Source organism: Kitasatospora sp. NPDC004723 (assembly GCF_040609255.1).
GTDB lineage: Bacteria > Actinomycetota > Actinomycetes > Streptomycetales > Streptomycetaceae > Kitasatospora.
In genome coordinates, this window is record NZ_JBEXJT010000033.1 from 1 (window position 1) to 93,689 (window position 93,689).

Here is a 93,689-nt window from a genome sequence, read left to right on the forward strand (position 1 = left end):
GCCGACGGCGGGGTGGCCGGGCGCGGCGGCACCGGTCCGGTGGCGACCGCGGCCGCCGGGGCCGGGGTGACCCGCCCCGGGGTGACCCGCAGCACCGCCGTGGCCGCCTCGCTCGCCGGCGCCGGGAGCGCCTCCTTGCGGAGGTCGGCCCGCGGGTCCGCGAGGACCGGCAGCGGGATCTCCCCGGTGTCGGCCTCCGAGTCCACCACCGGTGCCCGGCCCACCACCGGCGCCCGGTCCACCGGCGCACCGTCGACCGGAGCGGCCTCGACCGGCACAGCGGTGGCCGGGACGGCGGTGGCCGCCGCGAGCGCCGCGGGCTCGATCGCGCCGACCGCGGCACCGGTGAGCGAGGCCAGCGTCGCCTTGATGTGGTCGAGGTGCTGCTGCACCGTCTCCAGCCTGGTCGCGTACTCGCGCTGCTCGCGCTCGCTGGCCGCGTTGATCCGCTCGGCCTCGCGCCGGGCCTGCTCGACCAGCTGGTCCGCCCGGGCCTGCGCCTCGGCGTCGCTCTGCTTGATCTGGCCGAGCACCGTCTCGCGGAACTGCTCGGCCTCCTTGACCCGCCGCTCGGCGGTGGCGGAGACCGTCGCGTCCTCGGCGTCGGCCTCGGCCTGCGCCTCGGCGAACATCTCGTCGGCCTTGCGGCGCAGCTCGGCCAGCTTGGCCTCGGCCCGCTCGGAGGCCTCGGCGGCCGCGACCCGGACCTTGGCGGCGTGCCCGGTGGCGGCGTCCCGGACGGACCGGACCTCGCGGTCGGTCTCGGCCCGGATGGTCTCCGCCTCGGCCCGGGTGCGCTCGTCGGTGCGGCGGACGGCGGCGTCGGCCTCGGTGCGGGTGGTGGCGGCGTACTCCTTGGCGGCGCGGTCGAGTGCCTGGCCGGCCTCGTACACCTCGTCGCGGAGGTCCTCGGCGAACCGTTCGGCCTTGTCGCGGACGGCGCGCGCCTCGTTCTCGGCCAGCCGGGCCAGGCCGGCGGCCTCGTCGCTGAGCACCTGGTAGTCGGGCTCGGGGGCGTCGGCGGCGGCCTGCTGGATCTCGGCCAGCCGGCGCTCCATCTCCCGGAGTCCGGCACCGAGCACGCTCAGCCGTTCCCACCCCTCGTCGCGCTGCGCGGTGAGCGCGGTCAGGGCTCGGTCGACCTGCTCCGGCGCGTAACCGCGCCGGGCAACGGTGAAGCCGTACTGGGGGACGGCGTCGCTCATGGGCTCTTCCCCTCGTGTCGCGGGCTGCGGAGCCCATGATCGGACGGATCGGTCTGCTCGGGGACCGGGTCGGCGAACCCGGTCGGGAATCGTGCGTCGGGCGGATCGAAACATGTCGAGAATGGACGACAGTGACCATCCTCTTGACCTATTTTGCGCGGATCTGGACGAAACCCCAACGAGGCACCGCCGCGCCGGTACGCCGAAGGGGCCGTTCCGGAGACCGGAACGACCCCCTGCCACCTGCGCGGATCCGGCACGGCCTGCTCAGAGCAGACCGTCCCAGAACTGCTCCAGCAGCACGGCCCACCAGGTGTCCGCGGACTGCAGCGCAGCCGGGTCGATCGCGGCCAGCTGGGCCTGGAAGTCCGTCGTCCAGCGACCGGCCTGGTCCGGGGTCAGCCCGTACCGCAGCCGCCACATCCGCCCCAGCAGGGCCAGCGAACGGGCGAACTCCGGTACACCGGTGTTGACGAACCGGGGGGGCTCGCCGGTTCCTTCCAGATCCACCGCGACCACGTGCGCGGTGCCGTACTGCACGCAGAGCTGCCGGCCGTAGTCGTTGCCGAGCACCAGGTAACCGCCGAAGTCCGGGCCGCCCGGCAGGCCGCGCTCGGCGGCCAGCTCGGCGAGCGTCGGGATCGGCCGGCCCTCCTGGGCCTGCGCCCAGAAGAACGGTCCGAACTCGCGCGGCAGACCCGCCCACATCAGCGTCTGTGCCACCGGCTCGGGCACGCCCTGACGGGCCACCGCGCGCTGCTCGAAGCGGAACACGTTCGGCCCGAAGGCCTGGCCGAGCTCCGAGGCGAGCTGCTGCGGGGCGAGCGGCGGCAGCGGCGGGACGGTGCCCGGCGCGGGCAGCGGCACCCGGAACGGCCGGACCCGCTGCTGGCCGGAGGCCAGCTGGTGCAGCTCGTCCAGGTGGTCGAGCAGCTGGGCCATGCCGGCCTGCCGGGAGTGGTGGTCGCGGCCGTAGTCGGCGGTGTGGGTGAGCCGGACGTTCGGCCAGGAGGCGGCGATCATCCGGTTGCAGTACCCGCCGGGCAGGTCGCACGACTCCAGCTCGGTGTAGAGCTCCAGCACCTGCTCCGGCGGCACGTTCAGCCGTCGCAGGTCCTGCAGGATCTTCCACTCCGGGTGCGGGGTGCCGGGCTCGCTGCGGTGCAGCAGCTTCTGCTCCGAACCGTCCGGGCCCCGGTAGCTGAGCGCGGCGAAGTAGCCCGGGCCGACGGCGGGCACGCCGGGCGGCACCGGGGCGGCCGGCGGCGGCCCGGGCACGGGCACGGGCGCCGGCGGGGCGGCCGGGGCCGGGGCGGGCGCCGGGGGGCCGACGGGCGCCGGGCCGCCCGGGTAGCCGTAACCGGCCCCCGGTGCGTCGACGGGCGCGCCCGCGCCGGGCGGCGGCGGGACGGCGGGGCCGCCGGACGGCGGGGTGCCCGGGTCGGCGGGGGCACCGAGTTGCGCCGGGTCGACCGCGCCCGCCAGCTGGGTGCGCTCGTACGCCACACCGGCGCCCGGTACGGGCGCGGCGGGCGGCGCGGGCGGGGCGTCGCCGGGCCGCAGACCCGCCGGGGGCGGGGGCGGCGGGGCGCTGGAGGCGCTGCGACCGCCGGACGCGGCGGGGGCCGGGCCGGAACCGCCGAGCAGATCGGCGGGCGGGGGCGGCGGCGGGGCGGACGCCGGGTTGCGGCCGAGGCCGACGGGAGCGGAACCCGCGCCGGGGCCGGACGGGCCGCCGAGCAGTCCGGCGGGCGGGGGCGGCGGCGGGGCGGACGCCGGGTTGCGGCCACCGGCCGGCGCGTCGGCGGGCGACGGCACCGGAGCACCGGGCGCGGGCGCGCCGGGCAGGCCCGCCAGGCCGGGCAGGCCGTCGGGCGAGGCGAGCATGGTCGGGGCGTGCTCGACCGACGGCGCGGCCGGCGGCGGGACCGGCGCACCCGGCGCACCCGGCAGACCCGCCATGCCCGGCGGACCGTCCGGCGGCGCCAGCAGCGTCGGCGCGGGCTCCACGGCCGCGGCCTGCGGCGGGACGGGCACGCCCTGCGGCGGCACCGGCGTGCCCGGCGCGGGCGTGCCCGGACCGCCGGGCGCACCCGGCAGACCCGCCAGCCCCGGCAGACCGCCCTCGGGCAGCAGCACGGTGGCCGCCTCGGAGCCGGCCCGCGGCTCGCCGGGCAGGCCGGCGCCGTTGGTGCGCAGCCCGTCCGGCAGCAGCACGGTCGCCGCCTCGACCTCCGCACGCGGGGCGGGCGCGGCGGCCGGCTCCCGGTGGCCGGGCGGCGGGGCGAGCATGGTCGGCGCATCCCCGGCGGGCCGCTCGGAGACCGGCGGCGTGGTCAGGACGGCGGGCGCGGGCAGCTCTCCGTACTCGGGCGCGACGGGCGCGGCACCCGGTGCGGCGGGCGTCACAGCGGCGGGCGTCACAGCGGCGGGCGTCACAGCGGCACCCGGCACAGCGGCGGGCGGAACGACGGGCGGCACGACCGGGGCGGCCGGCGGCGCGGGCGGAACCGGCGGCGCCACCGGCGGAACGGCCGGCGCGCCACCCCGGTCGGCGGCCCGGTCGACGGCCCGGTCGGCGGCCGGCTCGGCGTCCGGAGCCCCCGTCCCCAGCCGCTCCGCCTCCGCGGCGAGCGCCGCCTCACCGGCCTCCTGCAGCCACTGCGGCGGGCTGAGCAGGAAGGACGTCGCCTCGACCGGTCCCGGCGCGGGCCGGGCCGCACCGGCCGGATTGGCCGCGACCGGCCGCCCGTAGGCCTCCTCGTACTGCCGGACCACCTCGTTGACGGGCAGCGCGGGCCAGAGCGTGCTCGCGCCGGAGTCCCGGGCGATCACCAGCCGGGCCTCCCCCTCGGCGGGCGCCGCGCCGTCACCCGGCTGCACCGCCCAGCAGACGAAGCCCAGGTCGAACTCCCGGACCCGCACCTCGCGCTGCCGCTCCCGCAGCACCCCGCCGTTGATCCACTCCTCGGCGAGCTCATGCGCCTGCGCGTACGTCACCACGCCCGGTTCACCCCTGTCCCCATCGTCCCCGCTCGTTCCACGCCCTCGGCGACCGTCCGGGCCGCACGGCCCGACGCCGCCACGTCAGCCCACCGGGACGGCACGGGCGAAGCCGCCGTCCACCATCAGCCCGGCCACCGTCTCCAGCTCCGCCGGGCTCCCCGCCAGCCGCAGCAGGAAGTCGTCGAAGTCCTCCCCGCAGGGCAGCAGCAGCCGCCCGACCCGGTCCTCGGCCGCCTCCGGCGCACCGGTGTCCCGGGCGTCGTCGTAGAGGCAGAACCAGACCGACCCGGTCCGCTCGCCGCGCACCTTCAGCGCCACGATGCCGCCCTGGGCGTAGGCGATGCCCAGGTAGTCCTTGGTGAGGTGGTCGCGCAGGCACTTGTTGGCGTAGACGACGTCCGCGGTGCCGTACTCCTCGGTGAGCGTCAGGAAGGGCTGGTCGAGCAGCAGCCCGAGCTCCGCGTCGAGCGCCACGCCGACCGGGGCGCGGCCGCCGCCGAGCTTGAGGAAGGTGCGGTAGGCGCCGGGCAGCCGGTACCCGAGCCGCTCCTCGGCCCGCTGCACGAGGTCCTCGGAGACGCCGATCGGGTCGCCGCCGTCCTTGGCGAGCGAGAAGTGCACCGGCCGCTTCTCCTGCAGCGGCCGGGTGCCGCGGCGCGCGTGGTCGGCGGAGGAGGTGGCCAGGCCGCCGTGGTGCCGCAGCAGCGCCTTGACCTCGACCGGGACCAGCTCCATCCGCCGCCAGCCGGGCGCGGCGCGGCCGACCGCGTGGTGCCAGGTCCAGCCGGGCGGGGTCGCGACGGCGGTCTCCAGGTCGGCCCAGAGCGGGTGGCCCTGGGTGAACTGCGCGACGTTGGCCGAGACGTAGTCGGTCAGCCGCAGCTCGTCGACGCCGAAGCCGGCCGGCGGGTCGGCGACCTCGGCCGCCGCGGCGGCGTACGGGCCGAAGTCCGGGTAGCCGTACTCGTCCACCCGGACCCCGGCGGGGTGCCGCTCCGCACGGACCGGGTCCGGGAAGTGCACCACCTGACCTGCGTACGCCGCGTTCGGTGCGGCGGCGACGCCGGGCCGACCTGTCGTCATCTGGGAGCCCCCACTGGCTGCTGCATGTTCTCGGTGCGCCTGTCGGAAACCAGCGTAGGGGGTGCGCGCGCGGCCCGGCCCCCCGCCCGGCACGCCCGCGCGCGACCCGGGGCGAGCGGTGCGGGGACGGCGCGCGCCGCGGCTCAGGCCGCGAGTGCCTTGGCCAGCGCCTCCACCACCCGCTCCTGCTGCCCGGCGGTGATCTGCGGGTAGAGCGGCAGCGTCAGCAGTTCCCCGGCGGCCCGCTCGGCGACCGGGAACGCGCCCTCGCCGTGACCGAGGTGCCGGAACGCCGGCTGCAGGTGGACCGGCACCGGGTAGTGCACGCCCGCGCCGATCCCGGCCGCGTTCAGCGCGGCCAGCAGCGCGTCCCGCCGCCCGCGGCCGGCGCCGACCCGGACCGCGTACAGGTGCCAGACGTGCTCGTTGCCGGGCGCGGTGCGCGGCACCGACACACCGTCCAGCCCGGCCAGCAGCCGGTCGTAGCGGGCGGCGGCGGCCCGCCGGGCCTCGTTCCAGCCGGCCAGCCGGCGCAGCTTGGCCCGCAGCACGACGGCCTGCAGCGCGTCCATCCGGGAGTTGAAGCCGAACCGCTCGTGCGCGTACTTGCGCGCCGAGCCGTGGTCGCCGATCAGCCGGACGGCGGCGGCCAGGTCGTCGTCGTCGGTGACGACGGCGCCGGCGTCGCCGTACGCCCCGAGGTTCTTGCCGGGGTAGAAGCTGGTCGCGGCGATCCGGCCGTGCAGGGACCGGCCGTCCTGCCGGGCGCCCTGGGACTGCGCGGCGTCCTCCACCACCGGCCGTCCGCCGGCCAGTTCGAGCAGCGGCGCCATCGGGGCGAGCTGGCCGGTGAGGTGGACGGGCAGCAGCGCGACGGCGTCGGCGAGCACCTCGGCGACCCGGACCGGGTCGATCAGCAGGTGCTCGGGGTCGGCGTCGACCAGCACCGGGCGCAAGCCGGCCCGCTGGACGGCCTCGGCGGTGGCGACGAAGGTGTTGGCGGGCAGCACCACGCCGCCGCCGGGCGGCAGGTCGAGGGCGCGCAGGGCCAGTTCGAGGGCGTCGGTGCCGTTGGCGGCGCCGACGCAGTGCCGGGCTCCGGAGAAGGCCGCGTACTCCTCCTCGAAGCCGGCCACCTCCGGTCCCTTGACGTAGCCGCCGCTCGCGAGCACCCGGTCGAAGCCGGCCCGGACCTCCGCCTCGATCTCGGTGTGCGCGGCCGCGAGGTCGACGAGCGGGACGGGCTGGTCGGTGGTCATCCTGTGGTCTCCCCTGGGCCGGTCGGTGGGCGTGACGAGCGGACGGACGGACAGCAGCACGGGCGGGCCGCGGCCTCAGCCGAGTGCGGCCCGCAGCGCGGCCACCACCCGGTCCTGCTGCTCCTCGGTCAGCGCGTGGTACAGCGGCAGGATCAGCGAACGCCGGGTGAGCAGCTCGGTGGCGGGCAGCGGCACCCGGGCGGCCCCCTTGTACGGGGCCTCCAGGTGGGCGGCCATGATGCCGCGCCGGGCCGAGACCCCGGCCCCGGCAAGCCGGGCCAGCAGCTCGGCGCGCTCCGGGGCACCGTCCGGCGGCAGCACCCAGCAGGACTGGTAGTTGGTGGTGCCGTGCGCCGGGTCCTCGACCAGCCGCAGGCCGGTGCCGGCCAGCAGCTCCCGGTAGCGGGCGGCGAGTTCACGCCGCCGGGCGACCATCGCGGGCAGCTTGCCCAGCTGCACCAGGCCGACGGCGGCCTGGATGTCGGTCATCCGGTGGTTGAAGCCGATCTCGTCGTAGGTCTCCAGCAGGCTCGCGCCGCCGGCCGCCGCGTGCCGGTCGGCCGCCGAGACGCTCATCCCGTGCTCGCGCAACCGCCGCAGCCGGGCGGCGAGTTCACCGTCCCGGCAGGTGACCATGCCGCCCTCGCCGGTGGTCAGCAGCTTGCGCGGATGGAAGGAGTACGCGGCGAGCTCGGCGCCCGCGCCGGCCGGCCGGCCCCGGTACACCGAGCCGGCCGCGCAGGCGGCGTCCTCGACGACGGTGGCGCCGCGCGGCTCGACGGCGGCCCGCAGGCCGTCCAGGTCGACCGGCACCCCGCCCTGGTCGACCGCGATCACCGCCCTGGTGCGTTCGGTGAGCAGCGGCTCGACGGTGTCGGCGGTGAGGTTGCCGGTGGCCGGGTCGACGTCCGCGAAGACCGGCACCGCACCGACGTAGGTGACGGCGTTGGCGGTGGCGATGAAGGAGAACGAGGGGACGACCACCTCGTCGCCCGGCCCGACACCCGCGCCGATCAGCGCCAGGTGCAGCGCGGTGGTGCAGGAGGAGACCGCGACCGCGTGCTCGACGCCGAGGTGCTCGGCGAAGGCCCGCTCGAACGCGGCGACCCGGGGGCCCTGGGCCACCCAGCCCGAGCGGACCGCCTCGGCGGCGGCCTCGGCCTCCTCCTCGCCGAGCCAGGGCACCATGACCGGGATGGTGGACGGGACGGGGTTGCTGGACACAGGGGTGCTCCGAAGGCTGGCTCGGGCGTGCTCGGTACGAGGGGACGAGGAACAAGGGACGAGGAACGGGGACGGAGAACAGGGACGGGGAACGGCAACGGCAACGGCAAACGGCGGCTCGGCTACTGCTCGCGCCACCAGGCGACCAGCCGGCGCAGGCCCTCGTCGAGGCCCAGCTCGGGCTTCCAGCCGAGGTCGCGCTCGGCGGCGCCGATGTCCGCCAGCCGCCGGACCACGCCGCCGGCGGTGTCCCGGGCCGGGCCGTGCTCGACGCCCAGGTCGGTGCGGTCCATCGCGCCGAGCAGCGCGTCGGCCAGCCCGCGCAGCGAGACCTCGCTCGCGCTGGCGATGTTGTAGACCCGGTCGGTGACGGGCGCGGCGGCGGCCAGCAGATTGGCCCGGGCGATGTCCTCGGTGTAGACGAAGTCCATGGTCTGGGCACCGTCGCCGAAGATCAGCGGCGGTCGGCCGGCGGCTATCCGGTCCATCCAGCGGATGAACACCTCGGTGTACCGGCCGTGCACGTCCATCCGGGGCCCGTACACGTTGAAGTAGCGCAGTGCGACGTAGTCCAGGCCGGCCATGGCGTGGAAGGAGCGCAGCAGGCCCTCGTTGAAGACCTTGGCCGCCCCGTACAGGGTGTCGTTGTTGTAGGGGTGGTGGGTCTCGGGCGTCGGGAAGACCTCGGCGAGGCCGTAGACGGAGGCGGTGGACGAGGCGACCACCTTGCCGACGCCCGTCTCGGCGGCGGCCTCGACCACGTCGAAGGTGCCGTCCACCATGACCTCCAGCGCCAGCCTGGGCTCGCCGGCGCACTGGGTGATCCGGATCGCGGCCAGGTGGAAGAGCAGGTCGGTGCCCGGGTCGAGCAGCCGGCGCAGCAGGGCGCGGTCGCGGATGTCGCCCTCCACCACGCGCAGCTGCCCGGGGGCGGCGATCCGCTGGGCGTACCCGAGGTTGGCCGTCCGGCCGCGGGCGAAGTTGTCGAGCACGACCACCTCGCGGGCGCCGGCCTCGATCAGCTGGTCGACCACGGTGGAGCCGATGGTGCCGGCCCCTCCGGTGACCAGGCAGCGGGAGCCCTCGATCTGTACAGCGTTCACCGGGTGGCGGCCCTTTCCTGAGCTTCGGACAGTGCGGAGTCGAGGCCGGTGCCCACCGGGACGGTGGCACCGCCGAGTTCGAGGCTGAGCGAGGCCGCCTCCAGCAGCTGGAGCACCCGCAGGCCGGCCCGGCCGTCGGTGAGCGGGGCGCGGCCCTCGGTGATGGCGGCGGCGAACTCGGCCATCACGTTGCGCAGCGCCTCCTGCTCGACCAGGGCGGGGGCGACCATCGAGCCGACCCGGTACGAGATGAGCGCCTGGTGGCGGATCGCGTCGGTCAGCTCGTCGGGCGGGGTGAGGTCCACGCCGCGGTCGTGGACCGCTAGCCTGGCCTGCGGGTTGAGGTCGTCCCAGACCAGGGTGCGCCGCGAGCCGCCGATCAGCGTGGTGCGCACCTTGGTGGGCGAGAGCCAGTTGACGTGGCAGTGCGCCAGCGCGCCGTTGCTCAGCCGGACCGTCAGGTACGCCACGCAGGCCCGTCCGGCGCCGATCGGGTCGGCTCCCTGGGCGGAGACGCCGACCGGCTCGACACCCGGCGGCAGGACGAAGTCCAGGATCGACAGGTCGTGCGGGGCGAGGTCCCAGAGCACGTCGACGTCCGGCTGGACCAGCCCGAGGTTGATCCGCACCGAGTCGAAGAACTGGACGTCGCCGATCTCCCCGCCGTGCACGAGTTCCCGGATCCGGCGCACCACCGGGGTGTAGCAGAAGGTGTGGTCGCACATCAGCACCAGGCCGCGCCGCTCGGCGAGCGCCACCAGCTCGGCGGCCTCCGCGGCCGAGGTGGTGATCGGCTTCTCCACCAGGACGTGCTTGCCGGCCTCCAGCGCGGCCCGGACCAGCCGGTAGTGCGCGGCGGCCGGGGTGGCCACCGCGACCGCGGCGACCCGGTCGTCGGCCAGCACCTCCGCGAACGAGGTGGTGGCGCGGACGGTGCTGTACTCACCGAGCACCCGGCGGGACTTCGCCTCGTCCAGGTCGCAGAGCCAGTGCAGGCGCAGCGCCGGTGTCTGCTGCGCGTTGCGGACCAGGTTCGGACCCCAGTAGCCGGCCCCGACCACCGCGATCCCGATCCGGTGCGCGGGCACCGGCTGCGGCGGTGTGCCCGGCGTGGGCACGTGCTCGCCCGGTGCCTCGTTGGCGGTTTCCGTCATCGCAAGACCCCCCTTGCTAGGCGTCAGGGCCCCCCGGCCCCGGCGGCCCCAACGGCCGTGGCAAGCGGAGGCGTTGCCGTTTCCCCCCGGTGCCCCCACCGGACCGGCCGACCCCTCGCTTGCTGCTGGAACGCTACCGGCCACCGCGGCCACCGGGGGCGGATTCGGGAAAACCGGGGACGAGTCGTGATGATGCCGTGCCGATCCGGCCAACGTCGCGTGCCCGCCCGCCGGTCGGCTCCGCCCTCCGCACCCCGGATGTGCGGTTGTCAGTGTCGTTTGACAGGCTGGCCCCTGACAGCCGTGCCACCACCGGGCCGGGCGGAAGGGCCGGGCGGGAGGCGGACGAACGACCAGCGGGACGACGAGGAGGGCGCGCCATGACCACCGGGGAACCGGCCGAACCGCCGGTGCTGCGCCACCACCGCGACAGCCTGCTGCCCGCCGTCGCCGCCGCGCTCTCGCTGAAGGGCGGCGAGGTGCAGACCCTGGCCGGCGACAAGTCGGACCGCCGTCCGGTCCTGCACCCACTGGTCGGCGACTTCCTCGACGCGCTGCCGCCGGAGCACCGCGAGCGCTTCACCGGCCGCTGCCCGGAGGCGGTCCTGCTCTCCCGGTACCTGACGGCGGTGGACGGCCGGCGCTCCAAGCGCGCCGCCCGCAAGCCGATGACCCTGCACGAGGCCCGCAAGGCGCTCAAGGGCGCCCGGCTGACCACCGTACGGATCCGCGAGGAGCACGATCCCGCGCACGGTACCCATGCGCCGCCCTGCCGTTCCTGCGCTCCGCTGCTGGAGCACTTCACCGTCCAGAGCGTCGCGGTCGGCCCAGCCGCCGCCGGCTGACCGGTCCGCCGCACGGCCACCCCGTGCCGGCCGTGCGGCGCACCGCCCGTCCCCCGTCCCCGAGCCACCGGAGCCCGTCCTGAATCCGCCCGCCCCCTCCCCGACCCCGACCTCGGCCGTGCTCGGCGGTCCCGCGCCGCGGACCCGCCCGCGCTTCCCGGCCGACGTCGCCGCCGAACTCAAGGCGGCCGGCTGGCACCCCGGGCGCTGGCAGATCCGGCAGGCCGAGGAGTGGGCCGACGCCCTGGTCGGCCACGGCAGCCCGGCCGGCGTCCAGCACGCGGTGTTCCCGGCGGCGGTGGAGGCCTGGGCCGAGTTCGGCGGCCTCGCCTTCGACCTGACCGGGCCCGGCCGGCAGCTGGCCCGCACCCCGTTCCTGATCGACCCGCTGCGCGGCCTGCACCAGCCGCGCACCCTGGCCGACCTGGGCCGCGCCCTGGACGTCCGGATCGCCCCGCTGGGCGAGGAGGCGTACGGGCAGGCGCTGCTGGCGATCGACGAGCGGGGCCGGGTCTACAGCCTGGACCACACCGGTGAGTGGTACCTCGGCCCAGGCGTCGACCAGGCGATCAGCACGCTGGTCCTGGGCACCGCCCCGGAACGGCTGCGCACCGCCGACGAGGTCTGACGGACCGGAGGCTCAGACCAGCCGGTCCCGGCGGACCACCAGCCGGGACGGCAGCACCGCCTCCACCCGGAACCCGCCGTCCCGCTCCGGCCCCGCCGAGAAGGTGCCGCCGAGCGCGACCACCCGCTCGCGCATTCCGACCAGCCCGTTGCCGCCGCTGGGCAGCGCGACGGCGGCCCGCTCACCGCCCGGGCAGGCGTTCACCACGCTCACCCGCACGCCGTTCGGCGCGTAGGCGAGCAGCACCGACACCTGCGCGCCGCCGGCGTGCTTGTGGGCGTTGGTCAGCCCCTCCTGCACCACCCGGTAGGCGGTCTGCTCGGCCTCGCCGGTGAACTCCTGCCGGCTGCCGCTGACGGTCAGGGTGACGGCCATTCCGGCCGCCCGGGACTGGTCGACCAGCCGCGGCAGGCCGGACAGCGAGTCCGGCTCCGGCGCGCTCTCGTCGGACATCCGCAGCACGCCGAGGATCTCCCGCAGCTCGTTGAGCGCCTGCCGGCCGACCTCGCCCATCAGCTTGGCGCTCTGCGTCGCCTTCTCCGGGTCCTTGACGACGATCCGCTCCAGCGCCCCGGCGTGCACCACCATCAGCGAGACCCGGTGCGCCACCACGTCGTGCATCTCCCGGGCGATCCGGGTGCGCTCCTCCAGCCTGGCCCGGCGGGCGCGCTCCCTGGCCTGCTCGGCCAGCAGGTCCAGCTCGGCCTCCAGGCCGTGCGCGCGGTCCTGGAGCGAATCGATCAGCCGCCGCCGGGCGCCGACGTACAGGCCGGTCACCACCGGAGCCGCCGTCGCGCCGGCCGCCACCAGCAGTGAGAACACCAGCTGGCCCCAGAACGGCGGCTGGTCGGTCACCGACTCGCCGGGGTTGAGCATCGACATCAGGATCACCCCGGCCGCCTCGGCGTAGGCGAGCGCGGAGAGCGCCACCACCCGCCGGCGGCGCGAGGGCCACTCCCAGGTCTCGGCCAGCGTGAAGAGCGCCACCAGCAGCAGCACCATGCTCGGCACGGCCGGCATCACCAGCAGCGCGACCACCACCGGGACGGCCGGCCAGCGCCGCCGCAGCACCAGGCTCGCGCCCGCCATCGCGGCGAACACCCCGAGCACGATCTCCGCCGCCGCGCCGAGGTGGACCCGGCTGCCGACGTTCGCGATCGAGCTGCCGGTGCACTCCAGCGCCGCCAGGGCGGCGAGCCCGGCGTCCAGGAGGGCGCTGCGCCGCCGCTGCCACCACAAGAACGACGACCGGTCCCGCGTGCGCTCCCCAGGCGACTTGCTCATGCCCCACAGACTACGGCGCGTCCCGGGCCCGTCCCCACCGGGTCGCGCCGAGAAACCGCCCGGCTGCCGCCCGGCACCCGGCCCGGCCGCCCCCCGGACCGGCCGCGGACCGGCCCCGAGTGGTCCAGACCACATACGGTCCGGGGGCATGGCTGTCCGCCATCCGGCCACTTCGCGGACAGCGCCCCGGCCGACACCTATGCTGGTCGCGTCGGACAGCGCGGTCCGCACGCGTCACACCCGCCACACACGGGGCAGCCCTGTGACGATGAGCCGTTGCCGAACACCCCACCACCCCGAGGGAGCCAGCCGTGACCGCTCCGGTCCCCAGCCAGGCGGACAACCCGACCCCCGTGGTCGCCGACAACGCCGCATTGCGCGCGGACATCCGTCGCCTCGGCGACCTGCTCGGCGAGACGCTGGTCCGCCAGGAAGGTCCCCAGCTGCTCGGCCTGGTCGAACAGGTCCGGCTGCTCAGCCGCACCAACGGCGAGGCCACCGCCGAACTGCTCTCCGACATCGACCTGGAGACCGCCGCCAAGCTGGTGCGCGCCTTCTCCACCTACTTCCACCTCGCCAACGTCACCGAGCAGGTGCACCGCGGCCGCGAGTTCGCCACCCGCCGCGCCCGCGAGGGCTCGCTGCTCGCGCAGACCGCCGACCAGCTGGCCGAGGCCGACGCCAAGCACCTCAAGGACACCCTGACCCACCTCGCCGTCCGCCCGGTCTTCACCGCGCACCCGACCGAGGCGGCCCGCCGCAGCGTCCTCAACAAGCTGCGCCGGATCGGCGAACTGCTCGACCGCATCCACCGCGAGGAGATCGCCGCCGGCCTCTCCCAGGCCGACCCGGCCCGCACCAGCTCCGCCCGCCGCCAGGCCGACCGCCGCCTCGCCGAGGTCATCGACCTGCTCTGGCAGACCGACGAGCTGCGCATCGCCCGCCCGGAGCCCACCGACGAGGCCCGCAACGCCGTCTACTACCTCGACGAGCTCTACCGCGACGCCGTCCCGCAGGTCCTGGAGGAGCTGCACGAGGAACTCGCCCGGGTCGGCCTGGAGCTGCCCGACGGCGTGCGCCCGCTCACCTTCGGCACCTGGATCGGCGGCGACCGGGACGGCAACCCCAACGTCACCCCGCAGGTCACCTGGGACGTCCTCAACCTCCAGCACGAGTACGGCATCAAGGACGCCCTCGCCGCCATCGACGACCTGCGCAGCACCCTCTCCACCTCGGAGCGGCTGGCCGGCGCCTCCGTCGAACTGCTCGCCTCGCTCAACAGCGACCTCCACCTGCTCCCCGAACTGAGCCCGCGCTACAAGCGGATGAACGCCGAGGAGCCGTACCGCCTCAAGGCCACCTGCATCCGGCTCAAGCTGGAGAACACCCGCGAGCGCCTGGCCGGAGGCACCCCGCACGTCGAGGGCCGCGACTACCTCGGCACCCGCGAACTGATCACCGACCTGCGGATGATCCAGGACTCGCTGCGCGCCCACCGCGGCGAGCTGATCGCCGACGGCCGGCTCGCCCGCGCCATCCGCACCATCGAGGCGTTCGGCCTGCAGCTCGCCACCATGGACGTGCGCGAGCACGCCGAGGCCCACCACCACGCGCTCGGTCAGCTCTTCGACCGGCTCGGCGAGGAGGCCTGGCGCTACGCCGACATGCCCCGCGAGTACCGCCAGCGGCTGCTCGCCAAGGAGCTGCGCTCGCGCCGCCCGCTCGCCCCCACCCCGGCCCCGCTGGACTCCGCCGGCTCCAAGACCCTCGGCGTCTTCACCACCATCCGCGAGGGCTTCGAACGCTTCGGCGACGAGATCGTCGAGTCGTACATCATCTCGATGTGCCAGGGCGCCGACGACGTCTTCGCCGCCACCGTGCTGGCCCGCGAGGCCGGCCTGATCGACCTGCACGCCGGGATCGCCAAGATCGGCATCGTGCCGCTGCTGGAGACCACCGACGAGCTCCAGCAGGCCGACCGGATCCTCGACGAGATGCTCTCCGACCCCTCCTACCGGCTGCTCGTCTCACTGCGCGGCGACGTCCAGGAGGTCATGCTCGGCTACTCCGACTCCTCCAAGTTCGGCGGCATCACCACCTCCCAGTGGGAGATCCACCGCGCCCAGCGCCGACTGCGCGACGTCGCCCACCGCTACGGCATCCGGCTGCGGCTCTTCCACGGCCGCGGCGGCACCGTCGGCCGCGGCGGCGGCCCCTCGCACGAGGCCATCCTGGCCCAGCCGTGGGGCACCCTGGAGGGCGAGATCAAGGTCACCGAGCAGGGCGAGGTCATCTCCGACAAGTACCTGCTGCCCTCGCTGGCCCGGGAGAACCTCGAACTGACCCTCTCCGCCACGCTGGCCGCCTCCGCGCTGCACACCGCCCCGCGCCAGGCCCCCGAGGAGCTGGCCCGCTGGGACGCCGCCATGGACCGGGTCTCCGAGGCCGCGCACACCTCCTACCGGGCCCTGGTCGAGCAGGACGACCTGCCGAAGTACTTCTTCGCCGCCACCCCGGTCGACCAGCTCGCCTCGCTGCACCTGGGCTCCCGCCCGTCCCGCCGCCCCGACTCCGGCGCCGGCCTGGACGGCCTGCGGGCCATCCCGTGGGTGTTCGGCTGGACCCAGTCCCGCCAGATCGTGCCCGGCTGGTACGGCGTCGGCGCCGGCCTGGCCGCCGCCCGCGAGGCGGGCCTGGGCGACGTGCTCGACGAGATGTACGGCCAGTGGCACTTCTTCCGCAACTTCCTGTCCAACGTCGCCATGACGCTGGCCAAGACCGACCTGCGGATCGCCCGCCACTACGTCGAGCAGTTGGTGCCCGCCGAGCTGCACCACGTCTTCGAGCAGATCCAGGCCGAGCACGATCTCACCCTGCGCGAGGTGCTCCGCCTCACCGGCGAGAACGAGCTGCTGGAGCACAACCCGGTGCTCAAGCAGACCTTCGCGGTCCGCGACGCCTACCTCGACCCGATCTCCTACCTGCAGGTCGCACTGCTGCGCCGGCAGCGCGAGGAGACCGCCACCGGCCGCCACGAGGACCCGCTGCGGGCCCGGGCGCTGCTGCTGACCGTCAACGGCGTCGCCGCCGGCCTGCGCAACACCGGCTGACCTCCCCCGGACGCCACAGGGCCCCGCGACGCGTGTGCACGCGTCTCGGGGCCCTCCCCCGTTCCGGGCCGCCCCGGGCGGACGGAAACGGGTGACACGCCCGGCGGAGCAACCGGAGGGGCCGGGATCCGATCGACTCGGTTCCCGGCCCCTCCGTCACGACCGCGTGCTCACTCCGCCGCTTCGCCCGTGCGGTGGCGCTTGACCCACAAGGCCGCGCCGCCGGCCGCCACGACCAGCCCGCCGCCGACGGCCAGCAGTCCGGCGTCACCGCCGACCGCGTTGCCGAGCACCGGGCCGAGCTGCGCCGAGACGGGCTCCGGGGACACCACACCCGGATCGGGCTCCGCCACCGAGTCGGCGTGCGCGGTGCCGGCCGCGCCCAGCAGCATCCCAGCAGCGCCGAGCACACCCGCGGTGCCCAGTGCACCCGCCGTGCCCACCCGCCGTCCGAGCCTTCCCAGCCGAACCACCCGGATCCGCCGAAGCCGCCGGACCGGCCGCAAACTCCGCATCGAGAACTCCCCAACCCGTTCGCGTACTGGCCTTGACGCTATCCGATCCGCACAGATTTCTCACAGGTATTCAGGTTTGGCCTGTCAAGAGTTGTACGACCGTTGCGCAGCCGGACCACCGCCCTTCACCCAGGACCGGGGTGGCGGCCGGGACGGGCCCATGGCCGGAGCCGGGACGTGACGGCGGGTCAGGAGTTGTACGTCGACTGGGCCCGCTCCAGGCCCTCGGAGAGCAGCGCCTCCACCGCGTCCGCCGAGCGGTCCACGAACCACTCCAGGTCCTTGCGCTCGGTGGCGGAGAAGTCCTTCAGCACGAAGTCCGCGACCTCCATCCGGCCCGGCGGACGGCCGATCCCGCACCGCACCCGGTGGTACTCCGGGCCGAGCGACTTGGTGATGGACTTCAGCCCGTTGTGCCCGTTGTCGCCGCCGCCCAGCTTCAGCCGCAGGGCCGCGTAGTCGATGTCCAGCTCGTCGTGGACGGCCACCAGCGCGGAGACCGGCGCCTTGTAGAAGTCGCGCAGCGCGGTGACCGGCCCGCCGGAGAGGTTCATGAACGACATCGGCTTGGCCAGCACCACCCGCCGGCCCGCCAGCCGCCCCTCGGCGATCTGGGCCCGGCTCTTGTGGGCCTTGAACTTGGCGCCCATCCGCTGGGCCAGCAGGTCCACCACCATGAACCCGATGTTGTGCCGGTTCCGGGCGTACTGCTCCCCGGGGTTGCCCAGCCCCACCACCAGCCAGGGGCCTTCGTACGATTCGTCGTTCATCCCACCGCTCCTCGTGATCATGTTCACCGCCGTCATCCCGATCATCCCGGACACGCCGCTGCCCCGGCCGCTCCAGCGGGAGCGACCGGGGCAGCGGTCTCAGACTGTGCGTGAGGCTCAGGCCTCGGCGCCGGCCTCGGCCTCGGCGGCCTCGTCCTCGGCCGGGGCGGCCTGGGCGGCGATGACCTGCAGCACGACGACGTCGGCCTCGACGGCCAGCGAGACGCCGTTCGGCAGGGTGATGTCCTTGGCGTGGATCGAGGCACCGGCCTCCAGACCCTCGACCGAGACGGTGACGGCCTCGGGCAGGTGGGTGGCCTCGGCCTCGATCGGCAGGGCCTGCAGGACGTGCTCCAGCAGGTTGCCGCCCGGGGCCAGCTCGCCCTCGGTGTGGACCGGGATCTCGACGGTGACCTTCTCGCCGCGCTTGACCAGCAGCAGGTCGACGTGCTCGATGGTGCGCTTGATGGCCTCGCGCTGGACGGCCTTGGGCAGCACGTACTCGTCCTTGCCCTCGATCGGGACGACCAGCAGGGTGTTCGGGGTCTTCAGGGCCATCATCAGGTCGTGGCCGGGCAGGTTCAGGTGAACCGGCGCGTGGCCGTGGCCGTAGACGACACCGGGGACGAAGCCGGCACGGCGGGCGCGACGGGCGGCACCCTTGCCGAACTCGGTACGGGTCTCGGCGGCAAGGCGGATCTCGGACACGACTGCACTCCTCGTGAAAGCTGGCGCGGGGGTGCAGGCAACGCGAAAAACCGCCGGGACCACACCCTCATCACATTCGGGGGTCACTCGGCGGCGCACGACCTCTGCCGGGAACCCGGGGCTTCCGGAGCCGGCAGCGCGTCGATCACGGAGCGGGCACCCGCGGAGCGGGCACACGGCATCCCTCGCCGAGCAGTTTCACGAGTCTAACCGGAGCGGTGCCCTCTCGCGAAATCGGCGGCGGCCCCGGTCCTTCCGGAACCGGGGCCGCACGCACGGGGCTTGGTCAGTGCACGCCCTCGAAGAGGCTGGTGACCGAGCCCTCCTCGAACACCTCGCGGATCGCGGCGGCGATGGACGGGGCGATCGACAGCGTGGTGATCTTGTCCAGCTGGAGCGAGGCCGGGGTCGGCAGGGTGTTGGTGAACACGAACTCGCTGACCCGGGAGTTCTTCAGCCGGTCCGCGGCCGGGCCGGAGAGCACACCGTGGGTGGCGGCCACCAGGACGTCCGCGGCACCGGCCTCGAACAGCGCGTCGGCGGCGGCGCAGATCGTGCCGGCGGTGTCGATCATGTCGTCGACCAGGACGCAGACCCGGTCCCTGACGTCACCGACGACCTCGGCCGACAGGATGGTGTTGGCCTGGGTCATGTCGCGGCGCTTGTGGATGATCGCCAGCGGCGCGTCCAGCCGGTCGCACCACTGGTCGGCCACCTTGACGCGGCCGGCGTCCGGGGAGACCACGGTGAGCTTGTCGCGGTCGACCCGCTCGCCCACGTAGTCCGCCAGCAGCGGCAGCGCGAACAGGTGGTCGACCGGGCCGTCGAAGAAGCCCTGGATCTGCGCGGTGTGCAGGTCCACGGCCATCAGCCGGTCGGCACCGGCCTGGCGCAGCAGGTCGGCGACCAGCCGGGCGGAGATGGGCTCGCGGCCCAGGTGCTTCTTGTCCTGACGGGCGTACCCGTAGAACGGGAGGATCGCGGTGATGCTCCGGGCGGAGGCCCGCTTCAGAGCATCGATCATGATCAGCTGCTCCATGATCCACTGGTTGATGGGAGCCGTGTGGCTCTGCATCACGAAGCAGTCGGCACCGCGGGCCGACTCCAGGAAGCGGACGTAGATCTCACCGTTGGCGAAGTCCAGGGCCTTGGTCGGAACCAGTTCGGTCCCCAGTGACTCGGCCACCTCCTTCGCCAGCTCCGGGTGGGCACGGCCGGAGAAGAGCTTCAGCTTCTTCTCGCCCGACGTCGTGATCCCGCTCACTGCCACCGTCTCCTCGCGTTGCTGACACCGATCCCGTCCGCACCGCGGGCAGGCGTCGCCAGCCGGCGTGAGGGGTCGGGGGAATTGTCGGTACGCCTGGATACGGGCGGTAGGCCCAATGGCGCACGTATGACCCCAAGGTTACGCGCCCGCGCGCGAACCGTCCGCCCCGGGACCGTCCACGGGCTCTCGCCCGCCCGCTCAGGCCTCCGTCGCGGGCCGCTCGTCGCGCTCCGTCGCGGCCGCCGCGGCCTGCGCCGACGAGCTCCCGGGACGCTTGCGCCCCACCCAGCCGGCGATGTTCCGCTGCTGGGCCCGGCCGACGCCGAGCGCACCGGCCGGCACATCGTTGGTGATCACCGAGCCGGCCGCGGTGTAGGCGCCGTCGCCCACCGTCACCGGCGCGATGAACATGTTGTCGGATCCGGTACGGCAGTGCGCACCGATCACCGTGCGGTGCTTGTTGACGCCGTCGTAGTTCACGGTGACCGAGGCGGCGCCGACGTTGGTGCCCTCGCCGATCGTGGCGTCGCCGATGTAGGAGAGGTGCGGCACCTTGGCGCCCTCGCCCAGCTCCGAGTTCTTCACCTCGACGTAGGTGCCGACCTTGGCCCCGCGGGCCAGCCTGGCGCCCGGCCGCAGGTAGGCGTACGGGCCGGCGGTGGCGAGCTCGCCGACCTCGGCGCGGTCCGCCGTGGTGTTGCTCACACGCGCCCCGGCGCCGATCCGGGTGTCCTTGATCGTCGAGTTCGGGCCGACCTCGCAGCCCTCACCGAGGTGGGTGGCGCCCTGCAACTGGGTGTTGGGCAGGACCACCGCGTCGGGCTCGTAGGAGACCTGGACGTCGAACCAGGTGGTCGCCGGGTCCACCACGGTCACCCCGGCCCGCATCGCCCGCTCCAGCAGCCGGTCGTTCAGCAGCCGGCGGGCGTGCGCCAGCTGCACCCGGTCGTTGATGCCGAGGATGTCCCGGTAGTCGCCGGCGACCACGGCGCCCACCCGGTGGCCGGCCCGGCGCAGGATCTCCAGGGTGTCGGTCAGGTACTCCTCGCCCTGCGAGTTGTCCGTGGTGACCTCGGCGAGCGCGTCCACCAGCAGCTTGGCGTCGAAGGCGAACACGCCGGAGTTGATCTCGTCGATCGTCCGCTGGGCGTCCGAGGCGTCCTTCTCCTCGACGATCGCCGCGACCGCGCCGTCCGCCTCGTCGCGCAGGATCCGCCCGTAGCCGAACGGCTCCGGCACCACCGCGGTCAGCACGGTGACGCCGTTGCCCTGCTCGGCGTGCGCCCCGGCCAGCGCGCTCAGCGTGCCGCCGGTCAGCAGCGGCGCGTCGCCGGTGGTGACGATCACGGTGCCGTCCAGCGCGACCCCGTCGGCCGCCAGCGCCTCCAGCGCGGTGCGCACCGCGTGCCCGGTGCCGTTCTGCTCCTCCTGCACCACGGCGCGGGCACCCGGGTGATGCGCCGCCAGGTGTTCGGCGACCTTCTCCCGCATGTGGCCGATCACCACGACCAGCTGGCCCGGCGTCAATTCCTCGGCCGCCGCCACCGCGTGGCCGACCAGCGACCGCCCGCACACCTCGTGCAGCACCTTCGGGAGGCTGTTCGACTTCATCCTGGTCCCGCCACCGGCGGCGAGCACGACAACGGCGGCAGGCGAATTGGCACTCACGGGGGGAGGCTCCTCATTCGGTTACACGGGGAGGGCAGAGCGGCCGGTGGCGGGACCCGCACGTCGGCGCCGCAGCCGCTTCGAGGATAGTGCGCGGAGCAATTCCGCTCCCGCGGCCCCGGGAGCCGTCGCGCGACAGCCGCCGACCGGCCCGGGCCGACCGGCCCGCAGATGGCTCCCGGAGGAGGATTCGAACCCCCATAAGCTGGACCAAAACCAGCTGTCCTGCCCTTAGACGATCCGGGACCGGCGCATCCGCCCCCGCTTCCGGGGACGCGCTCCGCCAAGACTACGGGGTACGGGCCGTCACATCTACCTCCTCGACCCGGCCCACCGGGGCCCCCGCCGCGTTCCGGATGTCATCCATCCAGTCGGGTGAATTCACTCAAGCGCCGCCCGGCGGCGTATTCCCTCGGTGGCGGAGCGCAACCTACGATTCCGTAAGTTACGCCAACGTAGGCTCCGTCCTCTCCCCCCTCAAGGGACGCCCATGACCATCCAGGCCGGCGAGGCGCACACCGATTCCGCGCGCCCCCTCGACTCCTCCGTCCCCGGACCCGACGCCCCCGACCCGTCCGCCCCCGCCACCGCCGCCCCCACGGCCGTCGCCGCCCCGGACACCGGTGACGAGCCGCGGCTGCTCTCCGCCACCCGCGGCGGGGAGCGACAGGGCGCCGCCGAGCGGATCGCGCTCGCCCTGTTCATCGCGGTGCCCTTCGCCGCCCTGGTCGCCGCCGTCCCGGTGGCCTGGGGGTGGGGACTCGGCTGGACCGACGTCGCGATCGCCACCGTCATGTACTTCCTCACCTGCCACGGCATCACCGTCGGCTACCACCGCTACTTCACCCACGGCGCCTTCAAGGCCAACCGCCCGCTGCGGATCGCCCTCGCGGTGGCCGGCTCGCTGGCGATCGAGGGCCCGCTGGTGCGCTGGGTGGCCGACCACCGCAAGCACCACCGGTTCAGCGACAAGGACGGCGACCCGCACTCGCCCTGGCGCTACGGCGAGACCGTGCCCGCGCTGCTCAAGGGCCTGTGGTGGGCCCACATGGGCTGGCTCTTCGACGAGGAGCAGACCCCGCAGCTCAAGTACGCCCCCGACCTGGTCCGCGACCCGGCCATAAGGCGGATCTCCCGGCTGTTCTGGCTCTGGACCGCCCTGTCGATGCTGCTGCCGCCGCTGGTCGGCGGGCTGGTCACGCTCTCCTGGCAGGGCGCGCTGTCCGCGTTCTTCTGGGGCTCGCTGGTCCGGGTCGCACTGCTGCACCACGTCACCTGGTCGATCAACTCGATCTGCCACGCGGTCGGCCGCCGGCCGTTCCGCTCCCGCGACCGCTCCGGCAACGTCTGGTGGCTGGCGGTGCTCTCCTGCGGCGAGTCCTGGCACAACCTGCACCACGCCGACCCCACCTCGGCCCGGCACGGCGTCCTGCGCGGCCAGATCGACTCCTCGGCCCGGCTGATCCGCTGGTTCGAGCTGGCGGGCTGGGTCCGGGACGTCCGCTGGCCGGACGCGCAGCGGATCGCCGCCCGCCGCGCCGCATGAGGGCGCACCTGCAGCATGATGTAGGGGTGAACGGGAGCAGCGCAGACAGCACAGGCGGCCACCAGAGCATGCGGACGGACGCCGCGCCCGGTCCGGCGCAGGCCCGTCCGCGTGCCGCCGCCGGGGCGGACGGCGCTGCGCCGGCGCCGCGCCGGCGGGGTGGCCGGGTGCGGATGACCGGCAAGCAGCGCCGGGAACAGCTGCTGGAGATCGGCCGCACGGTGTTCGCCGAGCGCGGCTACGACGGCACCTCGGTGGAGGAGATCGCCGAGCGCGCCGGAGTGTCCAAGCCGGTGGTGTACGAGCACTTCGGCGGCAAGGAGGGGCTGTACGCGGTGGTGGTCGACCGCGAGATGCAGTTGCTGCTGGACATGGTGACCGGGGCGCTGACCGGGGGCCACTCGCGCGAGCTGCTGGAGCAGGCGGCGTTCGCGCTGATGGACTACATCGACACCTCGACGGACGGCTTCCGGATCCTGGTCCGGGACTCCCCGGTGGCCCAGTCGACGGGCACCTTCGCCTCGCTGATCAGCGACATCGCGACCCAGGTGGAGGACATCCTGGGCCTGGAGTTCAAGGCGCGCGGCTTCGACGCGCGGCTCGCCCCGATGTACTCGCAGATGCTGGTCGGGATGGTCGCGCTGACCGGCCAGTGGTGGCTGGAGGTGCGCAAGCCGGAGAAGGCCGAGGTCGCCGCCCACCTGGTGAACCTGGCCTGGCACGGCCTGGAGGGGATGGAGCGGCACCCCAAGCTGGTCGGCGAGCGCAAGGCCTGAGCCCGCCGGACCGGCCGCGCCGGTCAGAGCTCCTTCACGCCGACGGCGAAGATCCGGCGGAACGGGAAGACGGTGCCGTGCGGCCCGGCCGGGTAGGCCTCGCGCAGCAGCGCGCCGTACTCGGCGAGGAAGGCCTCGCGCTCAGCCCCTTCGCCGAGCCGGGTGAGGACGGGCCGCAGGGCGGTGCCCTTGACCCACTCCAGCACCGGGTCCGGCCCGGTGAGCAGGGTGCTGTAGGTGGTCTCCCAGACGTCGGCGGAGCAGCCCGCGCCGGCCAGCGCGTCCAGGTAGGCGCCGGGCCCGTGGACGCCGGACCGGGTGGCGTCCGCACCGAGGACGGCCCGCCAGCGGGGGCTGCGGCGCAGTTCGGCGAGCGCCGTGTGACTGGGCGAGTCGAAGTTGCCGGGTACCTGGAAGGCGATCACGCCGCCCGGTGCGAGCGCCCCCGCCCAGCGCGGCAGCAGTTCGATGTGCCCGGGAATCCACTGCAGGGTCGCGTTGGAGACGATCGCGTCGGGCGCGGCCGGGGCCGGGTCGTAGTCGGCGGCGTCGGCGAGCAGGTAGTCGGAGCCGGGCTCGCCCTCGGCGCGGGCGGCGGCGAGCATCTCGGCGGAGTTGTCGATCCCGGTGATCCGGGCGGCGGGCCAGCGCTCGCGCAGGACGGCGGTGGAGTTGCCGGGTCCGCAGCCGATGTCGAGCACGGTCGGGGCGGGTTCGTGCGGGAGGGCCGGGACCCGGGCGAGCAGGTCGCGCAGCGGGCGGGTCCGTTCGTCGGCGAAGCGCAGGTACTGCTCGGGGTCCCAGACGGGGTCGGTCATGATCGGCCTCACAAGTATCTCGACATCAAGATATCCATGCCAGCTTCGGTACTGGATTTCTCGATGTCAAGAGACTTCACATCGACACAACCCCCGATACACTGATCGTCATGGAGGACGAGGTCGATCGGCTGGTCGCAGCGTGGCGCAGGGAGCGCCCCGACCTCGACGTGGAACCGCTCGAAGTGCTCAGCCGGGTCAGCCGGCTCGCCCGCCACCTCGACCGCGCCCGCCGGACCGCCTTCGCGGAGCACGGACTGGAGCCCTGGGAGTTCGACGTGCTGACCGCGCTGCGGCGGGCCGGCCCCCCGTACCAGCTCTCCCCCGGCCAGCTGCTCACCCAGACCCTGGTCACCTCCGGCACCATGACCAACCGGATCGACCGGCTCACCGGCAAGGGCCTGGTCAAACGGCTGCCCGACCCGGACGACCGGCGCGGCGTCCTGGTCCGGCTCACCGACGACGGGCGCGACCGCGCCGACCAGGCGCTCGCCGGGCTGCTCGCGCACGAGCGCGAACTGCTCGCCCAGCTGACCTCCGCCCAGCAGGGCGAGCTCGCCGGCCTGCTGCGGCAGCTGGTCGCCCCCTTCGACAACATCCCGTAGGCGACGGGGCCCGCGGACGGGCAGCAAACCGGCGGCGGCCTCAGAACCCGTCCGGGTACGGCGTGCTCAGCGCGGGCACCGGGGCGGGCACCGGCTCCGGCGTCCGGTAACCCGGCAGCAGCTCGGCCAGCCGCCGGCGCACCTCGTCGTCGCTGTTCACCGCCGCCGCCCCGTACAGCCCGGTCAGCCCGCCGGCCAGGTCCTCCGGCCCGGCCGCGGCGTCCGCGACGGTGGCGTAGATCCGCGTGTGCTCGGTCGCCAGCCGCTCCTCGCCCTCCGAGAACAGCGCCTCGTTGAGCTTCTCCCCGGCCCGCAGCCCGGTGTAGCGGATCTCCACCTCGTCCCTGGCCAGCTGCACCTGCTCGGCGAAGTTGTGCACCAGGTCGACGATCCGCACCGGCTCTCCCATGTCCAGCACGAACACCTCGCCGCCGCGCGCCATCCGGCCGGACTCCAGCACCAGGCCGACGGCCTCCTCGATGGTCATGAAGAAGCGCGTGACATCGGGGTGGGTGATCGTCACCGGACCGCCGCTGCGCAGTTGCTCGGCCAGCACCGAGAGCAGCGAACCGCGCGAACCCAGCACATTGCCGAACCGCACCGCGGAGAACACCCCGGTGCCCAGCTCGCGGGCGTCCCGGGCGTTCGCCTGGACGATCAGCTCGGCCAGCCGCTTGCTCGCGCCCAGCACCGAGGTCGGGTCGGCCGCCTTGTCGGTGGAGATCAGCACGAACCGCTCGACACCGGTGGCCAGCGCCGCCTCCACCAGGTGGTCGGTGCCCAGCACATTGGACTTCACCGCCTCGCTGGGATGGCGCTCCAGCAGCGGCAGGTGCTTGTGGGCGGCGGCGTGGAAGACCACCTCGGGCTTGAGGTCGCGGAAGATCTGCTGGATCCGCGGCCGGTCCCGGATGTCGGCGATCACCAGCGACTCGTCGGTCAGCAGCGCCTCGCCCCAGATCTCCAGCTGCAGCCGGTGCAGATTGGACTCGTCGTGGTCGAGCATGTAGAGCGCGCTGGGGTTGAACGCGTGCACCTGGCGGCAGAGTTCGCTGCCGATCGAGCCGCCGGCACCGGTCACCAGCACCCGTCGGCCCTCGATCACGTCCCGGACGTCGGCGGAGACCACGTGCACCTCGTGCCGGCCGATCAGCCGGTTGACGTCCAGGCTGCGCATGTCGGAGCCGACCACCTCGCGGCGCAGCGCGGCGAGGAAGGACGGCAGGTAGCGGACGGCCGCCCCGGCCGCGGCGGCGGCGGTCGCCAGCGCCCGGACCCGCGGCGGGGCGAGCCCGGGGATGGCCAGCGCGACGACCTGGGCGCGGTGCTCGACGGCCAGCGCGGTCAGCTCGGCAAGCGTGCCGAGGACGGGGACGGCGTCCACCGACTGCCCGGCCTTGGCCGGGTCGTCGTCGAGCAGGCCGATCGGGGCGAGGCCGAACTCCGGGGCCCGGCCGAGGTCGCGCACCAGCGCGGTGCCGGCCGCACCGGCCCCGACCACCAGGGTGCGCAGCCCCGTCGGCGGCGCGGCACGGCCGCCGGAGGCCCGATCTGACCGGCCGGACGGTGCGTCCGGCCGGGCGCCCGGCGCGCTCACGGCGTCGTTCGCGCCCTCGTTCGCGCCCTGCGGGGCCGCGTGCGGGCGTGCGGAAGTGCTGTGCGGCGACATCTGTCCTCCGGAGTTCCCTGACCTGACGGACCTGAGCCGGCGCCGGAGGCGGTCCGGGGCCGGTACCTGGGTGTGACGGACGGGCGGATCAGCCGGCGCCGGGAGAGGTGGACGTGGCGACGGACGGCGGAGCGGCGGGAGCCGCGAGTTCGGACGGGCTGACGCCCGCCCGGCGGGCCACCGCGACGGCGGCCAGGGTGGAATGCACCCCGAGCTTGCCGAGGACGTTCTGCATGTGGGTGCGGACGGTGTGCGGGGACAGGTAGAGCCGCTCGGCGACGGCCTGCCGGCCGAGGCCCGCGACCATGCAGCGCAGGATCTGCTTCTCCCGCGGGGTGAGCGTGTCGACCAGCCGCTCGCTCTCGGTGCGGTCCCGGCGGGCCGTGGTGAGCTCGCGGATCACCCCGGTGAGCAGCGCGGGCGGCAGATGGGTCTCGTCCCGCAGCACGCCCCGGATCACCGCCAGCAGCCGGGCCAGTGAACTCTCCTTCGCCACCCAGCCGGTGGCGCCGGCGTGCAGGGCCCGGGCGGCCCGCTGCGGGTCGTCGACGGTGGCCAGGACGATCGCCCGCAGGCCGGGGTGACGGCGGCGGATGCGGGCCAGCAGGGTGATGCCGTCGGGGACCTGTGCGGTGGACGGCCCCGCCGTCGGGGGCGGCTGGGCGGCGGACGGGGTCGCCGTCCCCGGATGCGGTTCCGCCGGGTACGGGCCGGCCGGGCGGGCGGTGACCGGGTGGCGGACCGCCCCGCCGGGGGTGCCGGCCGGGCCCGGCGGGCCCGCGGTCGGGACCGCCGGGGGGCGGCGGGGGGACGGCACGGCCGGAGCCGGACGGCGGCGCAGCGCGTCGGGCGGGTCGGCGCCCGGCTGGCGGGCCTTGCGCGCGGCGGCCCCTCCCTCGGCCACCCCGAGGTCGGCGTCCACCAGGACGACGTCGAACGCCCGCCCTTCCGTGACGGCGCGCTCCAGGGCGCGCTCCGCGGCGGCCGCGCTGCCCGCCGCACCGACCTCGACGTCGGGCTCGGCGGCGAGCGCCGCGGCCAGCGCCTCGGCGAAGATCCGGTGGTCGTCGACCACCAGGACGCGGATCCGCCCCATCGTCACTTCCCCCCCTGCTCAGCTCCGGCTCGTGCCCGGGACGGCGCCCGGTCCCACCGCCGCCGTCCGGGCGCGTCCTGCGCCGATCGCCTCCCGGATGTCCGGGAGAACCGAGGCACCGACCCCCACCGGTACCGGAATCAGCGTACGGGGTGGGCGCTGGCTCGGTGGGGGTTTGGTGAAGTTTCGTCAGGAGGTGCGAAATTGGCGTGACTTGGTGCCCCGCGACCACTCTCCCCCACCGCTGGCGCCCCTCCACCGCCGTTCTCCCCGGGCACGTCCGCGAAACGCCGGAGCGCCACCCCCCGTCCGAACGGGGGGCGGCGCTCCGTGGGTGCCGGAACGGACGGGCCTACTGGCCGTTCTTCTCCAGCGTGAACTTCCAGGCGTCGGCGACGATGTCGTCCAGGTTCGGACGGCGCGGGGTCCAGCCCAGCTCCCGGTGGGCGCGCTCGGCGGAGGCCACCAGCACGGCCGGGTCGCCGGCGCGACGGCCGGAGACCACGACCGGGATCTCCCGGCCGGTGACCCGCTTGACCGACTCGATCACCTCGCGGACCGAGAAGCCGCTGCCGTTGCCCAGGTTGCAGATCAGGTGCTCGCCCGGCTTGGCGGCGTCCAGCGCCAGCAGGTGCGCGTCGGCCAGGTCCGCGACGTGGATGTAGTCGCGGATGCAGGTGCCGTCCGGGGTCGGGTAGTCGTCGCCGTACACCGCGATGTGCTCACGCCGGCCGAGGGCGGCCTGGAACACCAGCGGGATCAGGTGCGACTCGGGGTCGTGCCGCTCGCCGTACTGGCCGTACGCGCCCGCGACGTTGAAGTAGCGCAGCGAGACGGCGGCCAGGCCGTGGGCCACGGCCTCACTGGTGATCAGGTGGTCCACGGCCAGCTTGGTGGCGCCGTAGGTGTTGGTCGGCGCGGTGCGGGCCGTCTCGGCGATCGGCACGGACTCCGGCTCGCCGTAGGTGGCGGCGGTCGACGAGAACACCAGCTTGCGCACACCCGCGGCGCGCATCGCGCTGATCAGCTCCAGCGAGCCGGCCACGTTGTTGCGCCAGTACTTCTCCGGGTCCACGACGGACTCGCCGACCTGCGAGGAGGCGGCGAAGTGCAGCACGCCGTCGAAGGAGGCGTCCAGAACCTTGCCGGCCTCCTGGATCCGGCCCTCGACGAACTCGGCACCGGCCGGCACGCCCTCGCGGAAGCCGGTCGAGAGGTCGTCCAGGACGGTCACCTGGTGCCCCGCCTCCAGCAGGTGGGCGGCGACCACACTGCCGACATAGCCGGCGCCACCCGTGACCAGGTACTTACTCATGATGCGACCTCCAGCGGGCGATGGACCGCCGTCGGCGGACCATCGGGGACGTACGTACGACTGCGGCCTATTCTCCCTGGCCGCCGGGGGTGCTCAGAACCATCCGGAGGGCCCTTCCCGTCCGGGTCACCGTCCGCCTGTCACCGGCCTCCGGCGCCGTCCACCCACCCGTCGCCGGCCTGTCGCCCAGCCGTCAGCCGCGCGCCATCCGCTCCAGCAGCCCGGTGCGCGCCGCCACCGCCGCCGCCTCCAGCCGGGTCCGCGCGCCGAGCTTCATCAGCACCCGCTGGACGTGCGTACGGGCCGTGCTCGCCGCGATCCGCATCCCCGCCGCGATCGCCGCGGTGTCCTCGCCGTCCGCGATCCGCGCCAGCACCTGGACCTCCCGCCGGGTCAGCAGCCGCAGCAGCCGCACCGCCTCGTCGTCCGGCTCGGCCGCCGGCCTCAGCAACTGGTCGAACGCGCCCCGCAGCACCTCCACCGCGACCGCCGCCTCCCCCGCCCGGGCCCGCGCGATGGCCCGCTCGACCACCTCGATCCGCTCGTCGCTCGGCACGTAACCGGCCGCACCCGAGGCGAACGCCCCTGCCACGCCCCGCAGTTCACCGACCGGGCCGAGCACGATCACGGCCACCTCGGGCCGCTCCCGGCGGATCCGCCGCAAACCGTCGAACGCCCCCGGCTCACCCGGCGCGGCCACCCCCAGCAGACACACCTCCGGCCGCCGGCCCGCCACCAGATCGGCCGCCGACGAAGCCGGCGAACCCACCGCGAGCACCCGGTGACCGCGCAGTTGGAGCGCGGTGGCCAGCGCCTCGGCCAGCAACCGGTGGTCGTCCACCACGACGAGGCGAACACCCATGAGACCCCTCCCGGTCGGCGTCCCGCCCGCAGCCCCGCCCGGCTGAGGAAGGCGGCCGATGACGCACCATCACAGCGCATTCCGTACCCGACCTGCCAGACCGTCTCACCGGACCGTCTCACCACCCGGCCGCCGCTCGACTGCCGACCGGCCTTGCGGGCACGACAAAAAGGACCCCCGCCCGAAGGCGGAGGTCCTGACTGAGCCCCCATGCGGAATCGAACCGCAGACCTTCTCCTTACCATGGAGACGCTCTACCGACTGAGCTATAGGGGCTTGTTCCCTGTCCGTGCTCCCCGGCTTCGCTTTCCGCTCCGCCCGCTCGCTCGAACAAGGAAGACATTACACGGCCGGGGGGCCGATTGGGAAATCCGTCCCGGCCGCCCGGCCGCCCAGCGCACCCGCCACCGCCAGGTCCGTTCCGCGGGTCTCCGGCAGCAGCCGCAGGCAGAGCAGCGCCACCACCCCCCACCCCGCCAGGTACCAGCCGACCGGCTCCGCCGTGCCGTACGCCTCGGTCAGCCTGGTCGCGATCAGCGGCGTCGTCGCCCCGCCCACCACCCCGCCCAGGTTGTACGTCAACGCCGCCCCCGTGTACCGCACCCGGGTCGGGAACAGCTCCGGCAGGAACGCCGCCAGCGGCCCCAGCAGGCACCCCAGCACCACCATCGCCCCCGCCAGCGCCAGGAACATCAGCCCCCGCCGCTCCGTCTCCAGCAGCGGGAACAGCACCAGCCCCCAGGCCACCGCCAGCGCCGTCGCCCCCTGCAGCGTCCGACGCCGCCCCCACTCGTCACTGCGCCGCGCGCTCAGCCACACCGTCACCGCCTTCCCCGCCGCCCCGGCCAGCAGCATCGCCAGCACCACCGTGCTCGGCACCCCGAGCCCCGTCGTCGCGTACGCCAGCGCGTACGTGGTGGTCAGGTAGAACAGCGCGTACCCCACCGTGATCGCCCCGCACCCCACCAGCACCGTCCGCCAGTGCCCGCGCAGCACCTCCACCACCGGCGCCCGCTCGGCCCCGGTCCGCGCCTCGCCCCGGAACAGCGGCGTCTCCTCCAGCCGCAGCCGCACGAACAGCCCCACCGCCACCAGCGCCAGCGACGCCAGGAACGGCACCCGCCAGCCCCAGGACCGGAACGCCTCCTCGTCCAGCCCGAGTTGCAGCGCCAGGAACACCCCGTTGGCCAGCACGAACCCGGTCGTCGGCCCCAACTGCAGATACGCCCCGTACCGCCCCCGCCGCCCCGCCGGCGCGTTCTCCGCGACCAGCAGCGCCGCGCCGCCCCACTCCCCGCCCAGCCCCACCCCCTGGCACACCCGCAACACCACCAGCGCCACCGGCGCCCACCACCCCCACGCCGCGAACCCCGGCAGCACCCCCACCGCCGCCGTCGACAGGCCCATCAGCAGCAACGACACCACCAGCGTCGTCTTGCGCCCCAGCCGGTCTCCGAAGTGCCCGAACACCACCGCCCCCAGCGGCCGCGCCAGGAAGGCCACCGCGTACACCGAAAACGCCGCCAACAGCGCGCCCACCGTGCCCAGTTCGGGAAAGAACACCTCACCGAAGACGAGCGCCGCCGCCGTCCCGTAGATGAAGAAGTCGTAGAACTCGATCGCCGTACCGATCAACGCCGCCGCAGCGGCCCGCCGCATCTGCCCCGTCGCACCCATGCCCCCAACCCTGACGACCCCACCTCACCCCCGACAGCGCCCACCCGAGTGACACCCGCGCCCCACCCCACCCCCCACGCCCCCCGGCGCCGCCCTCACACCCCCACAGCGACCCCCACATCACCTCGCGTACGGGTTGTCACTCGGCGGCCGCCGCCTCCGCACCACCAGGGCCACCACACCCCCGGCCACCACCAGCGCACCCGCCCCAACTGCCACCCCGACGCCCACCCACGACGTCCCCGCCTCCCGCTGCCCCGCTTGCTGCTGCCCGGACGGCGCAGCAGAGGCGGAAGCCGGCGGTGCAACGGAGGAGGAAGCGGGCGGCGCCGCGGGAGTCCCGGACGCGGACGGTGACACCGGACTGGGCGACTCGGCAGACGCCGACGGCGTCACGCTGCCCGCCGCGTCCGCCAGAGGACTGACATCGGCCGGTCCCGGATCACCCGGCGTGGTCAGCGCGACGCGCGGCCGGACGATTCCGTACCCGATGAAGTCGGTCCGGCTCGAACCGTCCTTGGGCTTCCCGGCCGTGTTGATCAGCACCCGGGCGATCTGGTTCGGAGCCCAATCGGGATGAACCGACCAGAGAAGCGCCGCCGAGGCGGAGACCAGGGCGGTTGCGTCGGAAGTGCCGTGCTTCTTGCAGTAGCCGGATTCCGCGACACACGACGTGTAGATGTCCACCCCCGGAGCCGCGATGTCGATCTGCGGACCGTGCTCGGACTCCCCGGTGGCCGTGCCGGCCTGATCGGCCGCCGCCACCGCCATGATGCCCGGCAGAGCCGCGGGATACAGAACGGGATTCCCCTCCTGCCCACTGTTTCCGGCACCTGCGACGACGAGCGCGCCCTTCCCGTTGGCGTACTCGACGGCCTTCTCGAGCTCGGCGATGTCCCCCGTGGAGACCCCGGAGGAACCCGCGACCGACGAGACATTGATGACCCTCGCCCCTTGGTCCGCCGCGTAGGTGATGCCCTGACTCACCTGCTTCAGGTAACCGGAGGCATCGATCGGCTGGGCCGGGTCGTCGTTGATGTTTATCTTGATCGGGAGGATTCTGGCCTCGGGTGCCAGACCGTACGCGCCTTTCCCTCCCAGGCCCTTCCCGGACCCCGCGATGAGACCGGCGATTCCCGTGCCGTGACCGCTCTTGTCGACGCCGAGCCCACCGGACAGTCCGCTCATGTCCTTGCCCGACAACAGTTGCCCGGCCAGATCCGGATGATCGAGCCGGAAGCCGCCGTCGATCACCGCCACGGTGACTCCCCGGCCCTTGCTCGTCTGCCAGATCTCGGGCGCCTTCATGGTGTCAAGGTGCCACTGCTGGTCGCGGATCGAATCCACCGCGGCTGCCGGCCCAACCGTCAGCCCGGCTACGATGCCGGCCGACAGCAGCACCGCGGCGAACCTCCGCCCGCGCACACGTACGTCCGTCCGCCGCATCACTGCTCCCTCGTCACTTTCCCCGCCGGAACCGGGTATTGCCCCACACGGAACTGCCCGGCCACCGGGTGGGCCCAGTGGCTGGGCAGTCGTTCCGCACTACTCAACCACGCCCGGGTTGCTCTTCGGAGTACCGCTGGTCCAGGTCTCCTCGTCCTCGTGCAGGTAGTCGGCCCGCCGGCGCCGTTCGCGCTCGCGCCGTTCCCCCGCACCGCCCGTCATGCCCGGGCCCATCATGCCGTTCTGGCCCGGCCGCGCCGCGCCCTCGGCAGCCGCCGCCCCGGCCGCGGCCGCCCGGTTGCGCAGACCGCTGCCGCCCGGGGTGAACTCCCCGCCGGCCACCGGTCCCTTCGCGCCGCCGACCACACCGCCGACGGTCGAGCTGTACCCACGACCGCGCGAACCACCGACCGCGCCACCACCGTGGCCGCCGCCCGGGTGCATCCCGCCGCCCGGACCGCCGAAGCCGCCACCGCCGGCGGACCCACCGGCCCGGCCCTGGGCCGCCTCACGCGCCCCGAAGACGGCCCCGCCGTTGGTCGGTACCGGGGCACCGCCCTTCGCCGACGGGTTCCCGCCCCCGAAGGTGCTGGTCCGGTTCGGGGGAACGGAGCCCCCACCGCCGCCCTTCAGCGGCACGGTTCCCCCGGTGAACGGTCCGGTGCCGCCCAACGGAATCGGCCCGCCACCCAGGAAGGGACCGGGCCCTCCGCCGGGGATGCCCGGCTGACCGGGACCGCCACCCTGTGGGTACGGCGTCACGGGGCCGCCACCCGCCGGCCCCACCGGACCGGTGTGCCCGGGCAGTGTCGGCACCGTCGGCAGGCTGTCCAGCCCGGTACCGGGACGGTCCCCGGGGAACGTGGTCGGCGGAGTCACCGTCCCGGGCGTGCTCGGGTCACCCGGCAGCGGCACCGAACCACCGTGCGACGGCGGGATCGGAGTGCTGTGCCCCGGAGTCCTCGGCCCGTCCGGCGCCGACGCGGGCGGACGCGGCGTCACGGAACCGCCACTGCTGACGTAACCGCCGCCGGTCTGGCTGGAGCCTCCGCCGCTGTATCCGCTACGACCGACCGGCCGGTAGGCACCACCGGTGGAACCGCCACCGGACCCCACGACCACCTCTGATCCGCCGTCGACCGCCTTCGGGCCGTCACCGGGGGTGCCCGGCAGTTCGGGCAGCTTGAGCCCGTTCAGCTGGGCGGTGGCCGCCTCGTACGCCTGCCCCAGCGTCTCCATCTGGTGGATGGCTTCCTGGTGCGCCGTGTCCACCCGCTTCTGTGCCGCCGCGGCCTCCGCGTAGGAGACCCAGGTCGGGTCCTCCTTCTTCATGATCGCGTCGGTCGTGGCGGTCGGGTTGCCGAATCCGGTGACGGCCAACGGCGAGGGCTTCAGGCACGGCTGCGCGGCGTGCCGCTTCACCAGGTCGATGTCCTTGGTCGGCACCTCCGGCACGCCGGTCTTGGCGCCGCCCAGGGCCTCGCCCGCCAGGACCATCGCATCGCCGGCGCCCTTGGAGTACTCGCCGATCATGGCCGTCGACTTGTTGAGGTTGCCGGCCCACGTCTTGAAGTTCTCGGCGGCCGGACCCTCCCACTGGATCTGTCCGACGTGGGCGGCCAGTGACCTGCTGAGTTCGTCCAGCACTCGCGCGGCGTTCTTGAGCTGGTTGCCGCGGCTGACCACCTTCGCCGGGTCGCTGCCGGCGACCATGCCCTTGAGCTGGGGGTGGCCGATCCCCTCGAAATTCGTTCCGCCTGCCATCAGTTGCTCCCCGTTTCACCGAAGCGGACACGCACCACGATCATCAGTACGTGCCGGTCGCCGACGGCGACCCGCCAGGTCCGCCGTCCGCGGTCTTCGCGACCGCGTTGACCGCCGTCGTCTGGTGCTCCTCGTTGCTGCCGTAGCTGCCCGCCGTCTGGGCAACCGCCCGGCCCATCTTGTCGATCTGCTCCGCGAGCGACTTCGAGAGCTGCAGGATCGCGGCGTGCGTCCGGTCGTACGCGGCCATCAGGTCCGTGGACTCGTGGAAGCCGGTGCCGAGGTTGCCGGCGCTCAGCTTCTGTTCCTTGATGTTGTGCTGCGCCGCCTCCGAGCCCTCCAGTGAGGCCAGGAGCGCGTCGACCTTCTTCTTGAACGTGGTCAGCGTGTCGAGCTCGATCTTGACGTCCTTGGAGCCGAACGCCGCCACCAGTGCGGTGGCGCTCACGTCGACCTGGACCTGGCCGACCACACGACCGACCCAACTGTTGTCGAGCGTCCACGGCTTCACCTCGCCGTTGGGGCCCTCGGCCCAGCCCGCGCCGCCCGGTCCAGCCTCGCCTGGCACAGCAATCCACCTCTCCCCCGTGCGCGGCGCACCCCCGCAGGTCGCCGCGCCGCGACACACCGTCAACTACTCGGTCGTACTCGGTCGTAGCGGCCCCGCACCGTCCACGCCTCGGGACGAGCGGCGCCTCGGTCATCGTAGCCACCGCCTCCGTCGGACCGGCAGGGCCCATGGCCCGCTTGTACGCGATCGGTACGAACTTGACACGTGCGGCCCGGCGCGCGGTGCGCCGGGCCGTGCGGGTGGGAGTGGCTGCTCGCCGGTGGCTCCCGGGCGGGGCTCAGACCTGCTCGGCCAGCTCCAGCCAGCTCATCTCCAGCTCTTCCTTCTCGTCCCGGACCGCCCGCAGCCGGCCGTCCAGCTCGGCGACCTTGGAGAAGTCGGCGGCGTGCTCGGCGAGCTGGGCGTGCAGCTTGGACTCCTTCTCGTCCAGCTTGGCGATCTGCCGCTCCAGCTTCTGCATCTCCTTCTTGGCCGCCCGCAGGTCCCCGCCGGACAGCGTGGGCGCCCCGGCCTCCGTGCCGCCCGCCGCCGGCGCTGCCGCCGTCGCGCCGGTGGCGGCGGCCGAAGCCGCCGCGGCCACTGCGGCGGCCATCGCGGCCCGCCGCTCCAGGTACTCGTCGACGCCGTTCGGCAGCATCCGCATCCGCCGGTCGCCGAGCAGCGCGTACGTCACGTCGGTGGTCCGCTCGATGAAGAAGCGGTCGTGGCTGATGACGACCATCGAGCCGGGCCAGCCGTCGAGCAGGTCCTCCAGCTGATTGAGCGTCTCGATGTCGAGGTCGTTGGTGGGCTCGTCGAGGAACAGCACGTTGGGCTCGTCCATCAGCAGCCGGAGCAGCTGGAGCCGGCGCCGCTCGCCGCCGGAGAGGTCGCCGACCGGCGTCCACTGCTTGTCCTTGCCGAAGCCGAACTGCTCGCAGAGCTGGCCGGCGCTCATCTCCCGGCCCTTGCCGAGGTCGACCCGGGAGCGGACCTGCTCGACGGCCTGCAGCACTCGGGTGGCCGGGTCCAGCTCGGCGACCTCCTGGGAGAGGTACGCCAGGCGCACCGTCTTGCCGACCTTGATGACCCCGGACGTCGGCTGGACGTCGCCCTCCGAGGCGTAGGCGTCGCGCATCGCTCGCAGCAGCGAGGTCTTGCCGGCGCCGTTGACGCCGAGCAGGCCGATCCGGTCGCCGGGGCCGAGCTGCCAGGTGATGTTCTCCATCAGCAGCTTGGGGCCGGCCTTGACGGTCACGCCTTCCAGGTCGAAGACCGTCCGCCCGAGGCGCGCGTTGGCGAACTTCATCAGCTCGCTCTTGTCGCGCGGCTCGGGGACGTCGGCGATGAGCGCGTTGGCGGCCTCGATGCGGTAGCGGGGCTTGGAGGTACGGGCAGGGGCGCCGCGGCGCAGCCAGGCCAGCTCCTTGCGGGCGAGGTTCTGGCGCTTCTGCTCCTCGACGGCCTCGATCCGGGACCGCTCGGCGCGCGCGAAGACGTAGTCGGAGTAGCCGCCCTCGTACTCGTGGACGGCGCCGTGCTGGACGTCCCACATCCGGGTGCAGACCTGGTCGAGGAACCAGCGGTCGTGGGTGACGCAGACCAGCCCGGAGCGGCGGGACTGGAGGTGCCGGGCGAGCCAGGCGATGCCCTCGACGTCGAGGTGGTTGGTGGGCTCGTCGAGGACGATGAGGTCCGGCGAGCCGAGCAGCAGCTTGGCGAGGGCGATCCGGCGGCGCTCGCCACCGGAGAGCGGGCCGATGACGGTGTCCAGGCCGTCGGGGAACCCGGGCAGGTCGAGGCCGCCGAAGAGGCCCTCGATGATGTCGCGGATGCGGGCGTCGCCGAGCCACTCGTGGTCGGCGCGGTCGGCGATGACCTCGTGCCGGATGGTGGCGGTCGGGTCCAGCGAGTCGTGCTGGGTGAGGACGTCCAGCTGGAGGCCGCCGGACCAGGTGATCCGGCCGCCGTCGGGCTCCTCCAGCTTGGCGAGCATCCGGATCAGGGTGGTCTTGCCGTCGCCGTTGCGTCCGACGACACCGATCCGGTCGCCCTCGCTGACGCCGAGGCTGACCCCGTCCAGAAGGGCCCGGGTGCCGTAGACCTTCGTGACGGACTCGATGGTGGCGAGGTTGACGGCCACGTGTGCTGCGCTCCTGGGTTCGACGGTCCGGGCTCGGGCGGAGCCTCGGAGCCTCCCAGCCTAGTGGGCCCGTCCCGGGTCGCCGCGCGCTCGGCCGATCGCCCGACCGGCCCGGCGGCCCGACCGGTCGCTACGCGCCCGGCCCCGGCACCACGACGCCCGGCGAGCCCGCCGCCACGGCAGCACCCGGCACCGGCCCGTGGGTGGCGTGCGCGGTCCGGCAGCTGCCGGAGGCGCGCAGCGCGGCGGCGACCGCCTCGGCGCCCTCGGCGTCCTTGGCCAGGAAGGCGCAGGTCGGCCCGGAGCCGGAGACCAGCGCCCCGAGCGCCCCGGCCGCGGTGCCGGCCCGGAGGGTGTCGGCGAGGGCGGGGCGCAGCGACAGCGCGGCCGGCTGGAGGTCGTTGGCCAGGGCGGCGGCCAGCGCGACGGCGTCGCCGTCGGCGAGGGCGGCGAGCAGGGCGGGGTCGGCGTCGGGGGTGGGCACCTCGGCGTCGCCGGAGCCGGTGCCGGCCTCCTCGCGCAGGCGGTCGCACTCGCGGAAGACGGCGGGGGTGGACAGGCCGCCGTCGGCGACCGCGAAGACCCAGTGGTAGCTGCCGGTGACGGGCAGCGGCTCCAGGATCTCGCCCCGCCCGCGGCCCAGGGCGACGCCGCCGACCAGGGCGAACGGCACGTCCGAGCCGAGCTCGGCGGCCAGCTCCAGCAGTGTGTCGGCCGGCGTGCCGAGCCCCCACAGGGCGTCGCAGGCGACCAGCGCCGCCGCGCCGTCGGCGCTGCCGCCGGCCATGCCGCCCGCGACCGGGATGGCCTTGGCGATGTGCAGGTGGACGTCGGGCTCGGCGAGGCCGTGGCGGGCGGCGAGCAGCCGGGCGGCGCGGGCGGCGAGGTTGCTCCCGTCCAGCGGGACGGCGTCGGCGTCCGGTCCGGTGCAGCTCAGGGTGACGCCCGCGCCGGGCTCGCCCGCCGTCGCCGTCACCTCGTCGCCGAGGGCGACCGCGAAGAAGACGTTGGCCAGGTCGTGGAAGCCGTCGGCGCGCAGGCCGCCGACCCCGAGCTGGACGTTGACCTTGGCGGGCACGCGTACCGTGACGCTCACGGGATCCATCCCCTACTCCGGCTTGTGCTCGGCGATGGCGGCGAACTGCTCGACGGTGAGCATCTCGCCGCGCAGCTTGTGGTCGATGCCGGCGGCGGCGAGCGCCTGCTCGGCCGCGGCGGCGGAGCCGGCCCAGCCGGCCAGCGCGGCCCGCAGGGTCTTGCGGCGCTGGGCGAACGCGGCGTCGACGACCGCGAACACCTCCTCGCGGCTCGCGGTGGTGCTCGGCGGGTCGCGGCGGACCAGCGAGACCAGCCCGGAGTCGACGTTGGGGGCGGGCCAGAAGACGTTGCGGCCGATGGCCCCGGCCCGCTTCACGTCGGCGTACCAGTTGGCCTTGACCGAGGGGACGCCGTACACCTTGTTGCCGGGCTCGGCCGCGAGCCGGTCGGCGACCTCGCTCTGCACCATGACCAGGGTGCGCTCGATGCTGGGGAAGGTGGCGAGCATGTGCAGCAGCACCGGCACGGCCACGTTGTACGGCAGGTTGGCGACCAGCGCGGTCGGCGCGGGGCCGGGCAGCTCGGTGACCAGCATGGCGTCGCTGAACACCAGGTCGAACGCCTCGGCCTTCCCGGGCATCCGGGCGGCGACGGTGTCGGGCAGGTGCCGCGCCAGCACCGGGTCGATCTCCACCGCGGTGACGTGCCGGGCGACCTCCAGCAGCGCGAGCGTCAGCGACCCGAGGCCGGGCCCGACCTCGACCACCGCGTCCTCGCCGGTCACCTCCGCGGCCCGGACGATCCGCCGCACGGTGTTGCCGTCGATGACGAAGTTCTGCCCGCGCTGCTTGGTCGGCTTCACGCCGAACGCGTCCGCCAGCGCCCGGATGTCCGCGCCGCCGAGCAAGGGGGTCCCCCCGGCCGAAGGCTGGGGGCGGCTGTCAGAAGTGGGGTCGGTGCTGCTCACCCGCCAAGGATAAGGGCGCGCGGCACCCTCACAGCTCGACGACCGCCGCGAGGTCGATCTCCACGGGGTAGGGGACGGTGGTGCGCAGCACGCCCTCGTGCTGGGCGACGGGCAGGTAGACGCCCTTCTCCTCGTCCCGGTGGAACTCGTGGACGATCGGGAGGTCGTCGATGCCGCGCTCGACCCGCCAGTAGTACGGGATGCCCTTGTCGGCGTACTGCCCGGGCTTGCGGAAGCGGTCGTTGGCCCGGGTCCCGTGCGAGACGACCTCCACGGTGAGCACCACGGCCTCGGGCGGGAGGCACTCCAGCTCGAAGACATCGATGCCGGTCTTGTCGAACACCACGACATCCGGCTTGGTCGTGTTGTCCTCGTCCAGCAGCACGCAGCGCTCGACGTTCGCCGCGTAAGGCGTGACCCGCGCACTGCGCAGTGCCGAGTACAGCTCGTCCCGCACCTGGTCGTGCCACTGATTCGTCTGCCCCCGGACCACGATGACTCCGTCCACAAGATCCCAATCGAACGGCAGGTCGAGGTTCTTGACCTGCTCGTACGTCCGCAGTTGGGACAGCGGGTGCGACGAGTCGTGATGATCCTCGACGGGTCCGTCGATCGGCATGGCGGTCATGGCCACCTCCCTCACTGCACTCATGCTAACCAGCCTAGAAAGCCGTCACGAGTGCCGAATCGTTCCGCCGCAACCCGACATTCGTTCGATCGGATCAGTACCCGAACGCCCGCGCCGTGTTCTCCGCGATCGCCCCGGCGAGCTCCTCCTCCGACAGGCCCAGGGTGTCAGCCATCGAGCGGACCGTGACCGGGATGAGGTACGGGGCGTTGGGGCGGCCGCGGTAGGGGTGGGGGGTGAGGAAGGGGGCGTCGGTCTCGACCAGGATCCGGTCGAGCGGGGTGGCGGTCAGGGCGTCGCGCAGCGGCTGGTTGGCCTTGAAGGTGACCGGGCCGGCGAAGGAGAGGTACCAGCCGTGCTCGGCGCAGACCTTGGCCATCTCGGCGTCGCCGGAGTAGCAGTGGAAGACGGTCCGCTCGGGGGCGCCCTCCTCCAGCAGGACGGCGACGACGTCCTCGTGGGCGTCCCGGTCGTGGATCACCAGCGCCTTGCCGTGCCGCTTGGCCATCGCGATGTGGCGGCGGAACGACTCCTTCTGGATCTCGACGCCCTCCGGCCCGGTGCGGAAGTAGTCGAGGCCGGTCTCGCCGACCGCGCGGACCTGCGGCAGCGCCGCGAGCGCGTCGATCTCGGCCAGCGCCGCGTCGAGCGCGGCCTGCCCTCCGGGCTCCCGCCGCTGCCCGGACCACCCGTCGGGGTCGCCGAGGAAGATCCGCGGCGCCTCGTTGGGGTGCAGGGCGACGGCGGCGTGCACCTGCTCGAACCGGGCCGCCAGTTCGGCGGCCCAGCGCGAGCCCGGCACGTCGCAGCCGACCTGGACGACGGTGGTCACCCCGACCGAGGCGGCCTTGGCCAGGCCCTCCTCGGGGGTGCCGGACTGCATGTCCAGATGGGTGTGCGAGTCGGCGACCGCCACCGCCAGCGGGGCGGGCAGCGGCGGCGGGGTGGACCGGTCGTCGTCCTTCTTCGGCATCAGTCGTCCTTCACCGGCCTCAGGAGGCCGGCTTCTCCTCGAGACGGGGGAACAGGATCTCGCCCTTGGTGACGGTGGCACCGGCGGGCAGCCGGCCCCACTGCGCGGCCTCGGCGACGGTCTGCCCGGCGAGCGCCCCCAGCCCCTCGGCGGCGCCGAGCGAGGCCCAGAGCTTCTCGGCGGTGGTCGGCATCACCGGGTTGAGCAGCACCGCAGTGGCCCGCAGCGCCTCGGCGGCGGTGTAGAGGATGGTGGCCAGCCGGTCCCGGCCCTCGGCCGAGTCGTCCTTGGCGACCTTCCACGGCTCCTGCTCGGTGAGGTAGCCGTTGACCTGCTTGACGAAGTCGAAGACGGCCGCGAGCCCGCCCGCGAAGTCCAGCTCCTCGCCGATCTTCCGGTCGGCGGTCGCGACGGCCGCCGCGAGGCCCTCGGCGACGGCCCGCTCGGCCTCGCCCGGCGCCGCCGCGGCCGGCAGCACGCCGTCGAAGTACTTGCCGACCATGGCCGCCAGCCGGGAGGCGAGGTTGCCGAAGTCGTTGGCCAGCTCGGAGGTGTACCGGGCGGTGAAGTCCTCCCAGGAGAACGAGCCGTCGGTGCCGAACGGGATCGCCCGCAGGAAGTAGTAGCGGTAGGCGTCCACGCCGAAGTGCGAGGTCAGGTCGGTGGGCGCGATGCCGGTCAGGTTGGACTTGGACATCTTCTCGCCGCCGACCATCAGCCAGCCGTTGGCGACGACCCGCTTCGGCAGCGGCAGGCCAGCGGCCATCAGCATCGCGGGCCAGATCACCGCGTGGAAGCGCAGGATGTCCTTGCCGACGAGGTGCACCGAGGCCGGCCACAGCTCGGCGAAGCGCTCCGGGTCGGCGCCGTAGCCGGCCGCGGTGATGTAGTTCTGCAGCGCGTCCACCCACACGTAGAGCACATGCTTCTCGTCCCAGGGCAGCGGGACGCCCCAGTTGAAGGTGGAGCGGGAGATGGAGAGGTCCTGCAGCCCCTGCTCGACGAAGCGCAGCACCTCGTTGCGGGCCGACTCGGGGGCGATGAAGCCGGGGTTCTGGGCGTAGAACTCCAGCAGCTTCGGGCCGTACGCGGAGAGGCGGAAGAAGTAGTTCTCCTCCTCCAGCCACTCGACCGGCTTCTTGTGGATGGGGCAGAGCTTCTCGCCCTCGGTGGCGCCGTCGAGCAGTTCGGCGGGGAGCTTGTACTCCTCGCAGCCGACGCAGTACGGGCCGGAGTAGCCGCCCTTGTAGATCTCGCCCTTGTCGTACAGGTCCTGGACGAACTCCTGCACCCGGGCGGTGTGCCGCTCCTGGGTGGTGCGGATGAAGTCGTCGTTGGCGATCTCCAGGTGCTGCCAGAGCGGCTTCCAGGCCTCCTCGACCAGCTTGTCGCACCACTCCTGCGGGGTGACGCCGTTGGCCTCGGCGGTGCGCAGGATCTTCTGACCGTGCTCGTCGGTGCCGGTCAGGTACCACACCTTCTCGCCGCGCTGGCGGTGCCAGCGGGTCAGCACGTCGCCCGCCACGGTGGTGTACGCGTGGCCGAGGTGGGGGCGGTCGTTGACGTAGTAGATCGGGGTGGTGACGTAGTACGCGGGGGTGGTGCCCCCGCTGGTGCTGTGGTGCTCTGCAGTGGCGGCCATGGTCCGCAAGCTTAGTCGGGCCCGCGCGGGGCCCCGCACGGCGAGGGCCGGTGGCCCCGCGGCCACCGGCCCTGCGCCTCCTCGTCGGCGGGCCTCCGCCTCCCAGCCGGGGGCCCGCCTCCTCCTCGTCAGCCGCGCAGCCGCGCCCAGAACCGCGCCCAGCGCCCGCCCGTCGGGGCGGGCCGCACCGGCCGGCCCGTCCCGGGCGCCCCGGCCGGCTCGGCGTGGGCCGCGAACCCGGGGGCGTGCTGCAACGACCGGTCCGCGACGCTGACCCGGCCCTCGCGCATGATCCGCACGGTGTGGCCGCCGCAGCCCGGGCAGGTCGGCTTGAGCAGCGGCGACGGCACCCGGACTCCGTTGGCGTGGTACTCGAAGACGACGTGCCCGTCCCGGGCCACGTGGTGCTCGATGTCGTACGCCTGCTCCCAGCCGTACCCGCAGCTCAGGCACGCGAAGGAGTAGGCCTCCCGGACGGTCTCGACGGGAGTCTGCGTCCGGCCGTTCGGGCCGGTGCCGCTCGGGCCGGGGTCGCTCAGGGCGTTGCCACCGCGGGGGCTACCGATCGTCTCGCTCATAGCCGTCTCCCAGCGCCCGCCGGGCGCTCGCCCGGCTGGGTCTTTCCATCCCAGGAAATGCCCGGATCGCTCCGGGCAATGCCCCTCTTGTGAAGACTTGGAGGCAGATTGGGAATCCCTATACGAAAGGGTGGGTCCTGTCCGGGAACCTCGACCGAAGCTTCGGCCCGACGGGCGTTCTCCCGGGGCCTTCTCCCCACGGTACGCGCCCGCACGCGCTGTGGCACATCGCCCGCGAACGGTACGTACCCGCAGCTCAGCGGCTTGTCGCGGTCAGTTCAGGACGGTTCACCGACCGTGCGCCCGGGGCCCGCCGCAGCCGCGTTCTTGGCCGCCACGACCGCGTCGAAGACCTCCCTCTTGGGCAACGACAGTTCGGACGCGACCGCCGCGATGGCCTCCTTGCGGCGCTCTCCGGCCTCCTCCCGGACGGCCACCAGCCGGGCCAGCTCGGCCGGCGTCAGCTCCTGCGGCGCGGCCGGCGGCGCGCCCGCCACGACCACGGTGATCTCGCCCTTGACGCCCTCGGCCGCCCAGGCCGCGAGTTCGCCGATCGGGCCGCGCCGGACCTCCTCGTAGGTCTTGGTCAGCTCGCGGCAGACGGCGGCGGGCCGCTCGGCGCCGAACGCCTCGGCCATCGCGGTGAGCGCCTCGGCGATCCGGTGCGGGGCCTCGAAGAAGACCATGGTGCGGGGCTCGGCGGCGACCGAGGCCAGCTGCCGGGCCCGGTCGCCGCTCTTGCGCGGCAGGAATCCCTCGAAGGTGAACCGGTCGACCGGCAGCCCGGACAGCGCCAGCGCGGTCAGCACCGCGGACGGCCCGGGCACCGCGGTCACCTTGACGTCGGCGGCCACCGCGGCCGCCACCAGCCGGTAGCCGGGGTCGGAGACGGACGGCATCCCGGCGTCGGTCACCAGCAGCACCCGGGCACCGCCGAGCAGCGCCTCGACGAGTTCGGGGGTGCGCCCGACCTCGTTGCCCTCGAAGTAGGAGACCACCCGCCCGGTCGGGGTCACCCCGAGCGCCTGGGTGAGCCGGCGCAGCCGCCGGGTGTCCTCGGCCGCGATGACGTCCGCGGTGGCCAGCTCGGTGAGCAGCCGGGGCGGGGCGTCCGAGACGTCGCCGATGGGGGTGCCTGCCAGTACCAGTACTCCTGTCACGGGCCCCATCCTTCCAGCAACCGGCGGCCGGGCGCTTTTGGTGACGATTCGGGCAGCTTCGGAGGGACCCTCCGCAGCCTCGTCCCGCGCCCCTACGATGTGGCGGATGAACGGCGACACGGCGGCGCAGACGCCCACTGGTACAGACCACACCGCGCGGGGTGACGTCGGCGTGCCGGTCCTGACGGACCAGCCGTCGCCCGCTCTGCCCGGCCCCCGGGACCCGGACGACGGCACCGGGACCGTCGGCCCCGACGGCGACAGCCCTGACGGCGACGGCGCCGACGGCTCCATACCGGCGCCGCCCCGCCCCGCCTGGCTGCGCGGCCTGGGCCGCTTCGGCTACTCGCCACCGCCCGCCGCCACCCTGGCCGAACGCCTGGTCCCGCCGATGCCGGACGGCCGGGGCGTCACCCCCGAGCGGGTGCCGCCCTCCCCCCTGCTGCTCCGCCTGGGCCTGTCCCTGCCGGCGCCGCTCTGGTCCTGGCTGGTGCGCTGGTCCGGCTGGCTCGGCCCGCTCGTGGTGGCCCTGTTCGCCGGCGCACTGCGGTTCGACAACCTCGGCTCGCCGGACGCGATCATCTTCGACGAGACCTACTACGCCAAGGACGCCTACGCGCTCTGGCACGGCGGCTACGAGATCAGCTGGCCGGAGGGCGCCAACGACCACATCATGGCGGGCGACCCGGTCCCGTACCGGCCGAACCCCTCGTACGTGGTGCATCCGCCGGTCGGCAAGTGGATCATCGGCGCCGGCATCCAGATCTTCGGGATGAACCCCTTCGGCTGGCGGTTCGCGGTGGCCCTGCTCGGCACCCTCTCGGTGCTGATGGTGGCCCGGATCGCCCGCCGGCTGTTCCGCTCGACCCTGCTGGGCTGCGTGGCGGGCCTGCTGCTCGCGGTGGACGGCCTGCACTTCGTGATGAGCCGGTCCGCGCTGCTGGACCTGGTGGTGATGTTCTGGATCCTCGCCGCCTTCGGCTGCCTGCTGCTGGACCGCGACCGCACCCGGGCCCGGATCGCCGCCCGTCTCGCGGCGCACGGCGACGGCGGGCCGGACACGGCGCTCGCCCACCGGATGAACCTGGGCTGGCGCCCGTACCGGATCGCGGCCGGTGTCTGCGTCGGCCTGACCTGCGCGACCAAGTGGAGCGGCCTGTACGTGGCGGCCGCCTTCGGCCTGATGACCGTGCTGTGGGACGTGGGCTCGCGCCGGCTGGCCGGCGCCGACCGCCCCTACCTGTGGACGCTGGTCCGGGACGCGGTGCCCGCCTTCGTCTCGATCGTGGTGACCTCGGTGGTCGTCTACATCACCTCCTGGTGGGGCTGGTTCGCCAGCAGCAACGTGCCGAACCAGGGCGGCTACGGCCGCGACTGGGCGGTCGGCCGCTCCACCGACTACCCGTGGATCCCCGAGGGCCTGCGCTCGCTCTGGCACTACCACTCGACGGTCTACGACTTCCACACCCACCTGAGCGACCCGCACACCTACCAGTCGAACCCGTGGAGCTGGCTGGTGCTGGGCCGGCCGGTGTCCTTCTTCTACGAGTCCCCGAAGCAGGGGACGGCCGGCTGCACGGTGAACGAGTGCGCCCGCGAGGTGCTGGGCATCGGCACCCCGCTGCTCTGGTGGACCGGTGTGATCGCCCTGGTCTACTGCCTCTGGCGGTGGGCGGCTCGCCGCGACTGGCGGGCCGGCGCGGTGCTCTGCGGCCTGGCCGCCGGCTACCTGCCCTGGTTCGCCTACCAGCAGCGGACGATCTTCCTCTTCTACGCGGTCTGCTTCGTGCCGTTCCTGGTGCTCGCCGTGACGATGCTGGTGGGAGCGCTGATCGGACCCGCGGGGGCGTCCCGGGACCGCCGGATCATCGGCTCCGCGGCGGCCGGCCTGGTGGTCCTGCTGATCATGTGGAACTTCCTGTTCTTCCACCCCCTGTACACCGGCGAGACGATCCCGATGGAGGACTGGCGCCGCCGGATGTGGTTCAACACCTGGATCTGACGGCGGCCGGCCGCCGCGCGGGGACGGCGGCCGGGCGGCGAAGGGTACCGAAGTGGTACGCGACACGTACCAGAACCGTCACAACACCCGGTCCCTTCGTCGGTGCGCGGAATCCGGCTGCCTAGGCTGGGCTCCGAACGCGCATCCGGCCACCTCCGGCTGCGGCCGATCGCCTGACCCTTGGGGGAACATCACCATGCGCAATGGCGCGAAGACCGGCATCATCACCGGCGTGGCCGTCGCCATGCTCGCCGCCGGCGGCTACGGGGCGTACAGCCTCGTCGGCGGCTCGGACGACAAGGGCGAGCCCACCGCCAAGAAGCAGCGCACGGTGGTCGCCGAACCCCCGAGCGCCGAGCAGGCCGCGGCCGGGGCCAAGGACTTCCTGGACGCCTGGGCGGCCGGCGACCTGGCCAAGGCGGCCGCGCTGACCGACGACCCGGCCGCCGCGACCACCGCGCTGAGCGCGTTCCGCGACCAGGTGAAGCCGAGCGGGCTCACCCTGGCATCCTCCGGCCCGGCCACCCCGGCGGCCTTCGCCTCGGCCACCGGCACCCCCTCCCCCGCCAGGACCACGGCCCCCGCCACCGCACCGGCCACCCCCGGCGACGCGACCGCCGGCGACTCCGCGTCCCCGACCGCCTCCGCCGCCCCGACCGGGGTGCTGATGGGCTTCAAGGCCCGCGCCGAGTTCGAGGGCACCAACCGGGTCTGGGACTACAACGGTTTCCTCGGCGTCGTGAAGATGAGCGACGACACCCCGGCCGTGCACTGGGCGCCGTCGGTGATCCACCCGCACCTGGGCGCGGGCGAGACGATCTCCGTCCAGCCGCTGCCCCCGCTGGCCGGCAACGTGGTGGACCGCAACAACAAGGCGCTGAACAGCCCCTCGATCACCCCGCTGGTCGCCACGGTGCAGGCCAAGGTCGCCAAGCTGCTCGCGGACCAGAACAAGGACCAGAGCGACAACGGCACCGGTGTGGTGATCACCAACGCGGCCGACCAGAACAGCACCCCCGACCGGCTGTTCACCATCGTCGACCCCAAGCCCCCGAAGCCCTTCAAGCTGACCATCGACGCCAACCTGCAGGCCGCCGCCGAGAAGGCGATGACCGACCTGGGCGGCAAGAAGGGCTCGATCGTCGCCATCGAGCCGAGCACCGGCCAGGTCCTGGCCTTCGCCAACGCGCCGGTCACCGGTCTGAACCGGGCCTTCCAGGGCCAGCTCGCCCCGGGTTCCACGCTGAAGATCCTCACCTCCACCGCCCTGCTGGAGGCCGGGGTCAACCCGGACACCCCGGTGCCGTGCCCGACCCTGAGCAGCAACCCCAAGAAGATCCCGAACTCGTTCCCCGACGCGTACCCGAACAACACGCTCCAGCAGGACTTCATGATCTCCTGCAACACGGCCTTCATCGACCAGGGCCTGACCAGCCTCAAGCCGGGCGCGCTGACCACCACCGCCAAGGACGTCTACGGCATCGGCCTGAACTGGCAGACCGGCCTGCCCAGCTTCGACGCCGTGGTGCCGGACGCCGGCACCAACAAGGACGAGCAGGCCATGCAGTCCATCGGCCAGGGCAAGGTCCAGATGAACCCGCTGGCCATCGCCTCGATCACGGCCACCGTGCAGAGCGGCAGTTTCAAGCAGCCGATCCTGGTCGCCGAGCTGCCGCAGCAGAAGGCCGCCCGGGACATGACCCCCGACGTCGCCGGCAAGCTGCGCCAGATGATGGCGGCCACCGCCACCGGCGGCACCGCCCAGGGCGTGATGGCCGGGATCTCCGACAACGCGGGCGCCAAGACCGGCTCCGCCGAGGCCACCGGCATCGCCACCACCAACAGCTGGTTCACCGCCTACCGGGGCAACCTCGCGGTCGCCGCCGAGGTCGAGGGCGGCGGCCACGGTGTGGACGCCGCCGGTCCCGCCGTCGCCTCGATCATCAAGGCCGCCGGCAACCGCTGACACCCCCGGGTGAACCGCGGATCCTCGGCAGCCGCCCGGGCCCGTCCTACCGCGTCGCCGGCAGGGCGGGCCCGGTCTGTGCCAGCAGGCAGGCCGACGGGACGGGCGGGCGGGCGCTCCACCGCCGGGCGGCCAGCCGGGGCCAGATCACCAGGACGGCCGGCAGCGCCAGGTAGCCGAACCGCCCGGCCGGCGCCAGCATGAAGGCGATCGCCAGCCCGGCGGCCAGCAGATCGGCACCGGCGATCGCGGAGACCGGCGGCCGGGCCAGCAGCCAGACCGTCACCCCCAGCCCGCCGACGGTCAGCAGCACCAGTGAGGCGATGTGCCCGCTGGGCCCGAACCCGGCCAGCACCTTGCCGGGCAGCGGACTGCCGGCCGGCGTCTGGATCGCGGTCAGCCCGAGCGGGAAGCGCACCACCTGCTCGCGCAGCTCCTCGGCCCGCGCCAGCACGTACGGCACCATGACGGCGGACGCCGCGCCGAGCGCGGTCAGCCCGGCCCGGGCGGCCGGCCGCCGGCCGTAGAGCCGCCAGAGCAGCAGGACGGCCACCGGCAGTGCCGGCCAGACCGTCCACTTCAGGGTCCCGGCCAGCGCCAGCACCAGCCCGGCGGCGATGGTCCGGTCCCGCTCGGCGAGCGCCATGGCCAGGCAGCAGAGCCCGATCAGCGGCAGGTCCACCCCGCCGCCGACCAGCGCCAGCGCGACCAGCGGCGAGGCGGTGAGCACGGTCAGCGGCAGCAGCGGCGCGCGGTCCCTGGTGGGCCGCAGCAGCCGCCAGCTCGCCAGCAAGCAGGCGACGAAGGCCAGCGCGAACCAGATCCGGGCGTCCCCGGCCAGCCGCGCGGCGGCGCTGCCCTCGCCGAGCAGCGCGTGCGGCACCCCGAACAGCGACATCGCCGGCAGGTACGGGTTGTAGTCGGTGACCGTCACCGGATGCGGCAGGTACGGGCTGCCGGTGGTGAACAGCAGGTGCGCGGAGCGCTCGACCACCATCACCTCGGACTGGTGGCGGCCCTGCAGCACGAGCAGCACCAGCGGCACCAGCACGGCACCCAGCAGGGCGGCCGCCGCCCCGGCCCGGGCGGCGAAGCGGCGTGGCAGGACCAGGCAGAGCAACCCGGCGAGCAGGTAGGCGGGGGCCGCGAGGGTGCCCCACAGGCGCTGGTTGGGCAGGTCGGAGACGAGCGGGAAGCCGGCCGCCCAGGCGGTGGCGGCCAGGCAGCCGAGCAGTTGGACGCCGCGGTGGGCGACGAGGCCGGGCGGGTTCAGCCGATCGGCCGGGGCGGGCGGGCCGCTCCCGCCGCGCTGGTGGGGGAACGACCGGCGGGACGGGCCGCCGCGCAGACGGCCGCGCCGGGCGGAGGAGGTGGCCGGGGGAACGGTCGGCGGAACGGTCGGGGCGGGCGTCGTCGGGGTCGCGCCCCGGCCGGTGAAGCGGCCGCGCGGGCGGGAACGGCCGGGCGTGCGGGTGCTCACCATGGTGGAAGGTTAGGGCCGTGGGCGGTGCGCTGTCGCCATCTCGGGGACGGGTGTGTCCGCCGGCCCGGACGGGGCGGACGGGGGGAGGAGTCCGCCCCCCGCCGGCCCCGTCGGCGGCGCACCGCCGGCTCAGCCGACCGTGCTCCCGGTCTCCGTCGGCTGCTCCGCCCGCTCCAGCTTGGAGTGCTTGATGCTGTAGCCGAAGTAGACCGCCACGGCGAGCGCCAGGGCGATCCCGCCCGCCTTGAAGGTGTCCGCGTGCAGGCCCCTGATCAGGTAGGCGCAGAAGGCGACGCTGATCAGCGGGACGACCGGGTAGCCCGGCACCTTGAAACCGCGCGGCAGGTCGGGCTGGGTGCGGCGCAGCACGATCACGCCGATCGCCACCACCGAGAAGGCGATCAGGGTGCCCAGGCTGGTGATGTCGGCCAGTACCCGCAGCGGCACGAAGGCCGCCAGGGCGCCGACGCCGAGACCGACCACGATGGTGTTCCAGACCGGGGTGCCGGTGCGCGGCGAGAGTTCCGCGAAGCGCCTGGGCAGCATGCCGTCACGGCCCATCGAGTACAGGATGCGGGTCTGGCCGTAGATGACCACCAGGGTGATCGAGAAGATCGAGACGATCGCACCGATCGCGAAGAGCATGGCCGGCCAGCTCTGGCCGGTGATGTCCTGGAGGATCTGGGCGAGGCCGGCCTCCTGGCCCTCGAACTTCTGCCAGGGCTGGGCGCCGACGCCGGCCAGGGCCACCAGGATGTACAGCAGGGTGACCACCACCAGCGAGATCATGATCGCCAGCGGCAGGGTGCGGCGGGGGTTCTTGACCTCCTCACCGGCCGTGGAGACGGCGTCCAGCCCGATGAAGGAGAAGAAGATGGTGGAGGCCGCGACCTGCACGCCGCCGATGCCCAGCGGCATGAACGGGGTCAGGTTGCCGGAGTGGAAGCCGGTCAGGCCGACGCAGATGAAGAGCAGCAGGATCAGCAGCTTGATGGCCACCATGGCCGCGTTGACCTTCACCGACTCGCTGACGCCGCGGATCAGCAGGAAGCAGACCATGGCGACCAGCAGCAGCGCCGGCAGGTTGAACCAGTGGGTCTGGTCGGGCGCGCCGGAGATCACTTCCGGGAGCTTGAAGCCGAAGGCCAGGTCGAAGAACTTGTTGAGGTACTCGGCCCAGCTGACCGCGATCGCCGAGGCCGAGACGCCGTACTCCATCAGCAGGCAGATGCCGACCGCGAAGGCGACGCCCTCGCCGAGGGTGGCGTACGCGTAGGAGTAGGAGGAGCCGGAGACCGGGATGGCGGAGGCCATCTCGGCGTAGCAGAGCGCGGTGAGGCCGGCGGTGACCGCGGCGATCACGAAGGACAGGATGACGGCCGGCCCGGCCGACGGCACGGCGCTGTTCAGCACGAAGAAGATGCCGGTGCCGATGGTGGCGCCGATGCCGATCGCGGACAGCTGCCAGAGCCCGATCGAGCGCCGCAGGTGGATGCCGGAACGTCCGCCCTCCTCGGGCGCACCGGCGGGCAGGCCCTCGCGGCCCTCGCTCTCGGCGATCAAGGTGATGACGGGCTTGCGCCGCAGAAGGCGCGCGCCGAGCGTGTTGCTGGCCAAAACGGGGGTCTTTCTGGGCGGTGGAGGGTTCGAGCGGCCGGTCACTCGACGCGCCGAAAGGTGTCATCGGGTGTCATCGGGGACCAACCGAACAAAGATGGGCAGTACCCCGCGAAAACACCAGTGTCGCAAACGAACAGTCCCATCGCGCGCATTATACGAAGCGTCACATCAGTGGGAACAAACCGGACACTTCGCAGACGGCGGATCTCCCGGCGACCGGCTAGAGCCGCAGGTCAGGGCGGCCGGTAAGGGGCTCACCCGGCCAGTACCGCCTGCATCACCGCACGGGCCACGGGGGCGGCCAGGGCGCCGCCCGTCACATCGGTCGCGTCGCTGTCCGCGATCACCACGGCGACCGCCACCGGCGGCACCGCGGTCGAACCGGCCGGGGCGGCCCAGGAGACGAACCAGGCGTACGGCGTTCCGGTGTTGTCCACCCCGTGCTGGGCGGTGCCGGTCTTCCCGCCGACCACCGCGCCGGCGATCCGGGCGGCTCCCCCGGTGCCCTTCTCCACCACGTCGGTCATCAGCCGCCGGACCTGCCCGGCGGTGCCCGGGCTCATCGCCTGCCGGTACACCGCGGGCCGCATCAGCTGGACGGTGGTGCCGTCGCTCCGGGTCAGTCTGTCCACAAGCTGTGGACGCATCACGGTGCCGTTGTCGGCCACCCCGGCAGCGACCATCGCCATCACCAGCGGGGTGGCCGCGGTGTCGAACTGGCCGATCGAGGAGAGCGCCAGCTGCGACTCGTCCATCCGGGTGTCGAAGACGGAGCGGGCCGCCCGCACCGGGATGTCCAGCCGGGCGTCACCGAAGCCGAAGGCCTCCGCCGTCGCGGCCATCCGCTCCAGGCCGACCCGCACCCCGAGGTACCCGAGCACGCTGTTGCAGCTGAGCGTCATCGCGGCGTCCAGCGACCGGCCCGGCACGTCGCAGGCCGGGGCGTCGTTGACCAGCGGCGTCGTGGTGCCCGGCAGGACGTACGGGTACGGCGCGTCGGTCGGCGCGTCCACGTCGGTGACCACCCCGCTCTCCAGCGCCGCCGCCGCGGTGACCACCTTGAAGGCCGAGCCGGGCGGGTAGGTCTGGCGCAGCGCCCGGTTGAGCATCGGCTGGTCGGCGTCGCCCTGCAGCCGGTTCCAGGCCTCCTGGTCCCCGGCGGAGGTGCCGGCGAAGCTGCCGGGGTCGTACGAGGGGGTGGAGGCCAGCGCCAGGATCCGCCCGGTGGCCGGCTCGATCGCGGCGACCGCGCCCTTCTGCCCGCCGAGGCCGCGCACCGCCGCCTCCTGGGCGGCCCGGTCGATGGTGGTGTGGACGTCCCCGCCGGGGTTCTGCCGCCGGGTCACCGCGTCCCACACCGCCCAGCCCGCCAGCCGGCCGTCGGTGCCGGAGAGCAGCGCGTCCTCGGTGCCCTCCAGCTGGCTGTTGCCGTAGGTCTGCGAGGAGTAGCCGGTGACCGCCGCGAACAGCGGCCCGTCGGTGTAGGTGCGTTTGAAGTCGAACCGCCCGCCGGTGGCCGACGAGCCGGTGACGGTGTCGGCGCCCACCAGGATGCCGCCGCGCGGCTGCGCGTACCGCTCGATGACCGGCCGCTGGTTGGCGGCGTTGCGGTTCAGCCTGTCGGCCCGGAACACCTGCACCCGGGTGGCCTGGGCGCAGAGCGCCACGATCAGCAGCAGGCAGAAGGTGCCGGCCCGGCGCCCGGTGACGGAGATCCCGGGCAGCCCGCGCGGCCCGGCGTCCGGCCACCCGCCCGCGCGCCGTCCGCCCCCGCCCCGCCGGCCCGCGCGCCGCCGGCTCACCGCGCCTCCCCCGGGGCGGGCCGCCGGGCGAGGTCGCTCATCCGCACCAGCAGCGCGACGATGATCCAGTTGGTCACCACCGAGGAACCCCCCTGCGCGACGAACGGCAGGGTCATCCCGGTCAGCGGGATGAGGTCCAGCACCCCGCCCGCCACCACGAACACCTGGAGGCCGACGAGCGCCGCCAGCCCGATCGCCAGCAGCCGGCCGAACGGGTCGGGCAGCGCGATCCCGGTCCGGAACCCGCGCGAGACCAGCAGCGCGTACAGCAGCAGGACCGCGACCAGCCCGGCCAGCCCGAGTTCCTCGCCGATCGTGGCGAGGATGAAGTCGGACTTGGCGGCGAAGCCGATCAGCGCCGAGTGCCCGTTGCCGAGCCCGGTGCCCAGCTCGCCGCCCCAGGCGAAGGCGAACAGCGACTGGGCGATCTGGTTGGCCCCGTGCCCGTCGGCGATCGAGCCGAGCGGATCCAGCCAGTCCGCGACCCGGCTGTGCACGTGCGGCGAGAGCAGGCCCACCCCGACCGCCGCCACCGCGGCCAGGAACAGCCCGACGGCGATCCAGCCGGTCCGCGCGGTGGCCACGTACAGCATCACCACGAAGAGGCCGAAGAACAGCAGCGAGGTGCCGAGGTCGGTCTCCAGCACCAGCACCCCGACGAAGGCCGCCCAGATCACCAGGACCGGCGCCAGCACCCGCCCGGGCGGCAGCCACCGCAGTCCGCCGCGGCCGGGCCGCACCCGCCGCCCGCCGAGCGCCAGCGTGTCCCGGTGCACGGCGAGGTAGGCGGCGAAGAACACCGCCAGCAGGACCTTGGCGAACTCCCCCGGCTGCAGCGAGAGCGGACCGACGGTGATCCAGATCCGGGAGCCGTACACCGGCGGGAAGAAGATCGGCAGCACCAGCAGGACGAGGGCCGCCAGCGCCCCGATGTGGGCGTAGCGCTGCAGCCGCTTGTGGTCCGGCAGCAGGAGCAGCACCAGGATGAACAGGCCCACCCCGAGGCCGGACCAGAGCAGCTGCGCGGGCGCCGCGTCCCCCGGGGTGGCCCGGTCCAGCCGGTAGACGACGACCAGTCCGACGCCGTTCAGCAGCAGCGCGATCGGCAGCGGCAGCGGGTCCGCGAAGGGCGCCTTCCAGCGGACCGTGCCGTGCGCCAGCAGTGCGAGCACGCCGAGCGCGGCCCCGTACGTGCCCGCGTCGGCGGGCACCGTGCCGTCGATGCGCAGGCCCACCGCGGCGTAACCGAGCACCGCGGCCAGCACCGCGGCCAGGACGAGTGCGAGCTCGGTGTTGCGCCGGGTCGGCACGGTCCGGCGCGGGCGGCCGGCGGCGCTCGTCACGGCGGGGGGTGTCGCCACGGGCCGTCCAGGGAGTCGGGGCTGCCGGACTTCGCCGGGGTGACGGCCGGGGCGGACGGGCGGTGGGCCCGTCCGCCCCGGTGTGAGCGGCTGTTCCGGCGGGATCCGGGAGTCAGACGGAGGAGCGGATCAGACGGAGGAGCGGATGGAGCGGATGGAGCAGGTCGGACGGTCGGGCGGGCCGGTCCCGGGTCAGGCGGACGCCGGGGCGGCCTGCGCCCGGGAGGCCTCGACGGTCGCCTTCAGCTCGGCCTCGGCCTCGTCGGAGAGCGAGGTCTGGATGATCCGGCCGCCGTAGCGGGCCAGCGCCGGGACGACCTTGTCCGCGGTGGCGGTGCGGACCAGCAGGAACACCGCGGCGGTGCCCGGCTGGAGGTGCTGCCCGACCTGGCGCATGAAGTCGTCGTCCACCCCGATGTCGGTGGTGGCGCCGACCGCGGCCCCGGCCGCGCCGCCGACCGCCGCGCCGATGATCGGCATGAAGAACAGCAGGCCGATCACCCCGCCCCAGACGGCACCCGAGGCGGCCCCGGCCCCGGTGGTGCTGACCTGCTGGTGCAGCTTGATCCTGCCGTCCTCGCGGCGTTCGACGACGACCGCGTCCTCCAGCTCGATCAGCCGCTGCTTCTGCAGACCCACCGCCTCGTTGCGCACCGCCTGGGCGGTGGCCAGATCCGGATAGGCGATCGCGAAGAGGTTGCTCACGTACGGGTCCTTCCCCTGAAGCTGACGTGCCGGCCGGGACGGGAGCGCCGGTGCGACGGCGCCCTCGCCCCCTCGTCACCCTAACGAGGAAATCCCTATCAATCGACTTTTCACCCGGTGTGTCCCGTATTGCCCGAGGCCCCGTCACCACCGCACCGCGCGACCGGCGCACCCCGGAGCACCCGCGCTCCGATCCCCCAACCGGCGCCCGCGAGTTCGCGCCGGATCCGGCCCTTTCGCGCACCATCGCGCGTTGGCCACGGCGAACTGATGGTCCCTAGGATCGGGCGGGTGATGAACGGACGACGACCGAAGGCCAGGCTCGGCAGCCTGCTGGCCGCCCTGACGATAGCGGGCGGGGCGCTGCTCAGCGGCCTGCCCGCCCATGCCGACGAACCATCAGCCGGCGCGGCCGGCAAGGAGGCCCCCCGGGTCGACCTCGTGCTGGATGTCAGCGGCTCCATGCGCGAGGCCGACATCCAGGGCAAGACCCGTATCTCGGTGGCCCAGCAGTCCCTGAACGACGTCATCGACGCCCTGCCGTCGGAGACCGAGTTCGGGATCCGCACGCTGGGCGCCAACTACCCCGGCACCGACAAGACCCAGGGCTGCCTGGACACCAAGCAGCTCTTCCCGGTCGGGAAGACCAACAAGACCGAGGCGAAGACCGCCGTCGCCACCCTGCGGCCGACCGGCTACACCCCGATCGGTCTGGCCCTGCGCGGCGCCGCCGAGGACCTCGGCAAGGGCGAGACCACCCGCCGGGTGGTGCTGATCACCGACGGCGAGGACACCTGCACCCCGCCCGACCCGTGCGACGTCGCCCGCGAGCTCGCCTCCCAGGGCATCCACCTGGTGGTCGACACCCTGGGCCTGGCGCACGACGACAAGACCCGCCAGCAGCTGCTCTGCATCGCCAACGCCACCGGCGGCACCTACACCGACGTGCGCACCCAGGAGCAGCTCACCGAGAAGGTGAAGCAGCTGGTCGACCGCTCCAACGACACCTACGCGGTCGCCCCGGTCAAGACCGCCGGCACCGACAAGTGCGAGTCCGCGCCGGTCCTCACCCCGGGCGTCTACAGCGACCGCGAGAAGTTCTCCGAGCACCGCGTCTACCGGGTCCCGGTCAAGGCCGGCCAGGAGCTGCGCGCCTCGGTCAGCGTCTCGCTGGACCGCGCGGTGGCCCGCGACTACGGCGTCCTGCTGCAGGCCACCAGCACCGCCGGCCAGGAGCTGGTCCGCGGCACCGACGCCGGCAGCGGCCGCACCGACGTCGTCTCCACCGGCCTGCGCTGGTCCGCCGACGACTCCAAGGGCTACGCCACCGCCACCGCCTCCGCCTCGCCGAGCGGCAAGCCGGAGACCACCGTCTGCCTGGTGGTCTCCAACTCGCTGGCCCCGCAGGCCGGCGTCGCGGCCGACCCCGGCCTGCCGCTGGAGCTGACGGTCGACCTGACCGCCGCCTCCCCCGCCCCGGACGGCCCGGCGATGGGCCTGGGCCGCGGTTGGATCCTGCTGCTCGTGCTCACCCTGGCCGGCCTGGTGACCGGCCTGCTGTTCGGCTGGATCGCCCGCTGGCGCATCGCTGTCTGGCAGGAGAACTGACCATGCGTACGACCTTCCTCCGCACCGCCGCGGCCGCCCTGGCGCTGCTCCCGGCGCTCGCCCTGACGGCCCCGGCCGCCTCGGCCGCCTCGCCCTCGCCGAGCGCGAGCGCGAGCGGCCGCCCGGCCCCGGCCAACAAGGCCGGCACCTCCTTCCTGACCGCCGTCAACCTGGCCCCCGGCCAGGACGCCGCGGTCCCGGTCTCCACCGGTGACTACCTGTACTGGGCCTTCGGCGCCGCCGAGGGCCAGACCGCGAAGGTGGACCTGACGGTCACCCTCGCCCCGCCCGCCGACCGGCACGGCCCGCAGAGCTGGAGCGTCGAGGTGTTCGACGGCCTGCGTCGCCGGCAGGCCTGCACCGACGGCACCCAGAACGCGACCGCCGACCAGAGCACCGCCTCGCTGGTGCTCAGCTGCACCCTGCGCGAGGTCCGCTCCTGGGCCGAGCCGTGGTCCGGCGACCCGCTGCCGGGCAGCTACTACGTCCGGCTCTCGGTCGCCGACGCCCCGCAGCCCGACCTCGGCCTGGCCGCCTCGGTGCAGCTGCACGTGACCGCCAAGGGCGACGCCGACAACGCCCAGCCGGAGGGCGGCGAGCTCAAGGCCCCGCTGGTCCCGCCAGCCGGCGGCGGCGCTGCGACCGCCAAGGCGGCGGCCCCGGAGGAGCCCGAGGAGCACTGGTACACCGGCTGGTTCTCCGGCTGGAACAGCCGCTGGTTCTGGACCCTGGCCGGCGGCGCCCTGGCCGCCCTGGCCGGCGTCGCGGGCTACACCCTCACCCGGCACCCGCGGGGCCGCCGTCCGTCCGGCTACGGCGCGGTCCCGCCGCAGTCCGGGGCCCCGCAGCCCGGGCCGTACGCGGGCTCCGGCCGGCCCTGACCCCGTCCGACCCCGAGGGCCGGCCCGGAGCACCGCTCCGAGCCGGCCCTCGGCCGTTCCCGCAGGTGATCCGCCTCACACCGCCCCCGGAGCGCCCCGGCTGACCCCCCGTCGGCCGACGCGCCCCCACAACGCAGAAGTCCCGCCCGATCAACCGATCGGGCGGGACTTCCGTTGGGTGGAGCTGAGGGGATTCGAACCCCTGACCCCCTCGATGCGAACGAGGTGCGCTACCGGACTGCGCCACAGCCCCAACGAGAAGAAACTCTAGCACCTTTCGGAGGGGGTCCGTGACCACCCCCTGGTGGGAGCCCCCGGGGCGGCACCGGGGCGACACTCGGGCGGTCCCGGAAAGCGAAGAGGCCCCCGGGGAGGGGGCCTCGACGCTATTCGTTGGCGGCGCGGGGCCGCGGTTCCGGAGCGGGGGGCTCGGCGTACTGGTCGAACAGCGGGGTCTTCCGGGACTCGGCCGGGCGGCCGGCGGTCCAGGTGCCCGGCGCCGACAGGTCGAGCCCGCGGTTGACCCGGGGGGCCACCGGGGCCGTCACATAGGTCGGCAGCGGAACGGGCACCGGCTCCCAGGAGTCCGGGCCGGCCGCGCCGCGCTCCCGCATGCCGTCGACCCACTCCTCGTGCTCGGTGGCCTCCGCCACGGCCGAGGCCGAGACGGCCGCCGCGCCCTCGGAGGCCGCCCGGGCCGCGTCGGCCTCGGTGGCGAGCCGCAGGTGCGGGCGTCCGCGCCCGGCGGGCGCCCCGGACGCCGGCTCGGCGGGCGCCGGGGCCGCGGCCGGGCCGGGCTCGGCGTCGGCCTTGGCGCGGAGGGCCTCGGCGCGCTGCTGCTCGCGCTTGCGCAGCCGCTCGGCGGCCTGCGCCGCGCGGACCCGGTCCAGCTTCACCGCGTACCGCTGGCGCTCCAGCCGGCGCAGGTGGCCGATGTAGAGGGTGAGCAGGACGGCCGGCACGGCGGGCACCCAGAGGAAGGCCAGTCCGGCCACCGCCGCGACCACCGCACCCAGGGCGAAGGCGAGGAAGAGGACGGTGACCATCCGGCGCCGGCGGGCCAGCAGCCGGGCCCGGCGTTCGGAACCGCCGCCCTTGGGTGCCGGGCGCGCCTCGGCCCGCACCGCCGGGCGGGGGGCCGCCGGTTCCTCCACGGGCGCGGCCGCGGGGTCGTCGGAGACGGCCGCGTCCCGTTCGGGAGGGCCGTCCTTGGTCTGCTCGTCGTCACGCGGTTCGTCGCCCAGGGCCCGGGACGCCCGCCGCTCCAGCGCCGAACGCCCGGCCAGCAGGCGGATGGCGGTGCTGAAGCGTTCCGTCGGGCGCGCCTCGTTGAGCTCGTCCTGCCTGCGGAGCCACATCGGCACCAGATAGGCGGCCCAGGCCCCTACGATGACGGCGTAGATAAGGCCGCTACTGCTCACGATTCACACCGTACGGGCGTGGAGGAAGGGCCGGTAGCAATTTGGCACGGCGTGTCGTGTGATCAAGCTGATTCTCCGACTATTTTGCCGGTATTTGTGCCCCTCCGTCGCCACGCCGATGCCATATCGATATTTCATTCGAACATGTATTCAATTTCGTGGACGCCGACCCGCGCTGAGGGAGCGCCAGCGCTCCAGCATCCCCTCGGGGACCTCCTCGGCGGTCAGGGCGAACACCAGGTGGTCCCGCCAGTCGCCGTCGATGTGCAGATAACGCGGGCGCATTCCCTCCGAACGGAAGCCGAGCTTTTCCACCACCCGCCGGCTGGGGCCGTTCTCCGGCCGGATGCACACCTCGATCCGGTGCAGGCCGAGGGTGCGGAAGCAGTGGTCCACCGAGAGCGCCACCGCGGTCGGCATGATGCCCCGGCCGGCCACCCCCTCGTCGATCCAGTAGCCGACGTTGGCCGAGCACATCGAGCCCCAGGTGATCCCGCCGACGGTCAACTGGCCGACCAGCCGGCCCCGGTAGAGCACCACGAAGGGCAGCATCCGGCCCGCCGAGGCCTCGCCGCGCAGGTAGCGCACCATCTGCCGATAGGTCGGGCGCGGGCCCGCCGCGAGGCCCGCCGGGCCGGGCGGCACGGTGGCCTCCCAGCGCCGCAGCCAGTCCCGGTTGCGCCGGCTGACCTCCTGCCACTCGCGCTGGTCGCGGGCCCGGATCGGGCGCAGCACGACGTCCCCCTCGTGGAGTTCGACCGGCCAGCCGGCGTTCAGTGCGCGCTCCCGGAAGCTGCTGCGTCGGGCCGGGGGTGGTCCCCGCCGGCGAGCTGGTCGACGGCGTGGGCGAGCAGCGGGGCCAGCACGGCCAGGCCGTCCCGGACGCCGCCGGTCGAGCCCGGCAGGTTGACGACCAGGGTACGTCCGGCGACACCGGCCAGCCCGCGGGAGAGCGCGGCGGTCGGCACCTTCTCCCGCCCGTGCGCGCGGATCGCCTCGGGGATGCCGGGGATCTCGCGTTCGAGGACCCGGGCGGTCATCTCGGGGGTGAGGTCGCTCGGCGAGACGCCGGTCCCGCCGGTGGTCAGCACCACGTCGTAGCCGGCCGCCACGGCCTCGCGCAGCACCGCCTCGACCGGTTCGCCGTCCGGGACGACCCGGGGGCCGTCGACGGCGAAGCCCAGCGCGCGCAGGCCCTCGACCAGCAGCGGGCCGCCCCGGTCGGTGTAGACGCCGGCCGAGGCGCGGTTGGAGACGGTGACCGCCAGCGCCCTCATGCGGAGGCCTCCGCGGCGGGAGCCTCGGGGGCGGTCCAGTCGCCGCTCCTGCCGCCGGTCTTGGCGAGCACCCGGACCGACTCGATGGCGGCGCCCTTGTCGACCGCCTTGACCATGTCGATCACGGTCAGCCCGGCCGTCGCGACGGCGGTCAGCGCCTCCATCTCGACACCGGTCCGGTCCGTGGTCCGCACGGTGGCGGTGATCTCCACCGCGTCGTCGGCGACGGTCAGCTCGACCTTGACGCCGGAGAGCGCGATCGGATGGCAGAGCGGGATCAGCTCGGGGGTCTTCTTGGCGCCCATGATCCCCGCGATCCGGGCCACGGCCAGCGCGTCGCCCTTGGGCAGGCCCTCGCCGCGCAGCAGCTCGACCACGCGCGGGGAGACCCTGACCCGGCCGGCCGCGACGGCGGTCCGGGCGGTCACGGCCTTCTCGGAGACGTCGACCATCCGGGCCGCGCCCTGCTCGTCGACGTGGGTGAGGCGGTCGCCGGGGGGCGAGGTGGTCACGGGTGGCTCCAGGGGCGCGCAGGTCGAATACCGCGCTACCGTACCCCCCGGTCCGGCCCGGGCGTGGGACGGGCCGCTTCGCTGAGACGCCCCGCCGCGGACGGGAGTTCGCCCGCCGGCCCGGCGCTCAGCCGTCGAGCAGCACCACGTCGACCTCGCTGCCGGCGGGCAGCTCGGTGACGTCCTCGGGCACGGTGATCAGGCAGTCCGCCCGGGCCAGCGCGCCGACCAGGTGCGATCCCGCGCCGCCGACCGGCTCGACCAGGCCGTCCCGCAGCTCGTACCGGCCGCGCAGGAACTGCCGGCGCCCGGCGGGCGAGCGCAGCGCCACCGGGCAGCGCGCCCGGACCACCGGGCGGTGGACGTCCTCGGCGCCGAGCATCGCGCGGATCACCGGGCGGACGAACAGCTCGAAGGAGATGTACGCGCTGACCGGGTTGCCGGGCAGGGCCATCAGCGGCACGCCCGCCCCGGGGCCGATCCGGCCGAAGCCCTGCGGCTTGCCGGGCTGCATCCGCAGCCGCCGGAAGTCGACCCCGCCGTACTCGGCGAAGACCTCCTTGACCACGTCGTACGCGCCGACGCTGACGCCGCCGCTGGTGACGATCAGGTCGGCCCGGCCGAGCTGGTCCTCCAGCACCGCGCGCAGCCTGGCCGCGTCGTCGGGCACGCCGCCGACCCGGTAGGCGATCGCGCCGGCGTCCCGCGCGGCGGCGGTGAGGGTGAAGCTGTTGGAGTCGGTGATCTGCCCGGGGCCGACCGGCGCACCGGGCTGGACCAGCTCGCTGCCGGTGGAGAGCACCACCACCCGCGGGCGCGGGCGGACGGTGGCGGTGGCCCGGCCGACCGCGGCGAGCAGGCCGAGCTGGGCGGGGCCGAGCCGGGTGCCGGCGGCCAGCACCCGGGTGCCGGCGGTGACGTCGCTGCCGCGGCGGCGGATGTGGGCGCCCTCGGCGACCGGGCGCAGCACCCGGACCTCCTCGCCCTCGACCGGGGCGCTCATCGCGTCGGCGGGGCGGCCGGTCCCGGTGCCGCCGTCGGTCCACTCGACCGGCGCGACGGCCTGGGCTCCGGGCGGGACGGGGGCGCCGGTCATGATCCGGGCGGCCTGGCCGGGGCCGACCTTGGGGAGGTCACCGACGCCGGCGGCGATGTCGCCGACCACCGTGAGCACCGAGGGGTACGCGGAGCCGGCGCCGACGGTGTCGGCCGTGCGCAGCGCGTAGCCGTCCATCGCGCTGTTGTCGAAGGCCGGCAGGTCCCCCTCCGCGAGCACGTCCTCGGCCAGCCGGCAGCCCTGCGCGTCGAGCAGCTGGAGCTCGATCGCGGGCAGCGGGCCGACGGTGGCCAGGACGTCGGCGAGGTGCTCGTCCACGGTCCACAGGCCGTCCGGACGGGCGGCGGAGCGGGTGGCCGGGGCCGGGCCCGCGGAGTCGTCGCAGCAGGCTGCGGGGGTGGTACCGCTCTCCGTGGACCCGGTCATCGGCGCGCTCGCTCTCTGTCGGTATGTCAGTCCTGCAGCTCGGAGGCGACGAACTCGCGCAGCCAGGTGCGGAAGTCCGGGCCGAGGTCCTCGCGCTCGGAGGCCAGCCGGACGATGGCGCGCAGGTAGTCCGCGCGGTCGCCGGTGTCGTAGCGGCGGCCCTTGAACAGCACGCCGTGGACCTGGCCGCCGGTGTCGGCGGGACGGTTGGTCAGCTCGCGCAGGGCGTCGGTGAGCTGGATCTCGCCGCCGCGGCCCGGCTCGGTCTCGCGCAGCACGTCGAAGACCGACGGGTCGAGCACGTAGCGGCCGATGACGGCGTAGTTCGACGGGGCGTCGGCGGTCTCCGGCTTCTCCACCAGATCGGTGACCTGGAAGACGTCGTCGCCGAAGCCGTTCGGCTTGACGGCGGCGCAGCCGTACAGGTGGATCTGGGAGGGGTCGACCTCCATCAGCGCGACGACCGAGCCGCCGAGCTCCTGCTGGACCTCGATCATGCGGGCCAGCAGCGGGTCGCGCGGGTCGATCAGGTCGTCGCCGAGGAGGACGGCGAAGGGCTGCCCGGCGACGTGCTGCTCGGCGACCGAGACGGCGTGGCCGAGGCCCTTCGGGTCGCCCTGGCGGACGTAGTGCATGTTGGCGAGCTCGACGGACTCGCGGACCCGGCGCAGACGGTCCTGGTCACCCTTGCGGGCGAGCAGCTCCTCCAGCTCGTAGGCGCGGTCGAAGTGGTCCTCCAGTGCGCGCTTGTTGCGGCCGGTGACCATCAGTATGTCGGACAGGCCGGCCGAGGCCGCCTCCTCGACGACGTACTGGATCGCCGGCTTGTCGACGACGGGCAGCATCTCCTTCGGAGTCGCCTTGGTGGCCGGCAGGAATCGGGTACCCAGACCGGCCGCGGGGACCACTGCCTTGGTTACCGGGGTACGGGAGTTCGTCGTCGTCATGCGTTTACCTTACTAAGGCACGTATTTCGCCTGACCGGGCGCAGTTGACCGATGCTTGGGCAGCACGTCGCCGGACCCGGCCGAAATGGCAGGCAAAGGGGACGTGGCGGGCGGGGTGAGGGGGTCCCCTCCGACACAGGGCGACAGACTACCCGCCTTTCCCGAACGGTCACGTTCGGCTGCGAAGACTCCTTCCGGCCGTACGGAAACACCCGTCGGAACAGCCGCCGGCACACCCTCCGGAACACCCGTCGGAGCGTCCGCCGCGACGGTCCGGGGCGCGGCCCGGCGCCGGCAGTCGCCGCCGGCCGCGCGGGCCGCCGCGAGCGCCCGGTCGGCGGCCCGCAGCAGCACCGCGGCGTGCGCGCCGTCCTCGGGCAGCACGGCCAGGCCGACCGCGGCGGTGAGCCCGTTGCCGTACGGGCGGCGGCCCTCCCGGTCGCCGGAGGACCAGTCCAGCAGCAGGTGGCGGCGGACCGACCAGACCAGCCGGTCGGCGACCTGGGCCGCACCCTCGGCGCCGGTGTCCGGCAGCACCACCAGGAACTCCTCGCCGCTGTACCGGCCGAGGGTGTCGGAGCGGCGGATCTCCATGCCGAGGCGCTGGGCGAGGTCGCGCAGCACCGTCCCGGCCCGGGCCCGGCCGTGCTCGGCGACCACCGCGTCGAAGCCGCTGATCTCCAGCAGCAGGACGGCCAGCGGGCGCGGCCCGTCCAGCGGGTCCGACCGCTCGGCCCGGCGGGCCCGGTCGATCTCCCGGTCCAGGGTGAGCTGGAGGTGCCGGTAGTTCCAGACGCCGGTGACCGGGTCGCAGGAGGCGGTGCGCTCCAGCTCGGCGTTGCGGGACTCCAGCGCGGCCAGGCGCTCGCGCAGGGCGGCCTCGCGCCGCGCCGCGCGGGCCGAGCCGCGCCGCAGCCGGCCGCCGAGCACGGCGGCGCCGGCCAGCGCGGGGGCGCTCAGCGCGGCCAGGGCCTGGACCAGCAGCGGGGTGGACATCGGGGGGCGCCTTCCGCGTGTCAGGCTCTGGGGCGTCCCGGTCGCACCGGGGTCGGGGTCCAGAGCGGTCGAGGTCGAGCGGTGGAGGAGCGGTGGAGCATCCCGTGCACAACGAGAAGAGCGAGCTGAGGACACGGCTGCTGTCCGAACGGCGGGCGCTGCCGCCCGAGGCCCGGGAGCGGGCCGCCGAGGCGCTGGCCGGGCACGCCGGCGAGCTGGCGGCCGCGGCGGCCACCGTGGCGGCGTACGTCTCGGTGGGCGCCGAGCCGGGCACCCGTCCGCTGCTGGACGCGCTGCGGGCGCGCGGGGTGCGGGTGCTGCTGCCGGTGCTGATGGCCGACAACGACCTGGACTGGGCTCCGTACGCGGGCCCGGAGGCGCTGGCCCCGGCCGGGCGCGGGCTACTGGAGCCGGTCGGCGAGCGGCTCGGTGCGCAGGCGGTGACCGAGGCCGGCCTGGTGCTGCTGCCGGGGCTGGCGGTGGACCGGCGGGGGCTGCGGCTGGGGCGCGGCGGCGGCTCCTACGACCGGGTGCTGGCCCGGCTGGAGCGGTCCGGGGCGCGGCCGGTGCTGGCGGTGCTGCTGTACGAGCACGAGTTGCTGGACCGGGTGCCGGCGGAGCCGCACGACCGGCCGGTGGACCTCGCGCTGACCCCCTCGGGCACGCACCGGCTGGGGTGAGCGGGCGGAGCACCCGGCCGTACGGCGACGGCCCCGCGCCCCGGGTGTCCGGGGGCGGGGCCGTCGGTGGTCGGGGCCGTCGGGCCGGCGCCGCGGGGCGGCGTCAGCCGCTGGTCAGCGTCAGCTTGTGCTTGGTCGCCTTCTCGACCGCGTCCGGCGAGTACGACCAGGTCAACAGCTTGCCCTTGAGCCAGAGGTCGGTCTGGTCGTTGTAGTTCTCGTGGAAGGCGTGGCCCGAGGCGCCGCCGACGTTGATCCAGCGCGAGGCGTCGAGGTCGTTCAGGTCGATCACCATGCGCATCGACGGGATCCAGTCGACCTGGTACCCGGCGGCCGCGTTCCAGCCCGCCGCGTCGACCGCCGCCGAGCCGCCGGAGAGGCGGTACGGGCCGCGGTTGAGCAGCTTGTGGACGGCGCCCGAGGCGATCGAGGAGTCGTCCGAGCCGAGGGTGCGCTCGCGCAGCTCCAGCTTGTGCAGCCGGCCCCAGCTCCAGGTGGTGATGTCCTTGGTGAGCAGCGAGGTGAGCTCCTGGCGGGCGTTGGTCATCGCCTCGCGCAGCAGGTTGTCCAGGCCCTTCTGCTCCTTGTGCTGGGAGTCGATGTACGTCCACCAGCCGCTGTCGGGCTTCTCCAGCTGCTGCCGGACCACCTCGTTCCAGCGGTCGCCGCCGTCCGGCTGCGCCCGGCCCGGGTCACGGGTGCCGCACTCGGTGACGATCTTCGACTTGCTGTCCGGCTTGGTCGGGTCGGCCTGCTCGCGGACCAGCAGGCAGTTGTCCTTCGCCCGCAGGTCGGCCGGGAACTTCTGGCCGAAGGCCAGGGTGAGCAGCTGGCGCCAGACGCCGTTGTAGTAGGCGGCGGCGGCCGAGTCGGCGTCCTGGTGGTAGTTCCAGTCCTTCAGCAGGTCCTGGGCCTCGCGCACGTAGGGGTCGTCGATCTCGACCTTGAGCAGCATCGGGACCAGCGTCTTGGCCAGGATGCTGGTGTTGTCCAGCTGCATGTCCTGCATGTCGTCCGGCGAGATCTTGCCGTTGTTCTTGAGCTTGGCCTCGATCTGGTCGGTGATCTCCTTGGCCCGGGTGCCGTACTCCCAGTCGCTGGTCAGCCCGTACTTGTACGAGGGCTCGACGACGGCCTGGTTGGCGGTGACGATGTAGCCGCTGGCGGGGTTGAGGCTCCACGGCAGGGCGCTGAACGGGACCGGGTCCTTCTTCCACTGGTAGGCGGAGTCCCAGCCCGGCGCCGGGTAGCGGCCGTCGCCCTTGCCGCGCACCGGGATGTACCCGGGGGCCTGGTAGCCGATGTTCTTGGCGTCGGCGTAGATGAGGTTCTGGGCCGGGACGGCGAAGTCCGCGGCGGCCTTCTGGAAGTCGTCCCAGCCCTTCGCGCGGTCGAGCGAGAAGATCGCGTCCATGGTCTTGCCCGGGATCAGCGCGGTCCACTGCAGGGCGACGCCGTAGCCGCCGGTGCCGCGGTCCGGGGCGGAGTCGCCGTTGGGGGCGTACTTGCCGACGTTCTGCTGCTCGGTGCTCGGGTCGGAGATCAGCGGGGCGCCGGTCTTCGTGGTGCGCACGGTGATGGTGCGGTCCTCGCCCCCGGCGACCTTGATGGTCTCCTTGCGGAGCTCGAACTTCTCCTCCTTGCCGTCCACCAGGTAGGTGTCCGGGCCGGTGACCTTCTCCAGGAAGAGGTCGGTGACGTCGGCGCCGAGGTTGGTGAGACCCCAGGCGATGTCCTTGTTGTGGCCGATGATCACACCGGGCATCCCGGCGAAGGTGAAGCCGGAGACGTCGTACTGGCAGGCCGGCGAGGCGGTCCGGCAGTGCAGGCCCATCTGGTACCAGACCGAGGGCAGGCCGGGACCGAGGTGCGGGTCGTTGGCCAGCAGCGGCTTGCCGGTGGTGGTGTGGCTGCCGGCGACCACCCAGGAGTTGGAGCCGATGCCCTGGCCGTTGCGGCCGAGCAGCTCGGGCAGCGCGTCGATCCGGTCGGTGACGTCCTTGAGCAGCGCCTTCGTGGCGGCGGCGCCCTGGGCGGTGCCGGTACCGGTGCCGCCGGTCGTACCGGTGCCGGTGCCGTTGCCCGCCGGGGTGGAGCCGTCGGCCGGCTTGTAGGCGGTGCCGTTGACCGTGCCGGTCTTCACGATCGTGCCGTTGCGGGCGTACGGGTAGTCCGGGTACAGCTCGTCGATCTTCTCCCGGCTGAAGTCCTGGGCGAGCAGCGAGCGGTCGATCTCCTCCTGGAGGTTGCCCGAGAGGTCCCAGGCCATCGCCTTGAGCCAGGACACCGAGTCGACCGGGGACCACTGCTCGGGCTTGTAGCCGCCGTTGACGACGCCGAGCAGGCCGTACTCCAGCGAGGCGGAGGAACCGCCCGGGTGCTCGGCGAGCCAGGCGTTGACGCCGTCCGCGTAGGCCTGGAGGTTCTTCTTGGTGTCCGCGCTCAGGACGGTGTCGAACTCCTTCTGCGCGACCTGGCGCCAGCCCATGGTGCGGATCATGGAGTCGGTCTCGACCTGGCTGTCGCCGAACATCTCGGAGAGCCGGCCCGCGGTGATGTGCCGCCGGACGTCCATCTCCCAGAAGCGGTCCTGGGCCTGGACGTAGCCCTGGGCGCGGAAGAGGTCCTCGGAGGTGTCGGCGTAGAGCTGCGGGATGCCGTTGGCGTCGCGCTTGACGTCGACCGGCGCGCTCAGGCCCGCCAGCTTGACGCTGCCGTCGACCTCCGGGAAGGACGCACGGACCGCGGCCACCCCCCGGTATCCGCCGTAGCCGGCGCCGGCCACCAGCAGCACGACCAGCACGATCACGATCAGACGGGCGCGCCGGAACTTCTTGGAGCGGGGCATCTGGGTCCTTGCGGTCCTCACTGGGGGGCGGGCGGACATGTCAGGAGCACGGAGCCGTGACAGAGGACCACATTAGGCCGCCCCGGCTGGCGGCCGTGCACGGGGGACGCTCACGGTGGGATCGGGGGAGGTCGGAAGCGGAGCCGGAGGCGGGGGTGACGGAACCGTCGACAAGTGAACTTAAAGATATGGCAAAATGTTAGACTGAGTAACGATCCGCAAGGGGAGTAAGTCGGTGCCTTCCGCCGCCACCCCCTGTCGGTACCGCGTCCGCCGCCCGCTGCCACGCCCGAGGTGCCCCTGCGTGAATGTCGACCACCTGAACCAGCTGCTCCTCGAGTTCTCCGTGATCCTGCTGGTCGCGGTGGTCGCCGTGCGGGTGTCCACGAAATCGGGCCTGCCCAGCCTGCTGATCTACCTCGGCATCGGCGTGGCACTCGGCCAGAACGGCCTGGGCATCTCGTTCAACAACGCCGAGCTCACCCAGGTGCTCGGCTACGCGGCACTGGTGGTGATCCTGGCCGAGGGCGGCCTCAAGACCAACTGGCGCGAGGCCAGACCGGTGATGCCGGCGGCCACGGTGCTGGCCACCGTCGGCGTGGGGATCAGCGTCGCCGTCACCGCGGCCGGCGCGCACTACCTGGTCGACCTGGACTGGCGGACCTCGCTGCTGCTCGGCGCGATCGTCTCCTCCACCGACGCCGCGGCCGTCTTCTCGGTGCTGCGGACGGTGCCGCTGCCCCGCCGGCTGACCGGCCTGCTGGAGGCCGAGTCCGGCTTCAACGACGCACCCGTGGTCATCCTGGTCGTCTCCTTCGCCACGGTCGGCGCGCACGACTCCTGGTACGTGCTGCTGGGCACGATCGCCGCCGAGCTGGCGGTCGGCCTGGCCATCGGCCTCGCGGTCGGCAAGCTGGGCGCGTTCGGCGTCAAGCGCGTCGCGCTGCCCTCCTCCGGCCTCTACCCGATCGCCGTCATGGCGCTCACCGTGCTCGCCTACGCCGGCGGCGCGCTGCTGCACGGCTCCGGCTTCCTCGCCGTCTACGTCAGCGCGGTGATCCTCGGCAACGCCAAGCTGCCGCACGGGCCCGCCGTGCGCGGCTTCGCCGACGGCCTGGCCTGGATCGGGCAGATCGGCATGTTCGTGCTGCTCGGCCTGCTCTGCGCCCCCGAGTCGATGGGCTCGGCCGTGGTGCCCGCGCTGGTGATCGGCGCGGTGCTGGTCTTCCTCGCCCGGCCGCTCTCGGTGGTGCTGACCCTGACGCCGTTCGGGCTGCCGGCCCGCGAGCAGGCCCTGCTCAGCTGGGCCGGGCTGCGCGGCGCGGTGCCCATCGTGCTGGCCACCATCCCGCTGGTCTCCGGCGCGCCGCTGGCGCAGGACGTCTTCAACATCGTCTTCATCCTGGTCGTGGTCTTCACCCTGCTCCAGGGCCCGACCCTGCCCTGGGTCGCCAAGGCCCTGCGGATCGGCGAGGGCTCGATGGGCCAGGACCTCGACATCGAGTCCGCGCCGCTGGAGAAACTGCACGGGCACCTGCTGTCGGTCGCGCTGGCGCCGGACTCGAAGATGTCCGGCGTGGAGGTCAGTGAGCTGCGGCTGCCGGCCGGGGCGGCGGTGACCCTGGTGGTGCGCGAGGGGAACAGCTTCGTGCCGGACCGGACGACCGTGCTGCGCGGCGGGGACGAGCTGCTGGTGGTGACCACCGACGAGGTCGGCGAGGCGGCCGAGCGGCGGCTGCGGGCCGTGGACAAGGGCGGCAAGCTGGCCGACTGGCTGAACGGGCGGGGCGGCTGAGCGGGCGGGGCGGCTGAAGCTTCGATCTGGTGTTCGAGTGTTCACCCCGATGTCACGGGCCAAGTTCGGGTCCGTCCGGTAAGGTCGGGGTGAGCGCGCGTCTACGCGCGTAAATTTCTTTGGTTGATACACCGAATCCCCAACATCTGTCTGAAGCAGAGTTGGCGCGACCGCTCGGCGGCCGCGGCCCGGCCCCGGCCCACCGCCGGACCGGCCCGGTATCTACCCCGGTCGACGCGCGAGAGGACGACTCTCGGCGCCGTCGGGGCCACACCATGCCCTGCCGCGCTACCAGGCAGCAGGAAGGACCGACCGTGACGGCGCGCCGAACGGTCGAGGACGTCGAGGACGTCCAGCCCGCCCTGGCCACCGCTCCCGCGGAGACCACCGCCGCCGAGGCCGCGACCGCGGTCGCCGCGCCCGCCCGCGTGGGCTACGGGGCGCTGCTGCGCACGCCCGGCGCCTGGACCTTCCTGGCCCCCGCGTTCGTCGCGCGGCTGCCCTACGCGATGCTCAGCATGGGCATCCTGCTGCTGGTCAAGGACACCCACGGCTCGTACGGCACCGCCAGCACCGTCGCGGCGGTGGCCGCCGTCGCCCAGGCGCTGATCGGCCCGCAGACCGGCCGGCTCGCCGACCGGTACGGCCAGGCCGCGGTGCTCGTCCCGGCCGTCCTGGTGCACGCGGTCTCGGTCGGCGCACTGATCGCGCTCGCGCTGGGGCACGCGCCGGCCTGGAGCCTCTTCCTGGCCGCCGCCCCCGCCGGGGCGAGCGTCCCGCAGATCGGCGCCATGGTCCGCGCCCGCTGGATCGCCACCTTCTCCGCCGAGGGCGCCCCGGCCACCTCCGCCGCCAAGGTGAGCACCGCCTTCGCCTTCGAGTCGGTGACCGACGAGTTCACCTTCGTGATCGGCCCGATCCTGGCCGCCGCCGTCGCCACCTCGGTCAACCCCGCGACCGGGCTGGTCGCCGAGGCCGCGCTGACCCTGGCCGGCGGCCTGGCCTTCGCCGCCCAGCGGCGCACCGCGCCCGCCCGGGTGGTGCGCGAGCCGGGCGTCCGGCAGGCCTCCGCGCTCGCCTCGCCCGGCGTCCGGCTGCTGGCCGGGGCCTTCCTCGGCGTGGGCACCGTCTTCGGCGGTCTGCAGGTCTCGGTGAACGCCTTCGCCGACTCGGTCGGGCAGCACGGCGCCGCCGGCACCGTGTACGGCATCTTCGCCGGCGGCTCGATGGTGGCCGGCGTGCTGTACGGCGTGATCGCCTGGCGGCGCCCCGTCCAGCAGCGGATGATCATCAGCTACGGCCTGCTGGTGCTGGGCTGCTCGACCCTGTGGGCGATGCCCGGCCTGGTCGCGCTCTCGATCGCCGGGCTGGTCTGCGGCCTGGCCATCGCGCCCACCCTGATCAGCGGCTACACCCTGGTCGAGACGCTGGTCGAGGACGGCGCCAAGACCGAGGCCTTCACCTGGCTGACCGGCGCCATCGGCCTGGGTCTGGCGACCGGCGCGACGGCGGCCGGGCAGCTGATCGACGCGCACGGGCCCTCGATCGGCTTCCTGGTGCCGGTGGCCGGCGCCGGGCTGGGCCTGATCGCGCTGGTGACCTTGCGGGGGCTGCTGGTTCCGCGGGCCGCGCGCGGCCCGGTGGTCGCGGACTCCGGGGATCGGGGCGCCCGCGGGCGGCTGGTGGGCGCGGCCGAGGGCTGAGCGGAACGGCCGGATCGGACCGGTGGCCCGACTCATCTCACATTCGAGTCGCTGGACTGATCCACCGGAATGCCGCATCATTGACCATCGTTAGCACTCATCAGGCGAGAGTGCCAGGAGGAAGACAAGTGCCCACGTACCAGTACCAGTGCACCGAGTGCGGCAACGGCCTGGAGGCGGTGCAGAAGTTCACCGACGAGCCGCTGACCACGTGCCCCGACTGCCAGGGGCGGCTCCGCAAGGTCTTCTCCGCGGTGGGCGTGGTCTTCAAGGGCTCCGGCTTCTACCGGACCGACAGCCGCTCGTCCTCCAGCAGCTCGGTGGGCGGGGCCTCGTCCTCCTCGTCGACGTCGGCCGCCTCGTCCTCGTCGGGCTCTTCGGGCTCGTCCTCGTCGAAGCCGTCGGCCCCCGCCGCGAGCCCCGCTCCGGCGGCCGGCTGAGCTTCGGCCGGGCACCGGCACCAGCTTTCCGGACGGCCCGCCGTTCCCGCTTCCAAGCGGGCGCGGCGGGCCGTCCGTCGTTTCCGGGGGCGGTCGGTTCACTCGTCGGAGTGAAGGTTTTTGTCCACAGCCCCGGGTTTTCCACAGGCCGGGAAAAGCCGCTTCCGGCGGCGGCGCGGGCGGCCCACAGTGGCGGTCAACGGAACCCGAAACCGACCCCGGAGGTGCCCGTGCGCACTGGTTCGCCCGTCCTGTCCCCCCGTCCGCTGCCGATCCCGCCGTTGCCCGCGCCGAGCGTGCCGCCCCGGCAGCCGGTGCCGTCGTTCCCGCCGATCGGGGGCCGTGCGGGCCCGCGCTGCCGACTGCGGCAGCTGCTGCGCTACCGCGCCCCCGTCCTGGCCGTGCTGCTGTTCGCGGCGGCGGCCGTGCTCACCCTCGGCCCGGTCCTGGCGGGGCCGCCCGCACCGGGAGCACCGCCCCCGGTGGGCCGAACGGGTTGTCCGGCGGAGGGGGGAGAAAGTCACCCGTGACCGTCGAACGGCTCCGTCGTTCACGCGGCATGAAAGGCTTCAAGGAATTCCTACTGCGCGGAAACGTCGTCGAACTGGCCGTCGCCGTGGTCATCGGCGCGGCGTTCACCAACATCGTCAACGCCTTCGTCAAGGGCGTGATCAACCCGATCGTCGGCGCGTTCGGAGCCAAGGACCTCGCGTCCTACAGCTCCTGCCTCAAGGGACCCTGCGAGCTGTCCGACACCGGCGAGGTCACGTCCGGGATCCTCATCCTCTGGGGCAGCGTGCTGAGCGCGGCCCTCCAGTTCCTGATCACCGCGGCCGTCGTCTACTTCTTCCTGATCCTGCCGATGACCAGGTTCACCGCCAAGCGCAAGACCCTGGCCGAGGTCCAGACCGAGGCCGAGGTCAAGGAGGTGGCACTGCTCACCGAGATCCGCGACGCCCTGGTCACCCGGGCCGGCTGAGGCCCGGCGGGGCAGGGCCGTCAGTCGCCGTGGTGCGGCGGGCGCTGGCTCAGGTACCAGTCCAGTCCCCGCCCACCGCTCTCCCCCGCTCCCGGGCGGTCGCCCCAGCCCGTGTCGGTGTCGTCCCGGGACTGCCGCTCCAGCGGATCGCCGAAGACCAGCCGGGCCTTCGCCGCCGCCCGCTCGGCCGGCTTCTTCTCGGCAGACTTCCTCTCGGCCGCCTGCCCGTCGACCGCCTGCTCTTCCGCCACCTTCGCCTCCACAGCTCCCGATCCTCCCCCGCCGACGTTCCCGCCCGCCCTCACCAGCCCCGCCGTCACCAGCCTAGAACGCCACCGGCACGACGGCGGGCCCGGTGCGGACCGCTTCCGCACCGGGCCCGCCGGCCGTCGTCACCCCCCGGACACGCCCGGGGCCCACGCCCCCGCGTCACGCCGCCTCGAAGCCCGCGTGGTCGGCGATCTTCTTCAGCTCGGCCAGCGCGTGCTTCTCGATCTGGCGGATCCGCTCACGGGTCAGCCCGTGCTGCTTGCCCACCTCGGTCAGGGTGCGCTCGCGGCCGTCCTCCATGCCGTACCGCGACCGGATGATCGAGGCCGTCCGGTCGTCCAGCCGTCCGATCAGGCCGTCCAGCTCCTCACGGCGGAGCATGACCATCACGGCGTCCTCCGGGGACGTCGCCCCGGTGTCCTCGACCAGGTCGCCGAACTGGGTCTCGCCCTCGTCGTCCACCGACATGTTCAGGCTGACCGGGTCCCTCGCCCAGTCCAGCACGTCCTTGATCCGGGCCTCGGTGGTGTCCAGCTCGGCCGCGATCTCGGCGGGCTCGGCCTCCCGGCCCAGCTCCTTCGACTTCTCCCGCTGCACCCGGCGGATCCGGCCGAGTTCCTCGACCAGGTGGACGGGCAGCCGGATGGTGCGCGACTGGTCCGCGATCGACCGGGTGATCGCCTGACGGATCCACCAGGTCGCGTAGGTGGAGAACTTGAAGCCCTTGGCGTAGTCGAACTTCTCCACCGCGCGGACCAGGCCCGCGTTGCCCTCCTGGATCAGGTCGAGCAGCGGCAGGCCGCTGCGCGGGTAGCGCCGCGCCACCGCGACCACGAGGCGGAGGTTGGACCGGATGAAGACGTCCTTGGCGCGCTCGGCGTCCTCGGCTATCGCCTCCAGCTCCTCGCGCCGCACACCCTCGGGAAGCCCGCCCTCGTCCAGCAGGTGCTGGGCGTACACGCCGGCCTCGATCCGCAGGGAGAGCTCGACCTCCTCGGCGGCATCGAGCAGGGGCGTCCTGGCGATCTCGTCGAGGTACATGCCGACCAGGTCACGGTCGGCCTCAAGGTTGGTCGGGCGGGCCGCGCGAGTCCGGTCGGCCCTGTCGCGAACGACGGCACGGGTGGCCATGCTTGCTCCCTTTGCTGGTGTTGCCGCGGTCTGGCTGCCTGCCCGGAGAGGGCAAGATGTGCGGGCCCCGAGGGCCTCACACGTAACGATCCAACGAACAGAATCCGGACAACATTCCCAAGTCGCTCAGACTTCTTCCGGCGATGCAGTATCCTGCCCGATTTCACCCGCGATGCGGACCGAGGGTGACGGATCGGCAACCGGATGTGTTCCTCCGGCCCCCTCGGCGCACCCCCGCGCACACCCTCCCTCCCCACAACCCCGCGGGCCGCGAGCGCGTTCCCGCGCGGGACGCACCCACACCCCGGCGCACGCAGGTCCTCCGCACAAAAGATGCCAAATCGCTATCGTCGCGGCGCACGATCGGCGTGGGCGGCTGGGAAGGTGTCAGCCATGCACCTGACCAACAGCTCGCCTTCCATCACCCCGCGTGATCGCCACCTGCTCCGGCACGCGGCACTCGCGGTCTGCTGCGCCGCGCTGTTCGCCGTCCTGGCGGCCCTGGTGCAGACCGGCTGGAGCCCGCTCTCCCGGCTCGACCGCGAACCGGTCGACCGCCTGCACCGCTTCGCGGCCGATCACACCGCGTGGACCGCCTCGGTCCAGCTGTTCTCCGACATCGGCGGAACGGTCACCATGCGCTCGGTGCTCGGCGCGGCCGCCCTGTGGCTCTGGCTGATCGGCGCCCGGACGCTGGGCGGCTGGGTCGCGGCCCAGACCCTGGCCGGCTGGGGCGGCCAGTGGGTGCTGAAGCTCTCCCTCGGCCGCCACCGCCCCACCTTCTCCGACCCGGTCGCGCACGCCGGCGGCCCGGCCCTCCCCTCCGGTCACGCGATGGCCTCGGCGATCGCCTGCGCCGTCCTGGTCGGCCTGCTCTGGCCCCGGGCGGGCCGGGCCGCGCGGATCACCGCCTGCTCGATCGCCGCGCTGACCGTCCTGGGGATCGGCGCCTCCCGGGTCTTCCTGGGCGTCCACTGGCCCAGCGACGTCCTGGGCGGCTGGCTGGCCGCCGGCATCGTCCTCGGCAGCGTCACCGTCCTCGTCGAACTCGCCCGCCCCGGTGCGCTGGCCCGCGACTTCCGCCGGGTGAACCGGCGCACCCGCCCCCGCGTCCAACGCGTGCTCGTCTCCCCCACCCACCGGCCCCGGACCCCCGCCGGCCGCACCCCGGATCCTTCCCCGGATCCCACGCCGGAGCCCAGCCCGGAGAAAACCGCCGACCACCCGGACGGCCTGCTGCGCTGACACCCCCTCACCCCGGAAAACGCCGCGGGCCCCCTCGATCGCAACCGAGGGGGCCCGCATTCACGTCATCCGCCGTGACCGGCGCTGTGCCCCAGGCAGGATTCGAACCTGCGACACCGGCTTTAGGAGAGCCGTGCTCTATCCCCTGAGCTACTGAGGCGGGGACGACCGCAGACAGCCTAGCGGATCGGGGGCGCGGGGGTGGGCGGCACGGAGCGGGCGGGCGGAGCGGCCGACGGTGGGTCAGGTGGGACGGGGGCCGTCCGCCCGGCCGATCGGGGCGCGGTTAGCCTGGGGGAACGGACCCTCGGACCGACGGGGTCCGGGGCCCCTCCGGCGGGGGAAGAGGACGGGAGCGGCAGATGGCGTCGGGTGACCGGTGGAACCGGGGCCCCGTCCTCCGTCTCGCACGGAAGACGGCCGGACCGTTCGTGTGGCTGGCCCCCGCGCTGGTCATGCTGACGGTGGGCGCCTACCGGCTGGGGACGCCGGCACTGTGGCGGGACGAGGTGGCGAGCTGGGTCTCGGCCACCCGGACGCTGGGCGACCTGCTGCGGATGCTGCAGCACGTGGACGCCAGCAACGGCGCCTACTACGTCCTGCTGCACTGCTGGACGACACTGTTCGGCGACTCCGAGATCTCGCTGCGGCTGCCCTCCGTCCTGGCGATGGCGGGCGCGGCCGCGTTCACCGCGCTGACCGCCGAGCGGCTGTTCGGCGGCCGGGTCGCGGGCGTCTGCGCCGGGCTGCTCTTCGCGATGGTCCCGCTGATCTCCCGGTACGCCCAGGAGGCCCGCTCGTACGCGCTGGTGACCTGTGCCGTCGCGGCGGCGAGCTGGTTCCTGCTGCGCGCCCTGGAACGGCCGACACTGGGCCGGTGGGCGCCGTACGGCCTGGCGATGGCGGTGGCCGGCGCGGCGCACCTGGTCTCGCTGAGTGCCCTGGCCGGTCAGGCCGCGCTGGTCGCTCCGTACCTGTGGCGGACCCGTGGACCGGCGCGGCGGAGGCTGCTCGCGGGGCTCGTGCTGGTGCTCGCCGCCCTGGTGGCGGCGGTGCTGCCGGTGGCGCTGCTGGGCCGCCGGCAGTCCGAGCGCCAGCTGGGCTGGCTCGGCCGGCCGACCCTGGACCAGCTGTGGCACTTCGGCGAGCCGCTGTTCGGCTCGGCCCGGGTCTTCCACGTCTTCCTGGTGCTGGCGCTGCTGGCCCTGGCGCTGCCCGGGCGGCGCGGTCCGGCGCTGCGGCTGCTGCTGCTCGCGGTGCTGCCGGTGCTGGCGGTCTGGGCCTTCTCGTTCGGCCCGACCTCGTACTTCCTCGACCGGTACCTGCTGTTCACGGTGCCCGCCTGGGCCGCGCTGGCCGGCTGCGGGATAGGCGCGGGCTACGCGGCGGTGACCGCGGCGGCCCGGCCCGGCCGGACCCCGCCGGAGGTGCGGGCGGCCGGCCTGCTGCTCGCGGTCGGCGTGGTGGCGGTGGCCGGGGTGACGGCCCTGCCGAAGCAGTCCCTGGTGCGCTACGCGGGCTCGCACGCGCAGTCGAAGGAGCCGTACCGGGAGGTGGCCCGGCTGATCGCGGCCGGCTACCGGCCGGGCGACGGGCTGGCCGTGCCGCTCGGCGACCAGGCCTGGTCGATGGTCGGCCCGGGTGTCTCCTACTACCTGCCGGCCGATGTCCGCCCGTACCCCCTGTTCGAGGCGACCGGGGCGGTCCGGGCCGAGGACCTCTTCCCGGTGCCGTGCCCGCACCCCGCCGAGTGCACCGGCACGGGCAGCCGCACCTGGCTGGTCGTGCTGGGCAACACCGCGGACCCGCTGGCCGCGGTGCCCGCCGACCAGGCGGACGCGCTGCGCGCCCGGTTCGGGACGCCGCAGCAGGTGACGCCGCTGGGCGGGATGACGCTGGCGCTGCTGGACGGGACCCGCACCGGGAGCTGAAGCCCCGTGTGCTCCGGCGGTCCGGGTGCGCGGGGCCCGGGACGGGGCGACCATGGAGCACGGCGACCATGGTCGGGAGGACGGCGGTGAGCGAGCAGCCGAACGGGCAACCGGCGGGCCCGGGCGGCGGCGACGACCGGGACGAGCGGGACGACCGGGACGAGCACGCCGCGCACGACGAGCGGCGGACCGCCCGGTGGCGGCACCGGTCGGCGGCCCTGGCCGGATCCGCCCGCGGGCTGCCCGACCAGGTCCCGATGGTCGGCCGGGCGCTGCACCAGCTGCTCCGGGTCAACCTGCTGGACTCCGCGACCCGGCTGGCCGCCCAGGCGTTCCTGAGCGCGCTGCCCGCCCTGTTCGTGGTCGCGGTCTTCGCCCCGACGGCGATCCGCAACGGCGTGGTGCACTCGCTCCGCAAGGAACTGGGCCTGCAGGGCCAGGCGGCGCACTCGGTGCAGCAGATGCTCGGGAGCGGGCACGAGCAGGAGACCGGCTTCGGGATGGTCGGCGCGCTGGTGACCCTGCTGTCGGCGACGGCACTGAGCCGGGCGATGCAGCGGGTCTGCGAACGCTGCTGGGAGCTGCCCAGGTCAGGGACCAGGGTGGCGGCCTGGCGCTGGCTGGCCTGGCTGCTGGTCTGGCTGGTCTGCCTGGCGTTCCAGACCCCGGTGAAGGACGGCTTCGGCCTGGGCGCCTGGCTGGGCGTGCCGCTGACCTTCCTGCTCGCGACGGCGCTGTGGTGGTGGACCCAGCACCTGCTGCTGGGCGCCCGGGTGCGCTGGCTGCCCCTCCTGCCGGGCGCGTTGCTCTGCGGCGTGGGGGTGGTGGGGATCGGGGTGGCCTCGCGGGTCTACCTGCCGGCCGCGATGAACCGCAGCATCGGCAAGTTCGGCCCGTTCGGCGTGGTGTTCACCGGCCTGTCCTGGCTGATCGTGGTGTTCACCGGACTGACCCTGGCCATCGCGCTGGGCCGGGTGGTGGCCGAGGAGGAGGCGGTCGCCCGGCTGCTGGGCTCGCGCACCGCACCGGGGCAGTGGGGCGGCCCGCGCTTCTGAGGCGCGGGCCGCCCGGAGCGGTTCAGCGGGCGCGCCTCACAGCGCTCGGGTCAGCCGGGAGACGATGGACGGCGGGGCGAGGTCGGAGCGGAGCACGACCGGCACCTCCACCCGGCTGTCGCCCTCGCCCGCGCGCAGCACGCCGACCTTGGTGCCGGCCGCCGCCTGGTGGCCGACCTTCAGCGGGTCCAGCACCAGGGTGCCGGTGACGCCGGGGAAGCCGGCCACCGTGAGGTCCTGGGCGGCGACCACCGGGACGGAGCCGCCGAGGCCGTCCTCGATCCGGCCGACCACGTCGCCCTGCTTGGCCAGGGTCTGCCCGGTGAGCCCGTCCTGCGCGGCCTGGATCTGCTTGGCGCTGACGGTCTGCACCACCTTGAGGATGCTCGGCTCGGCGGTGGTCGCCGGCTGGCCCAGGGTGACGCCGAGGATCAGCCGCCGCACGCCGGCGATCTCCTTGTAGGCGGCCCACATCAGACAGCCGCCGGCCGGGGTGCTGGAGCCGGTCTTGACGCCGATGATGCCGTTCTTCGGGGAGATCAGGGTGTTGGTGTTGGAGATCTTCTGGTTGTTGAAGGTGGTGTCCGGGGTGGAGACGATCTGCCGGAAGATCTCGTCCTGCATCACCTGTCCGGCCAGCTTCAGCTGGTCCTTGGCGGTGCTCTTGGTCTCCGGGTTGAAGCCCGCCGGGTCGGTGTAGGTGGTGTTGGCCATGCCGAGCCTGGCGGCGGCGTCGTTCATCTTCTTGACGAACGCCTCCTCCGACCCGGCGTCCCAGCGGGCCAGCAGCCGGGCGACGTTGTTGGCGGAGGGCAGCATCAGCAGCTCCAGCGCCTGGTACTGGCTGATCTGCTGGCCCTCGGTCAGGGTGACCCGGGACTCGTCGACGTTGCCGGACTCCTGGGCGGCCTGCTTGTCGACGGTGATCTTCGGCCCGGCCTCGCCCTTCTTCAGCGGGTGTGCCTGGAGGACGAGGTAGGCGTTCATGACCTTGGTGACGCTGGCGATCGAGGCCGGCGTCTCCGGGCCGGAGCTGCCCAGGCTGCCGATGCCGACCACCTCGGCGGCCGACTGCCCCTTGGCGGGCCAGGCCAGGTCGAGCGGGGCGCCGGGGAAGCCGAAGCCGTCGGCGGCGGTCATCCGCACCTTGCCGGCCGGCAGCGGGCGCAGCAGTTGGCCGGTGACCACGGCGCCGAGGACGACGGCGAGGAAGAGCGTCCAGATGGTGATCCGCTTGAGCGCGCGGCGCAGCGGCGAGACCGGCCGGCCGTTGAGCGCGGCCAGCACCTCCATCGCCTCGGAGGTGGATTCCGGGAAGGGCTGCGGCTCCGGCGCGGGCGCCGGCAGCGGCTCGGGGGTCGGCAGCGGGTCGGGCACGGGCAGCGGCTGCGGGGCCGGGGCGGGCTCCGGCTTCGGCTTCGGCGCGGGGGCGGGCAGCGGCTCCGGGCCGGGGACCGGCTCGGGTTCGGGCAGCGGCTTCGGCTCCGGCTGCGGCTCGGGAACCGGCTCCGGGACGGGGGCCGGCTCCGGCAGCGGGCCCGGAGCGGGCGGTGCCGGGACGGTGTCCGCGTCGGCGACGGCCGCGGAAGCGGCCGCGACGGCGGGGAGGCGCAGGACGCGGGTCCGTTCGGCGTTCTCCCGCTTCTCGAACTTCTCGGCGCGCGCGGCCGGCTCGGTCTCCGTCCCGGAGGTCCCGGAGGTCTCGGTGTCGACGTCGGAGGCATCGGAGGCATCGGACGCGTCGTCGACGGCGGCTTCGGCCTCGGCGGCCGGACGGCCCTCCCGACCGCCCGCCGGACCGGTCCGCATGGCGAGACGGGGGTCGGTGCCGGCCGGGCGTTCCGGCGCATCGGCCCCGGCCGCACCGGCTGGCTCGGCAGTGCCGCTCGCCGTGGCACCGGCGGGCTCGCGCAGCTCATCGGGCAGGCGCAGTGCGGTGGTCCTGTCGTCGGCGGGCAGCCGCAGGGACGTGGTGGCCTGGTCGGCGGGCAGTCGCAGGGAGGTCGTCCGGATGTCCGCATCCCGGACGCGCAGCTGCACCGTGGGGCCCGGCCGGACCGCCGGCGCCGCCTTGTCGGCCTCGGCCGGGTCGGCCTCCCGGTCACCGTCCGAGTCCGAGTCCGCGTCGGCGTCTGCGGAGGAGCCGGCGGCGGGGGTGGGGGCGTCGGCGGCCTCGGCGGACGCTTCCGGCTGCTCGGGCTCCCCCGCCGCCGGGCCCGCCGCCGTCGCGGCCGTCTCCTCGGCCACCGCGTCGGAACCGGCCCGTTCGCCGGCCCGTTCGCCCTCCCGCTCCCGCACCCGCTCGCCGTCCCGCAGCACCCTGTCGGGGGACTCGCCCACGTAACCCAGCCTCCTCAACGCCCGGCGGGGCACCGGCAAGCCCGTATTTCGGGAAGCCGGCACCCCGCCCCGTGTACCTGTACAGTCTCCGCCACCGGCGCCCGAATCCGGCCGCCCACACCCCGCCCGACCGGCGCTTATTGCCGCGGCACGGCCGCGCTCCGGCCTGTTCAACGGTCAGACGCCGGGCCCGCCACGGCCGGTTCCCCCGCTCGATCGCAAGGTCACGATTCGGAGGCGTACTCGACAAGCCCGTGTGAGAGGCGTCACGCTGTTTCCCATCCACGCGGGGAGGCTTGGATGGGCAAGAGCCGCAGAACTGTTCCCGAGGAACTCTTGCTGCTCGCTTTGGACCCGACCACGGGCACCACTGCGCAGCCGCAGACCCTCGACCTCGGACTCGCCGGGGCCCAGCTCGTCGAGCTGTCCCTGGCCGGACGGATCATTCCGGAGGGCGACCGGATCGCCGTGGTGCTGCCACGGCCGACCGGCGACCCGACACTCGACCACGCGCTGGAACTGCTGCGACGACGCGGCAGCCCGGTCCGCGCGGCGCACTGGATCGGCGGGCCCCGACTGGGGCTGCGGCAGACCTATCTGGCGCACCTGGAGCGGTGCGGCATGGTCACCGCCGTGCCCGGTCAGGTGTGCGGGGTGCTGCCGACGACGCGCTACCAGGCGTCGGACGACTGCACCAACGCCGCGATCAAGCAACGGCTGGACACCGCGATCCGCACCGGCGTGCCGCCGGACCCACGGACGGCGGCGCTCGCCGCGCTGGCGCACTCGGTCGGGCTGGGCAAGCACCTCTACCCGGGCAACGAGGGCCGTTCCTCGCGATCCCGGCTGCGCGATCTGATCCGCTACGACCCGCTGGGCGGGATGGTCGCGCACGCCGTGATGGACGTGCAGAACGGCCTGCCGGGCCAGCAGAACCGTTCCGCCCAGGCCGGACCGGCCGCGGCGGGCTCGGGCGGCCGGGCCGGCCAGCGCCCGGCGGCCGGACGCGGCAGCGGCGGCGGACGGGTCGCGGCGTCCCGCGTCGGGGTCCGCTGACGCCTCCGCGCGCCTCCGCGATGCCTCCGTGGCCGCGGAACCGACCGGATCGCACGGCCCCACGGGACCGCGCGGTGCGACGGTGCCCCGCGGCGCCGGGGCCGGCCGCCGGACCCCCGGGGCCGTACCCGGAGCCGGACGCACCCCCGCCGCACCACCTGGCGCGCCGGCCATCGACCGGCGCGCGGAGCAGCGCACACCGCACCGCTCACGCCCTACGGCGGCGATGAGCAACCAGCAGCACCCGCACCGAGAAGGGGCGGTCGCCCGCGACGGAAGTCGCCGGGCGACCGCCCCTCCGGCGTCCCCCCGGCCGGTCCGGACCCCATCCGGACCCCATCCGGACCCGCCCCGGACCCGACCCGGACCCCCGGCCGCATACCGCCCCCGCACGTGCCACCAGCACCTGCGCGCCCCAGGGGCCGCACCCGCACCACGCCCGTCACGCCGTCGCAGCACCACCGGACCGGACCCCGGCGCCCCTATCACTCGGGGATACCCCTTGTCTCGCCGAAGCGCTTTTCCGATGATCTGTTCTACTGCGCTCCGGTCATTTCCCGGCGCCGACCTGATCCGGGGTGACATGCTGCTCACCGTCAGGGGGTTGATCCAGATTTCCACCGTGTTCCGAGGACTTCCGTTCCAACGATCACCAGAGGTCCGACCGGAGGCCGACGTGTCCGCGAACATCAATCCCACGGTGCGCCGCCGGCGCCTCGGCGCGGAACTGCGCAAGCTCCGGGACCAGGCCGGGATGACCGCCGAGGAGGTGGCCGGCCGGCTGATGGTCTCCCAGTCGAAGATCAGCCGCCTGGAGAACGGCCGCCGCAGCATCAGCCAGCGGGACGTCCGTGACCTCTGCGACGTCTACGACGTCACCGACGACGCGATGCGGGCCAGCCTGATGGAGATGGCCCGGGAGTCCCGGCAGCGCGGCTGGTGGCACGACTTCAACGACATGCCCACGCCCTACAGCGTGTACATCGGCCTGGAGGCCGAGGCCTCCTCGATCCGCGCCTACGAGTCCTCCTTCGTGCCCGGCCTGCTGCAGACCGAGCAGTACGCGCAGGCCGTGGTCGAGGGCACCCAGCCGGACACCGACGCGCTCGCCGTCCAGCGCCGGGTCCAGGTCCGGATGAAGCGCCAGGACCGGGTCAACGGCGAGAACCAGCTGGGCAGCCTGTGGACCGTGATAGACGAGGCGGTGCTGCGCCGGGAGGTCGGCAGCAAGGAGGTGATGGCCCACCAGCTGAAGCACATGCTGGAGCTGAGTCAGCGCCCCAACATCACCATCCAGGTCATCCCGTTCTCGCACGGCGCCCACCCCGGTATGACCGGGACATTCTCCCTGCTGGAGTTCCCCGAGTCAGCCGATTCCACAGTTGTCTACTTCGAAGGGGTGACGAGCGATCTCTACCTGGAGAAGGAGGCCGACGTGCGCCGCTATACCAGTCTCTACGACCACCTGCGGGCGGCCGCGCTCGGGGTGGCCGAGACCCGGACACTGATAGCCGACATTGAAGAGGGATACCACGGATGAGCACCACCTTCGAGAACGGGACGAGCTGGCGCAAGAGCAGTCACAGCGGCGGCAACGGCGCCTGTGTGGAGATCCGCGTACCGGCCACCGACCTGGTGGCGGTCCGTGACTCCAAGGACCCACAGGGTCCTCAACTGCGGTTCTCCGCCGAAGCCTGGAACGCGTTCGCCGTCGACGCGGGCGCCGGGGTGTTCGGCGGGTTCTGATCCGCTCCGTACCGCTTCTCGGCCAGGTGCCCGTAGCGGTGTCCACCGCCCTCCCCGGGCGGCGGACACCGCTACGGGCATCTTCGCGTCCGGCAGGCATGACCTCGTCAAAGAGTCCCCCGCCGAGAACGTCCCCTCCGCCAGCGGGAAGGACTCAGCCGAGCACCGGGTAACGGGCGGCCCAGGCCGCGCCCTCCGGGGTGTCCGCGCTGTGCAGCTCGGGCCCGTGCATCAGCTCCAGGACGAAGTCGTCCGCCAGCTCCAGCAGCGCCCCGCGCCCCTCCAGCCCCGCCACCAGGCCCGGCGGCAGCGCCGTGTCACCGTGCAGCACCCCGAGCAGGTTGCCGCAGATCGCCCCCGTGGAGTCGCTGTCCCCGGAGTGGTTCACCGCCAGCAGCAGCCCGGACCGGACGTCGTGCGCGACCAGCGCGCAGTACACCCCGATCGCCAGCGCCTCCTCGGCGACCCAGCCCTCCCCCAGCGCCTCGACCCGCTCGGCGGACGGCTCCCCCGCCCGCACCGCGTCCAGCGCCGCCCGCAGCGCCGCCGTGGTCTCCTCGTGCGCCGACCGCTCGGAGAGCAGCGCGAGCGCCAGGTGCACCCCTTCCTCCAGGGTGCCGCCGCGGGCCGCGGTCTGGACGATCACCGCCAGCGCGCCGGCCGAGAGGTAGCCGGTGGGGTGGCCGTGGGTCAGCACCGAGCACTCCACCGCCAGCTGGAACACCAGGCCCGGCTCCCAGGTGGTCAGCAGCCCGAACGGCGCCGCCCGCATCACCGTGCCGCAGCCCTTGGAGTGCGGGTTCTTCGGCACCTCCAGGGTGCCCAGCCGCTCGGCCTCCGGACCGGAGAGGCCGGACAGGCAGGCCTGGCCCGGCGCCCGCTGCGCGTACAGCCACTCCTCGCGGCCCAGCCAGCCGAGGTCGGCGCGCCGCTCGTCCGGGCCCCAGTCCCGCTGGGTGGCGGCCCAGCGCAGGTAGGCGCGGTGGACGTCGGTGGGCGGGTGCCAGCTGCCGGTGTCCCGGCGGATGTGCGCGCGGATCAGCCCGTCCAGGGTGAACAGCACCATCTGGGTGTCGTCGGTGACCGCGCCGAGCCGCCCGTACGCCGGGACGTACCCCGTGACGCCGAGCGGCCCGTGCGCGGCCCGGATCTTCTCCAGCGACTCGAACTCGACGCCCGCGCCGAGGGCGTCCCCGACCGCCCCGCCCAGCAGGCACCCCCGCACCCGGCTGCGGAAGTCCTGCTGCTGGGCGCGGGACCACAGTGGCATCACGACGGGCGCCTTTCGTCCGGGTTCGGGCGGGGTCGCGCGACGCACGGCCGGTCGCGCGCCCTCGCACTGTATTCGAATGCCCGAACGGGACGGCAGGGTTCCCGCTCCACCGGATCGCCACCGGATGTTCGGCCGGCCGACGGGCTCCCCGGGTTGGAACGCGCCCTTCCGGGTGGTGACGGCTCAGTCCACCAGCGGCAGCAGCTCCGGCAGGTGCCCGTCCGAGGCCAGCGCGGCGGCCAGCCGCTCGGCCGGCACCTCGCCGTAGGTGGTGGTGCGCTGCCGGTGCGGACGCCCGGCCGCCTCGGCGATCGCCCGCAGCTCCCGGACCGACTTGTAGCTCCCGTACGCCGACCCGGCCATCCGCGAGATGGTCTCCTCCATCAGCGTGCCGCCCAGGTCGTTGGCGCCCGAGCGGAGCATCTCGGCGGCCCCCTCGGCACCCAGCTTCACCCAGCTGGTCTGGATGTTGCGGATGTGCGGGTGGAGCAGCAGCCGGGCCATCGCGACCACCGCCCGGTTGTCCCGCGCGGTCGGGCCCGGCCGGGCGATCCCGGCCAGGTAGACCGGGGCGTTGGTGTGGATGAACGGCAGCGTCACGAACTCGGTGAAGCCACCGGTGCGCTGCTGGATCTCCGCCAGCAGCCGCAGGTGGCCGACCCAGTGCTTCGGGGTGTCCACGTGGCCGTACATCATCGTGGACGAGGAGCGGATGCCCAGCTCGTGCGCGGTGGTGACGACCTCCACCCAGGTCGCGGCCGGCAGCTTGCCCTTGGTGAGCACCCAGCGGACCTCGTCGTCGAGAATCTCGGCGGCGGTGCCCGGGATGGTGTCCAGCCCGGCCTCCTGGGCCCGCTGCAGCCAGTCCCGGATCGACAGCCCGGTCCGGGTGGCGCCGTTGACCACCTCCATCGGCGAGAAGGCGTGCACATGGATGCCGGGCACCCGCTCCTTCACCGCGCGCGCGATGTCGAAGTAGGCGGTACCGGGCAGGTCGGGGTGGATGCCGCCCTGCATGCAGACCTCGGTGGCGCCGACCTCCCAGGCCTGCGCGGCCCGGTCGGCGACCTGCTCCAGCGAGAGGCTGTAGGCGTCCGCGTCGGTGCGGCGCTGGGCGAAGGCGCAGAACCGGCAGCCGGTGTAGCAGACGTTGGTGAAGTTGATGTTCCGGGTGACGCAGTAGGTGACCTCGTCGCCGACCGCGTCGCGGCGCACCGCGTCGGCGATCCGGCAGAGCGCGTCCAGTGCCGGGCCGTCCGCCTGGAACAGCGCCAGCGCCTGCTCGTCGGTCAGCCGGACCGGGTCGTCCGCGGCCACCGCGAGGGCGGCCCGGACCTCGGCGTCCAGCCGCTCCGGCGCCCCGGCCGAGCCGCCGGGACCGCCCGGTGCCGAGGCGGCCGAGGCGGCGGCCTGCTCGCGCAGCACCTCCCAGTCGCCGTAGACGTCCTCGAAGTCGGCCCGCCGGTCGCCGGTCCGGCCCTCGGTGTCGATGGCGCTGTGCAGGTCGGTGCGCCCGTACGAGTCCGGCAGGTCCTCGGGCTCCTGCCAGGGGTGCCCGGTGACCACCGCGTCGGGCCGGGCCAGCCCGGTCCGCGGGTCGGCCAGCGCCCGGACGTGCGGCAGCACCCGCGGGTCCAGCCAGGGCTCGCCGCGCAGGACGTACTCGGGGTAGACGGCGAGGCGCTCGCGCAGCTCGAAGCCGGCCGCGGCCGAGCGCTCCGCCAGCCTGTCGATCTGCGGCCAGGGGCGCTCGGGGTTGACGTGGTCGGGGGTCAGCGGGGAGACGCCGCCCCAGTCGTCGATGCCGGCCGCGATCAGCCGCTCGTACTCGCCGTCCACCAGGTTCGGCGGCGCCTGCAGGCAGGCCGACGGGCCCATGATGTGCCGGGCCACCGCGACGGTGGCGACCAGCTCGTCCAGCTCCGCGTCCGGCATGCCGCGCATCGCGGTGTCCGGCTTGGCGCGGAAGTTCTGCAGGATCAGCTCCTGCACGCCGTGGTAGGCCCGGGAGACCCGGCGCAGCGCGAACAGCGACTCGGCGCGCTCCTCGTAGGTCTCGCCGATGCCGATCAGCAGGCCGCTGGTGAACGGCACCGAGCTGCGGCCGGCGTCCTCCAGCACCCGCAGCCGGACGGCCGGCTCCTTGTCGGGCGAGCCGAAGTGCGGGCCGCCGGGCTCGCTCCACAGCCGGGTGGCGGTGGTCTCCAGCATCATGCCCATCGAGGCGGAGACCGGCTTGAGCCGCTGGAAGTCGGTCCAGCTCAGTACCCCGGGGTTGAGGTGCGGGAGCAGCCCGGTCTCCTCCAGGATGCGGATCGACATGGCGCGCACGTACGCGATGGTGTCGTCGTAGCCGTGCGCGTCCAGCCACTCGCGGGCCTCCGGCCAGCGGTCCTCGGGCTTGTCCCCGAGCGTGATGAGCGCTTCCTTGCAGCCGAGTTCCGCGCCCCGGCGGGCGACCTCCAGCACCTCGTCCGGGGACATGAACATTCCGTGTCCCTCCCGGCGCAGTTTGCCGGGGACGGTGACGAAGGTGCAGTAGTGGCACTTGTCCCGGCAGAGCCGGGTGAGCGGGATGAACACGCTCTTGGAGTAGGTGATGACGCCGGGCCGGCCGGCCGCGTCGAGGCCGGCGTCGCGGACCCGGGCGGCGCTCGCACAGAGGTCGCGCAGGTCATCGCCTCTGGCCCGGAGCAGTACCGCCGCCTCGGTCGCGTCCAGCGCGACGCCGTCCCGGGCCCGGCGCAGGGCGCGCCGCATCGCATTCGCGGTCGGGCTGTTGGTTGCGTCCATGCCGCGACCCTACGCCAGTTCACGTACGTTCCTCGTGCGTTCGGAGGACTCGACCCTGAGTCCCCCTCAGGGTCGGGTGCGCCGCGAGGTCGACCCGGAACCAACCCTGCAGGGCGATGACGCGAGCGCCCCGGGACCGTCTAATGGGTATCCAGGGAAAGTCGTTGACCGACGGAGGGGTTGGACGGATGACGGACGACAGGGCGACCGCGGGCGGCGGCCCGGCGGACGAATGGCAGGGCACGGCTCCCTACCGGTCGCGCCGGCGCACCCTGGTGCGGGTGGCCGTGCCGCTGGCGATCACGGCCGCGATCGCCGCCGGGGTGGGACTGGTGCCGGCGCTGGCGGACTCCTCGCCGCCGGAGCTGCCCGCGCTGACGGCGGAGCAGGTGGTGGCGAAGGTGCTCGGCTCGGAGGCGCAGACGCTCTCCGGCACGGTGTCGGTCTCGACCGACCTCGGTGTGCCGAGCCAGCTGCTGGGCGCGGCGGGCGGCGGGCTCGCGGCGGCCGGTGGCGGGGAGCGCGGCGGGGACAAGCCGTCGGGCGCCGCGCCCACCGCGAAGCTCACCGGCCTGCTCGGCGGTGACCACACGCTGCGGGTCGCGGTGGACGGGCCGGACCGGCAGCGGATCGGCCTGCTGGAGCAGCTCTCCGGCTACGAGCTGATCCGCAACGGCGACCAGGCCTGGGCCTGGGACAGCAGCACCAACGAGGCCGTGCACCTGACCGGGACCGGGCGGGACGCGGCGGACGGCCACCGGGGCAAGGCGCCGCTGACCGGCGTGCCGACCACCCCGCAGGAGGCGGCCCGGCAGTTCCTGACCGCGAGCGCACAGACCACCGCCGTCACCGTGGACGGCACCGCGACCGTGGCCGGGCAGAAGGCCTACCGGCTGAGCGTGAAGCCCACCGGGTCCGGCTCGACGATCGGCGAGGTGCGGATCGCGGTGGCCGCCGACAACGGGGTGCCGCTGTCGGTCGTGGTCAAGGGCACGGACGGCGGCACGGTGCTGGACGTGCACTTCACCCAGGTCTCGTTCGCCCGGCCGGACGCGAAGACCTTCGAGTTCACCCTGCCCAAGGGCGCCAAGGTGACGGAGCAGAAGGCGTCCGACGCGCCGCGCACCGAGGCGGCCCCGGAGGAGGCCAAGGCCGCCGCCGAGGGCCTGAACGTGATCGGCGAGGGCTGGACGGCCGTGCTGTCCGCGAAGCTGCCCAGCGGCGACGTGTTCGTCCCGGCCGAGGGCAAGGGTCCGCGCGGCAAGGGCGGGCACGGTCCGGGCGGACGCCCGGGCGCCGGCGCGGGCACCACCCAGAACCCGCTGGCGCTGGTCAAGGCGCTGGGCAAGCCGGTCGCCGGCGGCTCGCTGATCAGCACCAAGGTGCTCAACGTCCTGGTCACCGACGACGGACGGGTCTTCGCGGGCGCGGTCACCCCGTCGGTGCTGCAGAGTGCGGCCGGGGTGAAGTAGTGACCCAGGCTCCCGTAACGGGGGACGTTACGGAGCCGGCCGGGGGGCCGGGCGCGGTGTCGCGCCCGGCCCCCGGTGCCGCTTCGCCCTCCCGCCCCTCCGACGACGTGATCAGGACCAGGGGTCTGACCAAGCGCTTCCGCGGCGGCCAGCTCGCCGTGGACGGGCTGGACCTGAGCGTCCCCCGGGGTTCGGTCTTCGGCTTCCTCGGTCCCAACGGCTCCGGCAAGACCACCACGATCCGGATGCTGATGGGCCTCATCGCCCCCAGCGCCGGGGTGGCGACGGTGCTCGGCGAGCCGATGCCGCAGTCGGTGGCCTCGGTGCTGCCCCGGGTCGGCGCCCTGATCGAGGGGCCGGCGCTGTACGGCTTCCTCTCCGGCCGGGACAACCTGGCCCGGTTCGACGCCGCCGATCCGACGTCCGACCCGCGCACCCGGAAGCTCCGGGTCGCCGAGGCGCTGGACCGGGTCGGCCTGGCCGCCGCGGCCGGCAAGAAGGCCCGGGCCTACTCGCTGGGCATGAAGCAGCGGCTGGGCCTGGCCTCGGCGCTGCTCCAGCCGCGCGAGCTGCTCGTCCTGGACGAGCCCACCAACGGCCTGGACCCGCAGGGCATGCGGGAGATCCGGGCGCTGATCCGGGAGGTCGCGGCCGAGGGCACCACGGTCTTCCTCTCCTCGCACCTGCTGGACGAGATCGAGCAGGTCTGCACCCATGCCGCGGTGATGTCGCGCGGCCGGCTGGTGGTGCAGGGCACCGTCGCCGAGCTGGCCGCCCGGGCCCGCGGCCGGCTGGTGGTGCGGACCCCGGACACCCACCGGGCCGGTGAGGTGCTGCTCGCCCACAAGGTCACCGAGGTCCGGATCGGCGAGGGCCGGGTGGACGGCGACGTCGCCTCGCTGGCCGAGGACGCGCTGCCCGGGCTGGTCGCGGCACTGGTCGCGGCGGACGTCCGGGTGCACGGCTTCGGCGTGGAGCGGGGCACATTGGAGGACGCCTTCGTGGCGCTGACCGGGGAGGGCTTCGATGTCGCGGGCTGAGGCGGTGCCGGCCCTCGCGGCCGTGGCGCCCGGGCGGCGGTCGCAGACGGCGGCCGGGTTCCTGGCGCTGTTCCGCAACGAGCTGCTGCTGACCTTCCGCCGGATGCGGACGATCGTGCTGCTCGGGATCCTGGCGGTGCTGCCGGTGCTGATCGGCGTGGTGGTCAAGATCAACACGGACGGGGCGCGCGGCGGCGAGGGCCCGGCGTTCATCGCCCAGGTCACCCAGAACGGCCTGTTCCTGGTGTTCACCGCGCTGGCGGTGGCGCTGCCGGTCTTCCTGCCGATGACGGTCGGCGTGGTCGCCGGGGACTCGGTGGCGGGCGAGGCGGCCACCGGCACCCTGCGCTACCTGCTGGTGGCGCCGGCCGGGCGGACCAGGCTGCTGGCCGCCAAGTTCACCGCCGGGCTGGCGTTCTGCCTGGCGGCGACGGTGACCGTCGCGCTCTCGGCGGTGATCGCCGGGACGGTGCTGTTCCCGGTCGGCGACGTCACGCTGATCTCCGGCGAGACCATCGGCCTGGGCGCGGCGCTGCTGCGGGCGGTGCTGGTGGCCGCCGTGGTGGCCGCCTCGCTGGCCGGGCTGGTCGCGATCGGCCTGTTCGTCTCGACGCTCACCGGCAGCGGCATCGCGGCGATGGCGGCCACCGTCGGCCTGGTGGTCACGGTGCAGATCCTGGACGCCTTCCCGCAGCTGCACGCGATCCAGCCGTTCCTCTTCACCCACCACTGGCTCACCTTCGGCGACCTGCTGCGGGAGCCGATGTACTGGGACGGGGTGCTGAAGAACCTCGGGCTGCAGGCCGCCTACGTGGCGGTGTTCGGCTCGGCGGCGTGGTCCCGGTTCACCGCGCGGGACATCACCGCCTGACCGGCACCGCGTCGACGGGAGCGGTGCTCGAAGCGGCGGCCGTCCGGGCCCGGACGGCCGCCCGGTCGGCCCGGACCCGCCGCAGCGCGTCCCAGGTGAGCAGCGCGAGCGCCACCCACACCAGGGCGAAGCCGGCCCAGCGGGCGGGCGGCATCGACTCGTGGAAGACCGCGATGCCGATCAGGAACTGGAACACCGGCGCCAGGTACTGCAGCAGGCCGAGCACGCTCAGCGGCACCCGGACGGCGGCGGCGCCGAAGAGGAGCAGCGGGACGGCGGTGATCACGCCGCTGAGCACCAGCAGCCCGGTGTGCCCCCAGCCGTACTCGCCGGGCACGGTGTGCCCGAAGGTGCCGCGGCCGGAGACCTGCAGGTAGACCAGGTAGCCGAGGGCGAAGGGGAACAGGAAGGCGGTCTCGGCGGCCAGGCTCTCCAGCCCGCTCAGTCCGACCGTCTTCTTCAGCAGCCCGTAGGTGGCGAAGGAGAACGCCAGGGTCAGTGCGATCCACGGCAGCCGTCCGTAGCCGATGGTCAGCACCGCCACCGCGAGGACGCCGATGCCCACCGCCGCCCACTGGGCGGTGCGCAGCCGCTCCTTGAGCACCAGCACGCCGAAGGCGATGGTGACCAGCGGGTTGATGAAGTAGCCGAGGCTGGTCTCCACCACGTGCCCGGCGTTGACGCCCCAGATGTAGACGCCCCAGTTGACCGAGATCACGGTGGCGGCGGCGCCCAGCATGGCGAGCCGGCGGGGCTGGCGCAGCAGCGGGCGGATCCAGCCCCAGTGGCGCTGGACGATCAGCAGCAGGACGACCGCGACCAGCGACCAGACCATCCGGTTGGCCAGGATGTCGTCGGCGGCACCGGGCTCCAGCAACGGCCAGAAGAGCGGGAACAGGCCCCACATGCCGTAGGCCGCGAAGCCGTACCAGAGGCCGCGTCCGGCCTCGTGCTGGGTTGTCTCTGGCATGGCCCGTCCGCCCTCCGCACGCGCGAGTGTCGAGCCGACGGTAGCGGGCACGGCCGGGCCTGTCATCTCCGTATTCGGTTTTTGGTCATGACATCGCCCGCGGCTGGTGCCGCGGGCGATGTCACGACGGGGTGCCGGACCGGGGCTCAGGCGCCCAGGGCGGTCCGCACGCTCTGCGCCAGCGGGACGGTCGGGCGGCCGATCAGCCGGGCCAGGTCGCCCGGGGTGCCGGCCAGCTCACCGCGCGCGATACCGGCGTCGACGTCGACCAGGATCCCCGCGAAGCCCTCCGGCAGGCCGGCGCCGACCAGGATCCGCAGGTGCTCCTCCGGCGTCACCGGGTGGAACACGACCGGCTTGCCCGAGGCGAGGGCCAGCTCGGCGGCCAGCTCCGGCAGGCTCCAGGCGGCGTCGCCGCTCAGCTCGTACACCGCGTTCTCGTGGCCCTCGCCGATGAGCACGGCCACCGCCGCGTCGGCGTAGTCACGGCGCGGGGCGGTGGCGATCCGGCCGTCCTCGCCGGCGCTGCCGACCACCGCGCCGCGCTCGACCGTGCCAGCCGCGTCGCCCAGGTAGTTCTCGGTGTACCAACCGTTGCGCAGCAGGGCGAAGGGCAGCCCGGACTCGCGGATGAGGGCCTCGGTGGCCTTGTGCTCGTCGGCCAGCTTGAAGGTGGCCACACCCGGCGCACTCGTGTAGGCGAGCAGCGCGACCCCGGCGGCGCGCGCCGCCTCGACCACGGCGGCGTGCTGCGGCATCCGGCTGCCGATCTCGCTGCCCGAGATGAACAGCACCCGGTCGCCCGCGGCGAAGGCGCCCGCCAGGCTCTCCGGGCGGTCGTAGTCGGCCACCCGCACGGTCACGCCGCGCTCGGCGAGGTCGGCGGCCTTCTCCGCGGAGCGGACGACCACCGCCACCTCACTCGCGGGGACCTTGGCCAGCAGCCCCTCGACGACGAGGCGGCCGAGCTGTCCGGTGGCTCCGGTGACGACGTACATGGTGCTGCTCCCTGATCCCTGAGGTGGCTGTCCGTTGGACTTCCGGCTTCGGAACTCACCTTAGGGACGGCACTAACCTTTCGTAAGTACGCACTTCGAAGTAGGGTACTGATATGCAGGTAATGAACACCGCGGCCCAGCTGCCCTCGGCCGGCGGCCCCGGCGCCCCGGCCGGCTCGCTGCCCCCGCCCGACGTCTTCGACCGGATGTGCCCGTCCCGGGGCGTCCTGGAACACGTCACCAGCCGCTGGGGCGTGCTGGTGCTCGGCGCGCTGCACGAGCGCGGCTACCGGTTCAGCGAGCTGCGCCGCCGGATCACCGGGGTGAGCGAGAAGATGCTCGCCCAGACGCTGCAGACGCTGGAGCGCGACGGCTTCGTCCTGCGCGAGGCCCACCCGGTCATCCCGCCCCGGGTCGACTACAGCCTGACCCCGCTCGGCCGGGAGGCCTCGCGGCTGGTCGCCGAGCTGGCGCACTGGACCGAGGAACGCGTCCCGGCCGTGCTGGCCGCCCGCGACGAGTACGACGCCCGGGGGCGCTAGACCGGCCCGTCCCCCTCCTGTCCTCGGCCCGGCGGCCGTGCCGGGCCCACGGGTACGGTCGGCACCATGACCACCGCCGACCCCGACCCGCTGCCGGGCACCGCCACCCCCGAGGCCGTCCGCCCCCGGGTGACCTGCCGCCGCTGCCACCGCCCCCTGCACGACCCGGAGTCGCGCATCCTCCGCCTCGGCCCGGAGTGCCGTGACCCGGCCGAGCGCGTCCCCCGCCACGAGGTCGACCAGGATCCGCTGCCGGGGCTGGGCTAGACGCAATGCCGGTGACTTAAGTTGTGTCTCGCTGGGTGATCGTGACTGTTGCCGGTTGTGGTGGTGGCCAGTTGTGGTGTTGGGCGCGTTTGAGGGGC

At 74.0% G+C, this 93,689-nt stretch carries 77 protein-coding genes and 4 tRNA genes; 27 read left to right on the forward strand and 54 right to left on the reverse strand.

All coding sequences use genetic code 11. The annotated features are described in order from the left end of the window. From ABZW10_RS26465 to ABZW10_RS26495, 7 genes are all read right to left on the reverse strand, one after another. Positions 1-1,205 (reverse strand): hypothetical protein (locus ABZW10_RS26465; RefSeq protein WP_355370183.1); only part of this gene is annotated, 1,205 nt, incomplete at its 3' end. Positions 1,206-1,472: 267 nt separating this feature from the next. Next, positions 1,473-4,208, reverse strand: a complete 2,736-nt coding sequence (locus ABZW10_RS26470) for an SUKH-4 family immunity protein (RefSeq protein ID WP_355370185.1) — start codon at positions 4,206-4,208, stop codon at positions 1,473-1,475. Positions 4,209-4,292: 84 nt separating this feature from the next. Beyond that, entirely contained in the window at positions 4,293-5,294 is a 1,002-nt protein-coding gene (locus ABZW10_RS26475; protein ID WP_355370188.1) for an SMI1/KNR4 family protein, read from the reverse strand. 143 nt (positions 5,295-5,437) lie between these two features. After that, positions 5,438-6,553, reverse strand: a complete 1,116-nt coding sequence (locus ABZW10_RS26480) for a DegT/DnrJ/EryC1/StrS family aminotransferase (protein WP_355370190.1) — start codon at positions 6,551-6,553, stop codon at positions 5,438-5,440. 75 nt (positions 6,554-6,628) lie between these two features. Beyond that, the gene (locus ABZW10_RS26485; RefSeq protein ID WP_355370193.1) at positions 6,629-7,777 is read right to left on the reverse strand and encodes a DegT/DnrJ/EryC1/StrS family aminotransferase; all 1,149 of its coding nucleotides are present in this window, start codon (positions 7,775-7,777) and stop codon (positions 6,629-6,631) included. 122 nt (positions 7,778-7,899) lie between these two features. Next, a complete protein-coding gene (locus ABZW10_RS26490; protein WP_355370195.1) occupies positions 7,900-8,880 on the reverse strand; it encodes an NAD-dependent epimerase/dehydratase family protein in 981 nt (326 codons plus the stop codon). Next, positions 8,877-10,034 (reverse strand): Gfo/Idh/MocA family oxidoreductase, encoded by a 1,158-nt coding sequence (locus tag ABZW10_RS26495; protein WP_355370198.1) that lies wholly within the window; start codon positions 10,032-10,034, stop codon positions 8,877-8,879. The genes ABZW10_RS26490 and ABZW10_RS26495 overlap by 4 nt, the downstream gene beginning before the upstream one ends. A gap of 380 nt (positions 10,035-10,414) precedes the next feature. Between ABZW10_RS26495 and ABZW10_RS26500 the strand changes: the two genes are divergently transcribed. Continuing rightward, the gene (locus ABZW10_RS26500; protein WP_355370201.1) at positions 10,415-10,879 is read left to right on the forward strand and encodes a YwqJ-related putative deaminase; all 465 of its coding nucleotides are present in this window, start codon (positions 10,415-10,417) and stop codon (positions 10,877-10,879) included. 118 nt (positions 10,880-10,997) lie between these two features. Then, complete coding sequence (locus ABZW10_RS26505) at positions 10,998-11,507, forward strand: SUKH-3 domain-containing protein (RefSeq protein WP_355370202.1); 510 nt, start codon at positions 10,998-11,000, stop codon at positions 11,505-11,507. A gap of 12 nt (positions 11,508-11,519) precedes the next feature. Here the strand turns inward: ABZW10_RS26505 and ABZW10_RS26510 are convergent, their stop codons facing one another. Continuing rightward, positions 11,520-12,791 carry a histidine kinase gene (locus ABZW10_RS26510; RefSeq protein WP_355370205.1) on the reverse strand — a complete coding sequence of 424 codons (1,272 nt, stop codon included), beginning with the start codon at positions 12,789-12,791 and terminating at the stop codon, positions 11,520-11,522. A gap of 311 nt (positions 12,792-13,102) precedes the next feature. On the opposite strand from ABZW10_RS26510, the gene ppc reads away from it, so the two are divergent. Continuing rightward, positions 13,103-15,901: a phosphoenolpyruvate carboxylase gene (gene ppc, locus ABZW10_RS26515; protein WP_355370208.1), complete on the forward strand. Its 2,799-nt coding sequence runs from the start codon at positions 13,103-13,105 to the stop codon at positions 15,899-15,901. Between the two features lie 170 nt (positions 15,902-16,071). On the opposite strand, the gene ABZW10_RS26520 is transcribed toward ppc, so the two are convergent. The 6 genes from ABZW10_RS26520 to ABZW10_RS26545 all read right to left on the reverse strand — a co-directional run bounded on the left by ABZW10_RS26520 (position 16,072) and on the right by ABZW10_RS26545 (position 21,075). Then, on the reverse strand, positions 16,072-16,344 hold the full coding sequence (locus ABZW10_RS26520; RefSeq protein ID WP_355370210.1) for a hypothetical protein: 273 nt from the start codon (positions 16,342-16,344) through the stop codon (positions 16,072-16,074). A gap of 260 nt (positions 16,345-16,604) precedes the next feature. Continuing rightward, positions 16,605-17,186 (reverse strand): aminoacyl-tRNA hydrolase, encoded by a 582-nt coding sequence (gene pth / locus ABZW10_RS26525; protein ID WP_355370213.1) that lies wholly within the window; start codon positions 17,184-17,186, stop codon positions 16,605-16,607. Positions 17,187-17,303: 117 nt separating this feature from the next. Then, positions 17,304-17,894 carry a 50S ribosomal protein L25/general stress protein Ctc gene (locus tag ABZW10_RS26530; RefSeq protein WP_355370216.1) on the reverse strand — a complete coding sequence of 197 codons (591 nt, stop codon included), beginning with the start codon at positions 17,892-17,894 and terminating at the stop codon, positions 17,304-17,306. A 286-nt stretch (positions 17,895-18,180) separates the two neighbouring features. Further along, positions 18,181-19,158 carry a ribose-phosphate diphosphokinase gene (locus tag ABZW10_RS26535; RefSeq protein WP_355370218.1) on the reverse strand — a complete coding sequence of 326 codons (978 nt, stop codon included), beginning with the start codon at positions 19,156-19,158 and terminating at the stop codon, positions 18,181-18,183. Between the two features lie 201 nt (positions 19,159-19,359). Further along, the gene (gene glmU, locus ABZW10_RS26540) at positions 19,360-20,829 is read right to left on the reverse strand and encodes a bifunctional UDP-N-acetylglucosamine diphosphorylase/glucosamine-1-phosphate N-acetyltransferase GlmU (protein ID WP_355370221.1); all 1,470 of its coding nucleotides are present in this window, start codon (positions 20,827-20,829) and stop codon (positions 19,360-19,362) included. A gap of 172 nt (positions 20,830-21,001) precedes the next feature. Then, a tRNA-Gln gene (locus tag ABZW10_RS26545) sits at positions 21,002-21,075 on the reverse strand. A 244-nt stretch (positions 21,076-21,319) separates the two neighbouring features. On the opposite strand from ABZW10_RS26545, the gene ABZW10_RS26550 reads away from it, so the two are divergent. Further along, the gene (locus tag ABZW10_RS26550) at positions 21,320-22,375 is read left to right on the forward strand and encodes an acyl-CoA desaturase (protein WP_355370224.1); all 1,056 of its coding nucleotides are present in this window, start codon (positions 21,320-21,322) and stop codon (positions 22,373-22,375) included. Positions 22,376-22,548: 173 nt separating this feature from the next. Further along, positions 22,549-23,151 carry a TetR/AcrR family transcriptional regulator gene (locus tag ABZW10_RS26555; protein WP_350551889.1) on the forward strand — a complete coding sequence of 201 codons (603 nt, stop codon included), beginning with the start codon at positions 22,549-22,551 and terminating at the stop codon, positions 23,149-23,151. Positions 23,152-23,174: 23 nt separating this feature from the next. Here the strand turns inward: ABZW10_RS26555 and ABZW10_RS26560 are convergent, their stop codons facing one another. Beyond that, entirely contained in the window at positions 23,175-23,969 is a 795-nt protein-coding gene (locus ABZW10_RS26560; protein ID WP_355370227.1) for a trans-aconitate 2-methyltransferase, read from the reverse strand. Between the two features lie 110 nt (positions 23,970-24,079). Between ABZW10_RS26560 and ABZW10_RS26565 the strand changes: the two genes are divergently transcribed. Continuing rightward, positions 24,080-24,574 carry a MarR family transcriptional regulator gene (locus ABZW10_RS26565; RefSeq protein WP_355370229.1) on the forward strand — a complete coding sequence of 165 codons (495 nt, stop codon included), beginning with the start codon at positions 24,080-24,082 and terminating at the stop codon, positions 24,572-24,574. A gap of 40 nt (positions 24,575-24,614) precedes the next feature. Here ABZW10_RS26565 and ABZW10_RS26570 read toward each other — a convergent pair whose 3' ends face one another. From ABZW10_RS26570 to rsmI, 17 genes are all read right to left on the reverse strand, one after another. After that, positions 24,615-26,243 (reverse strand): nucleoside-diphosphate sugar epimerase/dehydratase, encoded by a 1,629-nt coding sequence (locus ABZW10_RS26570; protein ID WP_355370232.1) that lies wholly within the window; start codon positions 26,241-26,243, stop codon positions 24,615-24,617. An 88-nt stretch (positions 26,244-26,331) separates the two neighbouring features. Continuing rightward, complete coding sequence (locus ABZW10_RS26575) at positions 26,332-27,339, reverse strand: LuxR C-terminal-related transcriptional regulator (protein ID WP_355370235.1); 1,008 nt, start codon at positions 27,337-27,339, stop codon at positions 26,332-26,334. 352 nt (positions 27,340-27,691) lie between these two features. Then, positions 27,692-28,654: a UDP-glucose 4-epimerase GalE gene (galE, locus tag ABZW10_RS26580; RefSeq protein ID WP_355370237.1), complete on the reverse strand. Its 963-nt coding sequence runs from the start codon at positions 28,652-28,654 to the stop codon at positions 27,692-27,694. A gap of 193 nt (positions 28,655-28,847) precedes the next feature. Next, a complete protein-coding gene (locus ABZW10_RS26585) occupies positions 28,848-29,516 on the reverse strand; it encodes a response regulator transcription factor (RefSeq protein ID WP_355370240.1) in 669 nt (222 codons plus the stop codon). 203 nt (positions 29,517-29,719) lie between these two features. Further along, a tRNA-Thr gene (locus tag ABZW10_RS26590) sits at positions 29,720-29,792 on the reverse strand. Between the two features lie 66 nt (positions 29,793-29,858). Continuing rightward, positions 29,859-31,193 (reverse strand): MFS transporter, encoded by a 1,335-nt coding sequence (locus ABZW10_RS26595; RefSeq protein ID WP_355370243.1) that lies wholly within the window; start codon positions 31,191-31,193, stop codon positions 29,859-29,861. Positions 31,194-31,313: 120 nt separating this feature from the next. After that, positions 31,314-32,594 (reverse strand): type VII secretion-associated serine protease mycosin, encoded by a 1,281-nt coding sequence (mycP, locus tag ABZW10_RS26600; protein ID WP_355370245.1) that lies wholly within the window; start codon positions 32,592-32,594, stop codon positions 31,314-31,316. A 144-nt stretch (positions 32,595-32,738) separates the two neighbouring features. Then, entirely contained in the window at positions 32,739-34,403 is a 1,665-nt protein-coding gene (locus ABZW10_RS26605; protein WP_355370248.1) for a hypothetical protein, read from the reverse strand. Positions 34,404-34,446: 43 nt separating this feature from the next. Continuing rightward, complete coding sequence (locus tag ABZW10_RS26610) at positions 34,447-34,971, reverse strand: hypothetical protein (RefSeq protein ID WP_355370250.1); 525 nt, start codon at positions 34,969-34,971, stop codon at positions 34,447-34,449. A gap of 280 nt (positions 34,972-35,251) precedes the next feature. Beyond that, positions 35,252-37,096, reverse strand: a complete 1,845-nt coding sequence (locus ABZW10_RS26615) for an ABC-F family ATP-binding cassette domain-containing protein (RefSeq protein WP_355370253.1) — start codon at positions 37,094-37,096, stop codon at positions 35,252-35,254. Between the two features lie 130 nt (positions 37,097-37,226). Then, entirely contained in the window at positions 37,227-38,201 is a 975-nt protein-coding gene (locus ABZW10_RS26620) for a 4-(cytidine 5'-diphospho)-2-C-methyl-D-erythritol kinase (RefSeq protein ID WP_355370256.1), read from the reverse strand. Positions 38,202-38,204: 3 nt separating this feature from the next. Beyond that, the gene (gene rsmA, locus ABZW10_RS26625; RefSeq protein ID WP_355370259.1) at positions 38,205-39,101 is read right to left on the reverse strand and encodes a 16S rRNA (adenine(1518)-N(6)/adenine(1519)-N(6))-dimethyltransferase RsmA; all 897 of its coding nucleotides are present in this window, start codon (positions 39,099-39,101) and stop codon (positions 38,205-38,207) included. Positions 39,102-39,129: 28 nt separating this feature from the next. Further along, positions 39,130-39,753 carry a Uma2 family endonuclease gene (locus ABZW10_RS26630; RefSeq protein ID WP_355370261.1) on the reverse strand — a complete coding sequence of 208 codons (624 nt, stop codon included), beginning with the start codon at positions 39,751-39,753 and terminating at the stop codon, positions 39,130-39,132. Positions 39,754-39,823: 70 nt separating this feature from the next. After that, complete coding sequence (locus ABZW10_RS26635; protein WP_355370264.1) at positions 39,824-40,702, reverse strand: TatD family hydrolase; 879 nt, start codon at positions 40,700-40,702, stop codon at positions 39,824-39,826. A 19-nt stretch (positions 40,703-40,721) separates the two neighbouring features. Continuing rightward, positions 40,722-42,344 carry a methionine--tRNA ligase gene (gene metG, locus ABZW10_RS26640; protein ID WP_355370267.1) on the reverse strand — a complete coding sequence of 541 codons (1,623 nt, stop codon included), beginning with the start codon at positions 42,342-42,344 and terminating at the stop codon, positions 40,722-40,724. 128 nt (positions 42,345-42,472) lie between these two features. Then, positions 42,473-42,922, reverse strand: a complete 450-nt coding sequence (locus tag ABZW10_RS26645; protein WP_355370270.1) for a hypothetical protein — start codon at positions 42,920-42,922, stop codon at positions 42,473-42,475. A gap of 278 nt (positions 42,923-43,200) precedes the next feature. Further along, a complete protein-coding gene (rsmI, locus tag ABZW10_RS26650; protein WP_355370273.1) occupies positions 43,201-44,082 on the reverse strand; it encodes a 16S rRNA (cytidine(1402)-2'-O)-methyltransferase in 882 nt (293 codons plus the stop codon). A 106-nt stretch (positions 44,083-44,188) separates the two neighbouring features. On the opposite strand from rsmI, the gene ABZW10_RS26655 reads away from it, so the two are divergent. Together ABZW10_RS26655 and ABZW10_RS26660 are read left to right on the forward strand one after the other, a co-directional pair. Then, positions 44,189-46,084, forward strand: coding sequence for a phospholipid carrier-dependent glycosyltransferase (locus ABZW10_RS26655; protein WP_355370276.1), 1,896 nt, complete (start codon positions 44,189-44,191; stop codon positions 46,082-46,084). A 196-nt stretch (positions 46,085-46,280) separates the two neighbouring features. Beyond that, positions 46,281-48,050 carry a penicillin-binding transpeptidase domain-containing protein gene (locus ABZW10_RS26660; RefSeq protein ID WP_355370279.1) on the forward strand — a complete coding sequence of 590 codons (1,770 nt, stop codon included), beginning with the start codon at positions 46,281-46,283 and terminating at the stop codon, positions 48,048-48,050. Between the two features lie 46 nt (positions 48,051-48,096). Here ABZW10_RS26660 and ABZW10_RS26665 read toward each other — a convergent pair whose 3' ends face one another. The 5 genes from ABZW10_RS26665 to ABZW10_RS26685 form a co-directional block, all read right to left on the reverse strand. Continuing rightward, a complete protein-coding gene (locus tag ABZW10_RS26665; RefSeq protein ID WP_355370282.1) occupies positions 48,097-49,533 on the reverse strand; it encodes a glycosyltransferase 87 family protein in 1,437 nt (478 codons plus the stop codon). 129 nt (positions 49,534-49,662) lie between these two features. Beyond that, entirely contained in the window at positions 49,663-51,150 is a 1,488-nt protein-coding gene (locus ABZW10_RS26670) for an amino acid permease (protein ID WP_355370285.1), read from the reverse strand. Positions 51,151-51,407: 257 nt separating this feature from the next. After that, positions 51,408-52,868 carry a penicillin-binding transpeptidase domain-containing protein gene (locus tag ABZW10_RS26675; RefSeq protein WP_355370369.1) on the reverse strand — a complete coding sequence of 487 codons (1,461 nt, stop codon included), beginning with the start codon at positions 52,866-52,868 and terminating at the stop codon, positions 51,408-51,410. Between the two features lie 83 nt (positions 52,869-52,951). Further along, the gene (locus tag ABZW10_RS26680) at positions 52,952-54,298 is read right to left on the reverse strand and encodes an FtsW/RodA/SpoVE family cell cycle protein (protein ID WP_355370287.1); all 1,347 of its coding nucleotides are present in this window, start codon (positions 54,296-54,298) and stop codon (positions 52,952-52,954) included. A gap of 210 nt (positions 54,299-54,508) precedes the next feature. Continuing rightward, positions 54,509-55,021 carry a DUF1269 domain-containing protein gene (locus tag ABZW10_RS26685; protein WP_355370289.1) on the reverse strand — a complete coding sequence of 171 codons (513 nt, stop codon included), beginning with the start codon at positions 55,019-55,021 and terminating at the stop codon, positions 54,509-54,511. Positions 55,022-55,315: 294 nt separating this feature from the next. Here ABZW10_RS26685 and ABZW10_RS26690 point away from each other — a divergent pair, with 294 nt between their 5' ends. Together ABZW10_RS26690 and ABZW10_RS26695 are read left to right on the forward strand one after the other, a co-directional pair. After that, complete coding sequence (locus tag ABZW10_RS26690; RefSeq protein WP_355370292.1) at positions 55,316-56,629, forward strand: VWA domain-containing protein; 1,314 nt, start codon at positions 55,316-55,318, stop codon at positions 56,627-56,629. 2 nt (positions 56,630-56,631) lie between these two features. Then, the gene (locus ABZW10_RS26695) at positions 56,632-57,510 is read left to right on the forward strand and encodes a peptidase (protein WP_355370295.1); all 879 of its coding nucleotides are present in this window, start codon (positions 56,632-56,634) and stop codon (positions 57,508-57,510) included. A gap of 179 nt (positions 57,511-57,689) precedes the next feature. Here ABZW10_RS26695 and ABZW10_RS26700 read toward each other — a convergent pair. The 8 genes from ABZW10_RS26700 to ABZW10_RS26735 form a co-directional block, all read right to left on the reverse strand. After that, positions 57,690-57,763: transfer RNA gene (locus ABZW10_RS26700), tRNA-Ala, on the reverse strand. Positions 57,764-57,896: 133 nt separating this feature from the next. Beyond that, entirely contained in the window at positions 57,897-58,931 is a 1,035-nt protein-coding gene (locus ABZW10_RS26705; protein ID WP_355370297.1) for a hypothetical protein, read from the reverse strand. A gap of 150 nt (positions 58,932-59,081) precedes the next feature. Beyond that, positions 59,082-59,708, reverse strand: coding sequence for a GNAT family protein (locus ABZW10_RS26710; RefSeq protein WP_350559165.1), 627 nt, complete (start codon positions 59,706-59,708; stop codon positions 59,082-59,084). Further along, on the reverse strand, positions 59,705-60,208 hold the full coding sequence (locus ABZW10_RS26715; RefSeq protein WP_355370300.1) for a MogA/MoaB family molybdenum cofactor biosynthesis protein: 504 nt from the start codon (positions 60,206-60,208) through the stop codon (positions 59,705-59,707). The genes ABZW10_RS26710 and ABZW10_RS26715 overlap by 4 nt, the downstream gene beginning before the upstream one ends. Continuing rightward, entirely contained in the window at positions 60,205-60,720 is a 516-nt protein-coding gene (gene moaC / locus ABZW10_RS26720; protein WP_355370303.1) for a cyclic pyranopterin monophosphate synthase MoaC, read from the reverse strand. The genes ABZW10_RS26715 and moaC overlap by 4 nt, the downstream gene beginning before the upstream one ends. A 127-nt stretch (positions 60,721-60,847) precedes the next feature. Beyond that, a complete protein-coding gene (gene glp / locus ABZW10_RS26725; RefSeq protein ID WP_355370306.1) occupies positions 60,848-62,203 on the reverse strand; it encodes a gephyrin-like molybdotransferase Glp in 1,356 nt (451 codons plus the stop codon). Between the two features lie 26 nt (positions 62,204-62,229). Then, entirely contained in the window at positions 62,230-63,150 is a 921-nt protein-coding gene (gene galU / locus ABZW10_RS26730) for a UTP--glucose-1-phosphate uridylyltransferase GalU (protein WP_355370309.1), read from the reverse strand. A 12-nt stretch (positions 63,151-63,162) separates the two neighbouring features. Then, complete coding sequence (locus ABZW10_RS26735) at positions 63,163-64,146, reverse strand: GGDEF domain-containing protein (RefSeq protein WP_355370311.1); 984 nt, start codon at positions 64,144-64,146, stop codon at positions 63,163-63,165. A gap of 92 nt (positions 64,147-64,238) precedes the next feature. On the opposite strand from ABZW10_RS26735, the gene ABZW10_RS26740 reads away from it, so the two are divergent. Beyond that, on the forward strand, positions 64,239-64,826 hold the full coding sequence (locus ABZW10_RS26740; protein ID WP_355370313.1) for a 5-formyltetrahydrofolate cyclo-ligase: 588 nt from the start codon (positions 64,239-64,241) through the stop codon (positions 64,824-64,826). A 103-nt stretch (positions 64,827-64,929) separates the two neighbouring features. On the opposite strand, the gene ABZW10_RS26745 is transcribed toward ABZW10_RS26740, so the two are convergent. Then, a complete protein-coding gene (locus tag ABZW10_RS26745) occupies positions 64,930-67,674 on the reverse strand; it encodes a penicillin acylase family protein (protein WP_355370316.1) in 2,745 nt (914 codons plus the stop codon). Positions 67,675-67,978: 304 nt separating this feature from the next. Here ABZW10_RS26745 and ABZW10_RS26750 point away from each other — a divergent pair, with 304 nt between their 5' ends. From ABZW10_RS26750 to mscL, 5 genes are all read left to right on the forward strand, one after another. Beyond that, positions 67,979-69,469 carry a potassium/proton antiporter gene (locus ABZW10_RS26750; protein WP_355370318.1) on the forward strand — a complete coding sequence of 497 codons (1,491 nt, stop codon included), beginning with the start codon at positions 67,979-67,981 and terminating at the stop codon, positions 69,467-69,469. A 428-nt stretch (positions 69,470-69,897) separates the two neighbouring features. Next, positions 69,898-71,172 carry an MFS transporter gene (locus ABZW10_RS26755; RefSeq protein ID WP_355370372.1) on the forward strand — a complete coding sequence of 425 codons (1,275 nt, stop codon included), beginning with the start codon at positions 69,898-69,900 and terminating at the stop codon, positions 71,170-71,172. A 128-nt stretch (positions 71,173-71,300) separates the two neighbouring features. Further along, positions 71,301-71,612, forward strand: coding sequence for an FmdB family zinc ribbon protein (locus ABZW10_RS26760; protein ID WP_355370320.1), 312 nt, complete (start codon positions 71,301-71,303; stop codon positions 71,610-71,612). Positions 71,613-71,842: 230 nt separating this feature from the next. After that, positions 71,843-72,142 (forward strand): hypothetical protein, encoded by a 300-nt coding sequence (locus tag ABZW10_RS26765; protein WP_355370323.1) that lies wholly within the window; start codon positions 71,843-71,845, stop codon positions 72,140-72,142. Positions 72,143-72,171: 29 nt separating this feature from the next. After that, positions 72,172-72,591 (forward strand): large conductance mechanosensitive channel protein MscL, encoded by a 420-nt coding sequence (mscL, locus tag ABZW10_RS26770; RefSeq protein ID WP_355370375.1) that lies wholly within the window; start codon positions 72,172-72,174, stop codon positions 72,589-72,591. A gap of 20 nt (positions 72,592-72,611) precedes the next feature. Here the strand turns inward: mscL and ABZW10_RS26775 are convergent, their stop codons facing one another. After that, positions 72,612-72,842: a hypothetical protein gene (locus tag ABZW10_RS26775; protein ID WP_355370326.1), complete on the reverse strand. Its 231-nt coding sequence runs from the start codon at positions 72,840-72,842 to the stop codon at positions 72,612-72,614. Between the two features lie 178 nt (positions 72,843-73,020). After that, positions 73,021-73,992 carry a sigma-70 family RNA polymerase sigma factor gene (locus ABZW10_RS26780; RefSeq protein ID WP_350553867.1) on the reverse strand — a complete coding sequence of 324 codons (972 nt, stop codon included), beginning with the start codon at positions 73,990-73,992 and terminating at the stop codon, positions 73,021-73,023. 393 nt (positions 73,993-74,385) lie between these two features. Between ABZW10_RS26780 and ABZW10_RS26785 the strand changes: the two genes are divergently transcribed. Then, positions 74,386-75,237 carry a phosphatase PAP2 family protein gene (locus ABZW10_RS26785; protein ID WP_355370329.1) on the forward strand — a complete coding sequence of 284 codons (852 nt, stop codon included), beginning with the start codon at positions 74,386-74,388 and terminating at the stop codon, positions 75,235-75,237. An 87-nt stretch (positions 75,238-75,324) separates the two neighbouring features. Here ABZW10_RS26785 and ABZW10_RS26790 read toward each other — a convergent pair. After that, a tRNA-Arg gene (locus tag ABZW10_RS26790) sits at positions 75,325-75,397 on the reverse strand. Between the two features lie 271 nt (positions 75,398-75,668). Here ABZW10_RS26790 and ABZW10_RS26795 point away from each other — a divergent pair. Both ABZW10_RS26795 and ABZW10_RS26800 read left to right on the forward strand, forming a co-directional pair. Continuing rightward, complete coding sequence (locus tag ABZW10_RS26795) at positions 75,669-77,168, forward strand: glycosyltransferase family 39 protein (protein WP_355370331.1); 1,500 nt, start codon at positions 75,669-75,671, stop codon at positions 77,166-77,168. An 86-nt stretch (positions 77,169-77,254) separates the two neighbouring features. Continuing rightward, complete coding sequence (locus ABZW10_RS26800; protein WP_355370334.1) at positions 77,255-78,223, forward strand: YhjD/YihY/BrkB family envelope integrity protein; 969 nt, start codon at positions 77,255-77,257, stop codon at positions 78,221-78,223. 36 nt (positions 78,224-78,259) lie between these two features. On the opposite strand, the gene ABZW10_RS26805 is transcribed toward ABZW10_RS26800, so the two are convergent. Further along, positions 78,260-80,563, reverse strand: a complete 2,304-nt coding sequence (locus ABZW10_RS26805) for a D-alanyl-D-alanine carboxypeptidase (RefSeq protein ID WP_355370336.1) — start codon at positions 80,561-80,563, stop codon at positions 78,260-78,262. A gap of 300 nt (positions 80,564-80,863) precedes the next feature. Between ABZW10_RS26805 and ABZW10_RS26810 the strand changes: the two genes are divergently transcribed. From ABZW10_RS26810 to ABZW10_RS26820, 3 genes are all read left to right on the forward strand, one after another. Beyond that, entirely contained in the window at positions 80,864-81,619 is a 756-nt protein-coding gene (locus ABZW10_RS26810) for a GPP34 family phosphoprotein (RefSeq protein ID WP_355370339.1), read from the forward strand. A 676-nt stretch (positions 81,620-82,295) separates the two neighbouring features. Then, positions 82,296-83,159: a helix-turn-helix transcriptional regulator gene (locus ABZW10_RS26815; protein ID WP_355370342.1), complete on the forward strand. Its 864-nt coding sequence runs from the start codon at positions 82,296-82,298 to the stop codon at positions 83,157-83,159. After that, entirely contained in the window at positions 83,156-83,365 is a 210-nt protein-coding gene (locus ABZW10_RS26820; protein ID WP_355370345.1) for a DUF397 domain-containing protein, read from the forward strand. The genes ABZW10_RS26815 and ABZW10_RS26820 overlap by 4 nt, the downstream gene beginning before the upstream one ends. Positions 83,366-83,519: 154 nt before the next feature. Here the strand turns inward: ABZW10_RS26820 and ABZW10_RS26825 are convergent, their stop codons facing one another. Both ABZW10_RS26825 and ABZW10_RS26830 read right to left on the reverse strand, forming a co-directional pair. Beyond that, positions 83,520-84,635, reverse strand: a complete 1,116-nt coding sequence (locus ABZW10_RS26825; protein ID WP_355370348.1) for an ADP-ribosylglycohydrolase family protein — start codon at positions 84,633-84,635, stop codon at positions 83,520-83,522. Positions 84,636-84,821: 186 nt separating this feature from the next. Then, a complete protein-coding gene (locus tag ABZW10_RS26830; RefSeq protein ID WP_355370350.1) occupies positions 84,822-87,431 on the reverse strand; it encodes a bifunctional FO biosynthesis protein CofGH in 2,610 nt (869 codons plus the stop codon). A 188-nt stretch (positions 87,432-87,619) separates the two neighbouring features. Here ABZW10_RS26830 and ABZW10_RS26835 point away from each other — a divergent pair, with 188 nt between their 5' ends. The 3 genes from ABZW10_RS26835 to ABZW10_RS26845 are packed head-to-tail and all read left to right on the forward strand — an operon-like array spanning position 87,620 to position 90,814. Continuing rightward, the gene (locus ABZW10_RS26835; RefSeq protein ID WP_355370352.1) at positions 87,620-88,903 is read left to right on the forward strand and encodes a DUF2092 domain-containing protein; all 1,284 of its coding nucleotides are present in this window, start codon (positions 87,620-87,622) and stop codon (positions 88,901-88,903) included. A gap of 56 nt (positions 88,904-88,959) precedes the next feature. Further along, positions 88,960-89,943 carry an ABC transporter ATP-binding protein gene (locus ABZW10_RS26840; RefSeq protein ID WP_355370355.1) on the forward strand — a complete coding sequence of 328 codons (984 nt, stop codon included), beginning with the start codon at positions 88,960-88,962 and terminating at the stop codon, positions 89,941-89,943. Then, entirely contained in the window at positions 89,930-90,814 is an 885-nt protein-coding gene (locus ABZW10_RS26845; RefSeq protein ID WP_355370357.1) for an ABC transporter permease, read from the forward strand. The genes ABZW10_RS26840 and ABZW10_RS26845 overlap by 14 nt, the downstream gene beginning before the upstream one ends. On the opposite strand, the gene rarD is transcribed toward ABZW10_RS26845, so the two are convergent. Then, positions 90,804-91,784, reverse strand: coding sequence for an EamA family transporter RarD (gene rarD / locus ABZW10_RS26850; protein ID WP_355370360.1), 981 nt, complete (start codon positions 91,782-91,784; stop codon positions 90,804-90,806). The genes ABZW10_RS26845 and rarD overlap by 11 nt on opposite strands. Before the next feature lie 146 nt (positions 91,785-91,930). Next, positions 91,931-92,782, reverse strand: a complete 852-nt coding sequence (locus ABZW10_RS26855; protein ID WP_355370363.1) for an SDR family oxidoreductase — start codon at positions 92,780-92,782, stop codon at positions 91,931-91,933. Between the two features lie 206 nt (positions 92,783-92,988). On the opposite strand from ABZW10_RS26855, the gene ABZW10_RS26860 reads away from it, so the two are divergent. Then, the gene (locus ABZW10_RS26860; RefSeq protein WP_355370378.1) at positions 92,989-93,324 is read left to right on the forward strand and encodes a helix-turn-helix domain-containing protein; all 336 of its coding nucleotides are present in this window, start codon (positions 92,989-92,991) and stop codon (positions 93,322-93,324) included. 66 nt (positions 93,325-93,390) lie between these two features. After that, a complete protein-coding gene (locus tag ABZW10_RS26865) occupies positions 93,391-93,591 on the forward strand; it encodes a DUF6011 domain-containing protein (protein WP_355370366.1) in 201 nt (66 codons plus the stop codon). The last annotated feature ends 98 nt before the right edge of the window (positions 93,592-93,689 follow it).

Coding starts and splice junctions, on each gene's coding strand:
- ABZW10_RS26665 (WP_355370282.1), bottom strand. CDS start 49,533: ATGGTGAGCACCCGCACGCCCGGCCGTTCCCGCCCGCGCGGCCGCTTC.
- ABZW10_RS26635 (WP_355370264.1), bottom strand. CDS start 40,702: ATGCCGAAGAAGGACGACGACCGGTCCACCCCGCCGCCGCTGCCCGCC.
- metG (WP_355370267.1), bottom strand. CDS start 42,344: ATGGCCGCCACTGCAGAGCACCACAGCACCAGCGGGGGCACCACCCCC.
- ABZW10_RS26495 (WP_355370198.1), bottom strand. CDS start 10,034: ATGACGGAAACCGCCAACGAGGCACCGGGCGAGCACGTGCCCACGCCG.
- ABZW10_RS26595 (WP_355370243.1), bottom strand. CDS start 31,193: ATGGGTGCGACGGGGCAGATGCGGCGGGCCGCTGCGGCGGCGTTGATC.
- glp (WP_355370306.1), bottom strand. CDS start 62,203: ATGACCGGGTCCACGGAGAGCGGTACCACCCCCGCAGCCTGCTGCGAC.
- ABZW10_RS26585 (WP_355370240.1), bottom strand. CDS start 29,516: ATGGGTGTTCGCCTCGTCGTGGTGGACGACCACCGGTTGCTGGCCGAG.
- ABZW10_RS26475 (WP_355370188.1), bottom strand. CDS start 5,294: ATGACGACAGGTCGGCCCGGCGTCGCCGCCGCACCGAACGCGGCGTAC.
- ABZW10_RS26860 (WP_355370378.1), top strand. CDS start 92,989: ATGTGCCCGTCCCGGGGCGTCCTGGAACACGTCACCAGCCGCTGGGGC.
- ABZW10_RS26825 (WP_355370348.1), bottom strand. CDS start 84,635: ATGCCACTGTGGTCCCGCGCCCAGCAGCAGGACTTCCGCAGCCGGGTG.
- ABZW10_RS26620 (WP_355370256.1), bottom strand. CDS start 38,201: ATGGATCCCGTGAGCGTCACGGTACGCGTGCCCGCCAAGGTCAACGTC.
- ABZW10_RS26565 (WP_355370229.1), top strand. CDS start 24,080: ATGGAGGACGAGGTCGATCGGCTGGTCGCAGCGTGGCGCAGGGAGCGC.
- ABZW10_RS26560 (WP_355370227.1), bottom strand. CDS start 23,969: ATGACCGACCCCGTCTGGGACCCCGAGCAGTACCTGCGCTTCGCCGAC.
- ABZW10_RS26695 (WP_355370295.1), top strand. CDS start 56,632: ATGCGTACGACCTTCCTCCGCACCGCCGCGGCCGCCCTGGCGCTGCTC.
- pth (WP_355370213.1), bottom strand. CDS start 17,186: ATGAACGACGAATCGTACGAAGGCCCCTGGCTGGTGGTGGGGCTGGGC.
- ABZW10_RS26660 (WP_355370279.1), top strand. CDS start 46,281: ATGCGCAATGGCGCGAAGACCGGCATCATCACCGGCGTGGCCGTCGCC.
- ABZW10_RS26820 (WP_355370345.1), top strand. CDS start 83,156: ATGAGCACCACCTTCGAGAACGGGACGAGCTGGCGCAAGAGCAGTCAC.
- ABZW10_RS26570 (WP_355370232.1), bottom strand. CDS start 26,243: ATGTCGCCGCACAGCACTTCCGCACGCCCGCACGCGGCCCCGCAGGGC.
- galE (WP_355370237.1), bottom strand. CDS start 28,654: ATGAGTAAGTACCTGGTCACGGGTGGCGCCGGCTATGTCGGCAGTGTG.
- ABZW10_RS26780 (WP_350553867.1), bottom strand. CDS start 73,992: ATGGCCACCCGTGCCGTCGTTCGCGACAGGGCCGACCGGACTCGCGCG.
- ABZW10_RS26510 (WP_355370205.1), bottom strand. CDS start 12,791: ATGAGCAAGTCGCCTGGGGAGCGCACGCGGGACCGGTCGTCGTTCTTG.
- ABZW10_RS26865 (WP_355370366.1), top strand. CDS start 93,391: ATGACCACCGCCGACCCCGACCCGCTGCCGGGCACCGCCACCCCCGAG.
- ABZW10_RS26845 (WP_355370357.1), top strand. CDS start 89,930: ATGTCGCGGGCTGAGGCGGTGCCGGCCCTCGCGGCCGTGGCGCCCGGG.
- ABZW10_RS26745 (WP_355370316.1), bottom strand. CDS start 67,674: ATGCCCCGCTCCAAGAAGTTCCGGCGCGCCCGTCTGATCGTGATCGTG.
- ABZW10_RS26575 (WP_355370235.1), bottom strand. CDS start 27,339: ATGGGGCGGATCCGCGTCCTGGTGGTCGACGACCACCGGATCTTCGCC.
- ABZW10_RS26630 (WP_355370261.1), bottom strand. CDS start 39,753: ATGAGTGCAGTGAGGGAGGTGGCCATGACCGCCATGCCGATCGACGGA.
- ABZW10_RS26855 (WP_355370363.1), bottom strand. CDS start 92,782: ATGTACGTCGTCACCGGAGCCACCGGACAGCTCGGCCGCCTCGTCGTC.
- ABZW10_RS26605 (WP_355370248.1), bottom strand. CDS start 34,403: ATGGCAGGCGGAACGAATTTCGAGGGGATCGGCCACCCCCAGCTCAAG.
- ABZW10_RS26810 (WP_355370339.1), top strand. CDS start 80,864: ATGGGCAAGAGCCGCAGAACTGTTCCCGAGGAACTCTTGCTGCTCGCT.
- ABZW10_RS26735 (WP_355370311.1), bottom strand. CDS start 64,146: ATGTCCACCCCGCTGCTGGTCCAGGCCCTGGCCGCGCTGAGCGCCCCC.
- ABZW10_RS26830 (WP_355370350.1), bottom strand. CDS start 87,431: ATGGACGCAACCAACAGCCCGACCGCGAATGCGATGCGGCGCGCCCTG.
- ABZW10_RS26835 (WP_355370352.1), top strand. CDS start 87,620: ATGACGGACGACAGGGCGACCGCGGGCGGCGGCCCGGCGGACGAATGG.
- ABZW10_RS26690 (WP_355370292.1), top strand. CDS start 55,316: ATGAACGGACGACGACCGAAGGCCAGGCTCGGCAGCCTGCTGGCCGCC.
- ABZW10_RS26550 (WP_355370224.1), top strand. CDS start 21,320: ATGACCATCCAGGCCGGCGAGGCGCACACCGATTCCGCGCGCCCCCTC.
- ABZW10_RS26645 (WP_355370270.1), bottom strand. CDS start 42,922: ATGAGCGAGACGATCGGTAGCCCCCGCGGTGGCAACGCCCTGAGCGAC.
- ABZW10_RS26555 (WP_350551889.1), top strand. CDS start 22,549: ATGACCGGCAAGCAGCGCCGGGAACAGCTGCTGGAGATCGGCCGCACG.
- ABZW10_RS26500 (WP_355370201.1), top strand. CDS start 10,415: ATGACCACCGGGGAACCGGCCGAACCGCCGGTGCTGCGCCACCACCGC.
- rarD (WP_355370360.1), bottom strand. CDS start 91,784: ATGCCAGAGACAACCCAGCACGAGGCCGGACGCGGCCTCTGGTACGGC.
- galU (WP_355370309.1), bottom strand. CDS start 63,150: ATGACGACGACGAACTCCCGTACCCCGGTAACCAAGGCAGTGGTCCCC.
- ABZW10_RS26785 (WP_355370329.1), top strand. CDS start 74,386: ATGCACCTGACCAACAGCTCGCCTTCCATCACCCCGCGTGATCGCCAC.
- ABZW10_RS26655 (WP_355370276.1), top strand. CDS start 44,189: ATGAACGGCGACACGGCGGCGCAGACGCCCACTGGTACAGACCACACC.
- ABZW10_RS26715 (WP_355370300.1), bottom strand. CDS start 60,208: ATGAGGGCGCTGGCGGTCACCGTCTCCAACCGCGCCTCGGCCGGCGTC.
- ABZW10_RS26480 (WP_355370190.1), bottom strand. CDS start 6,553: ATGACCACCGACCAGCCCGTCCCGCTCGTCGACCTCGCGGCCGCGCAC.
- mscL (WP_355370375.1), top strand. CDS start 72,172: ATGAAAGGCTTCAAGGAATTCCTACTGCGCGGAAACGTCGTCGAACTG.